This is a genomic window from Methylocystis sp. (assembly GCF_051061285.1).
GTDB lineage: Bacteria > Pseudomonadota > Alphaproteobacteria > Rhizobiales > Beijerinckiaceae > Methylocystis.
On the sequence record NZ_JBPFEA010000031.1, the window covers coordinates 169842 to 279192 of the forward strand.

Sequence of the window (109351 nt, forward strand, 5' to 3'; positions counted from 1 at the left end):
CTTCGCCGGAAAATGCACCAAGAGCGTCGAATCCTTCGGCGTTGAATTGGCGGCGTCGCATGGGCCGTTCGGCATCCAGGCGGAATATTTCGGCGCCTTTTACAACCGCGATCAAAATGCGATCAACCGTGCGACCTATCTAACGGCGGCTTCGGCGGCGACCGGCGCCATTCCCGTTAACGGCTCTCTGGTTCCGTTCAATCCGGGGGGACGGTCGGCCTATTTCGACGGCTATTACATCCAGGGCACGTATTGGATCACCGGCGAGGAACGCGCGCAGTCCTATGATATCCGCGACAAGAACGGCGCAACCTTTAATCAGCTCAAGATCAAAAATCCCTTGAGCGCAGGCGGTTATGGCGCCTGGGGCTTGGCTGCGCGCTTCAGCTCCGTTGACCTCAACAATGGGCCCTACAACGGGAATACCCTCTATAACCTGCTGGCGCTCACGACTTTCGTCACGCCAAATCCATTCGCCCGGACCTACATCGCCAACGCCGGGATAAACGGCGGCCGTCAGCAGAATCTTACGATCGGCGTGAACTGGTACCCGGACGCGGGCGTCGCATTCCAGGCGAACTGGACGCGCGTGATGAACATCGTTTCGCCATTGAACCTATACAACGGTGGTCCGCTGCCCATGCTTCTCGGCGCCAATTATACCGGCGCGCATCCCAATTTGTTTGAGGTTCGCGCCAAGGTTTATTGGTAAGCCGCGCCACTTTCAGGCAAAACGACCGCCGGCGGGCGTTTCCTTGTACGCCCCGCGATGCTATATCTCGTGGAATCTAATCCGCCGAAAGGGAGCGTTCGGCTTCGCCGATGAGGTCGCTTGTGACGACGCTCAGGCGCCTCGTGGGGCGTCCATTTCCCCGGCGCTACGGGTCGAGAACGCGCATGAACCGCTATAACCGCCAGCCTCAGCCCGCTGAAGAGGCTGTCGTCGAATATCTCGACGGCGAATATCGCGTGCGCAAGCCCGGCGCCTATGTGCGCTGCGCCGTGACCGGCGAGCCAATTCCGCTCGAGGATCTGCGCTATTGGAACGTCGATCTGCAGGAGCCTTACAGCGGGCCGCACGCCAAGCTGATGCGTCTTGGCGTCAAGAAGCCCGATTAAGGATCGGAAAGGCGCGCGCTTCATCCGCCTTGCGCAGCCCGCGAAGCGCCTCGTCGAGAACGACGGCGTCATCGAAAACGAGAGTGACGGGCAGCTTATCGACGCCGAGCGTCGCAAGGTGACCGCCCATTCGCGCCGCATCCTTTTCCGTCGTGACGAGCCGCGCGCCCTGTTCCTGCCGCAACTTCGATAGCATCGCGTAATCTCTTTGCGTGAATCGGCGGTGATCGGCGAATGAGACCCGCGCCGCGACTTCGGCGCCGGATGCCTCCAACAAGCTGAAGAATTTCTCTGGCCGCGCGATTCCCGCGAAGGCGACGACGCGCGTGCCTTGCATCGCTTCGGCGGCATTCGCGTCGGGCGCCAAACGCGCGGCGAAGACAGGCTTGTTGGCCCGCATAGCGATGTCGCGCGCGCGCGCGCCATCGCCGATGACGACCAGAATATCCGCCGCCGCAAGCTGCGCATCGAGCGGCGCGCGCAACGGACCGGCCGGGATGCAGCGGCCATTGCCCGCGCCATAGTCCGAGTCGATCACAATGAGCGTCAGGTCGGCCGCGATGCGACGGCTGTGGAAGCCATCGTCGAGAATGACGACGGTGGCGCCGAGGCGCCGCGCCAGGTCTGCGCTCGCAAGTCGGTCTGCGCCGACGATCGTCGGCGCGACGCGCGCAAGCAGCAGCGCTTCGTCGCCGACGTCGTCCGCGCCGTGATGCGTCAAGTCCACGACGAAGGAGGACGTTCCGCCGCGCCTTCGGCGATAACCCCGGGTGAGAAGGGCGGGGCGCTCTCCCGCCGCCTTGAGACGGCGCGCGAGGGCGATGGCGAGAGGCGTCTTGCCGTCGCCGCCTGCGGTCAGTCCCCCAATGACAATCGTCGGTAAATTGGCGCGCGGCGCCTCGCGCGCGAGCCGCTTGCGTGCGATGCCGCCATAGAGCGCGCCGAGCGGAGACAGCAGCCGCGCCGCCGCGCCGTCTTCACGCCAGAAGGCGGGCGCGCGCATCTCAAACAGCGGCGCCGCGCGCGACGCTCATTGCTGGGCCACCGCCATTTGCGCGAGATAGGGTTCGACGGCGGTCATGATGCCGCGCGAGGCGCCGCCCAGTCTCTCGACAGTTTCGCCGGCGGCGCGCCCCATTTTACGCATGCGCGATGGTTCGGAGAGGAGATAGTGCGCGGCCCGCGCCAGCGATGCGGCGTCTGTAACGCGCGCAGCGGCTTTTGCGGCTGCGAGCTCGCCGTAGGCTTCGGTGAAGTTTTCGACATATGGGCCATGCAGGATGGCGCAGCCGAGCTTCGCCGGCTCGATTGGATTTTGTCCGCCGCCGCCGGGCAACAGCGACTTGCCCATCAGGACGACCCCGACGCTTCGGAAAATGAGGCCAAGCTCACCGACGCTGTCGACGATATAGACGTCGACGTCGCGTCGCGGTTCGCTTTCCTGCGAACGCAAGGCCGCAGTCAATCCTCTGGCGCGCGCGGCTTCGACGATCTCGACGCCGCGCTCCCAGCGCCGTGGCGCGATGATCGTCAGCAGCGACGGGGTTTGCGCGGCCATGTCGACATGCGCGTCGAGCACGAGATCTTCTTCGCCGGGATGGGTGGAGACCGCCGCCCATGCTGGCCGCGCGCCGATTGCGCCATTGAACTGGGCAAGTTTTGCAGAGTCGGCCGGCGGCGGCGGCACGTCGAATTTGAGATTGCCGGCGATGCGCACGCAACGCGCGCCGAGCGCCAGAAAGCGGGCCGCATTATCCGAATCCTGCGCGAGGCAAAGATCGACGGCGCCGAAGACGGATTTCGCCGCGCCGGGGACGGCGCGCCAGCGCTCGGCGGATTTGCGGGAGATGCGGGCGTTGGCGAGAACTAGCGGCGCGCCGCGCGCGCGCACGGCCGCGACGATATTGGGCCAAAGCTCCGACTCGGCGAAGACCGCGATGTCGGGACGCCAATGATCAAGGAAGCGTTCGACGAATTTCGGGGCGTCGATCGGCGCATATTGATGAAAGGCGCCCGCCGGCAAGCGCGCGCTGAGAACGCGCGCTGACGCGACGGTGCCGCTTGTCACGAGCACTTCGAGTCCGCGCTGAATGAAGCGGTCGATGAGCGGCAGCAGCGACAGGCTTTCACCCACGCTCGCGCCGTGCAGCCAGACGAGTCGTCCGCGCGGTCGGGGGCGATTCGACTCGCCCATGCGTTCAGCCAATCGCGCGGGATCTTCCTTGCCAAGGTTGGCCCGCCAATTGAGCACGGCGCTGGCGAAGGGCGTCGCCGCGATCGTCGCCAGCCGGTACACTGTCAGAAGCGACATGTTTCCAATCTATTAAGAATCCGGTCCACACATCTGACGGCGTCTTGTCCGCGCGCGTCGGGCCAACCCGGAATGACAACTCTATGCTTGGCAAAACCGGCGAATTTTGGAAGGCCGCCTATAGCTTCTCCACATCCGGATCGAGCAGCCGATAAAGGTGAACCACGAAATAACGCATATGCGCATTGTCCACCGTGGATTGCGCTTTCGCCTTCCATGCGGCGAGCGCGCTATCGTTGTCCGGATAGATGCCGACGATGTCGAGCTTGCTCGGATCGCGGAACGCGACGCCGTCGAGCGTTTCCAGCTCGCCGCCAAATACAAGATGCAACAGCTGTTTCTCTTTCTTCGCCGAGGTTGCTTGCGTCGTCTTGTTCATAATTTTCCTTCCAAGACCTCCCGCGCCAGCGCGAGGCTATCGTCGAACAGCGATTTCGGAGCCGCGATGAGCATGTCGCGGGCGAGTGACGCGCGATTATAGGTGAGCGCGACGCCCTCCGGCTCGCTCAACATGGCGCCCGCTTCCGCAAGGAGAATATCCGCGGCGGCGATGTCCCAGTCGCGCGCATTGGGCGCGGCGACCACGATATCATGCCGGCCGGAGGCGATATCGGCAAGCCGCAGCGCGAGCGAGGGAGTTCGCGGCGCCATCACGAATCCCCGTGGCGACGCCGCCAACCGGTCCTGCATCGCACGAGGCGCGACGAGCGCCGCGCCGGCGATTTCGGCGCGCTGCGGCGCGATGAGGGGGGAGCCGTTGAGGAAGGCGCCGAGCCCAAGCGCGCCGACATAAGTCTCGCCCAGCGCCGGCGCGTGGATGATCCCGGCGACCGGCCGGCCGCCAACCACCAGAGCGATGGAAACCGACCAGCGCGCGTCGCCGCGCGAGAACGCCAGCGTTCCATCGATCGGATCGACCACCATCAAGGCGTCGCGCGTCAGGCGCTCGGCCGTGTCGGCGCTCTCTTCAGAAAGCCACGCCGCCTCTGGCGCGATCCGCGCCATCTCATGGAACAGGAACCGATCGACCGCGAAATCGGCCTCGGTGACCGGCGAGCCGCCGTATTTGTAGGAAACCGCCGCGGTCGTCCGCTCGCCCGCGCGGAAATACGCCATGGCGATGTCGCCGGCCCTGCGCGTGACGCTCTCGAGTTGTGGAAGAAAAGCGGCGAGTTCCGCCTGGCTGGAGCCCATCATGAAGAGGAGTAGGCGAGGCGCCGGCGGGCCGCAAGCGGGCGCGTTGCGCGGAATAGGAGCAATTTGAACGAATTCGTTTTCATGGACTTCACCCTCATCGCCTAAATCATGCGTAGAAGCAATGATTTACGTGCTGTTCACCAGGCTTTTTAGCGCCTTCGCGGGCAGGCTGCGGCAATATGGAGCCGAGACGGAATTCAAGCCGCAAGGAGCGATCGATGGTTGAGGCCAATACTGCGCGCAGGATCGAGGAAACGGTCTTTGTTCAGCGTGATCGCCGCGCCGACGGCGGGGCGCGGCGCATCCGCGTCACTCGCGACGATGTTTTGATCTCCCGCCGCTTCAGCGGCATCTCCATGGTCATCTCGGTGCCTGTCATCGCCTATTGCGGCGTCGCGCTCGAGGTGCAGCCCGCGGACGACGGATCGGCGCGCTACGTTCTTTCGCTGGCGCACAGCGACCCGGACCTCGACATTCTTCTCGGCGAGACTCAAGACTGCGGCGCCGCCGCCTCCGACTGGCGTCACTGGGCGGCCTGGCTTGGACTGCCGCGGGTCACCGAGGAAGATGGCGCGCTGCGTTCGCGCGAGAGCGTTGGCGAAGAGATCGCCGCCGCCTTCCTGCGCCGGCGCTGCGAGACCAGTTTGGGCAAGCGTCGTCCGCGATTTCTCATGCGCCGCAAGGCTGGCGACTCCCGCCGCACGAAGGTCGTGTATGGCGCAGAGCGCGAGATCATTTCTTATGAGTGAGGCGACTCCTGCGCGGCCGACGCGCCAAGGACGATCTTCTCGAAGCCTTCGCGGATGTCCTGCTCCTTGAGCTTCCTGCCAATGAAGACGAGGCGCGATTCGCGCTTCTCTCCTTCTTTCCATTCTCGCTGCAAATCGCCATCGAGGATCTGATGGACGCCTTGGAACACGAACCGCCGCGGTTCGTCCTTGAAGGCGATGATTCCCTTGCTGCGCAGAATGTCCGGTCCGTCGCGCTGAATCAGATCGTTCAGCCAGGGGACGAACCGTTCAGGATCGACCGGGCCGTCGTGGCGGATCGAGACGGAATGCATCTCGTCGTCATGGAAATGCTTCATCCCGGCGTGAGGCGCGTGATGATTTTCATGTGCGTGGCCATGGTCGTGCTGATGATCATGGTCGTGATGATCATGGCCGCAATCTGGACTGCACTCATGATCGTGGCCATCGTCATGATCGTGACTCGACTCCTCGGCTTCGAGGAACGCCGGCTCGATCTCCAGAATCCGGTCGAGGTCGAAGGCGTTGCGCTCCAAAACCGCCTGCAGGGGAACGTCCGACCTCACCGCCCGATGCAAAGCGGCGTAGGGATTGATCGCGCGGATGCGGCCTTCGACTTCCGCGAGTTCATCGGCTGAAACAAGATCGGTTTTGTTCAGGACGATCACGTCGGCGAAGGCGATCTGACTCTTCGCTTCCGGCGCGTCCTTCAGCCGTTCGCTGAGCCATTTGGCGTCCGCGACCGTCACCACCGCGTCGAGCCGCGCCGCCTCCTTGACGTCAGCGTCCATGAAGAAGGTCTGCGCGACGGGCGCCGGATTGGCGAGCCCCGTCGTCTCGACGACGATCGCGTCGAACTTGCCGCGTCGGCGCATCAGGCCCTCGATGATGCGAATGAGATCGCCGCGCACGGTGCAGCAGATGCAGCCGTTGTTCATCTCGAAGACTTCTTCGTCGGCGCCGACGACAAGGTCATTGTCGATGCCGATCTCGCCGAACTCATTGACGATGACGGCGTAGCGCCGGCCATGCTGCTCGGTGAGAATGCGATTGAGAAGCGTCGTCTTGCCGGCGCCGAGATAGCCGGTGATGACGGTAACGGGGATCTTGTCGGTCATTTTTTCTCCTGCGGAGAAGGCAGCCGGGCAGTCGGTAGTCGGCATTGGGCCGTCGGAACTCCGATTGACTGCTGCCCACTGCCGACTGCCGCCTAGGGCGCCAGGGCTTTCGTCAATTGTCTTACATTGTGGCGCATCATGTCGATATAGGTAGCGCCATCGCCCTTGGCGTCGGACAGCGCATCGGAATAGAGCACGCCGCCCATCCGGGCGCCGGTCTCGCTGGCGATGCGCTTGGCGAGGCGCGGATCAGCGATATTCTCGATGAAGACCGCCGCAACCTTATGCGCCCTGACCGCGTCGATGATCTTCGCGACGTCGCGAGCGCTGACGTCTGCCTCCGTCGACACGCCCTGCGGCGCGATGAACTCGACGCCGTAACGCGCGGCGAAATAGCCGAAGGCGTCATGGGTCGAAACGACGCGGCGACGCTCCTGGGGAATGGCGGCGATCGCCTGCTGGATTTCCGCGTCGAGCGCGTCGAGCTTGGCGAGATAGGCGTCGGCGTTGGCCTTATAGGTCTGGGCGCCCTCAGGATTGACGGCCGTCAGCGCTTCCCTGATCGCCTCGACATAAACTTTGGCGTTGGCGACGTCCTGCCAGGCGTGCGGATCTTGTCCCTCTTCGTCCTTTCGCGCAGTGACGCCTTTGCCTAAGGTGAACACTTCGCCCTTGCTTTTGGCGGCGGTGACGAGGCGGTCGAGCCAGCCTTCAAATCCGAGCCCGTTGACGAAAATCAGCCGCGCCTGCGCGATGCTGCGGCCGTCGGCCGGACTGGGCTGGTAGACATGGGCGTCGCCGTCGGGCCCGACGATGGTGGTGACGGAAACCCGGTCGCCGCCGACCTGCCGCACAAGATCGCCGATAATCGAAAAGCTGGCGACGACGGGAATTTTCTGACCTTGCGCCATCGCGGGCGCGACGAGCGCGGCGAGTGAAAACGCGAGCGCGCTGCGGCGTGTATGCATCGCTTTCATCCTTCGAGATGCCGGCGCGGCCGTTTCAACCGCAGCACGCCGCCGGCGCGGCCAAAAATCATCGAGAAAAAATAGACGACGCCCGCGGCGAGAATGATGGCGGGTCCGGTCGGCGCGCTGGTCTCGTTGGAGAAGACGAGACCGCCGTAACAGCAGAGGGCGCCGATCGCCGCGGCGAGGGGCAGGGCGATGGCGAGATCGCGCGTCCACAACCGCGCCGCAGCGGCGGGAAGCATCATCACGCCGACGGCCATCAGCGTGCCGAGCGCATGAAAGCCCGCGACGAGATTGAGCACCACCAGCGCGAGGAAGAGGAACGGCGTGAATTCGCCAAATGCGCTCGTCTGCCGCAAGAACAGAGGATCGAGCGTATCCAACACCAGCGCTCGGTAGAAAACCGCCAGCAGAATGAGCGTGACGGTCGAGACGCCGACGAGCAGCAAAAGCGCCGCGTCGTCCAGTCCGACGACCGAGCCGAAGAGCACGTGCAGCAGATCGACGTTTGAGCCGCGCAGCGATACGAGCGTCACGCCCAGCGCCAGCGAGACGAGATAGAAGGCCGCCAGCGACGCGTCCTCGCGCAGCGTCGTAAATCGGGAGGCCGCGCCGGCGGCGAGCGCGACGACGAGTCCGGCGAAGAGGCCGCCGAAGGTCATCGCCGGCAAAGACAGGCCGGCGACGAGATAGCCGACGGCGGCCCCGGGCAGGATCGCGTGGGACAGCGCGTCGCCGGCAAGCGACATGCGCCGAAGGATCAAGAAGACGCCGAGCGGCGCGCCTGAAAGCGCGAGCGCCAAGGAGCCGACAAGCGCCCGTCGCATGAATTCATAATCGGTGAATGGCGTGACGAAGACGTCAGTGAACATGCAGCTTATCTTCGGCGTCAAACTCATCGCGAAGACATTCGCGCGCGCGCTCGTCGAAGGCTTCCGACATCGCGCGCGCGCGGACGAGATTCTTTTCGCAAAGGGCGTCGCGCGTGTCGCCCCAGAATATGCACTCGCGGGCAAGTAGCAGCGTGCGCGGGAAGGCGCGGCGGACGATGTCCAATTCGTGGAGAACGGCGACGACGGTGCGCCCTTCGGCGCGCCACCGCGCGATCAAGACCAAAAGATCGTCGATCGTCGCTGCGTCGATCGCGCCGAAAGGCTCGTCGAGGAGAATCACTGGCTGATCCTGGACGATCAGCCGTGCGAACAGCGCCCGCTGCATTTGTCCGCCGGACAAGGTTTCGAGCGTCCGCGATTCGAAGCCGACAAGTCCGACCGTTTCGATCGCAGCGCCCACCCGAACCTGCTCGGCCGCGTTCAGCGCCCCGAAAAGACCGACGCGCGCCAGAGCGCCCATGGCCACGAAATCGCGCACATTGATCGGGAAAGCGCGGTCAATGTCGACGATCTGCGGCAGATAGGCGACGGCGCGCGGCGACAGGGCGCCGAAATGGATGTTGCCGCCAAGCGGCGTCAGCAGCCCGGCGAGCGCTTTGAGCAGCGTCGACTTGCCGGCGCCGTTCGGGCCGCAGACGGCGAGTCCTTCTCCAGGGGCGATTTCGCCCTCAAGGTGATGAACCGCGGGGCGACGATCATAGCCGAGGGTGAGATTGACGAGCCGGATCGCCGGCGCATTGGCGGCCGCGCTCAATGCAGCGCCCAGTAGGCGCCTGCCCACAAGGCCGCAAGAAGCAGCGCGGCGACGATAACCCGGGCGCCGGCGGAAGCTCCGAGAGCTGTGAGCCGCGCCTCTCGAGCGCCGGCGGCTGCGCCGGCGCGCACATGCTGGGGCAGGGCGCGTTCTTGCGTCGTCATGTCGAACATAACCAATGTTATATTATAACGCCGGGATTGAACAAGGAGTCATGCGCCTCGCCAGCGCGGCTAGGCGCCGGGGAGCGCCGCGTTAAGTATAGGTAGAGGCGCGTTCGCGCCAATCGGCCGTGGACAGGGGAAGGCGATTCTGTTATCCCGTGCCGCACGGGTCAGGCGCTCCGTCAGCGCCCGGAGACCTATTCCCTATCAAGGCCGCTCAACGACGGAGCCGTCGCGGCGGGTCCCAAACACAGGATGGATACGTGCAAGTTCTCGTTCGCGACAACAATGTCGATCAGGCGCTCAAGGCTCTGAAAAAGAAGATGCAACGCGAGGGCATCTTCCGCGAAATGAAACTGCGCGGTCATTATGAAAAGCCGTCCGAGAAGCGCGCGCGCGAGAAGGCCGAGGCGGTCCGTCGCGCCCGCAAGCTGGCCCGCAAGAAGCTCCAGCGCGAAGGCCTGCTGCCGGTGAAGGCGAAGCCGGTCGGCGCACGCTGATCCGGCTAGAGCCGTCGAATTCTCGCCGGATTGCAAGCGCCTTTTAAATTTGCGCATAGAAGAGACACGGGGAAGACGTATTGCGGCTGGGAGGATCTGAAGGCGTGGGCTTTTGCCGTGCGGCGACGTTGCGTCGCCCAGCTTCGCTCCTATCTGGTCAGGCCCTAACGCGCGGCGCGGCGGCGCTCGCCATCGTCGCTCTGGCGGGCTGCGAAACCGCGAGCGGCATCCGGCCGCCGGGACGCGGCATCGCCGAGATCGCCGACACCGACCCGAACTCCGCCTCCGTCAACATTAATTCGCTCAGCGAAGTGATTCGGCGCAATCCGTCGAGCGCTGAGGCCTACAACACCCGTGGCGTCGCTTACGCTCGGGTCGGCCGGTTCCAAGAGGCGGTCGCCGACTTCACGCAGGCCATCAAGCTCGAGCCAAGTAATTCGGCGGCCTACACCAATCGTGCGCTCGCGCTCCGCCAAATGGGCCAGAGCGACGCCGCCCGCGCCGACTTCGACCGAGCGATCGAAGTCAATCCCAAACATGCGCCGGCTTACGTCGGTCGCGCCAACCTGCTGCGCGCCCAGGGCAACCTTGATCAGGCGCTTGCCGATCTCGACCAGGCCATTCGCCTCAATCCCGAAAGCGCGCAGGCGTTTCATGCACGCGGGCTGATCCATCAGAAACACGGCGATGATGCGCGCGCCGTGACCGATTTCGACAACGCCATCGACCGCGATCCCTTTGCGGCGGCGCCCTACCTGGCGCGCGGCGAAAGCCTGGTCACACTCGGCAAATACGACAAGGCGGTCGAGGATTTCAACGCCGCGCTCAACGTCGACAGCAAGAGCGCGCTCGCGTGGGCTTGGCTCGGCGTCGCTTACGACAAGAGCGGCAACCGCTCCAAGGCGCGGGAATCCTTTCAGCGCGCGCTCACGCTCGATCCGCAGCAGCCCCTCGCCAAACAGGGCATGGGACGCGGCTAGCGGGTTCCGAGAACGTTGACAGACTTTTTCGCTGAGAACCTGCTCCAACATTCTGATTTTGAGCGATTCCTAATCGGTCACATGATTCCATGTGATCGGGACGCGCTCTAGTCTCGCGAAACGCGCTGGTCCTCGCGCCATTGCCGGTAAATCGCAATCGCCAAGGCGACGGCCAGCACCAGGACGCAGCCGGCGATCGAAAGCCCAATTTCGAGCGCGCCGTGGTTCGTGACATGCACGAATGTGGGCAGGGCTGGGTCGGCGCCCGCCATATCGCCCGCGACCCAGCCGAGAAGGCCTGCGCCGGCCCAGACCAGCGCCGGAAATCTCTCCAGCACCTTCAGCAGCGCGCCCGCGCCGAACATCACGATCGGCATCGAAACGAGAAGCCCGAAGACGATGAGATTGGTCGAGCCATGCGCCGCCGCCGCGATGGCGATCACATTGTCGAGCGACATCACGGCGTCCGCCATAATGATTGCGCCGACCGCGCTCCAGAGGTTGGGTTTGGCCTTGACGTCGGAATGCTCGGCTTCGTCGATCAGCAGTTTCACGGCGACGATGAGCAGCAGAATGGCGCCGACAATTTTCAGATAGGGAATCGCCATAAGCTCGACGACGACGAGCGTGAAAGCGATGCGCAGAATGACGCCGCCAAGCGCGCCCAGAAATACGCCCCAGCGTCGCTGACGCACCGGCAGTTGCCGGCACGCAAGCGCAATCAAAATTGCATTGTCGCCCGAGAGCAGCAGGTTGATCCAGATGATCTCGAAGACTTCCCAGCCGAGGTTCAATTCCGGAGACATGCGCGCTTCTTACCTGCTGGGCGAAGCCCATTGCTGCGATTGCCGACGATCGGAGTCGCTAAGACGATTCCGTCTCGCCGCAATCCGCCTGATGCATTGGCGATGGGCGACTGGGGCCACCTGATGACTGAAGCTTTTCATCTGGAGGCGCCGCGCATCTCACACTTGCATTAGCGGCATTTTACCGAAGAAGGAAGACGTCGCTAAGCTTGTGTAGCCGCCGATTTTTGGGTTTTCGCGAGGAACAAGGGGCTTCACCCTGTGTTCTTTTGGGAAAGGCGCGGCAAGTTCGACAATGGCGTCGGCTAAGTGCGCGCTGCAGGAGGTTACTATGGGCATGGCACAGCCAAACGCCAACCTTATCTCCAGCGATAAGGTCGAAGGCACGGATGTGTATGACGCGGCCGGCAACAAGATTGGCGAAATCGATCACCTGATGATTGATCGCGTCTCTGGTTCGGTTCGATACGCGATTATGACCTTCGGCGGCTTTCTTGGCATCGGCGAAGGCGAGCATCCCTTGCCCTGGAAGGCGTTCCGTTACGACACCAATCTCGGCGGATACATCGCGGATGTGACGGAAGAGCAACTGCGGAACGCTCCTGAATTCGCAGGCGAAGAAAGCTGGAGCGATCGCGATTGGGAAAGCCGGCTGCACAGGAACTACGGGTCCTCCCCCTATTGGGAAGACACCACGACGTCGACGATGTCGAGAGACCGGTGACGTCTGAGTGACTTTGACCAAAGCGGGAACCCGCGGTAGGGCGGAGCCATAGCTGGCTCCGCCCTTTTGCCGCCTATATGGCGTCGAAAGAGTCCGAAAGGCATCGACATGCGTATTGGAGCCGCCGCACTTTTGCTTTTCTGCGTTTTGGGCTGTGGCGTCGCCGTCGCGAGGGCGGAAGACCGTCGTAGCGCAGAGCAAGACCGTCGAAGCGCGGAGATAGAATCAACTCTCCAGCGCATCAAACTTCCTCCAGGCTTCTCGATTTCGCTCTATGCTCTAGCGCCGCGGGCGCGCACGCTCGCCATTGGGCGAGAAGGAAAGACGATTTTTGTCGGCGCCGAGGAGAAGGACGTCTATGCGATCACGCCCGGCGAGAAGATGGCCGTTGCGGTCGAACGCTTCGCGCCGTCCATGCCATTCACGATGCCGCATGGCGTTTGCTTCTCAAACGGGGGCGCGCTTTTTCTCGTTGAGCGTAACCGCGTCACACGGTTCGACGATGCGGAAAACACGTGGCGCGACGCGGCGGCGAACGCCAAGATCGTCGTAAAATCAGGCGATCTCATTCCAAGGAACGAAGAGAGCCGCGGCCATTCCTCCCGCGTGTGCCGCGTCGGACCTGACGACAAGCTCTACATTTCGCTTGGCCAGCCGCACAATGTCACGCCGCGAGACAAGCTCGCGCTTTACGAGAAGACGGGAATCGGCGGCGTCATTCGGATGAATCTCGACGGATCGCAGCGCGAAGTCTTCGCAACCGGCATTCGCAATTCCGTCGGCATGGCGTTCGACACGGATGGGTCGCTCTGGTTCACCGACAATCAGGTCGACTCGATGGGCGACGATCGCCCGCCTGGCGAAATTAATCGCGCCGACAGGGCAGGATTGAACTTCGGCTTCCCCTGGTATGGCGGCGGACATGTGCGCACCAACGAATATGCGCGCGCCGAGCCGCCGAAGGACGTCGTCTTCCCTGTCGTGGAGACCGCGCCGCATGCGGCTGATCTTGGCATCATGTTTTACCGCGGCGACATGTTTCCGAAGCAATATCGAGGCGCGATGTTTTACGCGCAGCACGGATCGTGGGACCGGAGCATCCCGATCGGCGCGCGCGTGATGGTCACGCGCGCCGGGACGACCGCGAGCACGCCCTTCGCCGAAGGCTGGAACGACGGTTCCGGTTCTTATTTGGGCCGGCCCGTCGACGTTGCAGAACTTGCGGACGGCTCGCTTCTCGTCACCGACGACCAGAACGGCGCGATTTATCGGATCACCTACCAGGCTCCGTAGGGCGCGTCGTGAGCGCGCGCCCGTCGTGACCCGTGCAGAGCGCCTCGATCATTCGACTCGCGTCGACGCCAGGCGTGTGGGCGAGAGTGAAATCGGCGGCTCGGCCCATTCCGCCGCGCTCGCTCAACAGCTGCAAGGTCCGGCCGATCTGCGCATCGAGATGACGGCGTAGCGCTACCTCGCCTTTTTCACGCAAGCGCGCCGCGCGCTCTTTGACGATCTGCGGCGCGACGTGCGGCATGCGCGCCGCCGGCGTTCCCGGACGTGGCGAGAAGGGAAAGACATGAAGATGCGTGAGACTGCAGGCGTCGACGATGTCGAGCGTGGCGTCGAACATCGCTTCCGTCTCGGTCGGAAAGCCGACGATGAAGTCGGCGCCAAAGATGATATCGGGCCGCCGCTTGCGCAGCGCGCGGCAGACCTCAATGGCGTGCTGTCGCGAATGGCGGCGCTTCATGCGCTTCAAGATCAGATCGTCGCCGGACTGCAGCGAAAGATGCAGATGCGGGCAAAGCCGCGAATCTTCCGCAAAAGCCTCGACGAGATCTGCGTCGACTTCAATGCAATCGACAGACGAGAGACGCAGCCGTTCAAGCTCTGGAAGGCGGCGCAGCAGCAGACGCACGAGGCGCCCGAGCGTCCAGCCTTCGCCAAGGTCGACGCCGTAGCTCGTGAGATCGACGCCGGTTAGCACGATCTCCTTCTTGCCGCTCGCGACAAGCGCGCGGGCTTGCGCCACGACCTCACTCGGTGGCGCCGAGCGCGCCGCGCCGCGTCCGAAAGGAATGATGCAGAAGGTGCAGCGATGATCGCAGCCGTTCTGCACGGCAAGCAGTCCGCGCGTGCCCTCAATGCTCGCAAGCGCGCGATTTGGCCCATGTTCGGCGAGAACCCGCGTCACCCCCTCGATCTCGGCGAAACCCGGCGGGTCGAGCCGCGCCGCGCAGCCAGCGACGACGATCTCGGCCTCGGGCCGATCCCGATGCAGGCGGCGGATCGCCTGACGGGCTTGCCGCGTGGCCTCGCCGGTGACGGCGCAGGTGTTGACGATCACCGTCTCGCGTGCGCTGGCGTGGGCTTTGGCGAGCTCCTGCGACTCGACGGCGTTAAGCCGGCACCCGAAGGTTACGACCTTGGCGTTGCGTAGCGGCGCGTTCACGCCACCACGCCCTGAAAAATGCGCGGATCAAGCGTCGTTTCGAATTCGAATTCGACCGGCCCCGTCATCAGCACATGATCGTCGGCCCGCCAATCGATCGTGAGATCGCCGCCCGGCAGGCGCAGACGCGCCGCGCGTTCGCTGCGCCCCGCGCGCGCGGCGGCGACGAGCGTCGCGCAGGCGGCCGAGCCGCAGGCCTTGGTCGCGCCGGTTCCGCGTTCCCAGACGCGCAGCAATATATCATCGCGCGCAAGCATCTGCGCGAAGGAGACATTGGCGCGTTCGGGAAAGAGCGGATGGCGCTCGATGCACGGGCCAAGCGACTCGAGATCGACCAGCATCGCGTTATCGACAAAGAATACGGCATGGGGATTGCCCATGCTCACCGCGCAGAAACGCGCCGGCGCGCCGGCGACCGGCGGGTCGAGCGTGATCTCGCGCGTATCCTCCACGGCGCGGGCGAGCGGAATCTCGCGCCAGCCCAGCCGCGGACAGCCCATGTCGACAGTGAAAACCGTATCGGCTTGCCGGCGTGTTTCGACGAGGCCGGCGTCCGTCTCCAGACGCAGCGTGTTCTTGCCTTCGCGCGCCAGCGCATAGGCCACGCAGCGCGTGCCATTGCCGCAGGCGGCGGAGAGAGAGCCGTCGACATTGTAGATGCGCATAAAGGCGTCGTCGCCCGGCCTGCGCGGGCTGTGGAGCGCCATCAGCTGATCGAAGCGCAGGCCCGGCGCGCTGGCGATGGCGCGCGCTTCCTGCGGCGCGAGCTCGTGCTCGCTCCCGCGCAAATCGAGAACGAGAATCTCGTTTCCCGCGCCATTCATGCGCAGAATCGGAAGATGGTCGAGCGGATGCGCCATGGGGCAGCTTTTCGCCTATTCTCCGGGAGACGCGCTCGTATATAGAGAAGGCTGCGCCGAAGCGCCACTGCGGCTCCCGCCGAACGCGCGTCGCATATGCGCGAAAAGGCCATGATGGCCGCTTAGGGACGCTCGACGATGGAAGAAGAACCGGGCTTACTGGACAGCCTGCGACGCCATTGGCGTGCGCTGGCGATCGTCACAGTTCTTATCGCGGGCGCCGCGATCTACTCCGAACGCGCGCTGGTTCAGGTCGCCGGCGTTGAGGAGGCGGACAAATCCGCCACGCCGCAAAAGCCTGCGCCGCCAAATGCGGCGCCAGACGCGAAATCCAGCGAGACGAGCGACGCCAAGCCTGGCGATGTGAAACCGGGAGAGGCAAAGCCAGGCGACGCGGCGCCGCCCACTGCCCACGACGAAGCGACGCAGGCCATGATGAGCCAGACCGTTGCCGTCGAGGCCCGACCCGCCGCCGTCTTCAAAGGACAGGGCAAGTGGGAGGACGCGGCGAAGACGATCAGCGAGGCGCTCGCCAAGCTCAACGACGCCGTCGGGACGGCGGGCCTTGCCGTCAACGGCCGGCCCATCGCCGTTTTCACCAAGACCGACGACACCGGCTTCGCCTTCGAGGCGATGGTTCCGCTTGCGGCGGCGCCGGAAGGCAAGCCCAAGCTGCCCGAGGGCGTCAGCATCGGCGCGTCGCCCGCCGGAAAGGCGCTTAAATTCCAGCATCGCGACTCCTATGACGAGATCGAGGCCACCTATGAGGCGATCGCCGCCTATCTCGACGAGAAGGGGCTCGATACGAAGGATCTCATCCTTGAGGAATATCTGACCGACTTTAAGGGCGACGACGCGACCATCGACGTCGATATTTATGTGTTTTTGAAGTGATGCATTATTTTGGAGCGTCGCCGCGCGAACGTTCCGAGAGTTCGGAAATGAAACAACGCCAGAGCTGTTGCGCGTCGTCGCCGAAGGCGATCTCGAATGACGGTTCGAACGCTTCGCCCGCTTCGAGTGCGCGAAGAAGCTGCAAAAACGCCTTCTCGTCGCGCATGCGCAGCCAGCCGACGAACATGCCCGCCTGCCGATAGGCGAGCCGCTGGCGCTGGGTGAGCGCATCGAGCTTCGGATCGCGCGGCGGTTCGCGTTCGAAGGCCAGCCCCGCGAAATCAATCCAGCGTCGACCGTCGAGCACGACGCGATAGCCGTCGCGGATCGCCTGCGCGGCTTCGGTTTCGCTCACGCCTTCAGCGCCGCCGCCGTTCGACGCCATTACCGCGAGACCTTCGGTGAACCATTGCGGCGGGCGCGGCGCGCCGAGCGGCCGCCAGCCCGAAAGATGCACATGCGACAGCTCATGCGTGAGAACGCCTTCAAGGCGATCGCGCTCCTTGCCGCACAGCGTCGGCGACAGAAGCGCCACGCCGGCCCGCGTCACGGCGGCGATGCCGGGATCGCCCATGCCGTTGGCGCTTCCGTAATTCTCATAGGACGTGTAGACGCCCACCACCGGCGGCTGTGCAAAGGTGCGCCCGTGTGCGGCCTCGATCTGCGCAATGGCGCGCGGCGCGATTTCCGCGACGGCTTCGGCGCAGCCCCGCGCCTCAGGCTCATAGTGAACGCGCGGATCGTCCGCGAAAGCGGGCAGTAGGCGAGGATCGTTCCAGGCGACGCGCGCGGCGAGGCGAAGGTCCGGACGCAAGGCCAGCGCCAACGCAGCCGCGGCGATGAACGCAAGCCCTAAACCCCACGCCTTCGTCATGATACGCGGCATGCCTGTCTCGCGACTGTTAGCCGGATTTCTCGTCCGGCCGATATTCGAGAATGTCGCCCGGCTGACATTGCAGAATTTCGCAGATTTTTTCGAGCGTGTCGAAGCGCACGCCCTTCACCTTGCCCGACTTCAGCAGGCTCACATTCTGCTCGGCGATGCCGATCTGTTGCGCGAGATCGCGCGAGCGCATCTTGCGCTTCGCCAGCATCACGTCGAGATTGACGATGATCGGCATCAGACGATCTGCGCGTTTTCATCGGCGATGTCGGCCGCCGTCTTCTGGATATGGGCGAGCGCGAGGAGCGTCGCGAGCAGCATGAGCGTCGAAAGATCTTCCGGTCGCAGATAGATCGACGCCATATGCGCGCCCGCCGGCTTGTGCGCCGTGAGGATCAGCGATGTTAGCGGTCGGGCGGCGATATCGACGAGCGCCGCGATGAGGCCCGCTAACGCAAGACAGCGTAGCCATCCTGCCGCATCGGGCGTGAAGATGCGCCCCTCAAGATAGGCCGAGAACAGTCTCCAGCCGGCGTAGCAGGCGACGACGAGAAGCGCCCAGATCACGAAGCTGACGCCGAAGGCCGCAAGTCGCTGATCGGCGGACAGGCCTTCGACATCGACCTTCAGTGACGCAAATCGCGAAACGACCGCCGACTCGTCGCTCCAGAACATCACGATCGTGACGAGAATCCAGAGGCCATAGGCGACAAGCGCGAAGCGCAGCGTTTGGCAGAGCCAGCCGATGCGGCGGCGCAGCGAGTCGAGGCGAAGGTCATCAAAGGAAAGGGCAGGGAAGTCGGTCATGGCGGTCTCCTTATGTCGCTTACATTGACACAAGAAAAATTTAATGTCAAACATTAAAAACATACCGCAAAACATGAGGCGTTCTATGTCGCGCATTATTCGTCGCCTGTCTGGCCTGGCGCTCGCCGCCGCCATGCTTGCCGCCTGCAGCCATATGCCGGTCTCAACCATGTGGGCGCTGCGTAATTTCGACGCCGCTTCCGTCGATCCGGCCGTGCTGCGCGCGGCGGTGCGCCTGCCCGAAACTTTCGAGCCGCAGAAGGGCGGCGTGACCCTGAAGATCGGCTGGTGGCGCGACGGCGAAGCGAAGTCGAAGCATGAAATGATCTTTGCGCTTAAGGAAACGACCGCGCCGGAAGACGTCGCGCCGCTTGCCGGCGAGACGAAGGCCGGAACGCGCATTTATGCCTATCGCGTCGACCCGGCCGATTATGCGGCGATCCGCGCCCGGCAGAAGGAATTTCTGGAAGAGAAGGCGCGCGATCCCGGCAAGACGCACGGCTCCTTCGGCGTCGGCGCCGACGCCTGCCGGCGCGGCGACTTCCCGCAAGGTCCGCTGCTAACGACGACTTATTTGCGCACGCAGCCTTCTGGCCCCTATCTCACGGTGCTCAAGAATCTCGACATGCGCGAAGCGGCGACGAAGGAAAAGCCGCTCGATCAGCTGGTGCCGGCTTGCGAGAAATTCGCAAACCGCGCCGAGACGCCGATGGTCGTAAACCGTTAGGCCGCCTTTGCCTTCTCCATCATCTCGACGAAGCGGCGGAAGAGGTAATGGCTGTCCTGCGGGCCAGGCGAGGCCTCGGGATGATGCTGCACCGAGAAAGCCGGCCGGTCGGTGAGCGCGATGCCGCAGTTGGAGCCGTCAAAGAGCGAACGATGGGTCTCGACGGCGTTCGCCGGCAGGCTGTCGCGGTCGACCGCGAAGCCGTGATTCATCGAGACGATCTCGACCTTGCCGGTGGTGAAATCCTTCACCGGATGATTGGCGCCGTGATGCCCTTGCGGCATTTTCTTCGTCTTGGCGCCGACAGCGAGCGCCATCATCTGATGGCCGAGGCAAATGCCGAAGGTCGGCACCTTCGCCGCGAGCAGCTCACGGATCACTGGCGCGGCGTATTTGCCGGTTTCGGCGGGATCGCCGGGGCCGTTCGAGAGGAAGACGCCATCGGGGTTCAGCGCCAAAATCTCCGCGCTTGTCGCGGTCGCCGGCGCGACCACCACTTCGCAATCCTGCTCCGCTAAAAGCCGCAGGATGTTGCGCTTCACGCCATAGTCGATCGCGACCACGCGATACCTCGGCGCGCCGTTGCGCGCGCCATAGCCGCCGCCAAGCCGCCATGTTGTCTCGCGCCAGTCATAGCGCTCCTTCGAGCCGACGCTCGGCACCAGGTCCATGCCGTCGATCCCCGGCCATGCGGCGGCCCTGGCTTTCATCGCTGCAATGTCAAAGCAGCCGTCCGGCGCATAGGCGATGACGGCGTTCTGCATGCCGCGTTCGCGAATGAGCGTCGTCAGCGCGCGCGTGTCGATGCCGCACATGCCGACAACGCCGCGCGAGGCGAGCCAGTCGGCGAGCGGCTTCTGGGCGCGGAAATTCGAGGGGTCGGTGCATGGCGCGCCGAATATGGCGCCGACCGCGCCGGCGCTCTTGTCGAGATCGACGGTTTCGATGTCTTCATCGTTGGTCCCCACATTGCCGATGTGGGGGAAGGTGAAGGTGACGATCTGCGCGGCGTAGGACGGGTCCGTGAGGATTTCCTGATAGCCGGTCATGGCGGTGTTAAAGCAGACTTCGCCGACCGCTTCGCCGACGGCGCCGAGCCCGTATCCTTCGATCACTTCGCCACTGGCGAGAACCAGAACGCCGGTGTGGAGGGGTTTCTTCCAGCCGTTATCTTGATCGAGGGTCATACAGGTCTCAGCTCTCCGGCGCGTCGCTGGCTTGACAGCGCTCTCGCCGCGCGTCATGGCCGGACTTGATCCAGCCATCCACGGCTGCGGCGCCACGTGGATGCCCGCGACAAGCGCGGGCATGACGCGATTGGCTGTGGATGTAATGCATCCGCCCCGGAATTGGAAACCCCAAGGACACAACATGCGCGAGAAGATAGCGGCGGACCTCAAGACGGCGATGAAGGCGGGCGAGCGCGCCAAGGTCGATGCGCTGCGGCTCATCAACGCGGCGCTGAAGGATAAGGACATCGAAGCGCGCGGCGCCGGCAAGACGCTCAGCGGCGACGACGAGCTCGCGCTTTTGCAGAAAATGATCAAAAGCCGGCAGGAATCGCTGGAAATCTATGAAAAAGCCGGGCGCGAAGACCTCGCGGGCAAGGAGCGCGGCGAAATCGCGGTCATTTCCGCCTATTTGCCGCAGCAGCTCTCCGAGGCGGAAGTGGCCGAGGCCGTGCAGGCGGCGATCGCCGACACCGGCGCGGCCTCGATCAAGGACATGGGCAAGGTCGTGGCGTCGCTCAAGGCCAAATACACGGGACGCATGGACTTCGGCAAGGCCAGCGCGGCGGTGAAGGCGGCGCTGTCGGGCTAGGGGCCGCCGGCGGCCCTCTTCCGGCGCTTCGCGCCGCCTGCACCCGCTAAAGCGGGAGAAGGGAGAACGGCGCCGCTGGGCTTTCGCCAAATTCCTCGCGAATGGTCATCTGAAATGCGCAACCTGCCCCCTCTCCCGCGAAGCGGGGGAGGGCTGGGGAGGGGGCTACCGCCACAGCGCATGGAAATGATGCGGCGGACCGCGGCCCTTGCTCAATCGCAGCTGGTCCGCCGCCTCTAGCGCGCCCTCCAGCCACGCTTTCGCTGTTGCAATGGCGTCGATGAGCGGCGCGCCCTTGGCGAGTTCGCAAGCGATGGCCGAGGACAGCGCGCAGCCGGCGCCATGCGTGTTGCGCGTCGGGACGCGTCTTCCGCGGAAGATGCGCATCTCTCCCCTTTCGAAAAGAACGTCGACAGGTTCGCCCTCGAGATCGCCGCCCTTGACCAGCACCGCGTGGGCGCCGGCTGCGCAGAGGAGCCGCCCCTGCGCCGCCATCTCCTCGGCGCTGGTGGCGAGGGGCGTTTGCGTCAGCGCGCTCGCCTCGTGGAGGTTAGGCGTCACGAGCCGCGCCAAGGGCGGGAGGCTCGAGACCAGCGCAGCCTCCAGCCCGGCCGAGGCGAGGCTGACGCCCTGCGTCGGAACCAAGACTGGGTCGAGCACGACGTTGCGCGCGCCGTGGCGCGCCAGCGTCTTGGCGACTGCGTGCGCGATATCCGGCGTCGCCAGCATGCCGATCTTGATCGCGTCGGGAGAAATGTCGGACAGCACCGCCTCGATCTGCGCGGCGACGATCTCTGGCGCGACAGGATAGGAAGCGGTCACGCCCTGCGTGTTCTGCGCGGTGAGCGCCGTGATCGCCGCCATGCCGTAGCAGCCGAAGGCCGAGAAGGTTTTCAGGTCCGCCTGCACGCCCGCGCCGCCGGAGGGGTCGGAGCCGGCGATGGAAAGCAATTTGGGGATGTGCGCCATCCCCGAAGATTAGCGCGGCGCGACAGGCTCCGTCACGTTCGCTCGGAGCCGACCCACGCCAGAGCGCTGCGCACAAATTCACTTGCGTTGGCGCTCGGCCACTCGCCATGCGCGATGACGGCCTGTTTGATCGGCCAGCCGAGGATTTTGTCGCGGGCGGCGCGCGCCGGGCCGCGGCAGAGGAAAGAGAGACGCCATTCGAGCGGCGCATGCGGAGCGGCGAGGGTGATCCCGTCGAGACGCGCGAGCCATCGCCGCCACGCGCTCCAATGCGCGCAGAGGAATTCGTCGCTGAAGGCTTCGATCAAATCGGCGAAAATCGCGACACCTGACGGATGATGAAAAAAGACAATTTCATCCATAATGATAGAGCCGCGAAACCATGCCTGATCGATGGCGTCGCCCCATTCAGGCGGCGACGAATCTTGAAGCGGCGGCTCGAAGACCAGTTCGGGACGGCGCTTTATTGTCGAAAGCGGCCCCCAGAGCTTCGCGTTGGGATAAGCTTCCGTCCACTCGCCAAGATAGAGATGGTGGAGCTTGTTGGGACTGACGAGATGCGCCACTCGGCCGAGCGCATTGACCTCGGCGCGCAACTTTGCGGAAAGTCTCACTGGCGACCATACCCAAAGCGCGCTGTCGGCGAACCGCGCGATCAGCATGCGCGTGGGGTAGGGGAAACTAAGGAAGTCGACAAGGTCGCCGTCGGCGAGCCAGAGCGAGTCGCCGATTTGCTCAAGACCCATTGGCGTCTCCCGGTTCGCCCGAGACCACTTTTTTCAAACCCGATGTCTGATAGCGGCTCAACATGGCGCAAAGACGCCGCCTCAGCCGCTTGCACGGCCTGGACCGAAGGCCGATCAGTGCAATGTGAGGCTTTGATGCAAGAGGTGCTCGCTGCAGTTTTTCGGGCCACGCGATGACGCGATGATCCAGTGTATTAGGGCCGCATGTTCTGGCGTCGAGCCGGCGGCGGCAACAACCGAAACGCGGCCGCCCGGCCTGACTTGGAACGTCGCCTCTGCATATCCAGGACTAAGGCGCGTCGAACCGGGCGTGTGTCGTCTTATCGATTCCGCCAAAGCTGCAAAACAGGGCGATTGGCTGTGCGCAGCGCCGCGATTGTCCGATGCAGATGCATTAAAACCTGACAATGAAAGCATGAACACGCCGAGGACAATGAGAGAAGGCTTCATACAAATTGCTCCTCATGTGAACTTCTCGAAGCAAATATTTTTTTCATACGCCTCGGCCGGTCACGCCTTCGGCAGGCTCAGCACGCCGGCGTCGCCGTTCTCCGCGCCGAAGGCGAGACGCGCGCCCTTCTCGTCCCAGGCGAGCGCGCTGATCCGCGCGCGGTCATCATCCTGCGCCGGACGACGAACCAGAATCTCAGATCCGTCCGAAAGCCGCGCCAGCATGATCAGGCCGTCGTCGTAGCCGATCGCTATGACCAGAGCGGCGGGATGGAAGGCGACGCGCGTCACGATCGCCGAATGCACGCCGCATTCGCGCGGCGCCTGGCCCATCGGCCCATCCTTGCCCGAAAAGGGCCAGACGATGCAGGCGTCGGCGCCTGAGGTGGCCAGCCATTTCCCGTCATGCGACCAGGAAAAGCTGCGCGTTTTTCCCGGATATCCGGCCATGCGCATGTGCTTGCCATCGGCGAGACGCCAGCCGTGCAGCGTGTTCTCCTGCATCGAGGTGACGAGAAAGCGCCCGTCGGGAGAGATCGTGGCGTCAAGGTGCGAGCCCGCCCAGTCGAGCTCTTCCGGCTTGCCGGCGTTCGGGAACCAGAGAGTCGCGCCGCCGTAATGCGCGATCGCCAGCCGATAGCCCTTGGGAAAGAAGGCGAGGCCGCGCGAGGTCGACGGCAGATCCAGCGACTTCGCGTCGCCCTTGGCCGAGCGCGCTCGCGCCACCTTGCCTGCTGTCCACGCCACCGCGCCGCCACGTGCGGCGACGGCGTCGATCCATTTGCCCTTTTCGTCGCCGATGACTTCGACGCCGCCTTTCGCGTCGGTCGCCACGACGCGCCCGTCGTCTCCGCCGGTGACGAGCCGGTCGCCGTCATGCGCGGCGACGAGGATGGCCGCGTCTTGATGGGCCGGAATGCGGCGTCCCTCCGCGCCGTCGCCGAAATGCAGCGTCCCGTCGGCGAGCGCGAACACCGGCGCGCCGCCGAGGAACGCCGCGGCTGCGACAGGCTCACGAAGCCCGATCGTTTCGACTTTGTCGGTGAGCGTGGGAGACAGCGTCACGGCTATGCATGGTCCTCGACAGGCGCGCTCCAGCCGATCGGCAGGCGCGGGCGACGTTTCCGAAATTGGCCGCGCATCACGAGCGCAAAGGCGATGGCGTCGAGTCCCGCGAGGGTCAGCCACCACAGCTGCTCGGCCGCGGGACCGAACAGGCAAATGGCGAATCCCGCGCCGAGGCCGCCGAGAAGAAAGGGCGCGAGCGCCGGACGCGACTGGCCGACGAACAGGCTGGTGCGTGCGGCGACGAGCGCCGCCGCGGCCGCGCCGAGCACGCCGAGGTCGAACCAGATCTTGAAGATCAGGCTGCGCGGCGTCGCCGGCGTCAGATAGCCGCCGAGCACGCCCCAGGTGGCCGCGCCAAAGCCATGTCCGATCAATGTGCGCCAGCCGTCCGCGTCGATCATCTGACCCCAAAAGGCGAGATGTCTGAAGAAGCCGGGCGGACGCTCGGGCCAGATCAGATGCGCCGCATAGGCGGTCAGCGGCGCGAGCAGCACGATCGCCGTCATGAGCGCCGCAAAGACGATGGACATCAGCCGAGCGCGGCCGAAGGCGGCGGCGAAAACAGCCGCTCCAACGGCCAGCGCCGGGACGCCGTTCGGGGCGCCGGAAAGATAGCAGGCGATCGCCGTCGCCACCGCGAGGGCGGCCGCCGAATACCATCGGCCGCGGACGGCGAGCGCGCCCATGGCCGGCCAGACGAGCAGGGCCAGTCCGAGTCCGGCGCGGCCAAGCGGTCCGACATCGAGAATGTCGTCGAGCGTATATTGCGGCTTCAACAGCAAAGTGACGGCGGCAAGCGCAATCGTCGCCGCGGCGACGCCGATCGGCAACAGGTTGAGATTCGAGGTTTTGGTGCGCAGCGGCAGAAATCCGGTGGCGAGCGCAACCAGGGCGAGCGTCGCCGTGATTTTGGCGAAGCGTTCCGCCGGTCCCTCGAACGGCGTCCAGAGCAGCGAAAGCGCCGTCCAGGCGGCGAGCAACAGCGCGGCGAGAAACGGCGGCGAGCGCAGGATCGCGCGCAGGGAGCGCCCCGACCCTTCCGCCGGCGTCAGCGTCGCGGCGGCGAGCAGCAGCGCCGCCCCGATCGGCAGCAGCACATAAACCGTCTGCCGCGCCAGAATGGGCGCGATGAGCGAGATCACGAACAGCAAAAACACGCCAATCCGCAGCAGAAGGCGAGAAGCCTCCTCTGCGGGTTCGTCGGCATTGCGGCGCGAAAGGACAGACATGGCGAAGGTGCGCCTGAGTAGGGGATCTTTGATAGAGATTAGAACGAAATCGCCGGCGAGTAGCCTGCCGCAACGCAGTAAATCTGGGAAAGACCCCGATTTTTAGGCGACTGTGGCGCTTTTGCCTGTTTCAGGGCGTTTGGCCCCACTCATGGCGGACGCCCGCGTCGGGTTCGGCCGCCAGTCGATGGGGACGCAGCTCCGCCGCTCGCGTCGGCGCCAATCTGCCGAGCGCCCAGACGGCGGCGCCGCGAACAATGGCGGCGGCGTCTGCGATCAGCCGCTCGGCTTCGGCGGCAAGCTCGGGCCGGGCCGAATTGCCGATGGCGATCAGAACATTGCGCAAGAAGCGGTCCCGTCCGACGCGTTTGATTGGGGAACCCGAAAAAAGCGCGCGGAACGCCGCGTCGTCGAGGCGCGCCAATTCCGCCAGCGGCGGGGAGCCGAATTCGGGGCGCGCGGCGAGCTTCGCCTCGCGTCCGGCGCTCGCGTATTTGTTCCAGGGGCAGACCGCGAGACAGTCGTCACAGCCATAGATGCGATTGCCGATCTTGGCGCGAAATTCGAGGGGAATAGGGCCCTTGTGCTCGATCGTCAGATAGGAAATGCAGCGCCGCGCATCGAGGCGGTAAGGCGCTGGGAAGGCCGCCGTGGGACAGACGTCGAGACATTTGCGGCACAAGCCGCAATGATCGCGCTCGGGCGCGTCGGGATGGAGGCGAAGTGTCGTAAAGATTGCGCCCAGAAAGAGCCACGATCCGAAGTCTCGCGAAACGAGGTTTGTGTGTTTGCCCTGCCAGCCGACGCCGGCCGTCTGCGCGAGCGGCTTTTCCATGACGGGCGCGGTGTCGACGAAGACCTTGGCGTCGCCGGCGCCGGCGCGGCCGAGGATGAATCCGGCGAGCTGTTTCAGCCGGCCCTTGAAGAGGTCGTGATAATCGCGGTTGCGCGCATAGACGGAGATCGTTGCGCAGTCCGGCTTGGTCAGCGAAGCGAGCGGATCTCCGTCCTGCCCGTAGTTCAGGCCGAGCATGACGAGACTTGCCGCCTCGGGCCAGAGCGCGCGCGGCGCGGCCCGCCGCTCCGCGGTCTCGCGCATCCAGGCCATGTCGCCGTGCGCGCCGTCCCGCAACCATTCGCGCAGCCGATCGCCCTGCTCAGGCGCAACATCCGCCCGCGCGAAGCGGCAGACGTCAAAGCCAAGCTCGAATGCACGGGCGCGAATGTCCTCCTCGAGCGTCGAAGCGGCAGGCCGTCGAGCATCATGACTTGCCGGCGAAGCCATCGATGCATTCGGGACAAACGCCTGCATGTCAGCAGGGCGGTCGTAGAGGGATCGAGACGAGGAACTCGGCGCCAGGATCATGCTTTTTCATTTCGAGCGTCGCACTAAGTTGACGCGTAAATGACGAAATGATGCGCATGCCGAGCCCCTTGCGATCGAGCGGCGCGACGTCCTCGGGCATTCCAGCGCCTTCGTCGCGCACGGAAACGATGAAATTCTCGCTGCCCTGGCGCGCGACCGTCACCGAAATGATTCCCGATTGGCTTTCATAGGCGTATTTCGCCGCATTGGCGATGAACTCGTTGACGATCAGCGCGGTCGAAACCGCCCGGTCGGTTGCGATGACGATCCCTTCTTCAACCTCGGTGCGCACGTCGCATTGCGCGACGCTTTCATCCAAATCATGACACAGCGCCTCGATATATTTGCCAACGTCCATGCAATCGACGTCCGAGCCGCGAGACAGCTGATCATGCGCCTTTGCGATCGCTTCGACGCGGTGAGAGGCTTCGTTGAGAAGTTCGGATACCTGTTCGTCGCCTGCGTCGTTGGCTTGCAGGCGGAGCATGCTGCCGACGATGGAAAGGCTGTTCTTCACGCGATGATTCATTTCTTTGAGCAGCGCTTCGTTGCGCGCGAGCGCCGCTCTTAGCTTGCGCTCTTCCCGCTCGCGTTCGATGGCCATGCCAAGAAGATTCGCGGCGCCCTGTAGAAAGGCAATGTCCTGGTCAATGAACTCGGCCGGCGAGCGGCTGTCGACTTCGAGGATGCCATAGGGTTTTCCGTCACCCTGCAGGATCACGTTCATTGCCCGGCGAACGCCGTGCTGACGTAGCAATTCGGGAGTCCTGAACCGCGTCTCCTTTTCGAGGTGATTGGAGATGACCGGTTGGCCGCTGCGCAATGCATATCCCGCAGGCGAGTCGAGATCCGCGCCGACTTTCGCGACGCCCACGACGCCGCGACTCCAGCCGACGCCGGCGCGCACCAGAAACTGGTTCTCGGACGGAAGCAGCTCCAGCACCTTGCAGAATTCCGCATCCAGTCCTTGCGCCGTGAGTCGTACTGTGTCCGTCAGCAGCTGATCGAGCGAAGCGCCTTGCAGGGCGGAAACGCCGAGCTCCGCCAATATCTGCTGCTGCCGAATGCGCTGCTGCAGTCCGCGCGATGCATCGCCGGCGTTGACGGCCTTCGACTCAAATTTTTCACTCTCGCGCTCGTTGGGTGCGCTCATACGATGGTCCCGTATTGCGGCTACTTGCCTCACTCCACCCAATAGTTGTCAAGCGCGGCCGCAGTGCGGCCTTGCGACAGCGGCGCCTGAGCCTTCAGATCTGGCGCCGCCGACCGCTCAGCGACGTTAGAAATCCAGTTCCGCATAGTATCGGCCCGGCGTAAGTCCTGGAGCCCGATACGACAGCAGCGGACGAAACGCGGGGCGTGACTTGATGCGTTGATACCAGTGCTTCGCCGCCTCATCCTCGTCCCACGGCGCATCGCCAAGATAATCGGCGCAGGAGATATGCGCGGCCGCGGCGAAGTCGGCATAGGTCAAACGGTCGCCCGCGAGCCAGTTGCGCGCATTGGTGAGATAGCCAATGTAGCGCATATGGTGCCGGATGTTGGCGCGCGCCACACGCACCACGTCCATATCGGGCGCGCCGCCCGGGGGCGCAAAGCGCTTGTAGACCTTCTCCGTGATCAGCCAGTTGGTGACCTCGTCGAAAAACTTGACGTTGAACCAGTCGACAAGTCGACGCGTTTCGATGCGTTCCGCCATTTCCTGCGGCAGGAGCCGTTGCGCTCCGCGTTCGGCGCCATAGGTCTCGTCTATATATTCGGCGATGAGATTGGCGCCGGGCGCGACAAGGCCGTTATCGTCGACGAAGACCGGCGTGCGGCCGGCAGGATCAAGCGCGAGAAATTCTGGGCGGCGGTCGCTCACGCGCTCCTCGATGAGCGTTGCGTCTATTCCATATTCGGAGAGGACGAGCCGGACAAATCGCGAATGGGGGCAGAGGGGGTGATGATAAAGCGTGGGCATGAGGCCTTTTCGAGCGAACGCGAAGCGACGATCGGGGCGCCGCCTTCTGTATGCTGGTTTGGGTTAGCGCCGCTAGCCGGCGGTTTTACGGCTTTGATGAGCTTTTTAGCGCGCAGCTTTTGCTAGGATATGCCATGATTCGTTTGCTCTTCGCACTTTCGCTCGGCCTGATGCTGTTCGCGGCCGCGGGGAACGCTGATACGCTGAAGGACGGCGTTCCAAATCTCTCAGTCATTGGCGAGGCTTATGAGGACGTCGCGCCCGACTTGGCGATCTTGCGGTTCGGCGTCGTCACCGAACGGCCGCTGGCCGCCGACGCCGCGGCGGAAAATGCGCGCGCGGTCGAAGCTGTTCTCGCCGAGCTCAAAAAATTAGGCGTTCCCGACGCTGAAGTGCAGACGCAAGGCGTAACGCTCGCGCCCGTCACCGTTGAAGAGCGAGACCCCAAGACGGGCAAACCCAAGACATCGCAAAAGTTTTTTCGCGCGCGAAACGATCTGAGCGTGCGCGTGACGCGGATCGAAAAGGCCGGCGAAATCGCCGGCGGTCTGATCGACAAGGGCGTTAACAGCTTCGAAGGCATTGATTTCGAAATCGCGCATCCCAAGCAACGGCTCGACGCATTGCGGCGCGAAGCAGTCAAGGATGCGGAGCGGCAGGCGAAGATCTATGCGGAGGCGGCCGGACTGCGGCTGTCCCGCGTGATCGAAATTCGTCCGCTCGAGGAGATCGATGCGCGTCCGCGCGCCTATGCGGCGAAGGCCGCCGGGGCTCCCGGAGCCGCCGAGATCCCTTTGCGTCCCGGGCTGCAGCGTCTCTCGGCGCGCGTGAACATGGTCTGGGGACTCTCGCGTTAGTTTGCGTCTGCCCGTCGAAGCGGCGAAAGCCCGCGCCGCTGCTCGCAATTTGTTCGCTTGAAGCCGTATCGCGCTGCACAATTTCACGCTAAGCTCTGGTCAGCGACTGGTGGGCCGCAATGTGAGGGGTCGCGGATGGCGCATGTCATCTTTTACGAAAAGCCGGGCTGCGCCGGCAATGCGCGGCAGAAGGCGCTGCTCGTCGCCTCTGGACATGAGGTCGAAGTTCGGGACCTTCTGACCGAATCCTGGAGCCCGTCGAGCCTGCGTCCCTATTTCGGCTCCAAGCCGTTGCCGGAATGGTTTAACGCCGCCTCGCCGCGCATCAAATCCGGCGAGATCGACCTGGAGAAAGTCACGCCGCAGGAAGCATTGGTGATGATGATGCTCGATCCGGTGCTCATCCGTCGCCCTCTGATGCGAATCGGCGATCATTGCGAGGCCGGTTTCGACTCGGCTGCGGTCGACGCGTGGATCGGACTGAAGCGGACCGATGAAACTGTCAGCGACGTGTGCGTGCGCTCCGTCGCCAACGACACTTTTTAGCCTCCTCGGCAGCGCTTCTCCGCCATAAATGGGGCGCTGCGAAACCCTTCCCGACGAACCATAATATGTAAATGGCGCCGGTTCGGCCGTCCGGCAGCCATCTGAACGGGCGCGGCCGGCGGTGACCGTGGGCGAAGCTGCGGAGGAGGAGCCCTAAGCGTGCAGCCTTCGGCGGAAGGAAAGAAATATTGGGCGATCGGAGCCGATGCGGCGCTTGAGCGCCTGGGCGTGACGCGTTTGGGCTTGAGCGAGGCTGAAGCCGAACGGCGACTCGCCGTTCATGGCCCCAATCGCCTTCCGGCCGGTAGGCGGCGCAGCCCGCTCATGCGCTTCGCGCTGCAGTTCCACAATGTATTGATTTATGTGCTGCTCGCCGCCGCCTTCGTCACGGCGCTCATGCAACACTGGATCGATACCGCAGTCATCGTCGCGGTCGTCGTCATCAACGCGATCATTGGGTTCATTCAGGAGGGCAAGGCCGAGGAGGCCATGGAGGCCGTCCGCAACATGCTGTCGCTGCATGCGACGGTCATTCGCGACGGGCGGCGCGTCGTCATCGACGCGAGCGCCGTCGCGCCTGGCGACATCGTCTATGTCCAGTCGGGCGACAGGATTCCGGCGGACATCCGTCTCATCCGGGTCAAATCTCTGAAAGTGCAGGAGTCGGCGCTCACCGGCGAGTCGCTGCCGGTCGACAAGGACCTGGAGCCGGTCATGGCGGATGTGCCGCTCGGAGATCGGGCCCCGATGGCCTATTCGGGGACCGTCGTGACCTACGGTCAGGCGACGGGCGTCGTTGTCGCCACGGGGGCCGCGACCGAGATCGGACGCATCAACGCCATGCTGTCGGAGGTGGAGACGCTCTCCACGCCCTTGTTGCAGCGTATGGACGAATTCGCGCGCTGGCTCACGGTCGTCATTCTGGTCGTGTGCGCCGCCGTCTTCGCTTTTGGCGCGCTGGTCTGGGGATTCGACGCCGGCGAGATGTTCATGGCGGCGGTCGGGCTCGCGGTTTCGGCGATCCCCGAAGGATTGCCGGCGATTATCACCATTACGCTGGCGATCGGCGTGGAGCGCATGGCCCGGCGCAAGGCGATCATCCGCCAACTGCCGGCGGTCGAGACGCTCGGCGCGGTGAGCACGATCTGCTCGGACAAGACCGGCACGCTGACGCTCAATGAATTGATCGTGCGCTCGATCGTCGTCTCCGGCGGGATCTATGACACGACCGGGTCGGGATACGACCCGCACGGCGGCTTCCTGCGCAATGGCAAGGACGTCGTGGTGCGCGACGACATTCACCTGACCGCGGCTTTGCGCCCTCTTGCGCTCTGCAACGACGCCGTGCTGCGCGAAACTGGCGGCGTCTGGAGCGTCGAGGGCGATCCGACCGAAGGCGCCTTGCTCGCCGCCGCCGTCAAAGGCGGCGTCAATCTGGAAAAGCTGGCGCTGGAGCTGCCGCGCACGGATGAGATTCCTTTTGAGTCGCAGCATCGCTTCATGGCGACGCTGCATCACGACCATAACGGCGCTGGCTACATTTTCGTCAAGGGCGCGCCTGAGCGGCTGCTCGAAATGTGCTTCTGGGAGCAGGGCGTGCGAGGAGAGCAGCGTCCGCTCGACTGCGCCTGCTGGCTCGAACGCATTATTGAGATGGCCACGCGCGGGCAGCGGGTTTTGGCGGTCGCCTCCAAGAAAGCCGAAGAGGGTCAGCAGCAACTCTCTTTCGGCGACGTTGAAAGCGGGCTCGTCTTTGTCGGTCTCATCGGCCTGATTGATCCGCCGCGCCCCGAGGCCGTCGAGGCGATCCGCGCATGCGCGAATGCCGGCATGTCCGTCAAAATGATCACGGGCGACCACGCCGCGACGGCGATCGCCATCGCCCGCGAACTCGGACTCAACCGTCCGGATTCCGTGCTCACCGGACGCGACCTCGACGCGATCGGCGACGAGGCGCTCGGCGAGGCGGCAAGCGCCACGACGGTGTTCGCGCGCACCAGTCCCGAACATAAGCTGCGACTCGTTCAGGCGTTGCAGAAGCGTGGCGAAGTCGTCGCGATGACCGGCGACGGCGTCAACGACGCGCCTGCCTTAAAGCGCGCCGACATCGGCATCGCGATGGGCGTCAAAGGCACCGAGGCGGCAAAAGAGGCCGCGGCGATGGTGCTTGCCGACGATAATTTCGCATCGATCGTGCATGCGGTGCATGAAGGCCGCGTCGTCTACGAAAATCTGAAGAAGACCATCCTCTACATCTTGCCGACCAATGGCGGCGAGGGCCTCACGGTGATCGCGGCGATCGCCATGGGCGAGACCCTGCCGGTGACGCCGGTGCAGATCCTGTGGATCAATCTGATCACCGCCGTCACGCTCGGCCTCGCGCTCGCGTTTGAGCCGCCGACCAAGGGCGTCATGCTGCGTCCGCCGCGCCCGTCGGGCGAACCGATCCTGTCCCGCTATTTCGTCTGGCGTATCGTTTTCGTGTCTTTCATGATGCTGATCGCGACCTTCGGTCTCTATGAATTAGAGAAGGCGCGGGGCATGGGGCTCGACAGCGCGCGAACGGTCGCGGTCAACACGCTCGTCGCCTGCGAAGTCGCTTATCTCTTCAACGCGCGTTTCCTTTCCGAGTCGTCACTCTCGTTGAAGGGTCTGTTCGGTAGCCGCGCGGTGTTGATTTCCGTCGCCATCGTCGTCGTGCTGCAGGCCATGTTCACTTACGCGCCTTTTATGCAGGCGCTGTTCAACACCACGCCGCTCGACCCGGAGATATGGTGGCATATCGCGGGCGCGAGCGTCGTGCTGTTTCTGCTCGTCGAGGTCGAGAAGGCCATTTTCCGTTCGCCAGCAGCGGCTCCTGCGCTTCGTGGGGTTCCGGCTGCGCCGGCGACCGGCGCAGCCGCCGTCGTCGCGCCTGGCGATTGGGTCCGACCTGTCGTCGCCGGCTTATTGGGGCTGCTCATCATTGTCGTGAGCGGCGCGTTCTATCTTCACACCCGGGTCAGTCTGACGCGCGAAGAAGCGTCAGCTGGTCGAACCGTCGTCGTCAGCGGCGTGATCGCCCCAGCGTCACAGACGCCGATCAATGCGCCTGCGGCCGGCGTCGTCGCGACGCTGACGTGCGACCTCGGCGCGCAAGTGGAGAAGGGCGAAACCTGCGCGACGCTCGCGCCGCCTTCCTCCGACGAGGCTCTGGCGCGCGAGAAAAGCGCTCTGGCGGCGGCGCAGTCACAATTGGCGCAGCGCGAGCGCGCGCAGGCGAGGGCGCAGGCGAATCTCGACAGACGGGAGGCGCGTTCAGGGCGTCGCGCCGCCAACAGGAAGGCGCTGAGCGCGGCGCGCCGCGCTCTGGCGCGGGCGCAGGCGCGAGTCGAGCGCGCCGAAGCGGAAGTCGCGCTGCGCCGCGAGGCGGTGACGAAGGCGGAGGCGGCGGCCGCCGGCGCCGCAATTGTCGCGCCGGTCGCAGGTCTCGTCTTAGAGCGAAGGGCAGCTGTCGGCGCGCACGTTGAAATGGGCGCGCCGCTGTTCATAATCGGCGACGCCAAGACCGTTCGCCTTCATGGGAGGGTGGAGGGGGAGGACGCCCTCGCGATCGCGCCGGGCGCCAAAGCGCTGCTGACGAGCGAGTCCGTCCCTGGCCGGACATTTTCAGGAAAGGTGACCGAGGTGCGCCGGCCCGCGGCGCCGCGAGCGGGCGCGAGGGTCGACGTGGTGGTTGAGTTCGAGAATTCCGACCTCGCACTTCGACCGGGAATGGCGGCTTCGGCGCGAATTGACCTCGAGGAGAGCGCCGCGACGTTAGGCGAAGAAGAAATTTGAGTCGCGGCGCCGGGCAGGTTGACGCTGCGAGCGTCGCCGCCGGTGCGGGGCCAGCCGCCGCCATGGCGCAAGCCGCCGCCGCGGCGGTCCCATCCCCCCGTTCGATGGAAATCCGTGGTGCCCCTGGCCGGAGTCGAACCAGCACTCCTTGCGGAACTCGATTTTGAGTCGAGCGCGTCTACCAATTCCGCCACAGGGGCCCGGCCGGCGAGAAGCCGGCGAAGCGGCGCGGATATTAGCCGCGCCGCTTCGCCCGTCAACCCACGAAACTTCTATCTTCAACGCTTACGTGCTATGCGCGGGAGGCGCGTCGCGCCAACCCCGGGAACAGATGAAAAAGCTCTACGACTGGACCATGTCGCTCGCCGCGAGCCGACATGCGCCCTTGGCGCTCGGCGCGATCGCTTTTGCCGAGAGCTCCTTCTTCCCGGTGCCGCCCGACGTGATTCTCGTGCCGATGACGCTCGCCGAGCCGAAGAAGGCCTGGTATTTCGCTGGCATCTGCACGATCGCCTCGGTCGCGGGCGGGGCGCTCGGCTATGCCTTCGGCGCGCTCTTCTATGACACGATCGGTCAGTGGCTGATTAATCTCTACGGCTACGGCGAGAAGATGGAGGCGCTGCGCGCCTTCTACGCGCAGTGGGGCGCGATCTTCATTCTGGTCAAGGGCTTCACGCCCATTCCCTTTAAGCTCGTGACCATCGTCTCGGGGCTTCTCGCCTATAATTTCCCGCTGTTCATCGTATTGTCGATGGTGACGCGGGGGGCGCGGTTCTTCGTGCTGGCGGCGGCGATCAATCGCTTTGGCGATCCGATCCGCTCGAAGCTCGAGAGCCACTTCGGACTTTTCATCGCGTCGCTGGCGGTGATCGTCGTCGCCGGCTTCGCGCTTGCGGCGAAGATGTTTTAAGCGTGCGAGTCTGTCGAATGGAGTGGCGCAGCGTCGTTCATTGCGTCTTCGAGCCGCGCAACGCATCGCTTCTCATCCTCGCCGCCGCCGTTGCGGCGATCGGCGGCGCCTGGGCCTATGAGTCGCTCGGCTATCTGCCGTGCGAACTCTGCTACAAGGAGCGCGTTCCCTATTACGCGGCTTTGGCGCTCGCGCCGCTCGCCGCCTTCGCCGCGCAGACAGGGCGGAGCGGAATGGCCCGCGCGGCCTTCCTGCTGATGGCGCTGCTCTTCGCCGGCAACGCCATGCTTTCGATCTATCATTCGGGCGTCGAGTGGAAGATTTTCGCGGGGCCCAGCGACTGTTCCGGGCCGCTGTCGACCGCGCCATCGGTCGCCGATTTCATGAAGCAACTTCAGTCGGTGAAGGTCGTGCGTTGTGACGAGCCGAATCTATGGATATTCGGCCTGACGCTGGCGAATTGGAATGTCGCGATTTCCGCGGCGCTGGCGGCGCTGGCCCTTCTTGTTGTGAGACGCAGCAGCACGCACGGAGGCGCGCAGTGAACATCACCCCGCCGCCACTCTGGCGCTGGCCCTGAGCTTTTCCGTCTCGCTCTTGAGCTGTCCGCAAGCGGCGAGAATGTCGCGCCCGCGCGGCGTGCGCACCGGGCTCGCATAGCCGGCGTTGAAGACGATGTCCGAGAAGCGCTCGATCGTCTCCCAATCCGAACATTCGTAGGGCGCGCCCGGCCAGGGATTGAAGGGGATCAGATTGATCTTCGCCGGCAGCCCTTTCAGCAGCCGAACCAGTTCCTTGGCTTCGGCGGGCGAGTCGTTCACGCCCTTCAGCATCACATATTCGAAGGTGATCCGCCTCGCGTTCGAGGCGCCGGGATAATCGCGGCAGGCCTGCAGCAGCTCTTTGATCGGATATTTCCTGTTGAGCGGCACGAGTTCGTTGCGCAGCTCGTCGCGCACCGCGTGCAGCGAAATCGCCAGCGCGGGCCCGCATTCTGATCCCAGGCGTTCGATCTGCGGCACGACGCCGGAAGTCGAGACGGTGATGCGGCGCTTTGACAGCGCCAGCCCGTCGCCGTCGGCCATGACTTCGACCGCCGCCATGACATTGTCGAGATTATAGAGCGGCTCGCCCATGCCCATGAAGACGATGTTGGAGATGGCGCGCACGCCTTCGCCCGACGGCACGAGACCGTCCGTCGGCCGTTCACGATCAGGAAAATCGCCGAGCCGCTGCCGGGCGACGAGCAATTGCCCGACAATTTCGGCGGTCGTCAGATTGCGCACGAGCCGCTGCGTGCCCGTGTGGCAGAAGCTGCAATTCAAAGTGCAGCCCACCTGTGAAGAGACGCAAAGCGTCCCGCGGTCGCTTTCGGGAATATAAACGCATTCGACCTCGGCGCCCTTGTCGAAGGCGTCGACCGGCTGCAGCCTCAGCAGCCATTTGCGCGTGCCGTCGACCGAAATCTGCTCCTCGACGATCTCCGGCAGGCGCAGCGCAAAGGCGCCCGTGAGCTGCGCCCGCATCGCCTTCGAGACATTCTGCATTTCGCTAAAGTCGCGCGCGCCGCGGAAATAGACCCAATGCCAGATCTGCGACGCGCGCATGCGGATTTCGCGCTCGGGAAGCCCGAAGGCGCGCAAGGCGTCGCCGATCTCGGCGCGGGTCATCCCGGCGAGCGAAGGCTTAAGCGTCATCGTGGGCGCAGCGGAAAGATCGGATAGGCTCATGAAATCCTCGGAACAGCGTTCCTTATATCATGTCTGCGTGCGATTTTTTGAGAGCGCCGCGGCGACGTCAGCGCGGATCAGCCTGCGGTGGCTTCCGCGTTCTGCATCGACTGCAGGAAGCGCTTCCAGTTCTCCGGCGTCACAACCTCGCGATAGCGCGCGGTCTGCGCCGGGTCCAGGAATTCCAGCATGAAAGCGCCTTCGACCCACACTTCCGAGAGCTGGAACAATCCGCCGCCGCGATCGCAAGCCCGCGCCGGCCAGCCGGCCCGTGTCGCGATGGCGATGATCTCCTCCGCCGGCCGCGCCACGCAAATGGCGAGATGCGCTTCGGAAAGACGCGTTCCTTGATGTTGCGGGGTCCAGTAGCCCTCGTCAGGGCCGCAGGCCAGCACATGGCCGCGCGGCGCGATCTCAAGCTCGACGTCTCCGTCGCCCGACCATGCCATCCAGGAACTCGGCCCTGCAGGAGGGAAGCGCGTCGCTTCGCCCTGCATGATTTCGGCAAGCACTTTGGCGACGACCTCCGGATTGTCCGCTGGGATGGAAGCGTGGGCGATGCAGGTCATTTCTCTTCTCCATGTGAAAAATCGCATTCAGGCGACAAATCGCATTCATCGGCGGCCGAGCGGCGACCGAGCAGGATGGCGATCGCCTCGGACGCCGCACGGCCGGCCTCGGCGCCGTTCAATCCCCAGAAATCCCTGAGGACCGACCAGGCGTAGGCGCTGTCGATCAGCTGGGCGACCGCAGCGCGGCGGCGTTTGGCGGCGCCATCCAGCTCCGGCAGCGCGTCGGCGACGCAGGCGAGCATCGCCGCCTGACGCTGCGGGTTCGAGCTTAAGCGCACTTCGCGTCCGGTTTCGGAAGAGATCGACGCTCTGATCAGTCCCTCTTCTTCATCGAATCGAGGGAACAGCCGCAATGGCGTGGCGATCAAATCGTCAGCGGTCTGCGGAAAGCCCGAACTGCCGACGCGCGCCTGCATGCGCGGCCAGACCGCCTTCAAGAGATCCTCGCGCGTCAGGAAGTGACGGTAGACGGTTCGTTCGGTCACCTTCGCCCGCTCAGCCACTTTGGCGATGGTGAGCGCATCCAGCTTTCCCTCGCGCATCTCGTCGATCGCGGCGTCGAGAATGCGCGTTCGCGTATGATCCTTGTGAGTCTCGCGAAGTGATGTCAGTTCATGTGACGTCATGTCATATTGACTGACATTGCTTCACGCCCGTGTCAATAGCGGGCGATCCACAGACTCAATCTTGGCATCAAGGCTCGCTGCCACGCAGGGGGCCTTTATTGATGTCGTTCTGCAAAACCGATAAACGCTGCGCGCTCACGCCCGCGATGGCTGATGGAGCGACCTCCTTGCACAGCGCCACACCCAACGGATCGGATCCTGCGCTCAAAGCGACCCGCCGGGAGTGGATCGGGCTCGCCGTCCTCGCTCTGCCCTGCCTGGTCTATGCGATGGACTTCACAGTGCTCAATCTCGCCATTCCGGCGCTGACGGCGGAGCTGCGGCCGAGCGCGTCGCAACTGCTGTGGATCATCGACATCTACGGCTTCATGGTCTCCGGTTTCCTGATGATCATGGGCGGGCTCGGCGATCGCATCGGCCGGCGCAAGGTGCTGCTGCTGGGCGCCGCGGCGTTCGGCGCCGTATCGATCATGGCGGCTTTCTCGAAATCGGCGCAGATGCTGATTTTTGCGCGCGCCGCGCTCGGCGTCGCGGGAGCGACCCTTGCGCCATCGACGCTGTCGCTGCTCGCCAACATGTTCCGCGATCCGTCGGAACGCACCTTTGCGGTCAGCATGTGGATTTCGAGCTTCTCCGCCGGCGCCATCATCGGGCCGCTCGTCGGCGGCGCGCTCATTCAGTCTTTCGGCTGGGGCTCGGTTTTTCTCGCGGGCGTCCCGGTGATGGTGCTTCTGCTTGTTCTCGGGCCGATGCTTCTGCCGGAATATCGCGATCCCGACGCGGGCCGACTGGATCTCGCCAGCGCGCTTCTGTCGCTCGCGGCGGTGTTGTCCTTCATTTACGGATTGAAACGCGCCGCCGAGGCGGGCTTCGGCGTCGACTCAATCGGATCGATGGCGGCCGGCGTCGCGCTCGCGCTCCTGTTCCTGCGCCGACAGGCGCGGCTCGAAGATCCTTTGATCGATCTCGCGCTGTTTCGCTCGCGGTCGCTGAACACGGCGCTTTGCATCAACATGCTCGGCGTCTTCTTCATGTTCGGGTCGTTCATTCTGCTCGCACAGTATTTTCAGCTCGTTGCTGGTTTGGCGCCGCTCGATGCGGGTCTGTGGTCGACGCCGTCGGCGATCGTCTTCATGATCGGCTCCTTCGCCACGCCCGCGCTGGCGCGCCGCATCACGCCCGTCAATCTTCTCGCCGGCGGCCTGATCGTCGCTGCGGCTGGATTCGTCGGCCTCGCGCTGGCCGGCGGATTCTACGGGGTGCTTCTTTCGTCTCTGCTTCTCGCCGGCTTCACGCCGGTGATCGCGCTGACGACGGAAATCATCGTCACATCGGCGCCGCCCGAGCGCGCGGGCGCGGCGTCAGCCTTGTCGGAAACGGCGATCGAACTTGGCGGCGCGCTCGGCATCGCCGCGCTCGGCAGTCTCGGCACGCTGATCTACCGAGCGAAAATGGCCCACGTCGTCGCGGGGCTTCCGGCGGACGTCGCGCGGGCGGCCGGCGCGACGCTCGGCGGCGCGGCGGATGCGGTCAAATTCTTGCCCCCGGAGCAGGCCGAGCGGACGCTCTCCGCCGCGCGCGACGCCTTCTGCGCCGGTTTTCAGGCGACCGCTCTGTTGGGCGCCTTGGGGCTTGTCGGCGCCGCGTTCGCGACGAAGATTGCGCTCAAACAGGCGCGTCCTCCGGAAGGCGCAGGTGAAAAGCCGAGTTCGGCCCCGGCGTAGCACGTCATCAGGTCGCCGAGTCTAGGCTAACGAGGCGTCATCTCACCGAGTCTTGGCCGCGCTTGTCGCGGCCATCGCCCGTCATGCGCTTGTCACGGCGCGCGTCGAGCTTTAGCCTCCAGCGCATTCTGTTGTTTTTTGCGCTTGGGGGATTTCATGAGACTCGCCTCATACAACGTTGAGAATCTTTTCGACCGCGCACGCGCAATGAATCTCAAGAGTCTTTCGCAAGGCAAACCCATTCTCGAACGTTTCGCGGAACTGAATGCGCTGTTGGCGCAGCCTTCCTACAGCGCCGCCGACAAGACGCGCATGGCGAAACTTGTCATTGAACTTGATTTGGAAAAATCCGACGTCGGCGATTTTGTCATTCTGCGGCGTAATAGGGGCGGACTGATCAAGCGCCCCAAGTCGGGCGGCGTTCAAATTGTCGCGAGCGGGCGCGCCGATTGGGTCGGCTCGCTGGAGTTGCGCGACGAGCCCGTCGATGAACAGGCGATGAGGAATACGGCGCGGGTGATGCGAGATGTCGAGGCGGACGTTCTTGGCGTCGTCGAAGTCGAGAGCCGGCCGGTGCTGCGGGATTTTAACGCGGACGTCGTCGCTTCGTTCGGCGGCGAGACATTCCGCCATGCGATGGTGATCGACGGCAACGATACGCGCGGCATCGACGTCGGCCTCTTGACCCGACAGAGGTTTCCGATCGGCGCGCTGCGTAGCCATGTCGACGAGATGTTGTCCGAGCGGAATCCGATCTTTTCCCGCGACTGCGCCGAGTTCGAGGTGACGGCGCCATCCGGCGCGCGCCTCCTGGTGATGCTCAATCACTTCAAGAGCAAGGGTTTCGGCTCGCAGCAATCATCCAACGCCAAACGTCGCGCGCAGGCGAAACGCGTCGCTGAAATCTACGACGAACGCGTTGCCATGGGGATCAAGAACATCGTCGTGATGGGCGACTTCAACGACACGCCGGACAGCGAACCTTTGAGTCCTCTCATCGAAGGGACGGATCTGAAAGACATCTTTTTGCATCCGAAATTTGACGACGGCGGTTTCCCAGGCACCTACGGCAGTTGCGCCGCGGACAACAAGATCGACTTCATTCTGCTGTCGCCGGCGCTGTTCGACAGAGTCAGGGGCGGCGGCGTGTTTCGCAAAGGCATGTGGCCCGGCGCGCGGGCCAAACGCTGGGAGGCCTATCCGGAAGTCGCCCGCAAGGAGGACGCAGCGTCGGATCATGCCGCGATTTGGGTGGACATCGACCTTTAGAGCGCTTCCCGATCACATGGAAACATGTGATCGATAAGGAATCGCTCAAAATCAAAATGTTGGAGCAGGTTCTCCTCGAAAAAGTCAGTCAACTTTTTCGGAACCTGCTTTAGCTGGAGAGTCGCTTGATCAGCGCCATGGCGGCGGCCGGATTGCGTTCCTTAGCGCCGCTGATGACATAGAGAAACACGTCGCGGGGCGTCGCCGCCTTCTGTTGTGTTTCCGCAAAATAGTCGAGCCCGCTCGGAGTTGCGCCACTCGCCCATTGTCGTGCGCGCTGCGCCCATTCGTCGAGAGCGGCGGCGTCATAACCCTTCGGCTCAGCCTCCAGCGTTCCCATGATGCGCGCATAGACGAAGGGCGCCGTCAGATCGGCGATAAGCGGATATTTTGCATCGCCGGCGACGACGATGGCGACGCCATGTCGGCGCGCCAGCGCGACGAACTCGGCCGTCTTGAAGCTCTCATGGCGCGGCTCAATGGCGTGCATCAGCGACCGTCCGCCGATGTTCCTCGGCAGCAGCGAAAGAAAGGCGTCGAAGAACGCCGCGTCGAATTTCTTCGTCGGGAGAAACTGCCATAAGATGGGTCCGAGCTTGTCTCCAAGCTCCATAACCCCGCTCTTAAAGAAGCGCTCGATTGATTCGCTCGCCTCCTTTGGCGCCTTGCGCATCACCGCGAAGCGCGGCGCCTTGACGCTGAAGATGAAACCCTCGGGCGTTTCGTCGCGCCATTTGGCGAAGCTCGCGGCGCTCTGCGTGCGATAATAGGTGGCGTTAATTTCGATCGAGGTGAGGTTATGGCTCGCATATTCGAGGTCCCGCTTATGCGGCAGGCCGGCGGGATAAAAGGATTCGCGCCAGGGCGCGTAACTCCAGCCCCCGACGCCGACATAGATGCGTCCCGTCTTTTGACTCATTTGCGCTCCAGCCTCGCGTGTCGACTGGCGAGGGCTTGAGACTTGTCCCCGCCGCGCCATCTTAGCGGCGTCATCGACAACATATTTGTCGTCTTCGCCGGCTGTCGATCGTGAGAAGCTGCGTCTTATCGCATCTGCCGGAGTCGTTTGGGGAGGGGGGGCGCCATGGCGGCGAATTTTTTCGGGAGATTTCTATTCGCGCTGACCGCGATCGCGCTTGCCGCCTGCGATCGCGGCCCGGAACTGCCAGAGAGCGCCGGCTACGGACCCAATCCGACGCTGCCGGCGCCGCATCCGACCGGCGCCTTTCCATACGTGAATATCGCGCGCGCCGTGGGCTGGCCAAGCGCTGAAAAACCCACGCCCGCCGAGGGGCTGGGCGTTGAAGCTTTTGCGACGGGGCTCGATCATCCGCGCTGGCTGTACGAATTGCCAAACGGCGACATTCTTGTCGCGGAAACCGATGCGCCGGCGAAATCCGAAAATGAAGGCGGCGGCGTTCGCGGCTTCTTCATGGGCCTCTATATGCGCCAGGCCGGGTCCGATAAGCCGAGCGCCAACCGCATCACGCTGCTACGCGACGCAGACGGCGATGGCGTGGCCGAGACGAAGGAAGTCTTTTTGGAAAACTTGAATTCGCCCTTCGGCATGGCGCTGGTGGGCGATCAGCTTTATGTCGCCAACGCCGATTCGCTTGTGCGCTTTCCTTATAAGGAAGGCGATACGCGCATCGAAGCGGCGCCCGAAAAGGTCGCGGATCTGCCCTCGGGACGCAATCATCACTGGACGAAGAGCCTTGTCGCGGATCCTGTGGGTTCACGTCTCTACGTCGGCGTCGGGTCCAACTCCAATGCCGCCGAGAATGGCATGGAGGAAGAGCATAACCGCGCTGACATTCTGGAGATCGATCCGGCGACCGGCGACACGCGGGTTTTCGCTTCGGGACTGCGCAATCCCGTCGGGATGGATTGGAATCCAGCGACAGGCGACCTCTGGGTCGCGGTGAACGAACGCGACGAGATTGGCGACAATCTCGTGCCCGACTACATGACGAAGATCCAAGAGGGAGCCTTTTACGGCTGGCCATACAGCTACTACGGACAGCATGTCGACGAGCGCGTGCAGCCGCAAGATCCGGAACTCGTCAAACAGGCGATCCGGCCGGATTACGCGCTCGGCTCGCATACCGCTTCGCTCGGATTCACCTTCGTCGGCGACGCGGACCTCGGGCCGTTCCAGAACGGCGCCATTATCGGCCAGCACGGATCGTGGAATCGCAGTCCCCGCGCGGGCTACCGCGTCATTTTTGTAAAGTTCGAGAATGGCGAGCCGGTCGGCGCTCCGAAAGAGGTGCTGACCGGCTTTCTGAACGAGCGCGGCGAAGCGCAGGGCAGGCCGGTCGGCGTCATCGTCGACAAGCGCGGCGGACTGCTGGTGGCCGACGACGTCGGCGGCGTCGTGTGGCGGGCGAGCGCCGCCAAGAAGCAAGCGGAATAGCCGGCTTCGCTCGCATTTGGCCGCCGCCTGTGCTAACGGCTGCGGTCAGCCCGGTTTTTCGGGCGGAGTCAAGGGTCTGGAGCACATGTCCGATATTTTCCATGAGGTCGATGAAGACGTCCGGCGCGACAAGGCGGCGGAGCTTTGGCGGCGCTATCACACGCCGATCCTGATCTTCGCCGTGCTGATCGTCGCTGCGACCGGCGCGTGGAGCTATTACCAGACCAACCGTCAGAAAATGGCGGAAGCCGCGAACGCCCGCTTTGAAGCCGCGGTCGCGCTCGCCAGCGATGGCAAGACCAAAGAGGCGGCGGCCGCTTTCGACGCGCTCGCCAAGGACGGCCCCAAAGGCTATGCGACGCTCGCGCGCATCCGGGCTGCGGAACTGCGCGAGGACAGGGCGCGCGCGCTCCAAGAATTGGAGGCGATCGCCGACGACAAGAATGTCGACAAACTGAATCAGGAAGTCGCTCTGCTGCGCGCCGCGCTGATCATCCTCCAGAGCGGAGACCGCCAGAAAATGGAACGCGCGCTTGGACCCATGATGACGTCGAACGGCGCATTCCGCTTTTCGGCGCAAGAATTGAATGGCCTCGACGCGCTGGCCAATGACGATTTCGAAGAGGCCGAAAGGGACTTCAACATTCTGCTCAGCGATCGCGACGCTCCGCAATCCATGCGCCAGCGGGCCGCGGCCTATCAGGGATTGCTGCACGCGAAGCGCGGACCCAAGCCGGCGGCGGCGCCGGCGGCCGGGGCCGGGGCAGCCGCGAGCGGCGGCAATGTCACCGTGACGCCGGTGATCGAGCCGGAACAGGAAGGCGCCACATCGTCCGGCGAGGCGCCGTTCGAGGTGAAGCCCTCGAAATAGTTGGCGTAGGGGCGCGGCAGCGCAGCGAGAAACGAGTCATGTCCTTTTCGCTCGCGATCATCGGCCGGCCGAACGTCGGCAAATCGACGCTGTTCAACCGCCTGACCGGCAAGAAGCTGGCGCTTGTCGACGATCGTCCCGGCGTCACCCGCGATCGCCGGGAGGGCGAAGCCAAGCTCGCCGATCTGCGCTTCACCATCGTCGATACGGCCGGGTTGGAGGAAGGCCCAGGCCCGACGTTGGAAGGGCGGATGCGCGCCCAGACCGAGAGCGCGATCCTCGCCGCCGACGCAATTCTCTTTCTCATCGACGCGCGCGCCGGCGTCACGCCCGACGACAAATATTTCGCCGATCTCGTCCGTCGCGCCGGCAAGCCGGTTATCCTGATCGCCAATAAAGCGGAAGGGAAGGCTGGCGAGCCAGGCGTTTACGACGCCTTTTCGCTGGGCCTTGGCGATCCGGTGCCGTTTTCCGCCGAGCATGGCGAAGGCATGGGCGCGCTCTATGACGCGCTGCGCGAGGCTCTGCCCGAGGAGACCGCCGAGCCTTTCGAAGACGACGTCGCCATTGAAGAACATCTGCGCAACGACGAGGAGGACGGCAGCGACCTCGACATAACGAAGCCGCTGCGCATCGCGGTCGTTGGACGGCCCAACGCCGGAAAATCGACGCTCATCAACCGCATTCTCGGCGAGGATCGCCTGCTGACGGGACCCGAAGCCGGAATCACGCGCGATTCGATCTCTGTCGATTTCGTCTGGCGTGACCGGAAGATGAAGCTCTTCGACACGGCCGGTCTGCGCAAGCGCGCCCGCGTCGTCGACAAGCTGGAAAAGCTGTCGGCCGCCGACGCGCTGCGCGCCGTGCGGTTCTCGGAAGTCGTCGTGCTGCTCGTCGATTCGACGATTCCCTTCGAGAAGCAGGATCTCTCCATCGCCGACCTCGCGGCCCGCGAAGGGCGCGCCGTCGTCATCGCGCTCGGCAAATGGGACCTCGTCGAGGACCGCGGCGCTACGCTCATCAAGCTGCGCGAAGACGCCGAACGCCTGCTGGCGCAGCTGCGCGGCTGTCCGGTGGTTCCGGTGTCGGGCGCGACGGGGCAGGGGCTGGACAAGCTCATGCAAGCGATCCTCGCGGTTCATGAAATTTGGAACAAGCGCATCGGCACGGGGCGACTCAATCGATGGCTGCTGACGCAAATCGAGGAGACGCCGCCGCCGGCGGTTTCCGGGCGGCGCATCAAGATACGTTACATGACGCAAGCCAAGTCGCGGCCGCCGCATTTCGTGCTCTTCGGCAATCAGCTCGACGAGCTGCCGACGAGTTATGAGCGCTTCCTGATCAACGGTCTGCGCAAGACCTTCGACCTTCCCGGCGTGCCAATCAGGATTTCGAAAAAGGCGGGGGAGAACCCGTTCGAAGGCCGTCACAAGGGCTGAGCGACTCTTGTGTCATGACGCCGCTCGCGAGATTGTGGCGCCATGCTCAAGCCTTCCCCTGAAAAACTTCTCGCTCTCGGCATGTCGTTCTGGAACGCCAAGGCGCTGCTTTCGGCAGTGGATCTCGGCGTCTTCGACGCTCTCGCCGGCGGCCCCGCCGACCTTGCGACGCTGACGGCGAAACTCGGCCTGCATGAACGATCGTCGCGCGACTTTTTCGACGCGCTTGTGGCGATGAAAGTTTTGGAGCGCGACGCCAGCGGACGCTACGCCAATACGCCCGAGACGGAATTTTTTCTTGTGCGCGGTCGGCCGAGCTATGTCGGCGGCCTGCTGGAGATGGCCAATGCGCGTCTTTATGAGAGCTGGGGGCGCCTGTCGGAGGCGCTAAAAACCGGTCGCCGACAGAGCGAAGATCAGGACGCCAGCGATCTTTTCGCGGCGCTTTACGCTGATCCGAAACGGTTGCGCGGCTTCCTCTCGGCGATGAGCGGCGTGAGCGCCGGCGCCGCCCAGGCGATCGCCGACAAATTCTCCTGGCGGAACTATCGGACCTTCGTCGACGTCGGCGCCGCGCAGGGCATGGTCCCCGTCACAATCGCGCGGGCGCATCCGCATCTTTCGGGCGGCGGCTTCGACCTTCCCCAAGTCGGACCGATATTCGAGGAATTTGTCGTCGCCAATGGGCTCGCGGACCGACTGCGGTTCTACCCCGGCGACTTTTTCAAGGACGATCTGCCCCAGGCCGACGTCATCATTATGGGGCACATACTTCATGACTGGGATCTTGAGCAAAAGCGGCTGTTGTTGAAGAAGGCCTATGACGCCCTCCCAGAAGGCGGCGCGCTCATCATCTATGAAGCCATGATCGATAATGATCGTCGCGAGAACGCTTTCGGCCTGCTGATGAGCCTCAACATGCTGATCGAGACCGACGGCGGCTTCGACTTTACCGGGGCCGATTGCGAGGGCTGGATGAAGGAAGCCGGGTTCTCCAGCTCCCGGGTCGAGCATCTGACGGGGCCGGATTCCATGGTGGTCGGCGTCAAATAGAGCCGCCGCGCGCGCGAACGCTTCCACGGCGCCTGCGACGAATCCCCGCGTCGCCGCGCTGGATTTTGGTTGGACAGAAGCTAGTTTTGAATTATTCTAATTCCTGTGTCGCGGCCTGACGGCCGCGCCGACTCGAATACTCGGAGGCAAGAAAATGGCTATGCTCAAGGGCAGCAAGACCGAAGAAAATTTGAAGGCCGCCTTCGCCGGCGAATCGCAGGCGAATCGCCGTTATCTCTATTTCGCTCAAAAGGCCGACGTCGAGGGCTACAATGACGTGGCCACCGTGTTCCGCTCCACCGCCGAAGGCGAGACCGGCCACGCCCATGGCCATCTGGAGTTCCTGGAGACCGTCGGCGATCCTGCGACCGGCCTGCCCATCGGCAAGACCGCCGATAACCTCAAGGCCGCGGTCGCCGGGGAGACGCACGAATATACCGACATGTATCCCGGTATGGCGCGCTCGGCCCGCGACGAGGGCTTCGAGGAGATCGCCGACTGGTTCGAGACGCTCGCCAAGGCCGAGCGTTCGCATGCTGGCCGCTTCCAGCGCGCCCTGGACGAGCTGAAGTAAGGGCGTATTGAGTCCTTCTCCCGCGGAGCGGGAGAAGGTGGCCCTTGCGTAGCAAGGGTCGGATGAGGGCCGCCCTCACCCGGCTTGCTTCGCAAGCCACCCTCTCCCGCAAGCGGGAGAAGGGCGTCCGGCGTTCCCACCACAGGACCATCATGAGAGAAGGCAGTCTCGAGGCTCCGATCCGGCATCCGCTGGATTGGCGCAGCGCCGATTTCTATGACGATGCGAAGCTCGACGCGGAAATGCGCCGGGTTTTCGATATTTGTCACACGTGCCGGCGCTGTTTCAATCTGTGCGACTCCTTCCCGCGGCTATTCGATCTCATCGACGAGTCGAAAAGCGGCGAGCTCGACACGGTCGCGAGCGCGGATTTCAAGAAGGTCGTGGACGCCTGCACCCTCTGCGACATGTGCTTCATGTCGAAGTGCCCCTATGTGCCGCCACATGAGTTCAACATCGACTTTCCTCATCTGATCCTGCGCTACCGCGCGGTTGAAGCGAAGAAGAACGGCGTGCCCGCCGTCGATCGCGCGCTTGCCGACACTGACCGCTACGGCAAATGGGCGACGCTGATCTCAGGCGCGGCCAATTGGGCGACGCGCCGCGATAACACAATGATGCGCGGCCTCGAGGAGAAAGTCGCGGGCGTCGATCGCAACGCCGAGCTGCCAAAATACGCCAGCAAGACGCTTGAGGCGCAGGCCGCGGCGCATCCGCCGATGCGCGACGACTCGGCGCCGGCAAAGGCGCGCAAAGCGGTCCTCTACGCCACCTGCTATGGCGATTATAACGATACGTCGATCGGTATGTCGGCGCTGGCCGTGCTCGCGAGAAACGGCGTCGAGACCAAAGTCGTGCACCCGGCCTGCTGTGGCATGCCGAAGCTTGAACAGGGGATGCTCGACGACGTGGCGGAGGCGGCGCGCAAGGTCGCCGCGGCCTTTGCGCCTTATATCGACGAGGGCTACGACATTGTCGCGCCGGTGCCGTCCTGCGCGCTGATGCTGAAATTCGAGTGGCCGCTGATTTTGCCGGAGGACGAGAGCGTCAAGCGTTTGGCTGAGGCGACCTTCGACCTCTCCGAATATGTCGTCGACATCGCGCGCAAAGAGGGGCTGGCCGAAGGCATGGCGCCGCTCAATGGCGGCGTCGCCTTCCATGTCTCCTGTCATTCGCGCGCCCAGAATATCGGCCAGAAAGGCGCGGAGCTGCTAGCGCTGATCCCGCAAGCCGATGTCGCCGTGGTCGAGCGCTGCTCGGGCCATGGCGGCGCCTGGGGCTACAAGAAGGGCAATTTCGAAACGGCGATGAAGGTGGGCAAGCCCGCCGCGCGGCAGTTGCAGAACACCGACAAGAGGCACGTCGTTTCCGAGTGCCCGCTTGCCGGACTGCACATCGAACAGGAGATCGAGACGCTCGGCGGCGAGACGCCGAAGCCGGAACGCGTCGGCCATCCGATCGTGCTGATGGCGAGAGCTTATGGGGCGACGAACCCGTAGCGACTCGTTAGGCGCAATCCCCACCTCCCCCTTGAGGGGGGAGGTCGCGCTGCGCAGCAGCGCGGGAGGGGGTGACAATGAGACTAAGGTTTCACCCCACCCCGGCGCTTCGCGCCGACCCTCCCCCTCGAGGGGAGGGTGGAACACCTAGAGGCGAGAATGACAGATCGTCACGAACTGACCCCCGCCGATATTCTCCCTTGGGCGGAATACGCCAAGGGCCGCGCTGAACATCGCAAGCGCCTCACCGCGATCAAGCGCAACCGCCGGGTCGAGGTCGGACCTTACGTCACCTTCTACTTCGAGAATTTCGACACGATGTGGATACAGGTGCAGGAGATGCTGCACATCGAAAAAGGCGGCGCGGCGCAGCTCGCCGATGAGCTTGCGGCCTATAATCCGCTGGTGCCGAAAGGCAAGGAACTCGTCGCGACGTTCATGATCGAGATCGACGACGCGCTGCGGCGGGCGCGCGTCTTGTCGCAACTCGGCGGCGTCGAGGAGACGGCCTCCATCGAAGTCGGCGGCGAGCGCGTCGTCGGCAAGGCTGAACAGGACCAGGATCGCACCACGGCTGAAGGCAAGGCCAGTAGCGTGCAATTCGTCCACTTTCCCTTCACGGAGGCGCAGATTGCGGCGTTCAGGGAGCCGAACACGCGCGTGATTTTGGGCCTGTCGCATCCCAACTACAGCCATATGGCCGTGTTGTCGGAAGCGACGCGCGCGGCGCTGGCGGGGGATTTCGCCTGAGGCGCTAAAGCCGGTCAATGCGCGTTTGCGCCGAAGCCAGCGTCGGACGAAATGCGCGCAGCACGACTTTCAAAAAGCCGGGGGACAATCTTCGTTTGTCCCTGCGAGATGGATCGAGCGAAAAGGATCGTTCGAGAATGTCGTAATTATATTCTGAAACGACGATCCATGCCTGTTTGTGCTCTTTCAATCCGAGTCGGCGAATTTCGAGCGGCGGTATTTCAACGACCTCCTGGTCGTCGCGCGGCGGCGTTCCGGTGATCGCGAGCAACGCAAGATGGGTGAGCGAATCCGGGCCTTTCGCTGCAACGGCGACGCAGACGGGGCGCTCCTTGCGGCCGTCCGTTTCTCCGCGATCACGTTGCCAGAGCCAAAGATAGGGATAAGCCGAGACAATATCGCCGGTCGAAAGTTTCGGCGCGTCAGTCAATCTACTGATCCAAAACGCGGTCGATTTCCTTGGTCAGCAGATCGGCGAGCGCGGGCGGCGTTTCTCCGGCGCCAAAAACATGTTGCACGTCGGCGCCCGCGCGCAGGCGGTTGAAGTCCTCGATCGACATCATGACGAAACGATCCTTGCGATGCTCGGTGATGACAACGGGCTCGCGCGCTGCGACGGCTTTGACGTCGCCGAGATTTTTATCGAGGTCTACGGTGGTGAAGCGGCGCATGGCTGATTTTCCGATTAATCCATTATATATAGATATATTGGTTATTCAAGAAGCGGCGCTGCTCGGCGTTTCCGTGCGCGCTTGTCGGGGGCATCCACGCGACGAGGCCGAGGATGTTTTTATGGATGGCCGGGACAAGCCGGGGCTTGACTGCGGTCGAAAGAGCAACGGGATTGCAGGCGGCGGCGCTTGTCGGTAAGTCGAATGCCTGACTTTTCTTCCTGACCCGAGCTAGCCTTGACCATTCCCACCACTCGCGACCCAGTCTCGCGGCGGCGGACGTTTGCGATCATCTCGCATCCTGACGCCGGCAAGACGACGCTCACCGAAAAGCTGCTGCTGTTCGGCGGCGCGATCCAGCTCGCCGGCGCCGTGAAGGCCAAGCGCAATGCTCAGCAGACGCGCTCGGATTGGATGAGCATCGAGCGCGAGCGCGGCATATCGGTCGTCACCTCGGTGATGACCTTCGAATACGGCGGTTGCGTCTTCAATCTGCTCGATACGCCAGGCCACGAGGACTTTTCGGAAGACACCTATCGCACGCTGTCCGCCGTCGACGCCGCGGTGATGGTGATCGACGCCGCCAAGGGCATCGAGGCGCGCACGCGCAAGCTCTTTGAAGTCTGCCGCCTGCGCGACATTCCGATCGTCACCTTCATCAACAAGCTCGACCGCGAGGCGCGCGACCCGTTCGATCTGCTCGACGAAATCGAGAAGACTCTCGCGCTTGACGCGACGCCGATCACCTGGCCGATCGGTTCGGGCAGAAGCTTCGCCGGCACCTACCGATTCGCGACGAAAACCGTTCGGCGGATCGACGAGGACGCCGAGCTGCTGCAAACGCGCGGCCTCGATGATCCGCTGTTCGACACGCTCCTGCCAAACGGCGCGGATGCATGGCGCGAGGAGGCGATGCTCGCAGAGGAAGGCAACAAGCCTTTCGATCTTTCGGCCTTCCGCGAGGGCCATCTGACGCCTGTCTTCTTCGGCAGCGCGCTGCGCAACTTTGGCGTCCGCGATCTGATCGACGCCATGGCGGAATATGCGCCAAGCCCGCGCGCGCAGGAGGCCGACAAGCGTCTGGTGGAGGCGAAGGAGCCGAAGATGACCGGCTTCGTCTTCAAGATCCAGGCGAATATGGACCCCAATCATCGCGACCGCATCGCCTTTATGCGCGTCTGCTCGGGCCGGCTCACGCGCGGCATGAAGGCGAAACTCATTCGCACGGGCAAGAACATTCCGATCAACGCCCCGCAGTTCTTCTTTGCGCGCGACCGCTCGATCGCTGACGAAGCATATGCCGGCGACGTCGTGGGCCTGCCCAATCATGGGCAACTGCGCATCGGCGACACGCTGACCGAGGGCGAGGAGATCGTCTTTCGCGGCGTGCCGAGCTTCGCGCCGGAAATCCTGCGCCGCATTCTCATCGGCGATGCGATGAAGGCGAAAAAGCTGCGTGAAGCCTTACAGCAGCTCGCGGAAGAGGGCGTCGTGCAGGTCTTCACGCCGCATGACGGCTCAGGCGCGATCGTCGGCGTCGTCGGCGCGCTGCAGCTCGACGTGCTGGCGACGCGGCTCGAGGGGGAATATGGATTGCAGACACGCTATGAGCAGCCGCGCTTCGCCATTTGCCGCTGGATCGCATCTGACGACCCAGCGAAGCTGAAAGGCTTCATCGATTCGAACGGCTCCAGCATCGCCGAAGATCTCGACGGGTCGCCGGTGTTCATGAGCTCGTCGGCGTTCCAGCTCAACTATGACGCCGAGCGCAATCCGGCGATTACATTTTCGGATGTGAAGGACTATCAGAAAGGCGCCTGACAGGGCGCTTGAAATCCACAAAAGGCGAAAAGCCTATGCGCCTTTGACGAGCGCCCAGAGAACAATGACGAGCGCGATCGTCGTCGCAATGATGAAGAGATTCTGGGTCAGCTCCACATATCGTTGAGCCTCGACCAGAACAGCCTCATAATATCTACTATACCATAGCGTCTGCATTTCAGTCCTCGATTGCTCAACGGCGGCGAACTTCGACAGGGCGCGTCAGTCGATTCCCGGAACGAGCGGCGAAACGCGCTTTGCGTCGCGGAGAGGCGGCGCGCCGGACGGCGGCGGCCCAAGCCCTTCCGGGGGTCTTCTCGCCGACGCCTTCGATCGGGCGGCAGGGTCGACGCCAATGACCAGCGTGACGAGGTAGCGCTGGTCTTCCTCGGTGACGCTCGCAAAGGAGCCAAGGCCGGCGCCAATCGCGATGAAATCATCCTTATTCATTGTGTCGCGCTTGGCCGTCCGCTCCGAATAGGGACGAATGTCGCGATAGATGAATTCGCTCAGCGCGTCCGGGAAGAAGAGTTGTCCAGTCAATACGTTGGCGTCGTTAATAAACGCCTTGAAGTGGATATGCGGCGTGCGTCCTGGATACCAGCCCGGATAGATGGACTTAAAGCTCGCGACGCCGGCGTTGTCCGCGAGCTGAGAGCCGCGCAGGAAGGTTTCGCCTTTCGTGCTGATGGGTTGCGCGCGGTCGTCGCCCTGTTCCGGATAGTTCGAATAGAGGCCCGCCGCATCGCAATGCCAGACGTCGACTCGCGCGCCGGCGATCGGCCGGCACGCCTGATCGACGATCTGAAGGCGCAACATGATCGGAACGCCCGTCTTGTTCTCGCGAATGTCAAAGCGAACCAGTTTGGGATCGTAGTAATAGGGGCCCTGCACCGCTTCCGGCGTCAAAAGGCACGCCCGCGCCCCAAGCAAGGGAGGCCCCGAGTCCTCGGTCGGCGTCTGCGCGAAGCTCTCGCGCGTCGTTCCTCCGGCGGTCAAAGCGACAACCATTGCCAGAACGTCGCGCCGATCCGGCCATCCTCTTTCGTCATTCATGCCTGAGCCTGTCGTTTGGACATTTTCCATCGAAGCGCACGCCGCCTCGCGTCAGAAGATGCGTCGGTTCAAGAATTTGAGCGGCTTCATCATTAAAAGACGCGCGTAAACGAGCTACAGGCTTCCCAGTCCGCGAAGACTGAAGCTCGCCAGTGTGTCGACCAGTCGTTCGAGCGACGATTCGTCGAATTTCAGCGCGAATGGGGCGCGCGCCAGCCGCTCCGCGTCGCGCACGAAGAACATCGGTTGATGCGCGAGCCACAGCGTTGCGAAAGTGACGGTTTCCGCGGGCGCCTCTTCGGGCAGGAAGCGTTTCACGACGCGCTCCGCCAGGTGAAAGATGCGCGGCGGCGACGCCACGATGAAGGCGTTGAATACTTCGCTCGGCCGCACGCTTTCCCAAGCGAAAATGCGCAAATACCGGCTGACACGATCGCGCTTGACGAGCGGCAGCAGAAATTGACGCAGATAGAGCCGCAGCGCTTCTTCGGGAGAACGCGCGTCCAGTTCTTCCGGGCACAGAAAACTGTCCTGCTCGAAGGTCTTGGTCGCAGCAATCAGCACTTCGCGATAAAGTCCGTCCTTGCCGCCGAAGTGGTAATTGACGGCCGCCTGGTTGGCCATCGCCCTTTGGGTGATGAGCCGCACCGAGCCGCCGTCATACCCATATTCCGCGAAGACCGACGTGGCCGCTTTGATGAGCGCGGCGCGCGTCGTCTCTGCCGAGCGAGAGGCGACGCGCGCCTGATCCAGATTACTCAAGGCGTCATCCTCAGAAAGGATATATGTTGACGAGGCTCGACACTGCGCCGCCGAGCGACGTCGCGCTATTCCAGGCCTTGCGGCCGAGCGGAGCCAATTTGGATGAGAGCCCTGTCGGGTCGAGCTTGGCCAACAAACTCCGTTCCTGGTGTTCCGCATTCTCGCCCATTGTCTGGGGAGAGGCGGGCGGCTCGGCGCTGGCGGTCGGGGGCGCCGGCGGCGTCGACTCGACAGGGGTTCTCTTTTCCGGAGACGACTTGCGCAGTGCGGCGACTTTCGTCGACCTGACAGGGATCGTCTCCGTCTTTTCAGCGACGGCTTCGTTCGACCAATCCGAGATGCGCACCTGCGGATAGACCGCGAACAGCGCCGGCGCCGGCGAAGGGTTTTTCAACTTCAAGGATGGGCGCTCCGACTCCGCGGACTCGATCCGGTCGATGATTTTGCCGCTCACCGGGTCGGTCGTGAAAGCGATTTCCTTCAGCGCTTCGCCGTTCTTCCATTGTGGAGGCAGGAAAGCGATGAGCCAGGTCGCGACGAAACAGACCGCGGCATCGATGAGCAGCCTGCGCGACTTGGCGCTAAGCGCGGCAAATTTTGTTTCCAGATGGTCGCTCATGACGAACCTCCGTTTTAAACGACTGATTGAAATTCAAACGCTCGTTTGAAGCGAAATTATGGCGCGTTGGTGACGCGGTTTTTCGCCCATCGGTCGAGGGCGACATGCGTCATTTTGGCGCTTGAGGAAACGAAGACGCTGGCGAGCGAAGCGTAGCCCCGCCGCAAAAGCGGATTTCGCTGGCGCTGGCGCGAAAGATCGCCTTTACAAAGGAAAGGCGACTGGCGAAAGCGGGCGCGAGACTTGATATGGGCTCAGTCCGCGACCGCGGCCGCTCTTCCCGTCGCGGCTTCGCCGTGATAAGCGACCCCTCTCACGATGCGCGTCCTAGGGACCGGCTTCGCCGATTAAGACCGGGAGCCGGTTTTTGTTTTCGTTCAGCGCCGTTAGGCATAGAGGTCCATTCCAATGAGCCAATCCGGTTTCTTCACCGCCTCCCTCAGCGCTTCCGATCCGGAAATCGCGAAGGCGATCGAACTCGAACTCGGCCGCCAGAGGCACGAGATCGAGCTGATCGCCTCGGAGAACATTGTCTCCAAGGCGGTGCTGGAGGCCCAGGGCTCGGTTCTCACCAACAAATACGCCGAGGGCTATCCGGGGAAGCGCTATTACGGCGGCTGCCAATTCGTCGACATCGCGGAAAATCTCGCGATCGACCGCGCCAAGAAGCTGTTCGACTGCGGTTTCGCCAATGTGCAGCCTAACTCCGGCTCACAGGCCAATCAGGCGGTGTTCCTCGCGCTTCTTCAGCCGGGCGACGTTTTCATGGGCCTGGATCTTGCCGCCGGCGGTCACCTGACGCATGGCTCGCCGGTCAATGTCTCCGGCCGCTGGTTCAAGCCGGTTCCCTATACGGTGCGCAAGGACGATCAGCGCATCGACATGGAGCAGCTCGCCGCGCTCGCCAAGGAGCATAAGCCGAAGCTCATCATCGCCGGCGGCTCGGGCTATTCCCGCATCTGGGACTTCGAAGGCTTCCGCAAAATCGCCGACAGCGTCGGCGCCTATTTCATGGTGGATATGGCGCATTTCGCCGGTCTGGTCGCTGCGGGACTTCATCCGTCGCCGCTGCCGCATGCGCATGTCGTCACCACCACCACGCATAAGACGCTGCGCGGTCCGCGCGGCGGCATGGTGCTGACGAACGACGAGGCCATCGCCAAGAAGATCAACTCTGCGGTCTTCCCCGGCTTGCAGGGCGGTCCGTTGATGCATGTCATCGCCGGAAAGGCTGTGGCGTTCGGCGAGGCGCTGACCCCGCAGTTCAAGACCTATCAGCAGCAGGTCAAGGACAATGCGCAAACGCTGGCGCAGACGCTCGTCGACGCCGGCCTCGCGATCGTCTCGGGCGGCACCGACAACCATCTGATGCTCGTCGATCTACGTCCCAAGAAGATCACCGGCAAGGCGGCGGAAGCCGCGCTCGGCCGCGCGCATATCACCTGCAACAAGAACGGGATTCCCTTCGATCCGGAAAAGCCCTTCGTCACCTCCGGCATTCGTCTCGGCTCGCCGGCGGCGACCTCGCGCGGCTTTGGCCAGAACGAGTTCAAAGCGGTCGGGCAGATGATCGTCGAGGTGCTCGACGGGCTCTCCTCGAAGGGCGAGGAAGGCAACGCCGCGACGGAAGCGGCGGTGAAGGAAAAGGTTCACGCGCTGACCGCGAAGTTCCCGATTTATTAAGAAGGTGGGACGTTCCCTTCTCCCGCCTGCTGGAGAAGGCGCCACGCCGAAGGCGCGACGGATGAGGGTTCTCTCCGTCGCATCATTTGTGATAGCCCTCACCCGACCCCGCTTCGCGGGGCCTCCCTCTCCCGCATGCGGGAGAGGGGAAAGGCGCCCAACATGCGCTGTCCCTATTGCGGCTCCATCGACACGCAGGTGAAGGACTCCCGTCCTGCCGAGGACTCGTCCTGCATTCGGCGTCGCCGCGTCTGTCCGACCTGCGGCGGCCGCTTCACCACCTTTGAGCGCGTGCAGTTGCGCGAAATTATCGTCGTGAAGAAATCGGGTCGCCGCGCCCCGTTCGATCGCGACAAGCTGACCCGCTCGGTCGAGATCGCCTTGCGCAAGCGACCGGTCGAAGCGGACCGCGTCGAGCAGATGATTTCCGGCATCGTGCGCCAGCTTGAGAGTCTCGGCGAAGTCGAGGTGGAAAGTCAGCGCATCGGCGAATTGGTGATCGAAGGTCTGCGCTCGCTCGACGCCGTCGCCTTTGTGCGCTTCGCTTCAGTCTATCGCGATTTTCGCGAGGTCAGCGATTTTTCCGCGGTGATCGATGAATTGGAGAGCGGCGGCGACGGCGCGGCTTTTGCCCCGGACGTCGACGACCCAGAGAAGGCATGACGATCCACGAGTCCTTTCCGGGAGCGGCGACGGACGACGCCTATATGGCGGCGGCCCTTTCGCTCGGCCGGCGCAATCTGGGCCGCACGGCGCCCAATCCGGCGGTCGGCGCGCTGCTTGTGCGCGATGGGGTCGTCATCGCCCGCGGCTGGACCGCGCCGGGTGGGCGCCCGCATGCGGAGTCGATCGCCATGGCCGCGGCGGGCGAGGCCGCGCGCGGCGCGACGCTTTACGTCACTTTGGAGCCCTGCGCGCATCATGGGGCGACGCCGCCTTGCGTCGATTCGATCATCGCCGGCGGCGTCGTGCGCGTCGTCACGGCGCTGGAGGACCCAGATCCCCGTGTATCCGGCGATGGCTTCGCCCGACTGCGCCAGGCGGGAATTGAGGTCGTCATTGGTCCGGGCGCGGCGGCGGCGCGCGCCGATCATCTTGGGCACATTCTGCGCGTCACCCGTCGCCGCCCGATGATTACGCTCAAGCTCGCGCGGACGGCGGACGGCTACGCCGCCGGCGCCGCGCATGATCCGCGCCTGCATATCACCGGACCCGTCACTGACGCCTTCACGCATGTGCAGAGATCGCTGCATGACGCGATCATGATCGGCGGCGGCACGGCGCGCGACGACGATCCGCTGATGACCGTGCGCCTGCCGGGGATGCAAAAATATAAGCCGCTCCGCGTCGTGCTCGACGAGAAACTGTCGCTGTCGCCGCGTTCGCGCCTGGCGTCCACCGCGCGCGAAACGCCGCTGCTCGTGATCGCCGGAGCAGCGGTCGCCGATGAAGCGGCCAAAGCGTTTGAAGACGCGACTGGCGCAGAGGTTGTCCGCATCGCGACGCGGGATGGCGTTATCGATCTTATGAGCGCGCTCAGACTTCTCGCCGATCGCGGCGTCACCCGCGTCTTCAGCGAAGGCGGACCGCGCGTCGCCGAAAGTCTGCTCGCCGCCGATCTTGCCGATGAGGTCATCCTGCACACCGCCGTCAAGCCGCTCGGGAGGGCCGGGCGCCCCGCGCTGACCCCGGCGGCGCGCGCCGCGCTCGATGACGATTCGCGTTACCGTCTGATCGAAACGCGCGCGCTCGGCGCCGATACGATGACCCGATACGCGCGGGTCGACTGATGTTCACCGGCATCGTCACCGATGTGGGCGAAGTCGTTGCGATGAGGCCGCGCGAGGAACTGCGCCGCCTGCGCATCGCATGTTCCTACGATGCCGACGGCATCGCTCTGGGCGCCTCCATCGCCTGCTCGGGCGTGTGCCTGACAGTCGTCGCCGTCGCGCGCGAGGGCGCGCGAACGATCTTCGAGATCGACGCCGCCGCCGAGACGCTCGCCGTCACGACGGTCGGAACATGGGCGTGCGGAACGCGCGTCAATCTCGAACGCGCGTTGAAGATCGGCGACGAACTCGGCGGCCATATCGTCACCGGCCATGTCGACGGCGTCGCGCGCATCCTCTCGCGCGACGATTTCGATGACATGTCCAGATTCTGGGTCGAGGCGCCGCGTGCGCTGTCGCGCTTTATCGCCAAGAAAGGCTCCGTGGCGCTCGACGGCGTTTCGCTCACGGTGAATGAGGTCGAAGGCGATCGCTTTTCCGTGTTGCTTATTCCGCATACGCTTAGCGTTACGACGCTCGGCGCGCGCAGGGCAGGGGATGCGCTCAATATCGAAGTCGATCTGATGGCGCGCTATGCGGCAAGGTTGAGCGAGACGCGATAGCGCGCGTCGAGCGTGACAAGACATGAGAAGCGCTAGACCGGCTGACAGGGCGCCGCTCATGTGACATAACCCGCTCATAAAATTGGTTCGCGGATTCCCTCTCCCATAGAGAGGGTGGTCCGGCCAAAGGGCGTCTGTAAGGGCGCCTGTTGTAAACGGCGGGCTTTTGGCCGGTCGGTGTGGGGTTTGCGCCTCAGCCGCCTGCGTTGACTACGGCGGCGCGTCCCGCGCCCTTTGCAACTGAGAATGTAACCCCTCACCCGGCTGCTTCGCAGCCACCCTCTCCCCAAGGGAGAGGGTTGCGCGCATTCCTGGAGTCCCCATGGCAGGTTTTGCACCCGACGACGCTGACTCTGCGCCCGTTCCCGGCGCGCGCATTCTCGTCGTCACCACCAAGTTCAACGCTTCTATCGTCGCGATGCTGCGCGACGGCGCGCTTGACGCGTTGCGCGCGCTGCAGGCGCAGGCGACGGTGATCGAAGTCCCCGGCGCGCTGGAGATCGCCACCGCGGCGGCGATCGCGCTCGACGACGCGGAGCTTGCCGGCGCGCCCTATGACGGCGTGGTTGCGCTCGGCTGCGTCATCCGCGGCGAGACCTATCACTTCGAACTCGTCGCCAATGAAAGCACGCGCGCGCTGATGAATCTTTCCGTCTCGCGCCGCCTGCCGCTCGGCAACGGCGTGCTCACCGTGGAGAATGAGGCGCAGGCGATCGTGCGCGCCGATCCCAAGCAGGGCGACAAGGGCGCTGACGCGGCGCGCGCGGCGCTCGCGCTCGTGCGCCTCAAACGGGGCGTCGTATGAGCGTCGATCAACGCTCGGCGTCGCGTCTGGCGATCGTGCAGGCGCTTTACCAAATGGAAGTCGCCGGCAAAGGGCTCAACGAAATTTTCGCCGAGTTCGAGTCTCACTGGATCGGGCGCGAGATCGAAGGCGCGCAATATAAGCCGGCGGACGCCGCCTTTTTTCGCGACGTGCTGCAAGGAGTCCTGACCGACCAGGTCGCGATCGACCGGCAGATCGATCGCGCGCTGTCCGGCGGCTGGCCGCTGTCACGATTGGAGTCCGTCATGCGCGCCGCCTTGCGCGCCGGCGTCTATGAACTGCGTTCGCGCAAGGACGTCCCGGCGCGCGTCGTCATCAAGGAATATGTCGACGTCGCCGGCGCCTTTTTCGGGCCGACCGAGTCGGGGATGGTGAACGCCGTGCTCGACAGAATCGCGCATGAGGAACGCGCCGAGGAGCTGAGTTGACAGGAACAGAGCCGCTGGCTTCCTGGTCCTTCGAGACGCGTGCTGCGCACGCTTCTCAGGATGAGGAGGCCGGCGGCGCGCATCCCTCGCCCTCATGCTGAGGAGCGAGCGAAACTCGCGTCTCGAAGCACGAGGGCGAAGCCATGCCGCGCTACAGCGAAGATGACATCATCGCCTGCGTCTTCGCGCCGATCGCGGGCGCTGCGGCGCTTGGCCTCAAGGACGACGCGGCGCTTCTCGCGCCCGAAAGCGCGCCTCTCGTTGTCACGACCGACATGGTCGTAGCCGGCGTGCATTTTTTCGCGGACGACGACCCGTCGCTCGTCGCCAAGAAAGCTCTGCGCGTCAATCTCTCCGACCTTGCGGCTAAGGGCGCCGAGCCGATCGGCTTTCTGTTGGCCTTGGCGCTCCCCGATGACTGGACCAACGCTTGGCTGGACGCTTTCGCCGCCGGGCTCGCCGAGGATGCGCGCGCCTATGGCGCGCCGCTCATCGGCGGCGATACAGGGGCGACTCCCGGCCCGCTGACCATTTCGATCACGGCGCTCGGCCGCGCCCGGCGCTTCGTGCCCCGCACCGGCGCAAAGTCTGGAGACGCCATCTTCGTCTCGGGCCCGATCGGCGACGCCGCGTTGGGTCTCGCGCTGCGCCGTGACCCGGCGCTCGCGCGAGGACTGTCAGATGAGGCGCGCGATTATCTGATCGGCCGCTATCTGCTGCCACAGCCGCGCCTCGATCTCTCGGCGTGGCTTTGCGCCAACGCCAGCGCCGCGATGGACATTTCCGACGGACTTGCAGGCGATCTCGCCAAGCTCTGCCGCGCTTCCGGCGTGAGCGCCGCCGTCGATCTCGCCTCGGTGCCGCTATCCACGGCGGCGCGAGAGGCGATCGCCATCAATCCAGGTCTCTTCGAAACGGCGATAACCGGCGGAGACGACTACGAAATCCTCATCGCTGCGGGAAGCGAGGCGCCGCCTGCCGCGCCCGCCTGTCGGATCGGCGAGATTGTGGCGGGAAGCGCGCCGCCGATCTTTCTCGACGGACACAAAAAGCCCGTCTTTTTCAAAAAATTGTCCTTCCAACACTTCTGAAAAATACGGGATCGCGCAGCATTGCCGTGCGGCCACGTTTCTGGCAGAAAGCCCGCTGGAAAGCTGCTGTCCCCGCCCGATTCGCTCGGCGGGGCCGCTGCTCCTTTTTTTGTTGCGCGACTCCGTTCGCGGCGACGCGACCAATTCGGCCAATTCGGGGTCGAAGAACGAAAAGGCGAAGCCAAAATGGTTCTGTTTCTAACCATCGTCTTCGGATTGATGTCTATCGTCTATGGCGTGAAGACCTCGCAGGAATTGCTCGCGGCCGATCCGGGGTCGGCGCGGATGCAGGAAATTTCGGGCGCCGTCGCCGAGGGCGCGCAGGCCTATCTCAATCGCCAGTATAAGACCATCGCCATGGTTGGCGGCGTGATCTTCGTCATTCTCGTCATCCTGCTCGGCTGGGCGGTCGCCTTCGGATTCATGCTTGGCGCAGTGCTCTCCGGCGCGGCCGGCTATATCGGCATGAACGTCTCGGTGCGCGCCAATGTCCGCACCGCGCAGGCGGCGACCAAATCGCTCGCCGGCGGCCTCGACATCGCCTTCAAGGCGGGCGCGGTCACCGGACTTCTGGTCGCCGGCCTCGCGCTGCTTGGAGTCGCGGTTTATTACGCGATCCTGACCTGGTTCGTTGGCTATGCGCCTTCGGATCGCACGGTCGTCGACGCGCTCGTGGCGCTCGGCTTTGGCGGATCGCTGATCTCGATTTTCGCCCGTCTCGGCGGCGGCATCTTCACCAAGGGCGCCGACGTCGGCGCCGACCTCGTCGGCAAGGTCGAGGCCGGCATTCCCGAGGACGACCCACGCAATCCCGCCACGATCGCCGACAATGTCGGCGACAATGTCGGCGACTGCGCCGGCATGGCGGCCGACCTCTTCGAAACCTATGCGGTGACGGTCGTCGCCACCATGGTGCTCGCCTCGATCTTCTTCGCCGGTCAGGAAGGCCTGTCGTCGGCGATGATCTATCCGCTCGCGATCGGCGGCCTTTCGATCCTCACTTCGATCGCCGGCACTTATTTCGTGAAAATGGGCGACGACGACACGGAATGGGGCAAATTCGCCGCGCCCTATTTCAAAAAGCTCGGCATCGACGATTCCATCATGGGCGCGCTTTACAAGGGCCTTATCGCCGCGGGCGTGCTGTCGGTCGGAGGGCTCTTCCTGGCGACGACGTTCACCGTCGGCTGGGGCGAGATCGGCAAGGCGAATGGCGAAGCCATCCACGGCTACGGCCTATTCCTCTCCGGGGTGCTGGGCCTGATCGTCACGGGCGCCATCGTCTACATCACCGAATATTACACCGCCACCGGCAAGCGTCCGGTGGTGTCCATCGCGCAGGCGTCGGTGACGGGCCACGGCACCAATGTCATCCAGGGCCTCGCCGTGTCGCTTGAATCGACCGCGGCGCCGGCGCTCGTCATCGTGCTTGGCATTATCCTCACCTATGAGCTCGGCGGGCTCTATGGCACGGCGATCGCGGTGACGACGATGCTGGGCCTCGCCGGCATGGTCGTGGCGCTAGACGCCTTCGGCCCGGTCACCGACAACGCCGGCGGCATCGCCGAAATGGCGGGACTGCCGAAGGAAGTGCGTCGCAACACCGACGCGCTCGACGCCGTGGGCAACACCACGAAGGCCGTCACCAAGGGCTACGCCATCGGCTCGGCGGGCCTCGGCGCGCTGGTGCTTTTCGCCGCCTACACGAACGATCTGAAGCATTTCATCGATACCGACGTGCCGTTTTTCAAAGGGCTGGGGAAGATCGACTTCGAGCTCTCCAATCCCTATGTCGTCGCGGGTCTCATCTTTGGCGGCCTCATTCCCTATCTCTTCGGCGGCATCGCCATGACGGCGGTGGGCCGCGCGGCGGGCTCGGTGGTCGTCGAGGTGCGCCGTCAGTTCAAGGAAAAGCCTGGCATCATGGCGGGCACGGACCGGCCGGATTACGGCCGCGCCGTCGATATGCTGACGCAGGCGGCGATCAAGGAAATGATCGTGCCGTCGCTGCTGCCGGTGCTGGCGCCGATCGTCGCCTTCGTCATCGCCTGGATCCTTGGCGGCAAGGCCAACGCCTTCGCGGCGCTGGGCGCGTTGCTGCTGGGCGTCATCGTCAACGGGCTCTTCGTCGCCATTTCGATGACCTCGGGCGGCGGCGCCTGGGACAACGCCAAGAAGTCCTTCGAAGACGGCTTCATCGACAAGGACGGCGTCAAGCATGAGAAGGGTTCGGAGGCCCACAAGGCGGCGGTGACCGGCGACACCGTCGGCGACCCCTACAAGGACACCGCCGGCCCCGCCGTGAATCCGGCGATCAAGATCACCAATATCGTGGCGCTGCTGATGCTGGCGATCCTGGCGCACTGAGGCGTCGCGCAAAGCAATTTTGAGAGGGCGGGGGAGACCCCGCCCTTTTGCTTTGGGAAAGGTCCGCTCTCCCCTTCATTCACCTCCGGGATGTCTCAAAATCCGCCCGAAGATGCGCCGTGTCGTAAATGATCACGATTTTCGTGAACTGATTTCTGTCCTCCGAAAGCTCGAAAACATCTACGCATTCGAAGGTGGCCGCCCTGCCGCTCTTCAATGTCCAGACATAGCGAAAATGAAGCGCCACCGCAGACCCGCTGGCGGAGCTGTCGAAGATGTTCAGGAGCGTGGTTTCGGAACGGCTCGTGACTGCAAACAGCTCGGCATAGAACTCCCTGGCGGGTCGGACGCCATAAAGCGGAGAGTGAGCAACAGCGTCGGCGGTGAAAAGGCTGCACAGGGCGGATAGATCGCTCCTGTCCAGCGCGTTCAAGTAGCTCTTGCAGAGGACTTCCGCTTCCATTCCGCCGGTCTCCATCGCCAGGCGCCATCATAGCAGGCGCCATCATAGATTGACTGCTCTACAAAACGGACGGGTCGTTAACCCTCCGTCTCGCGTTCTGAATGGAAATGTTCGGCCGATTGCAGAGCGGAGCTTTCGCTTTCCGTCCTTGCTGGAATTCCAACCGATCCACTGGCGCATCTTGACGTTTCTTGATGAAACAAGATAGATATTTCACTCTGCAGGAAGACGATGGCCGCCATGCGCGAGAAGTTCGCCACTCAGGTCGATAAGGATCTGCTCGCCGAGATCCGCAAGATCGCAAAGGATGAGGGGCGGCAGCTTCAGTCCATCATCGAGGACGCGCTGCGCGCGCATGTCGAGGAACGCAGCAAGGCGAAACCGCGGCGTCACGTCATGGACGCCTATCGTTCGAGCGTGTCGCGCTACGGCGGGCTTTACGAAAAACTCGCCAAGTGAGCGGCAGGCGAACCGACTATCTGACAGTCGCCGAGATACTCGCCATTCACAGTGATCTGATCGAACGTTACGGCGGCGCGGCGGGCGTGCGCGATCCTGGTCAGCTCGAAGCGGCGTTGTTTCGCCCGCAAACCGGCTATTACGCCGACGAGATCGCGCAAGCGGCTGCGCTGTGGGAAAGTCTTTCACAGAACCACGCCTTCGTCGACGGCAACAAGCGTGTCGCCTTCGCGGCGATGTTCGCCTTTCTCACCGTCAATGGAATTTCACTTACGGCGAATGCGGACGAAGCGTGGAGCTTCGCTTCGACGCTCTACGAAAAAAGCGCATTTCGCTTCGAGACGCTGGAGGCGTGGTTGCGCCAGAACTGCCGATGAAATCATTCAGCTTACGTCTGAACCACCTGCGCCTCTCGACGACTGGCGCGGGCCAGTCCGCGCCATGTGACTTTCCCGCGGGCGTCTTGCATTATCACGATGGACAAGCGCTCCAGTCGAACCCTCGGCCGCCCGGGCGGACTTCATGACCCATCCCTTCTACTGCCTTCACACGCATGGCTTCGTTCGTGTCGCCGTCGCGACGCCGAACGTGCGAGTCGCCGATCCGGCGTTTAACGTCGCGCGGACGATCGAACTGGCGCGCCAGGCGGATCAGCACGGCGCTTCGCTGGCGCTGTTTCCCGAGCTGGGCATGTCCTCTTACGCGATCGACGATCTCTTGCAGCAGGAAGCGTTGCTCGGCGCCGTCGACGCGGCGCTCGTCGAACTCGTTGAGGCTTCCTGCGGCATTCATCCGCTGATTGTCGTCGGCGCGCCGCTGCGCCACCGCGGCCGTCTCTATAATTGCGCCGTGGCGATCCTGCGCGGCCGCGTGCTCGCGGTGACGCCCAAGGTCTATCTGCCGAACTATCGCGAGTTTTACGAACAGCGCCATTTCGCCTCGGGCGCTTTCATCTCTGGCGAGGACATCGCGGTCGCCGGACAAACCGCGCCGTTCGGCTCCGATACGCTGCTCGAAGCGACGGATTTTCCCGGACTCGTGATCCACACCGAGATTTGCGAGGACGTATGGGTTCCCATTCCCCCTTCGGCGCGCGCCGCGCTGGCGGGCGCCACCGTGCTGCTCAATCTCTCCGCGTCCAATGCGATCGTCGGCAAGTCGGATTATCGCGAGACGCTATGCAGCGCGCATTCGGCGCGCTGCCTTGCCGCCTATCTCTATTCGGCGGCGGGGCAGGGCGAGTCGACGACCGACCTCGCCTGGGACGGCGAAGCGCTGATCTGCGAGAGGGGCGAGGTTCTCGCCAAGGCGCCGCGCTTTTCCGATGAACCGCAGCTGGCGCTCGCCGATGTCGATATCGGCCGTCTTCTTGCCGAGCGCATGCGGCAGGGGACATTCGGCGCCTGCGCCGACGTGGAGCAGGGAGCGACGCATTATCGCCGCATCGCGTTCGAACTTGCCCCGACCTGCGATCGCGATCTTGGGTTTCTGCGCGAGGTCGGGCGCTTCCCGTTCGTTCCGGCGGATGAAACGCGGCTCGCCGAGCTTTGCTTCGAGGCGTTCAACATACAATCGCACGGCCTTGAACAACGGCTGCGCGCCACGAAAATCAAAAAGGCGGTGATCGGCGTCTCTGGCGGACTCGACTCTACTCAGGCGCTGCTCGTCGCGGTGACGGCGATGGATGCGCTCGGTCTGCCGCGCGAAAATGTGCTCGGCTTCACTCTGCCGGCCTTCGCCACGAGCGAAAGCACCAAGGTTAACGCCTGGCGGCTGATGCGCGCGCTCGGCGTCACCGCGCAAGAAATCGATGTCGCCGCGGCTTGCAAGCAAATGCTCGCCGACATCGATCACCCGGCTGCGCGCGGAGAGGCGGTTTACGACACGACTTACGAGAATGTGCAGGCGGGCGCGCGCACGTCGCTGCTGTTTCGTCTTGCCAATCGCCATGGCGCGCTCGTCATTGGCACTGGCGACCTGTCCGAGCTCGCCCTCGGTTGGTCCACCTATGGCGTTGGCGATCAGATGTCGCATTACAACGTCAACGCCTCTGTCCCCAAGACGCTGATTCAGCACCTCATCCGCTGGTGCGCTCGAGACGCGCGATTTGGCGCGGAAACGGCGGCGGTGCTTGAGGACGTTCTCGCGACGGAAATCTCCCCCGAGCTTGTGCCCGGCGAAGCGAGACAGCGGACCGAGGAAACGGTCGGGCCATATGCGCTGCAGGATTTCAATCTTTACTATGCGACGCGCTATGGATTTACGCCGGCGAAGATCGCTTTTCTCGCTTGGCGCGCCTGGCGGCATGCAGCTGCGGGCTCATGGCCTGTAGGCGTCGGCGAAGAGGACAAGGTCGCTTATGACCTCTCGACGATCAAACATTGGCTCGGCGTTTTCGTGAAGCGATTCTTTGAGGGAAGCCAGTTCAAGCGATCGGCGCTGCCCAATGGCCCCAAAGTCAGTTCGGGAGGGTCGCTGTCGCCGCGCGGCGATTGGCGCGCGCCATCGGATTCGGTCGCGAACGCGTGGCTGAGTTCGCTCGACGACATTCCCTGACGCCGACAAGCCGGCCGCTCACGAAAAGCGGCCGGCTCATAACCTACGGACGAGCGATGACCGCTCAGGCGCGCCGGATCAGGCCGAGAACGACCGACACGACCAGCAGAATCAGCGCCAGCCAGAACAATATCCGCGCGCCATCCACCGCGACGCCGGCGACGCCACCAAAGCCCAGAAAGCCGGCGATGAGAGCGACGACCAGAAACACGACGGCCCAATACAGAAGGTTGCCCATTTTTGACCTCCGCGTGTGAACTCACGTCCTAGAACGCGTCTGCTCCACACATGTTCCGGCGCGAACTCATCCCAGCTATTGCTCAGGTCTCGACGCAGGCGAAATCCGCAATTAAAGTCGTTCGAAGCGTTAACGTCCATTTGGGCTGAAATGCTATGTGCTATTCGCTTGAGGCAAGCATTACGGCCGGGCTCGGCCTGGGGTTGGCGGGCTACGGTATGGTTGCAAAAGCGCTGCGCCACGACCGGCGCATGTTGCTGTTCGCCGCATTCCCGCTGGTGTTTTCTGCGCATCAGTTCGTCGAGGCTGCGGTATGGCTCACGCGGAACGATCCCGTCGCCGGGCAGCCCTTCCGCTATCTCTACACCTTAATCGCCTTTGCGATGTGGCCCGTGCTGACGCCAGCGGCCGCCGCTTATGCGGAATCGGATCCGGAGCGAAATCGTCTTTGGTGGACCATGGGCGGCGTAGGCTTTGTCCTGGCCGCCTATCTTATCGCCAAACTCGCCGGCGCCGACGGCATCGACCTGTCGGTCTATCGGCACTCGCTCGCTTATGATCCATTGTTCGAGCGCCCGCCGCTGGCGACGGACTTTCTCTATCTCTTGTTGACGGTCGCGCCGCTCATCTTGAGCGAGCGCAGGGCGATCAAAATTTTCGGCGTCGCGGTGTTCTTGACGTTTGTCATGGCGCTCGCAGCAAATCGTCCGGCTTGGTATTCCGTGTGGTGTCTCGCTGCGGCGGTGTTCAGTTTTGTCATTGCCTTCGCGATCGAAGAAGAGCGCAGCTCTGACTACGATGAGCTGGAAATGCAGCGCTAGTCGGTCCGGGACGTCGTCGTCGCCCATTCGATGTAGCGCTGGCGCAGCAGGCGACTCGTGTCGCCCGGCGCGCCAGATCCGATGGGGCGGCCATCTAGCGAGACGACCGGCAGCACAAGATTGGAGGCGCTCGTGAGGAAGGCTTCCTTCGCCTCATAGGCCTCGGCGACCGAGAAACTGCGCTCCTCGACGGTCAATCCTTCCCGCTCCGCGATCACCTGCACGGCTCTGCGTGTGCAGCCGGGAAGAACTGCACAGGAGTTTAGACGTGTCACGAGCACGTTCGCGCCGGTGAGGATGAAGGCGGTCGAGGAGGAGCCTTCGGTCACGAAACCGTCCTGATCAACCATCCAAGCCTCCTGGCAGCCGCCCTCGAGCGCCGCTTGCTTCGCCAGCACTTGCGCGAGCAGCGCCGTGCTCTTGATGTCGCGTCGCGCCCACCGCAGATCCGGAACAGTAAGCGCTTTCACGCCGGTTTCGGCGGCGGGCGAGGCGATGATGTTTTTCTTCTGAGCGAAGGCGACGAACGTCGGCGCCGCTTCCGCGGGAAACCCGAACTCGCGTTCGGCCGCGGCGCCTCTGGTGATCTGCAAATAGACGAGGCCTTCGCTCAAACCGTTTCTTGCGACGAGTTCGGCTTCAACTTCCGCGATGCGCGATACTGGAATGGGACTTCCGATACGCAGTTCGCCTAGGGAGCGCTCGAGGCGCGAAAGATGCGATTCATTATCGATCAGCCTTCCGCCGAAGACGGCCGCAACCTCATAGACGCCGTCGGCGAACAGGAAGCCGCGGTCGAGAATCGACACGCGCGCCTCGTCGATGGGGATGTAAGCGCCGTTCACGTAAGCGATATCAGACACGGTTGGCTCCCTGGAGAAGGGAGCGCAATCTACAGCAGCGCGGCTTGTCCTGTCGCCGCTTCGGGCTCTATCGATAGGGCGGGGGATGCCTAAATAGAATCATCTGCGGCGGATCGCCCCTGAGGGCCCCTCGCGACCTCGGTCGCGGACGCCGTTGCGCTGGCGCGCGTGAGAAGCGCAAAAACTGCGCTTACACTCGGGAAGGGGGATCCTTTGGGCGAGGAAATCAAGACCACGGGCTTCACGCCCGCCGACAAGGCGCGCTTTGCCGGCCGGCTCGCGCAGGAAACGCATCTCGCCCGCGCCCTGTTTGAACAGGACAAATTTTCGCGTGACGGCCACATGGTCGGCTTCGAAATCGAAACCTGGATCGTCGACCACAATTATGCGCCGTCCTCGATCAACCAAAATCTCCTGGAAACCCTCAATCATCCGCTCGTCGTGCCGGAGCTGTCGCGCTTTAACGTCGAGTTGAATTGCGCGCCCTTCCGCCTCAAGGGCGACGCGCTGACGCAGGCGCACAATTCGCTGACGGATCTATGGGCAAAATGCAACGACGTGGCCCATCAGCTCGACGCCAATCTGGTGATGATCGGCACGCTGCCCACGATCCGCGACAGCGATCTGACGATTGCCAATATGTCGCCGCTCAACCGCTACTATGCGCTCAACCAGGAAGTGCTTCGTCTGCGCGGGGGGCAGCCCTTGCACGTCAACATCGCCGGCCGCGACCGCCTTGCGTCCCAGCACAAAGATGTGATGCTCGAGGCTGCGACCACCTCGTTTCAAATCCATCTCAAGGCCCCGGCCGATCTGGCGCATCTCTATTACAACGCCTCAGTGGCGGCGTCGGGACCGATCCTGGCGGCCTGCGGCAACGCGCCTTTCCTGTTCGGCAAGGCGTTGTGGGAGGAAACGCGCATTCCGCTGTTCGAACAGGCGGTGAAGGTGCCAGGCCCGGCCAGGGTCAGCATGGGTTCAGGCTATGCGACTCATTCTTTGATCGAAGTGTTCGAAGAAAATTTGCGCGACTATGACTCGCTGCTTCCGATGGCCTATGACGATCCGCCGGAGGCGATGCGCCACCTGCGGCTGCATAATGGCGTCATCTGGCGCTGGAATCGTCCGCTGATCGGCTTCGACGAAAGCGGCGCGCCGCATCTGCGCGTCGAACACCGCATTCTGCCCTCGGGACCAACCTTCATCGACATGATGGCGAACGCCGCGCTTTATTTGGGTCTCGCGCGCGCCATCGCCATGAGCGGGAACTACGGCGCCGGCGGCGTCGGCTTCGCTGACGCCAAACGAAATTTTTACGCCGCGGCGCGTTTTGGCCTCGACGCCAAGCTCGAATGGCCGGGCGAAGGCGAGATCGCCGCCGATCGTCTGCTGCTCGATCGGCTCATTCCCGACGCCCGGGCGGGGCTTCGCGACCTGGGCGTCGCCGAAGCCGATTTCCTCGATATCATCGAAGCTCGGGTGCAGACGCGGCAGACCGGGGCGGCTTGGCAGCGAAAAGCCCTTGAGGCGCGCGGCGGGGACCTTTATGGCCTGATGGCGGCCTATTGCGAGCGCCAGCGGAGCGGCGCGCCCGTCCATCAGTGGGAAATATGAGGAGAACAGTGACCGACGCGCCCTGCGCCCTGCTCGACCGGCTGCCCGACGGATTTCTCGATTGTCCCGCCAATCGCCTGAAGGACATCCTTCCCCGACCGACCCTGTTCGACCTTCCGGGCCGCGACCCGCAACCGTTGTTCGTGTCGACGCTGCTGCACGGAAATGAGACGAGCGGGCTCGCCGCCGTGCAGGAGATTCTGCGCCGTCACGCCGCGAGCGGTCTCAATCGGTCGCTCATTCTGTTCATCGGCAATGTCGAAGCGGCGGCGGCGAATGTGCGCACGCTCCCAAGTCAGCGCGACTTCAACCGGGTGTGGCGCGGCACGGCCTTTCCCGACGATCCGCTCGCGCATATGGCGCGCTGGATTTACGAATACGTCGAGAAGCGCCGAGCTTTCGCCGCCGTCGACATCCACAACAACACCGGTTTCAATCCTCACTACAGCTGCATCACCAAGCTTGAGCCGAAATATGTCGCGCTTGCGCAGCTTTTCTCCCGCATTGTCGTGCATTTTCAGCGCCCGCGCGGCACTAGCGCAGCGGCCTTCGCCGAACTTTGTCCGGCGATCACAGTCGAATGCGGCAAGTCGGGCGCCGATGCCGGCGTGGCGCATGCCGTCGAATTGCTCGAGGCCTGCCTCTCGATCGCAGAGCTTCCCGACCATGCGCCGGCTCCGCAGGACGTCGAATTGCTGCGCACATTCGCCATCGTGAAGCCGCCTGCCGGCGCAAGCTTCTCCTTTGACGGAACGCCGGCGGATTTTGTCTTCCGCCCCGATATCGACCATTTGAATTTTAGCGAATTGGGCGCCGGCGCCTCTTTCGGCGCGTTGGGCCACGAGGACGCGCGCCTCGAAGTCCTCTCCGGCGACGGATTCGACACGCCGCCGATCAACTATTTCGATTACGCGGGAGGCGAAATCAGGCTCGCGCGTCCCGCCATCCCGGCCATGCTGACAGTTGATCGCCGCGCGGTGCAGCAGGATTGTCTATGCTATCTGATGCACCGCATCGGCATGGACGGTCTGGGATATAGCCGCACTGACGCGAACGCGCATTAGGGTTTCTCCGGCCGCACGTCCTCGATGACATAGAGTCCTTTCGCGTCGCGACTGATCGTGAATTTGATCTTCATGCCTTTCGACAGGCTGGAGAGGTCGACGTTCGGCGCGACGCGAAACGCCATTGTCATGGGTGACATTTCCAAGGGACCCGAGACCGGACCATGCGTGATCATGATCCGTCGCTCGTCCGCGTCGACCGCCCGGACGACGCCCTCGCCTTGCCCCGTCGTCTTCTCCGGCTTTTCCGTCGCCTGGGCGACAGTGTAGCGCGGCGCGCCTTGAAGCACCGCGCTGGCCGCGGCGCCGCCAATCCCGACAGAGATGGCGGCGCATGCCGCGACGCGCGCAAATCGCGTCTTCATCGAAGCTCCCGATCTTGCTGCTGAGGTCGGCTAGACTTTACGGCACTCGTCGGCGCATTTCTGGCACGCTTTGCCGCAGGCCACGCATTCGGCGATCTTCGGAAACTTGTCGCATTGCTTCTTGCAGTCCTCGCAAATCAAAGCGACCGTTTTCGCCAGCGCGACGGTATGCGACGAGTTGAGCGCCGCCAGCGATGCGAGCGCATTGCATGCAGCGACAAGCTGCAGCGAGGCGTCCGCACATTCGGCCATGCTCGTGTCTTTCATCGCAAACATGCCAAGACAGTGCCGAAGACAGTCATTGCCTGTGGAGACGCATTCGATGCTCGCATTTTCCAGGTTTTTGTAGAGCGGCGGATGCATATCCTCCATTTTGGCCGCGCTGTCCTGTTGGCCGGTAGCCTGAGCAAACGCTTGTGTGGCGGAGACGACGGCGGCGGCGGTTCCGACTGCAATGAATTCGCGACGTTCCATGGTCTTTCTCCAGGTGGGCTTCACTATACTTACCGAGGGGACCCGCTCGCGGGTTCCATCGGGATGGCTGCGCTCATGTCATCTTTGAGGGATTCATTTGTGACCGTGACGCTCGAGTCGAAGGCGATTGTGTATCGACGTCTCGTCATGTGCGATGAAAGATGACGCTGAGATTACTGGCGGGCATGTCCACGACGGGCATGTCCACGATTTGAGGCTCTCCAAACCTTTCTCCCGCGCGCGGGCCGCGACATCTTCCAGATCGCGGACGCCCCATGCGGCGTTGCGAGCGGGAAGGCTCGCATCAAATTCGGCGCGGCTCGACGCTATGCGCGCCGCCGCGCCTGTATAGACCGTATAAATAGAGCGGCGCTCCCGCGGACAAGGTCCTGACTCCGCTCTCGAACAAAGCCTCTGTCGCGCTCCTGGGGGAAATGTGCGTCATGTTTATGCAGACGATGGCTTTATGCAGACGATGGCGTCCGCCGCACGGATCGGCCAGGGAATTTGCTCTGCCTTCAGCGCAAGCGGCGCACCCACATTGGCAAGTTCCATGGAGCTAGTCCAGCCGGAAATGCTCGCGCGCGCTTCACCGCTCGGTTCCGACGGACGGAATGTCAGCCCGGGCGGATGCTGCGCGAAGAGCCGATCGTCATTCATATTTTTCTCTCAGTTGCAGGAGCAACGCTAAAGAAGCTCTACGGTGTTCAAATTGCACACTCATGACGTGGGCTTAAGCTACGTCGAAACGTAGCGATTTACATACGGTCATCCACTCGAAGCGAAGCCCTTGGCTGTTCGTAGGCATGAAATTTGATACGCCTCATGGCGCAGGCGCGCGTCAGACGGTCGTTGTCGTCCAAGGGCGTCTGCGCGACGGCGTGCAAAAGCTCGTCGCTTGCTGTGTTGAACTGCCGTGGGTCTTGCAAAATGTCTCAGCGCTTCGAGCTCGTCGCCTCAACGCATCGATCGTTTGTCGCATTGGCGACGCTCCGCCTGCTCGGTCACCCCTTGCGGCGCTTTACCAAAGAAGAGGCGGCGATCCTTTCGCGGGCCCTCGACTCCGTCGCGACGGGCGACCGCGGCGAACAGCAGATCTATATGAGCCCCATCGCCAGCGATCATGACTTCGACGCGAGAGTCGAACAGAGCGGCGTTGTCCTCTCCTCGGAAGGTCACGGAGACGTCAAACTGGACTGGAGCGAAGCGCGCGCCCTGGCCGAAGAGTTGAGATCGTTTGCGTTCGGCTAGCGGGGACGTTTTACGCTTGAGCGGCGCGTTGGGGCTCCCAAGCGGCGCCGCGGTCTATTTTGCGACGAGCTCGAACCGCGCGACCACGGGCGCGTGAAGCGATCCCTCGACAGGTCCTTCTGCGTAGACTTCGTCCTGCAGCCCTTCGTTCAAGATCGTGGTCTCGCGCCAATTGGCGGCCAATGCGCGTGAGGCAAGGAGGTGGTCGATCAGCGTTGGACGTCCCGCATGCACCACGGTGAAGCGCCGCGACGGCTCGACCCGCTCTTCCAAGGCGACGAGGGCCCGGTCCCCTTCCGCCGCTTCGTCTCCGCCGCCGCGCAAGAGTCTCGTCGGCGCGTCATGCTCGTCGGCGTTGAAGTCGCCGGCAATCGCGATCTGCGCCTCCGGCTCGGCGTCAAAGAGAGTCTCGGCGAACAGCCGGGCCTCCAGGGCTTGGCCTTCGCGCTTGAGCGCGGCCACGAACTGGCCCTCGATTTGCGCGCGGCTCGATCCGAAGCCGCGCGCCGTCGCGATAGGAATGGCGCGCGGCGCGCGTAGATGCAGATTGACGACGTGGAGCGCGCCGCCGTTGGGAAGCGCGACAGCAGCGTAGAGCAGGGGCCTGTCCCAAGCGATCTCGACCGGCTCCGGCTGGGAGCCGTCGGCGTCGCGCGGCGGCGGCCAGACCCATCGCGCCACAATATCGTGGTGGATTTGCCGTTGCGCGCGCATCGGCCATCGTGAAAGGATTGCGAGATTATGCACGTCGGCGGGGGCGTCGCCGCCCGGCCTGACGGTCGTCGCCCGATGAAAGTTCGCGTATCTGGTCGTCGCCAGCAACTCATCGAGCGCGATATATCGCCGCGCGCCGTGCTTATGAAGTCTCTGCGCATGGATTTCCTGCAGGCACAATATATCGGCGTCGAGCGCCTCCAGCAGTGGGCGTAGCGCGTCGCTTCGGCGCGCAAACGCCTCCGGTTTGGTCCCCGACCAATCGAGATTTTCTAGATTGAAGGTCGCGAGTCGGAACGCTTGCATCGTCAATCCTCGCCCGAAGAGTCTGCATCCGCCAGCAGATTGCGCCTCGACGAGGTCGACATTTAGCGGCAATATCGGCGCTATTTCCAATCCAGGAGCGCGATGTGTCCCTATTTGACGGGATTCCTTTCTTTGTTGGCCTAGACCCCACGCGCGGCGAACAGCTGGCGCGGCAATGCGTGCGCAGGCGCTACGCCGAGCATGAGCTGGTCCTCGATTTCGACGATCCTTCGACCGATGTGTATTTCATTGTCAGCGGCGACGTTCGAGTGCTGATACGAACCGCCGCCGGCAAGGAGATGATCTTCGGGGACTTCGGACCGGGCAAATTCTTCGGCGAGATGGCGGCGGTCGACGGGGCGAAGCGCTCCGCCAATGTGACGGCGCTCACCAACGCGGAACTTTTGCTGGCGCCGCCAGCGGTCTTCAAGGAGATCCTGTTCAGCGAGCCGGAGATTTGCGAGCGGCTGTTGCGTCTGCTGACGGCGCGGGTGCGGGAACTGAATACGCGCCTGTTCGAGCGCTCGGTGCTCGACCTTAAGCATCGGCTCTATTCCGAATTGTTGCGCATGTCGGCGCCGCGCAAAGGATCGATGGGGCAGGCGATCGTGTCGCCGCCGCCGTTTCAGCATGATCTCGCCGCCCGAATCGGTTGTCGGCGCGAACAGGTCAGCCGCGAACTCTCGGCCATGATCGACGAAGGCCTCGCCGAAAAAATTCGCGGCGGTCTCGTGTTGTTGCGCCCGTCGGTCCTGGAGAAGCGGGTTCAAGAGGCGCTCAACGAAGCCGAATGACCCTTGTGCGTTCTCGCACAAACAGATGAGAGACGAGGCGCTACCGTCGCTATGCTGCCGACAAGAGGCAAAGGACCGGCAGAGCAAGCGACTGGGAGAACCCAAATGATTCCCGAATTGACGCCGATCGAGCGTTGCGCCGAAGTGGCGGGTCTGCGCGGTCATGAACTCATCCTGGGCGTGAGCCCCAGCGACAAGCACCATCGCATGCTGGCGCGATACCGCCGGGCCGTGTCGCTCGACGCCGCGCGCGGACGAGTCGTCGCCGACATCCGCAACGCGGTGGAGATCGGCGCGTCGCGCCGCGCCGCCGACTTGCTGATCGTGCTGCGCTGGCTCCTCGCGCCGGGCGCGTCTTGCGACGATTCACGCGCCATCGCGCGTTCGCGCCGCCGCGCGTTCTCGGCGCGCTGGCGTAGGGGCGTCATTCCGTCGCCGGTCGCCGGGCAGTCGTCGACTGAACGCGGTGAAATCAGCTCTCTCTTCGATGGCGAGCGGCGGCGCTAGCCGCGCGTCGCGCCTGTGGTTTCAAGGCAACACCCGAGAATTTGTTGTGTCCGCCGTTTGCGCGCGAAGAACGCGCGGAAAGGCCCATAAGCCGTTGCTGCAAAGCGTTAATTCGTAGCAGACGCAGTGCGCCGTCGCGTCGTTCTCTTTGGCGCGTCGTCCGGCGCTAGCTTGCTACTCCAGGCGACATGAGTCAGCTTCCGGTTCAGCTGACGGACACGGCTTCGATCGCCGTTTTCCGATTTTTTACGGGGGCTTGCCATTTATGTTCGCATATAGAGCGGCGCCGAGGCTTTTGGGCGCATTGTTTGCCGCATTCGCACTTTTCAGTCCGGCTCTGGCGCAGGAGGATCCGCGCGCCGAACAGGAGCGCCTCGCATCCTATATTCAGCATAATCCAACCGACTATGACGCGACCTATCGCTACGTCCTGCTGTCGACGGAGCTACGCGACTATGAAGCGGGAATCGGCGCGCTTGAACGCATGCTGATGTTCAACCCGAACTTGTCCCGCGCCCGAAAGGAGCTTGGTTTCCTTTATGCGCGGCTCGGCGCCTATGAACTCTCGGCGCAGCATTTGCGCAACGCGCTCGCCGAAGGCGGCCTCGATGCGGTTCAGGTGGCTCAGGTCGAAGCGCAGTTGCCCGATATCGAGAAGCGCACGCAAGCCAATCGGCTTTATCTGCGGATGCACGTCGGCCTGCGGGCGCAATCGAACGCCAATTTCTTCCCGACCAATAATCTCTTCCAGGTCGGCGGCGTCGGCGTCGCGTCGGCCGCCTCGCGCAAGGGCGACATCAACAGCTTCCAATTGGTGCAGGCCGCGCATGACCTGGATTTTCAGAATGGGCGCGGCGACCAGCTCGAGACGCGCGTGACGGGCTACGCCACCGAGCAGTTTCGCCTGCCGCAGTACAGCGTCGCGCTGTTCGCCGGCTCCATCGGGCCGCGCATTCATATCGCGCCCGATCTTTATCCGGGCCTCTCGATCAAGCCATACCTGACCGGCGCGGTGGCGCTGCTCGGCGGCAGCAATTATCTGAACGCCGGCGGCGCCGGCATGAGTTTCGGCGCGGAACTCAGTCCCAACCTGTGGTTCGAGCCGGGCGCCGAATGGCGGGCGATCTGGGTTAATCCCGCGCCGGGCTACCTCGGTTCTCTCGGTTTTTCGCCTTATTCGACAGTATCGACGTTGGCGACTGGCGACGTCGTCACCGGCTATTTGAGCAGCTCATACAGACTGACCAACGACCTGAGGCTTGAAGGTCGCGTCGCCTATACGCGCGCATGGGCAGGCAATCCGCAGCAATCTTCCGATCAGGTTGACGTCCAGGCGATGCTGCGGCTCGAGGTCGACCCGCCATTTCCAATCATTCCGCGCCGATGGACCTTCGCGCCTTATGGCCGCTTTACGCATCTTGCCTTCGACGCCGCCAATCCGGTGATCAATCCCTTCGTCGCGCGTCGAGACACCGTCTGGATCGGCGGCGTGATGGTGGACTTGCCGATCACCCCCTATCTCGGTTTCGCCGGCAACGTCGAATATGCGCGCAACGATTCAAATCTGCCGAATTTCAAGACTGACAACGTATCCGTCAGTTTCGGGCCAACGGCAAAGTTCTGACGGAGACGATAAATGAAAAAGTTCTCCGCGGCCGCCACAACCGCTCTCGCGCTCGTCGCCGGCCCCGCGCTCGCAGATAACGTCGGGAATGTCGGCGCGGTCAATCAGAGTGCGCACGGCACGCCGCCGGGCGCCGCGAAGCGCTCGCTATCGGTCGGTCTTGGCGTGCAGCGGCGCGAACGCATCGAGACGAGTCCGTACGGCAGCGCCCAGATCGTCTTTAACGACACATCGACGATGACCGTCGGACGCAACAGCGCCGTCACCGTTGACGACTTCGTCTATTCACGAGGCGGAGGCGGTCAGCAGGGCGTATCGATGGCGAAGGGCGTCATGCGCTTCGTCGGCGGCGGCGTCAGCCACGAAGGCGGCACAAGGCTGCGAACCCCGACGGCGTCGATTGGCGTGCGCGGCGGGACGGCGCTGGTTCGTATCGGCGGCTCCTGCGGCACGCTCGTCGTGCACCAATATGGCTTCATCGACGTTGGCGGCCAGGCGCTCACGCGCCCGGGCTATGGCGTTTGCGCGCCGAGCGGCGGGCCAGTGTCGGCGCCTTTCCTCGTGCCGCCCGAGACGATCGCGGAAATCGTCGCCGCGTTGGAGAGCGGCAAAAGGCAGCGTGGCGGCGCCAAGCGCACGCCGACAAACGAAGAGGCGAATCTTGCGCTCGGCAATGATCGTCCGCCGGACGTCGTCAGTCCGCCGGGACTCGACGCGCTGGGTCCGGTTTGGTTCGGCAATGCGCTCGTGCAGAGCCGCGCCAATGTCGACAATCAGCCTGCTCCGCTGCCGACGCCAGCGCGCCAAGGCGGAAACGACGGCCACCACGACGATCCTGATCACGGCGGCCACGGCGGACATGATCACGGTGGTCACGAGGGCGGTCATGGCGGTCATGGCGAGGGCGGTCATGGCGGCCACGGCGAGGGCGGTCACGGCGGTCACGGCGAGGGCGGTCATGGCGGCCATGGCGAGGGCGGTCATGGCGGTCACGGCGAAGGCGGCCATGGTGGTGGCGGCGAAGGCGGCCACGGCGGTGGCTATGAAGGCGGTGAGGGCGGCCAGTACGGCGGCGGTGAGGGTGGCGACGGCGGCGCAGGCGGCAATGGAGGTCTCTTCGGGAGCGGCGGTCCAGTTGCGATTGATGGGCCGGGCAACTAGTTCTACGACGTCGCCAGCCTCTCCGATCGCCACGGCGGCGGCGTGACCGTCCTGCGAGGTGGAGATGTTGAAGCGGCGTCGCGCCTACCTACTCGCGCTTGTCGCCGCTGCGGTTCTCATTTTTCCCTGGGGAGTCATTCAGCCCCGGGCGCTTGACGACCTCCGCAACTTCGTCTTCGACAGCTTTCAACGTCTGGCTCCTCGCGCCTATGATCCCGAGGCGCCGACGCGAGTCGTGGGCATCGACGAGAAGAGTCTCAGCGCCTATGGGCAGTGGCCTTGGCCGCGCGCCCGGCTCGCCGAACTTCTTGATCGCCTGCGCGAACTCGGCGCGGCGTCCATTGCATTCGACTTTATTTTCGCGGAGGCGGATCGCGGCGGAGCGTCCCAGCTCATCGAGGCGATCCCTGACCCGCGCGCCCGCGCCGAGGTGGCGAAGCTCGTCGCAAAGGCGCCGAGCGGCGATCAACTCTTGGCGCAGGCGCTCGCGAAGGCGCCCGCCACGCTTGGAGTCACGCTGACCGACGCCGTTTCCGCGCCGCTGGCGGCGAAGTCGGGACTGGTCACCGCCGGCGACGATCCCGCACCCTTCCTCGCCGCATTCGCCGGCGCGGTCGGCCCGGAACGAAAGCTTGCGGATGCGGCGCGTGGACTCGGCGCGACAAACTGGCTGCCCGATCACGACCAGATCGTTCGTCGGGTGCCGCTGGTGACGCGGGCCGGCGACGTTCTCATGCCCTCCCTGGCGCTCGAAGCCCTGCGCATCGCCCAGGGCGAGCCGGCCATCATCATTCGGTCTTCAAACGCCAGCGGACAAACGGCTTTCGGCAAGCAGACGGGCGTCAATGCGATCAAGGTCGGCGCCTTCGAAATCGCGACCGGTCCCAACGCAGAAGTCCGGCCACGCTATTCGCATAGCGACGCAGTGCGAGACATTTCAGCCAAGGACGTGCTCGAGGGCCGTGTTGCGCGCGATGAAATCGAGGGGCGCATCATCTTCGTGGGCGCATTGGCGACGGGTCTCGGCGACGTCCGCGCGACGCCCCTGGAGCCGGTCGTTCCCGGCGTCGACGTGCATGCGCAGATCGTCGAATCGATCGCCTCGGGCTCGCTGCTCGCACGCCCGGACTGGGCGCCCGGACTGGAGTTCGTCGTCGCCGCGTTCTCGTTTCTGCTGATCATGGGCCTGCTCTTCGTCGCGCCGCCGCTCGTCTCGGCGGCGGCCGCGCCGCTCGCCGTCGCAGGGTTGTTCGCCGGCGCCTTTTATCTGTTCGATCGCCGCGGCGTGCTGCTCGATCCGTCTTATCCGAGTCTCGCGATCATTGGCGGCTATCTCTTCGGCGCGGTGACGCTCTGGCGGGCCGAAACTTCCGCGCGCCGCCACGTGCGTCAGGCCTTCGGCAAATTCGTCGCGCCTGCCGTCGTCGATCGCCTCGCCGAACATCCGGAGCGGCTGGTGCTCGGCGGCGAGACACGCGAATTGACCGTGCTGTTTTCCGATCTGCGCAATTTCTCGGGGATTTCGGAAGGTTTGAGCGCGCGCGAACTCACGCAGTTCATGAACGAATACTTGACCCCGATGACCGACGCCATCCTCGAAGAAGAGGGCACGATCGACAAATATATGGGCGATGCGGTGCTCGCCTTCTGGAACGCGCCGCTCGACATCGACGACCATCCGCGCAAGGCCGTTCGGGCCGCCCTGACGATGCGCGAGGCTCTCGTCAGCCTCAACAAAAGGCGCGCCGCGGCCGCTGCGTCGTCAGGCAATGATGCGCAGCCGGCGGCGATGGGGCTTGGCCTCCATCTCGGGCCTTGCAGCGTCGGTAACATGGGATCCATCCGCCGCTTCGACTATTCGATTCTTGGCGACACGGTGAATCTCGCGTCGCGGCTCGAAGGGGCGAGCAAGGCGTTTCAGACGGACATTGTGGCCTCTGGCGCGGTGCGCGATGCGGCGCCCGACTTCGCCTGGATCGATCTTGGACGTGTCCGCGTCGTCGGAAAGAGCGAACCGACAAGGGTTTTCGCGCTCGCCGGCGACAGCGGGATGGCGGTCTCGGACTCGTATGTGCGCTGGCGCAAGTCGCACGACCTCATGCGCCAGGAATATGAGTCCGGCCGATTAGAAGCCGCCGCCGAGGGAGCCTCGGCGTTGGCGCGATCGGTTCCCGAGCCCTGGCCCGCGCTCTATGTCGTCTTGGAGCAGCGGTATCGCGGTCTCGCCAGGGAAGGGTCGCAGGATAACTGGTCTTCGGTATGGAATCTTTCGAGCAAGTGACGTCTTCGTCCGAGCGCGACTGCTGTCCTGCCGTGTAGTCGCACGCCTTATGGGTTTCTCTTATGATCGCTACTCGCGCATGATCTCAAATCCGGTGCAGAATTATTGGGCCCTGATCGCAGGGCGTCACGACGCGGATGCTTTTTCGGTCATCGACGCCGCCTATCGCGAACCGCAACGCGGGTATCACGATTGGGATCATATCGTCGATTTGCTGACGAAGCTCGACTCCTTGAAGGCGCTCGCCGTCCGGCCCGATCTGATCGCCGCCGCGATCTTCTGGCATGACGCTGTCTATGTGACACGCGAGCTCGACGGTCTGCTTCGTCCCGACGCCGAAAATGTTCGCGCCAGCGCGGCGCTCTTCGAACGTCACTCGAAATTCGATGAAACAGATGCGCAGGCCATCCATGATCTGATCATGGCGACAGCGAATCACCTCAACGCGCGCGCTCCGACTGAGCATTATCCCGGCTTTTCGCGCGATCTGGACCTCTTCCTCGACCTCGATCTTTCCTCGCTCGGCGCGTCCTGGTCCGAGTTCGAGCAAAATCTGGCGCGGCTTCGTTTCGAATACGCCTGGGTGCCCGAGCCGCTCTTTTGCCTTGGGCGGCTCCAGATGATCGACACATTCGCCGCACATGGAGACGCGCTTTACCGCCTCGACGAGACGCGCAAGCTCTGGTCCGCACGGGCGCATCAAAATCTCGCGCGCGCGCAGGAGCAATTGCGCCGGCAGGTGGCGCGGCTCGCCTCATCGGCCTAGAGCGCTTCCCGATCACATGGAATCATGTGATCGATAAGGAATCGCTCAAAATCAAAATGTTGGAGCAGGTTCTCATCGAAAAAGTCTGTCAACTTTTTCGGAACCTGCCCCGCTTACAAAGCGAGCGCCGAGCGCACCTTCGCTGAATAGCCGTAGATGTCGTCGTAAAGCTTCAGCGCGCCGTCGTCGTTGACCACAGCCGTGAAATATTCGACATGCACCGGAACGGGCTTCGCGAGATTGATGCGGTGCTCCTTCTTGCCGATCAGGGCCTTCAGACGCTTTTCGTCGTAGCCAGGACGCGCGACGACCTCTTCCGCGAGCTTGAACGGATCTTGGACACGTACGCATCCGTGACTGTATGCGCGCTTGGCGCGGGCGAAGAGTTTCTTCTGCGGCGTGTCGTGCATGTAGATCAAGAGATCATTCGGAAATACGAATTTGAGCCGGCCGAGCGCATTCTTCGCGCCGGGCTCCTGCTGAACGATCGCACGGCCATTACGAAAGGTTACCTTATATCCGCGCTTGCGGAGCTTGGAGAGCTTGCCGCCGGTTTTGGGCTCCAGCTCCTTCTCGATGATCGACTCCGGAACGGTCCAGGTCGGATTGATGATGATATATGGCATCACGTCGGAAAACACCGGCGTTGGCGACGTCTTCTTCCCGACGACGACGCGCGCGCGCAACACAATGTGATTGTCGCGCGTGAATGTCGTCTCGAACTGCGGAATATTGACTTCGAGGCGCGTCGCGCCCATTTCGCGCGGCTCCCAGCGCCACCGCTCCATATTGGCGATGATCTCCGCCTCGACGCGCTTTGCCTTGGCTTCGGATAGCGACGCAAAATTGGTGATGGGCTGGGCGTCCGACTCGTGAGCCGCAGCCGCCTCGCGGCGCGGATAGCCGCGCGCGGCGCGCAGTTCGGCGAGTTTCTCGCGCAAGGCGGCATAGGCCGCGTGCGGCGGATTGAAGGCGGCAAGCCGCGCGCCGGCATCGTCTCCAGCCTCGGCGATCGCTTCAAGCGCCTGCGCCGGCTTCACCACCGATGGCCGCTCCTCGATGTCAGGTGAAATCGTTGCGGGATTGACCCGGGCGCCGCTCGCTTGCGCCGCATAATCGGCGACGGCCTCCGATAACGCCAGTTCGCCCGCGGCGCTCCAGGACGACTCTTGCGCAGGCGCCTTCACGCGCAGGCCGTCGCGGCCGGCGTCGCGCAGAGTGTCCAGCGCGCTTTTCGCCGACTTGGTGAAGCCGTCGGCGTCGCGCCAGATCGGCGCATAATCGCGCTTCTTGTAATAAGCGGCGATTTCCGAACGCTGGACGCTTCGGCCGACGTCGGGCTCCTCATTCGACCAGTCGCGCAGCGCGCGCGCAAGGCTTTCGCGCGCATCGGTCGCTTGCCGCTCATCGATCCTCCGCTGCTCGTCGACGCCTTGCGGCGCGTCGGCTCCCTGCTGCTTTTCGAGCGCTTGGTCGAGCTCTTGGCGCTCATCGGCCTGCTGCCGTTCATCGGCTTCCCGCGGCGCGTCGACCGGCGGCCGGTCGGAGGTCTCGCGCTCTAGCGCCGGCCTCGCCCCGCGCTGGGCGGCGGCTGACGTGTCGGGCGCGTCGTTTGGCGGGCTCGACATTTGAGCCATGGCCGGGGCGGCGAGCAGGGCGCCTGCGATGACGAAAGGAGCAGCTTGCGGGAGGAGCGAAACGCGAAACATGCTCGAACTCCTGTGCGCCTCTTACAAGGCCTTGCGGCAAACGAAACGGATCGTTTGTCCGCGCACGCCATAGCCCTCGTCGGTCTCGACGGTGACGCCATGGCAATTCTGCGTCGGATCTGACTGCGCGACGGCGGTCGACTCCTGCCAGTCGATGGGAAGGATGAAAGGCTTCACCGACGAGGCGTCGGCGGCGACGCGCGCAGGCTGCGCGTCCGGCGCCTTGACGAGGAGCGCCTTGGCGGCGGCGAAGCTGACATTGGCGGCGAGGATCGCGAAGGCGATCTTCATGGCCAGCGCGATGCGAATCGGTCGCGAAGCGAAGCTGGTCTTGGTCGTGCGGTTCGTCGTGTTGTTCATCGAACGGTTCATGGCGAGTTCCCCGTGGTCCGTCCGCTCGATCAGCGGATGATCGGACCCTAGAACGCCGCTCGGGGAGTCGCGGTGCGCTGGCGCACAGGGCGCCAGATGCGAGAACTCCCGGCCCTTGCGGGGCCGGGAGCCAAATTTCATCAGACGTCGAAGCCGCCGTCGCCGCCGCTGTCGAAGCCGCCGCCGTCATCGAAGCCGGGGTCGGCGCCATAGTCGGCGTCCTCCACCCCGCCTGCGCTGTCGTAGCCGTAACCGGCGTCGGTGGCGCCCGAGCCCGACTCATCGCCGTAATAGTTGTTGATCACCGTATCGCCGCCGGCCGGCGTAAAGCCGGAGCCGATGCCGAGATTCCCCATCCCGCCATAGCCGGCGCCATGCGAGAACAGGTTGCGGATGCCGTCGGCGAGCAGCACGCCGCCCGCGACGCCCGCGGCGGTGCCGAGCGCGCCCTTCAGAAATCCGCCGCTTTCAGGCGCAGGCGGCTGCTGCTGGCCCCAGCCCTGCGGCGCGTAGCCGCCGGCCACGGGATTCATGCCGCCCTGCTGGGCGCCGCCCCAAGGTCCGCTCGGACGAGCCTGCTGGGGAGGACGCGGCGGCGCCGGACGGGGACCACCGCCGAACAGGCCGCCAAGGAAACCGCCGGCGGGCTTCGATTCAAGCTCCTGCACACGCGCCTCGAGTTCCTCGATGCGCGCATTGGCGCCTTGCAGCGCCTGATCCTGCACGATCACGGTCTGCGCCAGGAGATAGGGCGCCGCAGGCTGAGCCTTGATCTGTTCGCTGATGAAAGCCTCCGCCTCCTGGTCGCGCGGCGTCGAGGCGGCGCTCTTGGTGCGCTCGAACAGACCAGCGATGAGTTGGCGTTCTTCCGGTGACATAGGGTTTCTCCATAGTCGCCGCCCTCGAAGGCGCGGCGCAGCAAGATATGGCCCCGCTGCAAAACGCCGCCAAGCCCCAAGCGCAAACGCGGCCGATTAAACTTTCGAAATCTAGCGTAAGGCCGGGTCGCGCTAGATCTCCGCGCTAGGCGTGCGGCCAGTGCCGTTCGCGGAACCAGCTGCGATAGTCCGTCATCTTCGCGCGCTGGGCGGCCGGCGCGCGCCGCGAGCACGTCGCCGCCTCGGCGCTCCCGTCCGAAGCGCCCCAGCGCAGTTCGACGCAGTCATTGGGATTGTAGCCCATCTCAAGGTCCGCCGCGCGGTCCATGACGTCTTTGAGCGAGAGCGTCCAGGCGGAGCCATCGCTGCGGGTGTAGGAGAATGTGCGGGCCGCGAGTTCGCTCGCCAGCGCGCTTTGCAGTTGCGCCTGAACGCCCGCCGGACCTCTGCCAAACGGCATGGCGTAGCGATCGCTGCGCCGAGCGACACGATCTGGAAATCCGCGCACTACGTCGATCGCGATCAGCAGGCGGAGATCGCGCGCCGGCGTCGAGAAATCCTCCCATGCGCCGCTCGTCGCGAAGATCGCCGCACCGTCCGGCATGGACGCCTCGCCGCGCCCGCCGTTCTGGAACTTTCGACCGTTTTCGACCGCAACCGCGCGCGTCTTCACCTGCTCATCAAGCGCCGTGATGGCCGCCATCATCGCGCGGGTCGGATCGAGCGGCTCGGGCGACATCACCTCATCCATGCGATCGTAGAAATCCTCGGCGCCGAACTGCGACTGCTCCAGGGAGAAATCGCCGTAATCCGGGTTCTTGGCGATCTCGGCATTGGTGAGCGCCCGCAACCCGCCGTTCTCCCGCACGATCGGCCGGAAGCGCTTGAAGCCCGGGCTGCCGAGGGAAGCTCCGTTCGCGAACAGGAAATTGCCGCGCCAGAACCGCTTGCGCGTGACAGTGCCATCCGGCTCGGCGTCGACAGCAAGAAAGACGCCGGCGGCGTCCGCCGTCTGCGGAATGCGTTGCACCAGCATCATGACGTGCCCGTAAGGATCAGCGTAGGCGGTTCCGGGACGCAGCGTCTCCTGCGTCAGTGGAATCGTGTAAAAATCGGATTTGTCGCTGTTTGCCGGCGCGCGCACCGAACCGGAATGAACGACGTCGCCCACTGCCCGTAAATATCCGGCGACGCCCGCCGGTCGCTTCGGGGCAGGCGGTTTCGCAGGGGCGACCGGCGCAGTCGTCGGCGCCGCCGGCTGGACCTGCTGAGGCTGTGCAAACAGCTGCTGTAAAAAGTTCGTGGGAGGAGCCGCTATGCGGGTAGGGGCCGGCGGAGCGGCGGCCGACGCCACGGCTTGCTCCGGCGGCGGCGCGGGTCGGGTCAGTTGGGGATGCAGAATATCGAAGCGCTCATTGCATCGCGGCGGCGCGCCGGCGGCGCCGCGCGAGCAATTCGAATAGGCGAAAGGCAGCCCCATCTTGTAGGCGAAATAGGCGCGCAAGAAGTAGACGAAATCGGCGCAGTCGGGTTTCAGCGATTGGGTGAAGCTGTCTTCGCCCTTGCCGAGATGATTGAACAGGACATTGCGCGACGGATTGCGCAGCACCTCGTGCCATGTCTTCCATGATTGCTCCGCTTCGAGCGGCGCGTCAAAAAGCTTGGCGACCCACGCCGAATATAAATTCTCCGTCGCGCGGTTCCATGAATTGTGCACCCGCCAGACGCTGCCTTCCGCCGCATGCGAGGCGGACGATTTGCGCGCGCTCACGGCGATGTCCTTCGTAATCGTGCCGCAAGTGAACGAAGACGTGTCGAGCGTCGCACGCCACGCGCCGGCGGCCGGCGACGCAACCTCGGCGAACCAGACATACGGCGGTCCGCCTCGCTGTCCGTGCGATCTGGCCGCGACCCTTCCATCAGGCGCAATCAGCGAAAGCTCGCCGTCGAGCGGCTTTTCGGCGGCGACGAGGATACGCAAGGGCGCGCCTGCCCAAGGCGACGCCGGCGACGTTACAACCGCGACCTCAGCCGATTCCTCGCAGGGCGAATCTTGAGCCTGGGCGTTTGAGAAGGGAAAAAGGAAGGCAAAAAAGGCGCTTGCGACAGTCAAGGATGCAGCGAAACGGCGCGCTGGAAACATTTGTGACCCTCTCTTGGACCGCCTTCTTGGACCGCCTCGATGGTTTTCTTCGTCAGCGGCCGGTTCGCAGGACGCGGCGTTGGCGGCAATCCGGCTGGGGACTTGCGACGCGACTTTCGCACGGCGGCCCATTGCGCACGGCCCATTGTTTGAAAGAAATAGGTCAAAATGGCGACGTCCGCCCGCCACGCTCACGACGTCGCGCCATGTCGAGACCGGTCCAATCAGGCGCTTCCGACATCCACGCTGCTGCCGGCGGGCTTCCTCGCGCTCCTGCAGCCCCTCTGGCGGCCGCTCGCCGACTATCACACGACGTCGGATTCGAACTTGACCGGAGGCGAAGATGCGCCTTTGAGGCAGGGCGAAACGAAAAGGTAGCCGCGCCAGGCGCCATGTGCGGTGCGGCTTGCCACGATACTCCAGAACACCGCCAGGCAGATGACCAGAACACTGCCGGCCACGTCGAAAAGGGCGAGGTGGGTCGTGCGCCCGAGCGCGAGCGTGCCCATCGCATAGACCGCAAGCGGGAAGGTGAAGCCCCACCATCCAAGATTAAAGGGCAGGCCCTGGCGGATGTAGCGGATGGTCTTCAGCACGGCGAGCCCAAGCCACCAGGCGCCGTAGCCCCAGAAGATCACGCCGCCGACGATGCCGACGCCCTGCGCTGTTCTGCCAACGTCCGCAAGGTCGTTGGCGGCGAAAATTGCAGGCGCGTCGTCGCCAAGCAGAATAAGGCCAAGCGCGCCAGTTCCGATGGGGCCGAGCGCCAGCCAGGCGGACGCGCCCATGTCGCTTTCCGGCAGCTTGTGAAGCGCAAGCCGTAGGAACAGGAGCACGAGCACGCTCATTGCCAGTGGCGTCGAATAGGCCCAGAGCGCGTAGCCGAGCATCAGCACGCTGAACGCTTCAGATGTCGCCAGATGCGGCGCCAGCGATCCGGCGCTAGCTGCGGCGACCTCGGCAGCGACAATCGGCAGCAGCCAGACGGCGGTCATCCGTTCGATGCGGTGATCCTGGCGCGTGAACATGAAGTAGGGAATCACGAGACCGCTAGCCAACGACATCGCCGCGTCGATCCACCAGAGCGTGTGGGCAGTCGCGACCGCCGCCGCGTCGCCGATCAGAGAAGGGCCGAACGCCAGGAACCCGTTAATGATCTAGCTAGTCCCATCGGCACCGCGCCGAAGAACATCGACATCACAGGGTGGTCGAAGATGCGCCGCGCTTCGTGGGGGAATATCGCCCATCGGGCCGCATAAACGAGCGTGAAGGCGGCGAACAAGATGATGTCGGCGAGCCAAAGCATCACAGCGGCGCCGCCCGCGCCCGGAATATGGCTCGGGAATTGGTTTAAACACAACGCGAGACCGCCGGTGCCCATGGTTACTGTGAACCAGTTCGGGGTGAAATTGCGGACGATGTCGAGGAACTGCTTGGGCGAAGCGGGGGCCTTTGAATCAGCGTTGCGGGGCAAAATGGTCATTGTCGAGCCTCTGATTGTGCTGCAATGGACATAGTGCCGGGTTGATCGATTAGTCCAATTGATACAAGCTATGAAAGTAATCTAATCTACAGATCGTATGACGCTGGACCAGCTTCGAATTTTCATTGCGGTCGCCGAGCACGAGCACATGACGCGGGCTGCGTCCGCGCTCAATCTCGCGCAATCGGCGGCGAGTCACGCCATCGCGGCGCTGGAGGCGCGCCACGACGTTCGGCTATTCGACCGGGTCGGTCGCCGTATCGAGTTAACCGAGACCGGAGGGGCCTTCCTGGCCGAAGCACGCGCCATCCTCGCCCAGGTCGAGCACGCAGAACGGATGCTGAGCGAGTTTGGGAAGCTCGAGCGGGGAACCCTGACCATCCACGCGAGCCAGACGATAGCGGGCTATTGGCTGCCGCGCCATCTCGTGGCGTTTCGCAATGCGTTTCCGCGAGTCGATATTCATCTCGCCATCAACAACTCCGCCCACGTCGCAAAAGCCGTGGAGAGCGGCGTGGCCGAGGTCGGTTTCGTCGAAGACGAAATTGACGACGATTGCTTAGTCAGCGCGACTGTGGCGCGCGACCAGTTGCTGCTCGTCGTCAGTCCGCAGCATCGCTGGGCGGACCGCCGCGATCTGGAGTCGAGCGATCTGGTCGACGGCGACTGGGTCTTTCGCGAGCTTGGCTCTGGCACCAGGTCGGCCTTCGAACGCGCGGTCGCGAGCCTAGGGATTTCGCCGGAGCGTCTGCGTATAGCGATGGAGCTACCGTCGAACGAGGCGGTGCGCGCTGCGGTCGAGGCCGGCTTGGGGGCAGCCGCAATTTCTGCGACGGTCGCGGCGCCCAGCATCGAAGCCGGATTGCTGCGCAGCGTTGGATTTGCGCTGCCCGAACGCGAATTCTATGCGCTCAGGCACAAGCAGCGCTTTCGTAGTCGCGCCGCGAACGCGTTGCTCGCGATCATCGAGCGCGCGGCGCCCGAACGCCTAGCTCGCAGAAGTTCTTAGGCTCTCAACGAAGACATCATTCTTCGATAAGTCAGAGCAAATTGATCGCGCCGGCCGTTCGGGCGCGATCAGGGTGCGCAGACGCACTGTTCCGGGGGCGGCTCCGAGGATCACGCGTCCGCCGCGACGGTTTGCATTCCGATCTCGGCGCGAAGGCCGCGGTGATCCAACCTGTTGCGCAACTTCAGAGTTGCGCCGCTGCGCCTGACCGCGAGATCGACGATCGCAAGACCAAGGCCGCTGCCTGGCGCATTCGCGTTTCGATGCCGCCCACGGAAAAAGCGCTGCGCCACGTGCGGCAATTCCTCCTCGGGGATTCCCGGACCCTCGTCCTCGACGAAAAGCGTCATGCCGCCGGCGAGACCCCAACGAATGACGCCCGCGTTCGAGGCATGCAGGAGGGCATTTTCGTGCAGATTTCTTAGCGCCAGCAGGAAAAGCTCGCGATTGGCTCGGACAATGATCGGCGCGAGAGCCGGATCGATTTCGACTCGGCGCTCCCCGCCTGATAGCTTCAACGCATCGATTGTTTCCCTGAGAGCGTCCGACACGCGAATTTCTTCTTTGTCGTCAAGGTCGAGGTCGGCGTCGAGCTTAGCGAGAGTCAGAAGCTGGCTCACCAATCTAGATGTGCGGTCCACGGCGAAGAGAATCTGCCGTAGCGCGCCCTCCCTAACTCCCGGCTCGGTCGCGGCGATCGCGACTTGAGCCTGAGTTTTCAGTCCTGCAAGCGGGGTTCGCAGTTCATGCGCCGCGAAGGCCGTGACATCGCGCTCGCGCCGTCGGGCGGTTTCGACCTTGGCGAAAAGGCTGTTGAGGGCGTCCGCGACCGGCCTAACCTCGAACGGCGCGTCGCCCAGCTTGATCGGGCTCATGTCGTCGACCCGGCGGCTCTGCAGTTCCTCAGCCATGTTCGACAACGGCCGCAGTCCGCGTCCGATGCAGATCCAGATGAGGGCGCCCAATAGGGGGACGATGAAGGCGGCGGGAGCCATCAATCCTTTGATGACGCCGCCGACAAGCCTGTCTCGCATTCCGATCCGGTCGCCGACCAGAACGCGGAAGCCTTTGTCCGCGTCTTCCAATGCGTAGACCCGCCAAGGCTCTCCCTCGACTATTCGTTCGGAGAACCCGGAAGCCGCGTCCGACAAATGAGCGTCGGGAGCGCCGCTTGAGCGCGCGACCAGACGCCCGTCCAGCGACCAGATCTGACAGGCGAGCTGTCGCTGATACTTCATGGTTTCGGGATGACTGACTGGAACAGGAATTGCGCCCGCCAATTGTGCGGCGTCGCCTCTCGCGACGAGTGAATTGACCATGCGCGCGGCCTCCTGGAGGCGGGCGTCAAGCACATGCTCGATTTCGGCTTCGGTTCGGAAATAGATCCACCCTGCCGCCCCCAACCAGATCGCCCCTGTTGCGGATAGGAGGATGAGGAACAGGCGCGCACGGAGCGAGGTCATGAGCCGATCCTCATTCTGTATCCGAGCCCTCGCACCGTTTCGATTGTGTCCCGTCCGATCTTCGACCGGAGATTATGGACATGAACTTCGATCGCATTGCTCTCGACCTCTTCCTGCCATCCATACAGGCGGTCCTCGATTTCGAATTTCGATCTGACCGCGCCCGGTCGCTCCATCAAGGTCGAAAGCACAGCGAACTCCCGCCGCGAAAGGCTGACGGGCTTGCCGTTCACCGCAACGCTCAATTGCGCCGGATCGAGCACAACGCCGCGCACGTTCAGGCAAGGTGCAGCGCGGCCCTCTCCCCGCCTCGCCACAGCGCGAAGGCGGGCGGCCAATTCGTCCAGGTCGAACGGTTTGCCGAGATAATCGTCAGCGCCTCTATCAAGACCCTCGATCCGGTTTCTCACCTCGTCGAGGGCAGTCAGGAGAAGCACCGGCGTGCGATTGCCGGCCGCTCGCAGTTCCTTCAGGAGATCGAGCCCCGATCCGTCTGGAAGCATCACATCGAGGACCAAGGCGTCGAACGAAGTCGTCTTGAGCGCCGCGCGCGCGTCGGCGCAGCAGGCGACCGTATCGACGGCGACGCCCGCTAATCTCAGCCCCGCGGCAAGACCGTCCGCGAGGATCGGATCGTCTTCCACCGTAAGAACGCGCATCGACCTTTCCCTTTCTATCGCTCACTCCGCCATGGCGCTTAAGGCTGCCTTAAGGTGGATTTTTCATCCGGAGGACGTTCGTAGCCAATCAGGCGTTCGCGCAAGCTAAAAGGAAGAACAGATGATTAAGCCGCTGAGTCGACGGCGTTTCATGTCGTCCGTCGCCATGTCGGCGATCGGCGCAGGCGCTTCCGGGGCTTGCGTCGCCCTCGCGAATGTTCCGCAACGCGATCCGCCGACGGGCAAGCGCGTGACCCTGCTGCATTTCACCGATACGCACGCCCAACTCGAAACGCATCCCGAATATCTGCCCGGCGCCAGCCCCGAAGTCCAAATGATGGGAGGCTACGCTCGCCTCAAGACCGCGATCGACCGCGAGCGAGCGCTTCACGATCACCCCTGCTTCTTGCTCGACGGGGGTGATGAATTCCAGGGCTCCGGCCCCGCGACCTGGTCAAAAGGCGAAGTTGTTCTCCACCCGCTCAATGCGCTGGGGCTCGACGCCTTCGTTCCAGGCAATTGGGAGGCGGCCTATGGTCCCGAACGCTTCAAAGAGACCATGACGGGGCTCAAGTGCCCGGTGATCTGCTACAATTTCCATGACATAGCTAGCGGCCAACCCCTCTTCGCGCCTTCGGCGATAATTGAGAGAGAAGGCGTGAAAGTGGCTTTCGTCGGCATCACCGACATCAGCGCCAGCAAGCGTCATCCGCCCGCTGAGTTCCGCGGCATGGACACGACCCGGATCGACGGCTTGCACGATTTCGTCAAGGATTTGCGCGCTCGGCAGCGGCCGGACCTGCTTGTCGCCGTGACGCATACCGGCCTATCGATCGCCCGCCAGATCGCGCGGGACATCCCCGAATTTGACGTCATCTTGTCCGGCCATTCCCACGAGCGGACCTCCAGGCCGATCCTGGAAGGCAAGGTCATCATTGTGGAACCCGGTTCATTTGGCTCCTTTCTGGCGCGGCTGGACCTTCACCTTGCTGCGGACGGCGGCGTCGCGGGGCATGCGTTCCGCCTCATTCCGATCCTCGAAAGTCGCTACGCCGAGGATCCGAAGGTCAAAGCCCTGGTCGACACGTCTCTCGCGCCATATCGGGAACGAATGACCAAACCGGTGGGTGAGACGGAGACGCTCATCATGCGTTATGACGTATTGGAGAGCACGGCTGACGATTTTATTACCGACGCCGTTCGGGAGGCGTCAAAAGCTGACATCGCTTTCTCGAATGGCTTCCGCTTTGGCGTTCCCATTCCGCCGACGACAGTAACGGAAGGCGATCTGTGGAATTTATTGCCCATGGATGCGCGGCTAAAGACAGGCTGGGTCACCGGCAAAGAACTGCGCGCTTATCTCGAAGATGAGCTGGAACTGGTCTTCGCCAGCAATCCGTGGAGGCTCAATGGCGGCTGGGGCCCGCGCGCCGCGGGCTTGGCCATCCTCTTCAACGCGCTTGCGGAGAAAGGCCGGCGCCTCGTCTCCCTGAAGGTCAATGGCGTCGAAATCGATGATCACAAACGTTACGTAATCGCCGGCTGCGAACGCGATGGCGAACCGATGGACGTCATTTGTCGGCACGCGGGCAGCCATGATGCGCAGGTTCTCCCTCTCACTGTCCATCAGGCCCTCCACCAATATTTCAAGACGCATCCGATCATCGCGCCACGCCGCGAGGGGAGGGAGAAAGCGTTGGACTTGGCGCCTCTCGTCTTCAGCCAGGATGCCGTGCTGACGGGCGACGCTGACACCGCCGCGACCATCCCCTCCGGCCTGCCGCCAGGCTAAAGGATCGGCGCACTTGCGCTGATCCTTAAATCCGCCTCAGCGAAGACTAGGCGTTTCCCATTCAAGCCGACGTGGCGTCGCTGGGTCCTTCGGCCCGGCGGCTGAGGCATGGTTCCGCGCGCTATATATCCCGGCGGTCGGGGGAGGTCGCTTGCGCTAGCGCTTCAGTTAGATCGAGGACCAGATGGCGCGCAAAGGAAAATCGGGTCGCCTCTCCAACGCGATGAGCTGGTTCAAATCCCGGCTATGGCTGATTCCGTGCGGCATGAGCGTGCTTGCGCTCGGCGCCGGCTATGCGCTCGTGCGTTACAGCTTCAAGGTCCCGATCGACGCCAGCGGTTCGCTGTGGCTGTTCAGCGGCGACCCCGCCACCGCGCGCGGCCTTCTCTCTACGATCGTTTCCGGCATGATTACGATGACGTCTCTCGTCGTGTCCTTAACGATCCTTGTGCTGGCGCAGGCGGCGCGCCAGCTTGGCCCTCGGCTTATCTATAATTTCATTGGCGACCGCTCCATCCAGGCCGCTCTCGGTCTTTTCGTGGCGACGATTCTCTATTGCCTCTTCATCTTGCGGAGCATCAATGAGCAGCTCGGGCCGCAAGGCGTGCCGCGCTACGCGGTGACTCTCGCGAGCCTTCTCACCATCGCCTGTTTGTTTGCGCTGCTTGCATATATCAGCAAGCTCGCACATTCGATCGTTTCCGACACCGTCGTCCGCGAAGTTGGCGACAATCTCGACGCCGCCATCGACGAATGTCCCCGCCGCTCCGATCACGCCGACGAAAAGATCGACGTCGACGAGGAAAGCCGAGAGCACGCGACGCGGCGCTGCATCGGACTCGAACAGAGCGGCTATGTGCAGTTCATCGATTATGACGCGCTGGTCAAAACCGCCGGGCGTCACGACACCGTGTTGATCGTGCACATCGAACCGGGCGCGTTCCTTTTGCAGAAGGGAGACACGGTCGAGGTTCGTTCGAAAGCGCTTGTCGGGAAGCGCGTGGAGCGCGCAATTCGAGATTGCTTTGTGATCGGCGCCGTGCGCACGCCCACGCAGGATCTGCAATATTCCGTGCGCCAATTGGTTGAAATCGCATTGCGCGCCCTGTCGCCGAGCATCAACGATCCTTACACCGCAACGGCCGTCATTAACCGACTCTCCGCCTCGCTCGAAAAAGCCGGCGCACGCGAGCTAACAACAAAATACTACCGCGACAGAGCCGGTCGTTTGCGGGTCGTCGCGGCGAACGGCGGCTATGGACCTGTCGTCGAGACCGCCTTCACGCAGATTCGCGCCGCGGCCGAGGGAATGCCGGCAGTTCTCATGGTGCTCACAGAACGTATCCAGGACCTGCTGCACAGCGCGGAACTGCGAGAGCAACGCGAGGCTCTGCTTGCTCAGCTTCAGGCGATCCGCTGGACGATTGCGCAGATCAACGAGCCGGAAGATCGCAGGAAGCTCGAAGCGATCGTCGCCGGCCCAATGGAGACGGGCTGAACTCGCATTTTGCCTTTCCCCCAAGGGGAAGGCTCCAGTGGAGTTGCCCCTCATCCTTCGAGACGCGCGCTGCTCCGCGATGAGGGGCCTTTTGATTGCGGAGCTGCGTATGTTCGCGCTTGTCGCGGGCGTCCACGCGGCGCCGCTACATGCGCCTTGCGGCATTTGCGAAACGTCGCGGCGTGATGGCCGAGTCACGCCCGGCCATCACCGTTGTGAGTCGCTCCGCTAAAGAAGACGACACTTGCCAACTACTCAAGCTGCGGAGGGGCAGGGAAGCGTGACAGATAAGCGTGAGCACGCGGCAGCGTATTGTGCAGGAATTGGGTAGGCTCACGAAGCCAGAGGCCGTCATACGAACGCGATTTCGCTTCCGAGATCAGCACATCGCGCGGCAGCGGAACTAAAGTCGCGCGCCATCCCGGCCACCAGCGATTGGCCTTCTGTTCGATATGGGCCAGAAGACGGTCGGCGCTTGAGTAGCCATGGTAATCGAACGCCCATGAACCACCAGAGACAATAATGTGATTGCCCGTAATACCAGTCGCGGGCTTGATCCAAAGCGCCTCGGCGTCGGCATCGCCATATTTTTCGAAAAATGCGTAAGCCAAGATGTGACAACCCCCGCATGCGAAAAACACTCGGTCGGGTAAATTCCATCGCAGCCCGGGATCTTGTTTTTTGCGCTCGGCGATTCTGTACATGGTCAGCAACCTACCGCTGCCGGATGATCGTCCACCATGTGCGAAAACCAGAAATCGGCACAAAATCACAGCTTTGATTTTGCGGGAATTCTGCCAGCGCCGTCCCCTCATCCTTCGAGACGCGCGCTGCGCGCGCTCCTCAGGATGAGGGGCCTTGGATCGCGCACACTTCATGGAGTGCGACGAGTTGCCGCGCGGTGCGATTAGCTGCGCTGCTCCAAGTGTCCTCATCTTGTGGAGCGCCTTTAAGACGCGTCTCGAAGGACGAGGACTGCGATGCGAACGCCTCTACATCTTCACTCCCCACCCAGCGCCATGTCGTCGCGGTGGATGATTTCGTCGGGGCCTTTGAAGCCTAAAAGCGCCTCGATGTCTTTCGTCGAACGCCCAACGATTTTCGCCGCGTCGGACGCGTCATAGGTCACGAGGCCGCGGCCGATCTCGCCGCCCTTGGCGTTGCGGATGACGATGCAGTCGCCGCGCGCGAAGCCGCCCTCGATCCGCGTCACGCCCGCCGGCAGCAGGCTCCGGCCCGAGCGCAGCGCTTTCGCCGCGCCGTCGTCGATATGCACGGCGCCCTTCGGCTCCAAAGAGCCGGCGATCCATTTCTTGCGCGCCGTCACCGGATTGGACGGCGTCAGAAACCAGGAGCAGCGCCCGCCCGCGGCGATGCGCGCGATCGGCGCCTCTTCGCGGCCGTCGGCGATCACCATATGCGCGCCGCCGGTGGTGGCGATCTTCGCCGCCTCGATCTTGGTGCGCATGCCGCCGCGCGAATATTGCGAGGCGGCGCCCCCGGCCATGGCTTCGATCTCCGCGGTGACGCGCGGCACGATCGCGATGTGTTTGGCGTCCGGATTGGAATCGGGCGGGGCGCTGTAGAGCCCATCGACGTCGGACAGCAGGATCAACAGATCGGCGCTCGCCATGGTGGCGACGCGCGCGGCGAGGCGGTCATTGTCGCCATAGCGGATTTCGGCCGTCGCCACCGTGTCGTTCTCGTTGATGACCGGCACGGCGCGCAGCGACAAGAGCCGCGTCAGGCATTCGCGCGCATAGAGATAGCGGCGGCGCTCCTCCGTGTCGCCGAGCGTCACCAGCACCTGTCCGGCGACGAGGCCGCGGTCGTGCAGGGTCTCGGCCCAGAGACGCGCCAGGGCGATCTGGCCGACGGCGGCGGCCGCCTGGCTGTCTTCGAGTTTCAGCGCGCCGCGCGGAAAGCCCAGCACGCTCCGTCCCAGCGCCACGGCGCCTGACGACACGACCAGCACGTCGGCGCCGGCGCGATGCAGATCGGCGAGGTCGTCGGCGAGGCGCTTCAGCCAGGCGCGTTTCGCCGACGCCTTGTTGGGGTCGACGATGAGCGATGAACCGACCTTCACGACGATGCGTTTGAAGTCGGCGAGGACGGGAGCGCGCTTGGTCATGCGAGCGGGGCGAAATATCCGAGGATAGAGGTTTGCGAGCGCGGCTTAGGGAGCGCTTGAGTTAACCCAGCCCGCGCACGACCGCAAATTGGCGCCTATGGCGCGCCGTTTTGCCAGCGGCGGATGAAATCGAACGGATGGATGAAACTGAGCACATTGAGAGTGAAATTGTCTCTGATGTTCAGCGCGACCCCGACTTCAAGAAGCACGGATATTGCGATGACGGCCAAAGCCGGAAGCCGCCATGCGAGAACGAAGCCCAGCGCCATCGCCAGCGTATCGGCAAGCGAATTGACGATGCTGTCTCCTGCGTAGTCCTGCGCCGGCGGCTGCTTGCGATAGTGGCGGATGGCGAAGGGCGTGTTTTCGAGGATCTCCCATCCCACTTCAACCGCCAGCACGATCAGGAAGCGCTGCCCGACCGACAGTCCCTGCGCAGCAAGCCAAACCAGGAAATAGAACAGCACGCCGTGAATGACATGCGTGAAGCTGTACCAATCGGTGAGTTGCTGAGAGAGGCCGGAAGAGGTGGCGTCGCCCTCCCACAGCTTGAATTTGCCGCACGTGCAAAGAAACGGCCGACCGAGCGCCCAAAGCGCGCCGGCCTGAACGACGAGCGCGGCGATCGCCGCCGCCGTGACGTTACACGCCGTCGTTGCGCTCATCATCATATCTTCTCAACTGGAAGATCGGACGATGGAAAACTAGTCTCCGAGTCCGACGACCTCGGCGTCTGGGGTCGTCTTGCCGCCGGCCGCAATCGAGAACTCCTCCAGTTCCTCGGTCCAGTATTCGAATTGCCGGCGGCCGTAGTCGACCATGGCTTCGGCGACGTCGTGCGGCGATCTCGCCGTCCATATATCTTGCCCGAATTGCAGCGCCGACCGCGTGTTGATCAGGCCGAAGTCCATGACTCTCGATGCGCAGTCCTGACAGGTCTTGAGCGAAGTGAGGAGCGGGGAAGGGTCTGGCGACATCATCTTATTCCTCTGAAGTTGCCGGCCTGTGAGCGCCCATCGCCAAAATATGGAGGGAGACGCGGCCGCGCCGGCGCCTCCCTCGCCACTGAAAAGGGATCCAATATGCCCTTTAAATAGCGTCCGCTTGATACGAACCTATGACTGGAGCGACGGATTTTGGCGCGGGGTCTTGAGATAGGTCAAGCATATGAAACTATTGCATAATTTTTGGTTTAGCGCTATCCCTGTTTCAGCTTGTGGCGATTGACGGGCGACGCGCGAGGCGGAATTCTCGGGATGGATGGCAGCTGCGTTCGGAGGCCATTGATGCATCGACTTGTCTATTTCAGTAACGCAAATCTTGATCTGAGCCTCTCGGCGATCGAGGGAATGGTCGAGATGTCCGCAGAGCGGAATCGACCGCGGCGCATTAGCGGGGCGCTCCTCTACAACGGGCTGAATTTTTTGCAGATTCTGGAGGGTCCGCGGCAAGCGCTGACGCCGCTCTATCTGCAGATCCGGACGGACTCCCGGCACTCGGGCGTCGTCAAGCTCGTTCACGAACGCATTTCGATGCGCAGTTATCCCGATTGGGGCATGAAGCTCGTGTGCGACGCGCCGGAATACACGGCCGCCACGCGGGAAACGGCGCCGCGTGAAGGCGGTCTTTTTGCGATGGTTGACGGTTTTTTCAGATTTGGCCAGGCGGCGGCGTTCGCCGAGCTTAGGTGAGCGCAATTCTTGCTTAGGTAGATCGCGGACATCTGGCGCGGCGTCCGCCCTTCGGAGCAACTAATGATAGGAATTGCGAAGAAAATCGGCCCGTCCGAGAGCGAGAACAAGGCGGCCGCGGGGGGCCGCGACGGCCGGCTTTTATCCGGCTATTTGGTCAATCTGCATCGTGGCGCGGCGCCGGTGAGAGAACTGATGCTCGCCGACATCGAAAGGTTCCAGTCGCTCGGCGCGACAGGATACGCCGACGATTTGCGTGTCGCGCTGAAGCGGTTCACGTCGGAATTCATAGACCGGAAGGATCGGCGCTAGGCTCCGCTTGCGCCGAAGTTCCGTCGGCGGAGAAGTTCCGTCGGCGGGAGAGGGAACTCGTCCCGTCTCGCAGCCTCGCGCTCGGCCGCGCCAATTTGCCAAACCGTCAGTCGATCAACTGCGCGCGAGTCTCGCGCTCATAGCTCGCGAGCTCGTCGCTGATCACCACGTCATAGCGCGCATGCGATCCGAGAGCTTTCAGATGCGACGGCAGCGCGGCGAGCTGCTCTTTCGCATAATCGCGAATTTGCGGAAGGTCGCATGTTTGCTCCGCGACCCGGCGACCTGACAGCATGAACGGCTGCAGCAATGGGACGCCCGGCAGAGTTTCGCCCTCTCGGCCGATGACGTCCCTGACCGCGACGCCGTCTCTTAACTCTCGAAAAACCTGTTTGCGGCCCGGCAATGATCGCTTGCCCGCCGACAATTTCATCCGTCCCTTGCCGGCGTATTCGGTCAACTTATAGGCGATGTCCACGGCTGGCGCGTCGCTCGACACCGCCATATCCGTCCCGACGCCAAAGACATCGATGGGCGCGCCGCGCGACGTCAGAGCGTCGATCTTGGTTTCCTCAAGGCCGCCACTGGCGACGATCTGCACGTCGGTCAAGCCAGCCTCATTGAGGATGCGGCGCGTCTGGCGCGACAGCATGTCGAGATCGCCGGAGTCGAGACGCACCGCGCGGACTTTGAAGTTCGTCCCGAGCGCCCTCGCGAGCGCGACGACTTTCTTGACGCCTTCGATCGCGTCATAGGTGTCGACGAGCAATGTCGTTTCGGGAAAGACGTCACTGAAGGACTGAAAGGCGTCCATCTCGGAGGCGCAGGCTTCGACAAAGCTGTGCGCCATCGTTCCGGCGACGGGCAATCCATAGGCTTGCCCGGCCGCGACGTTGGAGGTCGACTCGACTCCGCCGATGTAGAATGCGCGCGCGCCCTTTGTCGCCGCATCCACGCCTTGCGCGCGTCTTGCGCCGAAATCGACGACGCTGGCGCCGCGCGCCGCGGCGACGACGCGCGCCGCTTTCGACGCCAGTATCGTTTGCAGTCCGATCTGATTGAGAACGAGCGTTTCGATGAGCTGCGCTTCGGCGATGGGCGCAACCACTTCCAGGATCGGTTCGTTCTGAAAGAACGGCGTGCCTTCGCGCATCGCATGGATGTCGCCGGAAAAGCGGAAATCCGCGAGCCAGTCGAGGAACGGCTGCGAAGAGATTTTGAGCGAGCCCAGATAGTCAATGTGCCGCGGCTCAAAACGCAAATGCTCGATCTCATGGAGAAGATCGTTCAAGCCGGCGGCGATCAAAAAATTGCGTTGGGGCGGCAAATTGCGCACGAAAAGGCTGAACGTCGCTTTCGCGTTCATGCCCAATTCGAAATAGGCGCGCAGCATCGTGAACTCATAGAGATCCGCGAAGAGCGCGCTGCTGGACACGACCGCTGCTTCCTTTGCCGCAATGGGTCAAGGCTGAAAGCGCTCGCGCCCGCCGGGACCATAGCCATGGCTTCCGGGCCGGGCAATGTTAGGGCTCACGCTGCGTCACGCGACTTGTGAGAGCGCCGTTCAGCTGTCTTCGACGAAGACGCCCGCCTTCAACATCGTTTCGACAGCGTCTCTTCCGCCTTCCGGCGTAATGGCGCGCGCGCCGGAAAGCCGCACATGCGTTTCAAATCCTTCCGAGACGGCGTCCAGCGCCGTTTCGAGCACGCAGACGTCCAGCGCCAGTCCGACGATCAAGAGGCGACGCACGCCACGACGCCGCAGCCGCTCGGCGAGCCCCGTTCCGTTGAGCGCTGAAAGCTGGTCGCGCTCGAGCGATTCTCCCTTGCTGACGATGATCGCGCGCTCGGGCAGGCGCAGATCGGGATGGAACTGCGCGCCGGCGCTGTCCTGAATGCAATGCGCCGGCCATGGTCCGCCGGAGTTGCAGAAGCTCGCATGGCCGGTTGGATGCCAGTCCCGCGACGCGACGATGGGAACGCCGGCGGCGACGGCTTCCTCGACCAGTTCATTGACCACGGAGACGATCTTGTCGGCCCCGCAAACCTCTAAGGCGCCGCCGGCGCAGAAATCGCGCTGCACGTCCAGGACGATGAGCGCGTCGCCAGACGTCAGCCGCATCGCTTCGCTCGCCATGATGTTGCTCCGCGAGAGACGGCGCGCTCGCGCTGTCCTGATCGCATGCGTGAGCAGGGCGCGTTCCGTGGGGATGATCCTAGCTGCGGGCGCGGCCCAGCGCGAGCGGCAGGGGCGGGCTCAGCGGTTTCCGTTGCTGCGCGTCGGGCTCCCACCGGCGCGCCCCCAGTCCAACTCGGCCATCAAATCCATGATCCTCTTGGGCAGCGGCTCTGTGAGGACTTTGTCGAACTTGGATCTCAGATGCTGGCTAATCGATTCCATTGCGGCGTCTGGCCGCGCTCCCATTTTGCCGGCGGCCGCGTTCCGCCAATCGCCCGGCGCTCTGTCCGGCATGACGCATCCTCCTTAAGGAAGAGAAACTGCGTCACATTTGCATTGTTCCCCCGCAAAGTGATTTAAAATTAAAGCCTTAGCCCGGCCAGAGCGTTGGATCCGATGCGGCGGCGCAGCTTGTTAAGCGGCGCAGCCCGCCGCGCGAGCGCCTCAGCTCGATATCAAGAGGCTCGGCGCTAACTGAACCGCGCGGCGGGGATCGATCCTACCGCGAGGGAGGGGGCGGGCCGCGTCGAAAAGGCGCGGGCCGTTCCGTCTTTAAGGCGGAACCGTGAGCGCGCTTCAGGAATTATAGCTCCTGAAAGGGAGGACCCGAATCGTGTCGCCGACCAACAAGAACCACAAACAATCTATGCTCGATAATGCGATGGTCACGACGATCGCCGACTATTTGCGCGCCACGTTATCAGGCGTAGCCGCTGAACCTCTGCCTGCTGCAATGGACAGGCTTTTGCAACGAATTGAGCAGCGTGTTCGATCGCAGGAAATCGGGGCTTGATGAAGGGCGAAGCCGCGCAAATTTATTGGTTAGACGCCTTCCTACGTCACTCTTCTTCCGGCCTCGCTGGCGGCCTTGCTTTTGACCGAGAGCGGGGCCGCCTTTCGTTTGGAGGTTTCTTTCAGCGTCTTCTTTGAACCGTCAAGGGAGCAAAGAGCGAGGGGGCCCTCACCTCAACGCTTACCTTTGATTCCAAAAAGCGCCCGAACGTCTTTCGCTATCACTATTTGATTTCAATGGCAGGAGTGGCCGGGATCGAACCGACAACCCCCGGTTTTGGAGACCGGTGCTCTACCAGTTGAGCTACACTCCTGCGGGCGTCCAAAAAGGCGCGCGTCTTCATTGCCGCAACGACGCCCCGGACGCAAGGGGCGCGGCTGGCTTCCCTATCAGGAATTGCCGCCGGAAAGCACCGTGACGGCGCGACGGTTCTGCGACCAGCAAGAGATGTCGTCGCAGACGGCGACAGGACGCTCCTTGCCGTAGCTCACCGTGCGGATGCGCGACCCCGGGACCCCGCGCGCGATGAGATAATTCTTCGCCGCTTCGGCGCGTCGCGCGCCGAGCGCGAAATTATATTCGCGGGTGCCGCGTTCGTCGGCGTGGCCTTCCATCGTGAAGCTGTAGCGTGAGTAGCGGTTGAGCCATTCGGCCTGCTTATCGAGCGTGGCCTGCGCGGTGGACGTCAGATCGGTGGAGTCGGACTCGAAGAAGATGCGATCTCCGACATTGACCACGAAATCCTGATGGCTGCCGGGACTGGCGACGCCGCCGCGTCCATAGCGTCCGCCCGCCAGATCATTCGCGGCTTCATCCGCGGTGTTCTTGGCGCAGGCCGAGAGCGCCAGGACCGCCATGACCGCCGTCAGCGCGACGACGAATTTGGCGCCGCAGGCGCGTTGCGAAAGCAGCATGAAGAACTCCTGTTACGACGACCGTCCGGGCGATAGTCCTAGGCTTCCAGGGTTAAGCGAAGGTTCCGTCAACCTTGATCGCAGGTATCTTGGGCCTGTTGCATTTGAGCAAATTCGTCCCTTCGTTAATAACAGGTTAACTGGTTAACAGAAGCTTAACGCGCTGTTTCGGCGCGAATTTGGCGCTATTCGCGGCGCGCGTCCCCGCCCACCCTGCGTATAGCACGTGTGCATTGCGTAGATTGACGCGCCGCGCCGCGCGGGCTCCGGCAATTTCGCGTTCAAGAAAAGAACATGCGCCCGCTGTGAAGCGATGTGCGCGCGGTTGCTTTGCAGAGAGTCTCGCTCTTAATATTGATCAATGACGCGCGGAGCGGCGGCGCGCGCGGTCAGGAGCGTGACATGAACGAAGGCATCGCGCCTTTTTTATCGCCGTTGACGCTGCTTCTCGGCGGCGGACTCTTGGCGGTCGGACTGCTGTCGCTACTCGATCTGCACTTCTTCAAGACCAAGTGGCAGGGCAAGCTGGCGCTGGCGGTCGGCTTGGTCTTCATTTTCGCCACCGAGGCGATGTTCGTCACGAGCGGCGCCAGCGGCCGCTATTTCGAAGGCCAGAAGATGGACGTCACCGACTGCGAATACCAGGCGGAGCGGGATTTTCCGGCCGAGCGGCGCTCCAACCCGAAGCTCATTCACGACAAGATCGTCGCTTGTATGGACACGCTCGGCTACGACTGGAGCAAAGAGCACTATCATTGCGTCGAGGCGCCGATCTCCACCAATGTCTTCTGCTATCTCCCGCGGGCGGCCATGCAGCGCAGCATCGTCGCGTGGCAGATGCGATTCGAATAGGTCAGAACAGCGATCCCTGATCGTCGCTGTCGGCCCTTTTCAGGCGGCGCCGCGGGCGCGGGCGCGCCGGCGGATCTGGAATCACAATGCCTGCGCGCGCTTGGATTCTGCCGTCGGCGATCTCGATATCGAGACCCGTTCCAGGAGGGGCCTGCGCGACGCTGCGCACCAGGGCGCCGCTGTCATCACGCACCAGCGCAAAGCCCCGCGCCAACGCCGAGCGATGGCTGAGCGATTCCTGCAGCCGGGCCAGTCTGTCGATCCTATCCTGATGGCCGCCGATCAAGCCGGCGACGGCGCGGTCGAGACGCTGCGCCGCGCCGGCGAGGCGCTGTCTGGCGGCGGCGTTCTCCTGACGTGCGAGAACGCGCCGGGCGCGATAACCCTGCTGCAGCCGCGCGCCAAGACCGCGCAGCTGCTCACGCACGCGCGCCAGCTCCGCCTGCGGCGAGTGGCGGGCGAGCAGCGTTGCGGCGCGCGACAGCCGTAGGCGCCGTCCGTCTCGCGCGGCGCGGGCGCCGGCGCGCAGCCGCTCCGCCGCCCGGTCAAGACGCTGGCGCGGATTGGCGAGCAGGGCGTCGCCAGCGGGCAACAGGCGCGCGAAGGTTGAAAGCTGGACGCGCCGCTGTTCCATGGCGCGGCGGCGCGCGCCCTCCAGCCGGCTTGTGCGTATGGCGAGATGTTCGAAAAGCTCGACGCGCACCGGAACGGCTTTCTCGGCCGCGCCAGTGGGCGTCGGCGCCCGAAGGTCGGCGACGAAATCGAGGAGCGTCGTATCGGTTTCATGACCGATCGCCGAAATCAGCGGAATGGCGCTCTCCGCCGCCGCGCGAACGACGAGTTCCTCATTGAAGCCCCACAGATCCTCGAGCGAGCCGCCGCCGCGCGCGACGATCAGCACGTCGGGGCGGGGAATGGCGCCCCCGACAGGCAGCGCGTTGAAACCGCGAATGCCCGCGGCGACCTCCTCGGCGCAACTCTCGCCCTGCACCCGCACGGGCCAGACCAGCACGCGGCGCGGGAAGCGGTCGCTGAGACGGTGCAGGATGTCACGGATGACGGCGCCGGTCGGCGAGGTCACCACGCCGACGACGCGCGGCAGGAAGGGCAGGGGGCGCTTGCGCGCTTCGTCGAAGAGACCCTCGGCCGCGAGCGCCTTGCGGCGCGCGTCGAGCAGCGCCATCAGCGCGCCGACGCCGGCCGGCTCCAGCGACTCGATGATGATCTGATAGGAGGACTTGCCCGGGAAGGTTGTGACGCGGCCGGTCGCGACGACTTCCAGCCCCTCCTGCGGCCGCGTGCGCAGGCGCAGAAACGTCGATCGCCAGATCACCGCGTCGAGACGCGCATTCTGATCCTTGAGACAGAAATAAGCGTGGCCGGAGGCGTGCGGGCCGCGATAGTTGGAGATCTCGCCGCGCACGCGCACGCGCCCGAAGCGATCCTCGATCGTCTGCTTCAGCGCGTTCGCGAGTTCGGAGACGCTGATCTCAGGCGTATTGGTCTGAGGAGCCTCTCCTCCGGTTTCGGTCAGCTCGGACATGGATGAGAGATATGGCCCGATTCAAGTCCGCGCGCGAGGACCAAAAAGGGCGCGTGAGCGTCGCCATGCGCTCCGGTTCGGGACGAAAGCAAATTTGCTCCCGCCGCTCACGGCGCGTCGATCTCGCAAACGCGATCGGTCGTCGAGCGGCCGCGGAACATGATTGCTTTGCCACCGACGTCGACCATGTGGAACAGGCCCCGATCGGTGAGGAAATACCAGGCCGTCGTCGGCGCGCCGGCGAATTCGCGGGTCGGATCGCCGACGGTCACGCGGTCGAGCCGTTGTCCCGCCTTGGCGACGAGGGCGCGAATGAGCTTCATGTAGCGGGGCGCGGCGGCCTCGGCGGCGGCGATGCGCGTCGCGCGGTCGGGAAGTTGCTCGCCGCGCCGCCGGACTTCCGCCGCTATACGCTCCGCGCTCGCCGGCGCGAGCAGGGGGTGTGCGCGGAGCCAGACGCGATTGAAGTCGCGGAGGTTTTCCATCTTGTCCAAAGCGAAAAATCGGTCGTCGATTCCTTCCAGCGCAGCGCGTTCCGTGCTCTCGCCGTAATCATGGATGGTAGTCGCGAGGAATTTCTTCAACCGCGCCTCTCCCAGCGAGTCGACGAGGCGGCTCCCCTCCTCGAACAGCGCGAGATGCTTCTTCGCTCCGATCGCCGCGAGACCTTCGCGGATCAGCCGCACCGAATCGACATGCCAGCGCGAATTGAAGACGAGTTGCGGGAAGCCGCCATTCTCCATCTGCGCCAGATAATAATCGACCTCATAGCTGCGCAGCGCCTCCGGCGACATTTCGTCGAAGCGAATATATTGCGCCAGCAGATTGTTGAGGAAATCGATATTGGCCTGGACGATGTCATAGTCGGGATCGGTGGAGTCGACCGCGCTCTCATCAACGACGATCGCGTTCTTATCGGTGATCGAGATCATTTTGCGCCCCGCCGTGGCAGTCCGCCGCGTCAAATCGGCGGCGCCTTCCCCGATGCGCGGATGCGCCTCGGCGCCGACCGCGCTCATCGATACGAGGATGAAGAAATAAATTGTGAGATCACGAAGCCGTCGCCGCATAAATGCGCCTCCCGCGGGCAGTTCTAGCTCATTTTCGGGATCGTCGCCCGCCTCTACCCCGCCTCATATTCTTTATCCGCCTCCATGCCGAGCGCGGTGACGAGGTGGCTTCTGAGGCCATGCCGACGCCGAGCGGATTCCATGAATCAAAGGCATGCGCGACCCCCAGCCGCCCCAGCTGGGACGCCACCATTCTTAGCCCCAATGGCCCTATCCGCGGCGTCCCCAACCGCGCCATGCGGCTGGGTCGAAACCAAACGCGCTAGCGTGCATCGTTGCGGCGAGCGCCGTCGCAAGCGCTTGCGGGAGTTTTTTTGCGGAATTCTCCAGGCCCCTTGTCTGAATAAAGCCCTCAGCTTGGCCTCATGGCGAGCAGCGGCCGCCGGACGCTGAAACCGAATCCAAACAGAAATGGAAGAGGCGCGCATCGAGCAACGCCATCAGCGCGCCGACGCCGGCCGGCTCCAGCGACTCGATGATGATCTGATAGGAGGACTTGCCGGGGAAGGTTGTGACGCGGCCGGTCGCGACGACTTCCAGTCCCTCCTGCGGCCGCGTGCGCAGGCGCAAAAAAGTCGATCGCCAGATCACCGCGTCGAGACGCGCATTCTGATCTTTGAGACAGAAATAGGCGTGGCCGGAGGCGTGCGGGCCGCGATAGTTGGAGATCTCGCCGCGCACGCGCACGAAGCGATCCTCGATCGTCTGCTTCAGCGCGTTCGCGAGTTCGGAGACGCTGATCTCAGGCGTATTGGTCTGAGGCGTGTCGCCGCCGATTTCGGCGAGCTCGGACATGGATGAGATATGGCTCAATCAGTGTCGAGGCGCGAGAGCAAAGAAACCCATGCTGCTCCGAAGCTACAAAGCCCGCAGCTGGACACTAGATGCAGCAGCGTTGGTGAAAGGGAGGAACCGCCATCCCCGGCACTTTCTCTTTTCGTAAGCGTATATGACCGAAGGAGCTTGAGCATGCCAACCAGTTTACGCAATCACGTCAAGGGCAGGGTGAAGGAGATCGTGTCAGGGTCAGCGGTGTGCGAAGTGGAAATCGAGACTTCCGCAGGCACGCTCAGCTCCGGGATCACCACCCGCAGCGCTCAAGAGCTGGGCCTTAAGGGCGGCGATGAAGTCAAAGTTGTCATCAAATCCACTGAGGTTGGAATCGAAAAGCCCTGGCGGTTTCACTCGCGTGCCTTGCTTGTCGAGTTCTAAATAGAATTTTTCGGGAATTTGACGGAAGTTTCCGCCTCTCCCACGTCGTCTTCGCTTGAAGATGGAGATTGAGTTCGACGCGTGAGATTTTGAACGCTAGCGCAATTCGCTCATCGAATAATGCGTTGGTCGGGCGGGCCCATTCGCCAGGTCGGCGAGAAGGTTGGGCTGGAGCCGCGACTGCCCTTCCGTCAATTGGGCGGGCGCGTCGACATTGCCGCGAAGATACCAGCCGCTGACATCAAGAGGCGGCGGCGGTAGATTTTCGGCGCGCGCGTTCACAGCGCCAGCAATCAGAACGAACGACAGGAGGGTGATGGAGCGGCGCATAATGTGCTCCCATTTTCGCGCACGCCATTGCGTTCGAATGGCGCAGCGCCGAAAAGCAAGCATGTGCGATAATTGTTAAGAGCAGGTTAACCCTATTGCTTAACCAAATTCCTTAACCGAGCGCGTGCGTGCAAGGCGGACAGGCGTCGTAAGCTGCGACCATCCCGTGGCGTCGCCAATCGCGCAAAGCGCCGGCTCAGGCCGCCTCGGCGGATTCCTTCAAAACGCTGCAGATCCCGGCGACGAGAGATTCGACCAGTTCGCGGTCGTCGCCTTCGCCCATGACGCGGATCACGGGTTCAGTGCCGGAGGGGCGAACAATGAGTCTGCCGGAGCTGCCGAGTCGCGCCCGCGCATCGTCGATCGCAGACGCGACCGCCGTGCGCTCCAATTCTCGACGATGGGCGCGCACATTCTCCAACACCTGCGGCAGCGGTTCGAACCGATGGCAAACTTCGCTTACCGGACGATCCTGACGCTTCACCTCTGCGAGCGCCTGCATCGCCGTCACGAGCCCGTCGCCTGTCGTGCAATAGTCAGAGAGAATGACATGGCCCGACTGTTCGCCGCCGATGTTGTAGCCGGCTTCGCGCATGCGCTCGATCACATAACGGTCGCCGACGGGCGTTCGCTCGAGCATGAGCCCGATCGAATTCAGATGGCGCTCCAATCCAAGGTTGGACATGATTGTCGCGACCAGACCGGGCTTGGACAGCAGCCCTTGATCGCGCCAGCTTTCGGCGATGACCGCCATCAGCTGATCGCCGTCAATCAGGCGCGCATTTTCGTCGACCATGATGACACGGTCGGCGTCGCCGTCGAGCGCGATGCCCACGTCGGCGCGCAGCTCGCGCACCTTGTCACGCAGCGCCTGCGGCGCTGTGGAGCCCACGCGATGATTGATGTTGAATCCGTCGGGGTCGACGCCGATGGCGATGACTTCGGCGCCAAGCTCCCACAGCGCCTCGGGCGCCACCTTATAGGCCGCGCCATTCGCGCAATCGACGACGAGGCGCAAGCCTTCCAAACTCATATTGCGCGGCAGCGTGCGCTTGGCGAACTCGATATAGCGCGCGCGCACGTCGTCGATGCGGCGGGCGCGTCCGAGATCTCTCGGTCCTGCGCGCTTGCGCAACATATCGCCGTCGATGAGGCGCTCGATCTCGTGTTCGATCTCGTCCGAAAGCTTGTGGCCGTCCGGTCCAAACAGCTTGATGCCGTTGTCCTCGAAGGAATTATGAGAGGCGGAAATCATCACGCCAACGTCGGCGCGCATCGACCTTGTGAGCATGGCGACCGCGGGCGTCGGCATTGGCCCCAGCAGCAGCGGATCCATGCCGACGGACGTGAAGCCGGCGACGAGCGCATATTCGATCATATAGCCTGAGAGCCGCGTGTCCTTGCCGATGACGACGCGGCGCCGACCTTCGCCGCGATGAAAGATCAGCCCCGCCGCCTGCCCAACCTTGAGCGCGAGCTCCGGCGTGATCTTCTCGTTGGCGAGGCCACGAATGCCATCTGTGCCGAAATAGGTGCGGGTCATTGAAGATCCTCAGCGAGCGGCGCCCGAGCGCCTCGGCGGCAAATCGGCGCATCCTTCACGCCATCTGTCACGCCATCCGTCGCGCCAAGTTGGCGCATCTATGGGCATAATGCCACAACGTTAAATGCGTGTTTTCGCCGGCCTAATGAACGGTTAATGAACACTCGCACATCGTCTGAACGGATGTCCACATGGAAGTCAAAATCTACCACAACCCCGCCTGCGGGACCTCGCGCAACGTGTTGGCCGCCCTGCGCGAGGCCGGCTATGAGCCGCAGGTGATCGAATATCTCAAAAATCCGCCCGACCGGGCGACCTTGAAGGAGCTTCTGCGTCGCATGGGCAAGAACGTGCGCGACGTGCTGCGCAAGCGCGGGACGCCCTATGCAGAGCTGGGACTCGAGAATCCCGCCCTGAAAGACGAGGAGATTTTCGCCGCCATCGAAAAGCATCCGATTCTGATCGAGCGGCCGATCGTTTCGATGGGCGACAAGGCGGCGCTCTGTCGACCTGCCGAGACGGTCAATGATCTGATCGCGCGGTCCAAGACATAGATCGCCGG

116 protein-coding genes, 2 tRNA genes and 3 pseudogenes (1 of these 121 running past the window's edge) are annotated in these 109351 nt (G+C 63.6%); 56 read left to right on the forward strand and 65 right to left on the reverse strand.

Annotated elements, in window-relative coordinates; translation table 11 throughout:
* Together ACR65T_RS11425 and ACR65T_RS11430 are read left to right on the forward strand one after the other, a co-directional pair.
* Window positions 1–712, forward strand: the final stretch of a protein-coding gene (locus tag ACR65T_RS11425) for an OprO/OprP family phosphate-selective porin (protein WP_434496588.1). 1085 nt of this gene lie to the left of the window's left edge; 712 of the gene's 1797 nt are visible here — the last part of the coding sequence; the start codon falls outside the window, past its left edge; it ends in the stop codon at window positions 710–712.
* Between the two features lie 185 nt (window positions 713–897).
* Window positions 898–1119, forward strand: a complete 222-nt coding sequence (locus ACR65T_RS11430; protein WP_434496589.1) for a DUF2093 domain-containing protein — start codon at window positions 898–900, stop codon at window positions 1117–1119.
* Here the strand turns inward: ACR65T_RS11430 and lpxK are convergent.
* The 4 genes from lpxK to ACR65T_RS11450 form a co-directional block, all read right to left on the reverse strand.
* Window positions 1103–2122: a tetraacyldisaccharide 4'-kinase gene (gene lpxK / locus ACR65T_RS11435; protein ID WP_434496590.1), complete on the reverse strand. Its 1020-nt coding sequence runs from the start codon at window positions 2120–2122 to the stop codon at window positions 1103–1105. The genes ACR65T_RS11430 and lpxK overlap by 17 nt on opposite strands.
* Before the next feature lie 27 nt (window positions 2123–2149).
* A complete protein-coding gene (locus ACR65T_RS11440; RefSeq protein ID WP_434496591.1) occupies window positions 2150–3430 on the reverse strand; it encodes a 3-deoxy-D-manno-octulosonic acid transferase in 1281 nt (426 codons plus the stop codon).
* A gap of 118 nt (window positions 3431–3548) precedes the next feature.
* Window positions 3549–3809, reverse strand: a complete 261-nt coding sequence (locus ACR65T_RS11445; protein ID WP_256033069.1) for a DUF4170 domain-containing protein — start codon at window positions 3807–3809, stop codon at window positions 3549–3551.
* Window positions 3806–4627, reverse strand: a complete 822-nt coding sequence (locus tag ACR65T_RS11450) for a 3'(2'),5'-bisphosphate nucleotidase CysQ (protein WP_434496592.1) — start codon at window positions 4625–4627, stop codon at window positions 3806–3808. The genes ACR65T_RS11445 and ACR65T_RS11450 overlap by 4 nt, the downstream gene beginning before the upstream one ends.
* Before the next feature lie 218 nt (window positions 4628–4845).
* Between ACR65T_RS11450 and ACR65T_RS11455 the strand changes: the two genes are divergently transcribed.
* On the forward strand, window positions 4846–5376 hold the full coding sequence (locus tag ACR65T_RS11455; RefSeq protein WP_434496593.1) for a DUF6101 family protein: 531 nt from the start codon (window positions 4846–4848) through the stop codon (window positions 5374–5376).
* Here ACR65T_RS11455 and ACR65T_RS11460 read toward each other — a convergent pair.
* From ACR65T_RS11460 to ACR65T_RS11480, 5 genes are all read right to left on the reverse strand, one after another.
* A complete protein-coding gene (locus ACR65T_RS11460; protein ID WP_434496594.1) occupies window positions 5367–6494 on the reverse strand; it encodes a CobW family GTP-binding protein in 1128 nt (375 codons plus the stop codon). The two genes, ACR65T_RS11455 and ACR65T_RS11460, sit on opposite strands and share 10 nt — an antisense overlap.
* Before the next feature lie 92 nt (window positions 6495–6586).
* Window positions 6587–7462, reverse strand: a complete 876-nt coding sequence (locus ACR65T_RS11465; protein ID WP_434496595.1) for a metal ABC transporter substrate-binding protein — start codon at window positions 7460–7462, stop codon at window positions 6587–6589.
* 5 nt (window positions 7463–7467) lie between these two features.
* Window positions 7468–8337: a metal ABC transporter permease gene (locus tag ACR65T_RS11470; protein ID WP_434496596.1), complete on the reverse strand. Its 870-nt coding sequence runs from the start codon at window positions 8335–8337 to the stop codon at window positions 7468–7470.
* Window positions 8327–9139, reverse strand: a complete 813-nt coding sequence (locus ACR65T_RS11475; RefSeq protein WP_434496597.1) for a metal ABC transporter ATP-binding protein — start codon at window positions 9137–9139, stop codon at window positions 8327–8329. The genes ACR65T_RS11470 and ACR65T_RS11475 overlap by 11 nt, the downstream gene beginning before the upstream one ends.
* Window positions 9109–9276 carry a hypothetical protein gene (locus ACR65T_RS11480; RefSeq protein ID WP_175094858.1) on the reverse strand — a complete coding sequence of 56 codons (168 nt, stop codon included), beginning with the start codon at window positions 9274–9276 and terminating at the stop codon, window positions 9109–9111. The genes ACR65T_RS11475 and ACR65T_RS11480 overlap by 31 nt, the downstream gene beginning before the upstream one ends.
* Before the next feature lie 263 nt (window positions 9277–9539).
* On the opposite strand from ACR65T_RS11480, the pseudogene rpsU reads away from it, so the two are divergent.
* Window positions 9540–9764: pseudogene (rpsU, locus tag ACR65T_RS11485) on the forward strand (30S ribosomal protein S21); the annotation flags it as partial.
* A gap of 116 nt (window positions 9765–9880) precedes the next feature.
* Window positions 9881–10756, forward strand: coding sequence for a tetratricopeptide repeat protein (locus tag ACR65T_RS11490; RefSeq protein WP_434496598.1), 876 nt, complete (start codon window positions 9881–9883; stop codon window positions 10754–10756).
* 107 nt (window positions 10757–10863) lie between these two features.
* On the opposite strand, the gene ACR65T_RS11495 is transcribed toward ACR65T_RS11490, so the two are convergent.
* Window positions 10864–11562 carry a TerC family protein gene (locus ACR65T_RS11495; protein ID WP_434496599.1) on the reverse strand — a complete coding sequence of 233 codons (699 nt, stop codon included), beginning with the start codon at window positions 11560–11562 and terminating at the stop codon, window positions 10864–10866.
* A 331-nt stretch (window positions 11563–11893) separates the two neighbouring features.
* Between ACR65T_RS11495 and ACR65T_RS11500 the strand changes: the two genes are divergently transcribed.
* Window positions 11894–12286, forward strand: coding sequence for a PRC-barrel domain-containing protein (locus ACR65T_RS11500; RefSeq protein WP_175094861.1), 393 nt, complete (start codon window positions 11894–11896; stop codon window positions 12284–12286).
* A 108-nt stretch (window positions 12287–12394) separates the two neighbouring features.
* Window positions 12395–13579, forward strand: coding sequence for a PQQ-dependent sugar dehydrogenase (locus ACR65T_RS11505; RefSeq protein ID WP_434496600.1), 1185 nt, complete (start codon window positions 12395–12397; stop codon window positions 13577–13579).
* Here ACR65T_RS11505 and ACR65T_RS11510 read toward each other — a convergent pair.
* A complete protein-coding gene (locus ACR65T_RS11510; RefSeq protein WP_434496601.1) occupies window positions 13560–14738 on the reverse strand; it encodes a MiaB/RimO family radical SAM methylthiotransferase in 1179 nt (392 codons plus the stop codon). The two genes, ACR65T_RS11505 and ACR65T_RS11510, sit on opposite strands and share 20 nt — an antisense overlap.
* Window positions 14735–15598, reverse strand: a complete 864-nt coding sequence (dapF, locus tag ACR65T_RS11515) for a diaminopimelate epimerase (RefSeq protein ID WP_434496602.1) — start codon at window positions 15596–15598, stop codon at window positions 14735–14737. The genes ACR65T_RS11510 and dapF overlap by 4 nt, the downstream gene beginning before the upstream one ends.
* A gap of 138 nt (window positions 15599–15736) precedes the next feature.
* Between dapF and ACR65T_RS11520 the strand changes: the two genes are divergently transcribed.
* Window positions 15737–16492, forward strand: coding sequence for a GyrI-like domain-containing protein (locus ACR65T_RS11520; protein ID WP_434496603.1), 756 nt, complete (start codon window positions 15737–15739; stop codon window positions 16490–16492).
* Between the two features lie 4 nt (window positions 16493–16496).
* On the opposite strand, the gene ACR65T_RS11525 is transcribed toward ACR65T_RS11520, so the two are convergent.
* From ACR65T_RS11525 to ACR65T_RS11535, 3 genes are read right to left on the reverse strand one after another with little or no spacing between them, the layout of a single operon-like run.
* Window positions 16497–17378 carry a hypothetical protein gene (locus tag ACR65T_RS11525; RefSeq protein ID WP_434496604.1) on the reverse strand — a complete coding sequence of 294 codons (882 nt, stop codon included), beginning with the start codon at window positions 17376–17378 and terminating at the stop codon, window positions 16497–16499.
* A gap of 16 nt (window positions 17379–17394) precedes the next feature.
* Entirely contained in the window at window positions 17395–17613 is a 219-nt protein-coding gene (locus ACR65T_RS11530) for a helix-turn-helix domain-containing protein (protein WP_434496605.1), read from the reverse strand.
* On the reverse strand, window positions 17613–18182 hold the full coding sequence (locus ACR65T_RS11535) for a DUF2975 domain-containing protein (protein WP_434496606.1): 570 nt from the start codon (window positions 18180–18182) through the stop codon (window positions 17613–17615). The genes ACR65T_RS11530 and ACR65T_RS11535 overlap by 1 nt, the downstream gene beginning before the upstream one ends.
* Window positions 18183–18267: 85 nt before the next feature.
* Between ACR65T_RS11535 and ACR65T_RS11540 the strand changes: the two genes are divergently transcribed.
* Window positions 18268–18909, forward strand: coding sequence for a hypothetical protein (locus ACR65T_RS11540; RefSeq protein WP_434496607.1), 642 nt, complete (start codon window positions 18268–18270; stop codon window positions 18907–18909).
* Here the strand turns inward: ACR65T_RS11540 and carA are convergent.
* Window positions 18906–20096 (reverse strand): glutamine-hydrolyzing carbamoyl-phosphate synthase small subunit, encoded by a 1191-nt coding sequence (gene carA, locus ACR65T_RS11545; RefSeq protein ID WP_434496608.1) that lies wholly within the window; start codon window positions 20094–20096, stop codon window positions 18906–18908. The two genes, ACR65T_RS11540 and carA, sit on opposite strands and share 4 nt — an antisense overlap.
* A gap of 184 nt (window positions 20097–20280) precedes the next feature.
* Between carA and ACR65T_RS11550 the strand changes: the two genes are divergently transcribed.
* The gene (locus ACR65T_RS11550; RefSeq protein ID WP_434496609.1) at window positions 20281–20730 is read left to right on the forward strand and encodes a GatB/YqeY domain-containing protein; all 450 of its coding nucleotides are present in this window, start codon (window positions 20281–20283) and stop codon (window positions 20728–20730) included.
* A gap of 165 nt (window positions 20731–20895) precedes the next feature.
* Here the strand turns inward: ACR65T_RS11550 and thiD are convergent, their stop codons facing one another.
* From thiD to ACR65T_RS11590, 8 genes are all read right to left on the reverse strand, one after another.
* Window positions 20896–21699 (reverse strand): bifunctional hydroxymethylpyrimidine kinase/phosphomethylpyrimidine kinase, encoded by an 804-nt coding sequence (thiD, locus tag ACR65T_RS11555; RefSeq protein ID WP_434496610.1) that lies wholly within the window; start codon window positions 21697–21699, stop codon window positions 20896–20898.
* 32 nt (window positions 21700–21731) lie between these two features.
* Window positions 21732–22445: a DUF4336 domain-containing protein gene (locus ACR65T_RS11560; RefSeq protein WP_434496611.1), complete on the reverse strand. Its 714-nt coding sequence runs from the start codon at window positions 22443–22445 to the stop codon at window positions 21732–21734.
* Window positions 22446–22559: 114 nt separating this feature from the next.
* On the reverse strand, window positions 22560–22895 hold the full coding sequence (locus ACR65T_RS11565) for a hypothetical protein (protein WP_434496612.1): 336 nt from the start codon (window positions 22893–22895) through the stop codon (window positions 22560–22562).
* A gap of 60 nt (window positions 22896–22955) precedes the next feature.
* Entirely contained in the window at window positions 22956–23960 is a 1005-nt protein-coding gene (locus tag ACR65T_RS11570; RefSeq protein ID WP_434496613.1) for a WD40 repeat domain-containing protein, read from the reverse strand.
* A gap of 2 nt (window positions 23961–23962) precedes the next feature.
* On the reverse strand, window positions 23963–25192 hold the full coding sequence (locus ACR65T_RS11575; protein ID WP_434496614.1) for a hypothetical protein: 1230 nt from the start codon (window positions 25190–25192) through the stop codon (window positions 23963–23965).
* Window positions 25193–25322: 130 nt separating this feature from the next.
* A complete protein-coding gene (gene queG, locus ACR65T_RS11580) occupies window positions 25323–26477 on the reverse strand; it encodes a tRNA epoxyqueuosine(34) reductase QueG (protein ID WP_434496615.1) in 1155 nt (384 codons plus the stop codon).
* Window positions 26478–26505: 28 nt separating this feature from the next.
* Entirely contained in the window at window positions 26506–27711 is a 1206-nt protein-coding gene (locus ACR65T_RS11585; protein ID WP_434496616.1) for a sensor histidine kinase, read from the reverse strand.
* A gap of 126 nt (window positions 27712–27837) precedes the next feature.
* Complete coding sequence (locus ACR65T_RS11590) at window positions 27838–28521, reverse strand: glutathione S-transferase family protein (protein WP_434496617.1); 684 nt, start codon at window positions 28519–28521, stop codon at window positions 27838–27840.
* Window positions 28522–28655: 134 nt separating this feature from the next.
* Between ACR65T_RS11590 and ACR65T_RS11595 the strand changes: the two genes are divergently transcribed.
* The 3 genes from ACR65T_RS11595 to ACR65T_RS11605 all read left to right on the forward strand — a co-directional run bounded on the left by ACR65T_RS11595 (window position 28656) and on the right by ACR65T_RS11605 (window position 33743).
* Window positions 28656–29378 carry an SIMPL domain-containing protein gene (locus ACR65T_RS11595; protein WP_434496618.1) on the forward strand — a complete coding sequence of 241 codons (723 nt, stop codon included), beginning with the start codon at window positions 28656–28658 and terminating at the stop codon, window positions 29376–29378.
* A gap of 135 nt (window positions 29379–29513) precedes the next feature.
* On the forward strand, window positions 29514–29924 hold the full coding sequence (locus ACR65T_RS11600) for an ArsC/Spx/MgsR family protein (RefSeq protein ID WP_434496619.1): 411 nt from the start codon (window positions 29514–29516) through the stop codon (window positions 29922–29924).
* Window positions 29925–30083: 159 nt separating this feature from the next.
* A complete protein-coding gene (locus ACR65T_RS11605) occupies window positions 30084–33743 on the forward strand; it encodes an HAD-IC family P-type ATPase (RefSeq protein ID WP_434496620.1) in 3660 nt (1219 codons plus the stop codon).
* Between the two features lie 115 nt (window positions 33744–33858).
* Here ACR65T_RS11605 and ACR65T_RS11610 read toward each other — a convergent pair.
* Window positions 33859–33943: transfer RNA gene (locus tag ACR65T_RS11610), tRNA-Leu, on the reverse strand.
* A 131-nt stretch (window positions 33944–34074) separates the two neighbouring features.
* On the opposite strand from ACR65T_RS11610, the gene ACR65T_RS11615 reads away from it, so the two are divergent.
* Entirely contained in the window at window positions 34075–34653 is a 579-nt protein-coding gene (locus ACR65T_RS11615) for a YqaA family protein (protein WP_175095167.1), read from the forward strand.
* A gap of 17 nt (window positions 34654–34670) precedes the next feature.
* Window positions 34671–35198, forward strand: coding sequence for a disulfide bond formation protein B (locus ACR65T_RS11620; protein ID WP_434496621.1), 528 nt, complete (start codon window positions 34671–34673; stop codon window positions 35196–35198).
* A gap of 3 nt (window positions 35199–35201) precedes the next feature.
* Here the strand turns inward: ACR65T_RS11620 and rlmN are convergent, their stop codons facing one another.
* From rlmN to ACR65T_RS11635, 3 genes are all read right to left on the reverse strand, one after another.
* Complete coding sequence (gene rlmN, locus ACR65T_RS11625; RefSeq protein ID WP_434496622.1) at window positions 35202–36383, reverse strand: 23S rRNA (adenine(2503)-C(2))-methyltransferase RlmN; 1182 nt, start codon at window positions 36381–36383, stop codon at window positions 35202–35204.
* Between the two features lie 77 nt (window positions 36384–36460).
* Window positions 36461–36952: a hypothetical protein gene (locus ACR65T_RS11630; RefSeq protein ID WP_434496623.1), complete on the reverse strand. Its 492-nt coding sequence runs from the start codon at window positions 36950–36952 to the stop codon at window positions 36461–36463.
* Window positions 36949–37581 (reverse strand): TetR/AcrR family transcriptional regulator, encoded by a 633-nt coding sequence (locus tag ACR65T_RS11635; protein WP_434496624.1) that lies wholly within the window; start codon window positions 37579–37581, stop codon window positions 36949–36951. Before ACR65T_RS11635 ends, ACR65T_RS11630 begins: the two co-directional genes overlap by 4 nt.
* A 146-nt stretch (window positions 37582–37727) precedes the next feature.
* Between ACR65T_RS11635 and ACR65T_RS11640 the strand changes: the two genes are divergently transcribed.
* Window positions 37728–39305, forward strand: coding sequence for an MFS transporter (locus ACR65T_RS11640; RefSeq protein ID WP_434496625.1), 1578 nt, complete (start codon window positions 37728–37730; stop codon window positions 39303–39305).
* Window positions 39306–39461: 156 nt separating this feature from the next.
* Complete coding sequence (locus tag ACR65T_RS11645) at window positions 39462–40574, forward strand: endonuclease/exonuclease/phosphatase family protein (protein WP_434496626.1); 1113 nt, start codon at window positions 39462–39464, stop codon at window positions 40572–40574.
* Between the two features lie 109 nt (window positions 40575–40683).
* Here the strand turns inward: ACR65T_RS11645 and ACR65T_RS11650 are convergent, their stop codons facing one another.
* On the reverse strand, window positions 40684–41493 hold the full coding sequence (locus ACR65T_RS11650) for a DUF72 domain-containing protein (protein ID WP_434496627.1): 810 nt from the start codon (window positions 41491–41493) through the stop codon (window positions 40684–40686).
* 165 nt (window positions 41494–41658) lie between these two features.
* On the opposite strand from ACR65T_RS11650, the gene ACR65T_RS11655 reads away from it, so the two are divergent.
* The 7 genes from ACR65T_RS11655 to ACR65T_RS11685 all read left to right on the forward strand — a co-directional run bounded on the left by ACR65T_RS11655 (window position 41659) and on the right by ACR65T_RS11685 (window position 49176).
* On the forward strand, window positions 41659–42990 hold the full coding sequence (locus ACR65T_RS11655; protein ID WP_434496628.1) for a PQQ-dependent sugar dehydrogenase: 1332 nt from the start codon (window positions 41659–41661) through the stop codon (window positions 42988–42990).
* Between the two features lie 85 nt (window positions 42991–43075).
* Window positions 43076–43861: a tetratricopeptide repeat protein gene (locus ACR65T_RS11660; protein WP_434496629.1), complete on the forward strand. Its 786-nt coding sequence runs from the start codon at window positions 43076–43078 to the stop codon at window positions 43859–43861.
* Window positions 43862–43899: 38 nt separating this feature from the next.
* Window positions 43900–45300 carry a ribosome biogenesis GTPase Der gene (der, locus tag ACR65T_RS11665; protein WP_434496630.1) on the forward strand — a complete coding sequence of 467 codons (1401 nt, stop codon included), beginning with the start codon at window positions 43900–43902 and terminating at the stop codon, window positions 45298–45300.
* 42 nt (window positions 45301–45342) lie between these two features.
* Complete coding sequence (locus ACR65T_RS11670) at window positions 45343–46353, forward strand: methyltransferase (protein WP_434496631.1); 1011 nt, start codon at window positions 45343–45345, stop codon at window positions 46351–46353.
* Window positions 46354–46507: 154 nt separating this feature from the next.
* The gene (locus tag ACR65T_RS11675) at window positions 46508–46927 is read left to right on the forward strand and encodes a rubrerythrin family protein (RefSeq protein WP_026223003.1); all 420 of its coding nucleotides are present in this window, start codon (window positions 46508–46510) and stop codon (window positions 46925–46927) included.
* A 152-nt stretch (window positions 46928–47079) separates the two neighbouring features.
* The gene (locus tag ACR65T_RS11680) at window positions 47080–48426 is read left to right on the forward strand and encodes a heterodisulfide reductase-related iron-sulfur binding cluster (protein WP_434496632.1); all 1347 of its coding nucleotides are present in this window, start codon (window positions 47080–47082) and stop codon (window positions 48424–48426) included.
* A 159-nt stretch (window positions 48427–48585) separates the two neighbouring features.
* The gene (locus ACR65T_RS11685; RefSeq protein ID WP_434496633.1) at window positions 48586–49176 is read left to right on the forward strand and encodes a DUF3501 family protein; all 591 of its coding nucleotides are present in this window, start codon (window positions 48586–48588) and stop codon (window positions 49174–49176) included.
* A 4-nt stretch (window positions 49177–49180) separates the two neighbouring features.
* Here ACR65T_RS11685 and ACR65T_RS11690 read toward each other — a convergent pair whose 3' ends face one another.
* Both ACR65T_RS11690 and ACR65T_RS11695 read right to left on the reverse strand, forming a co-directional pair.
* On the reverse strand, window positions 49181–49606 hold the full coding sequence (locus tag ACR65T_RS11690) for a hypothetical protein (protein ID WP_434496634.1): 426 nt from the start codon (window positions 49604–49606) through the stop codon (window positions 49181–49183).
* Window position 49607: 1 nt separating this feature from the next.
* Window positions 49608–49847 carry a type II toxin-antitoxin system prevent-host-death family antitoxin gene (locus ACR65T_RS11695; RefSeq protein ID WP_196403316.1) on the reverse strand — a complete coding sequence of 80 codons (240 nt, stop codon included), beginning with the start codon at window positions 49845–49847 and terminating at the stop codon, window positions 49608–49610.
* Here ACR65T_RS11695 and ACR65T_RS11700 point away from each other — a divergent pair.
* Both ACR65T_RS11700 and ACR65T_RS11705 read left to right on the forward strand, forming a co-directional pair.
* Entirely contained in the window at window positions 49846–50046 is a 201-nt protein-coding gene (locus ACR65T_RS11700; RefSeq protein WP_434496635.1) for a hypothetical protein, read from the forward strand. The genes ACR65T_RS11695 and ACR65T_RS11700 overlap by 2 nt on opposite strands.
* 38 nt (window positions 50047–50084) lie before the next feature.
* A complete protein-coding gene (locus ACR65T_RS11705; protein WP_434496636.1) occupies window positions 50085–51668 on the forward strand; it encodes a peptide chain release factor 3 in 1584 nt (527 codons plus the stop codon).
* Window positions 51669–51701: 33 nt separating this feature from the next.
* Here ACR65T_RS11705 and ACR65T_RS11710 read toward each other — a convergent pair whose 3' ends face one another.
* The 4 genes from ACR65T_RS11710 to ACR65T_RS11725 all read right to left on the reverse strand — a co-directional run bounded on the left by ACR65T_RS11710 (window position 51702) and on the right by ACR65T_RS11725 (window position 54105).
* Window positions 51702–51845, reverse strand: coding sequence for a hypothetical protein (locus tag ACR65T_RS11710; protein ID WP_434496637.1), 144 nt, complete (start codon window positions 51843–51845; stop codon window positions 51702–51704).
* Between the two features lie 45 nt (window positions 51846–51890).
* On the reverse strand, window positions 51891–52724 hold the full coding sequence (locus ACR65T_RS11715) for an intradiol ring-cleavage dioxygenase (RefSeq protein ID WP_434496638.1): 834 nt from the start codon (window positions 52722–52724) through the stop codon (window positions 51891–51893).
* 114 nt (window positions 52725–52838) lie between these two features.
* Window positions 52839–53486: a TetR/AcrR family transcriptional regulator gene (locus tag ACR65T_RS11720; protein WP_434496639.1), complete on the reverse strand. Its 648-nt coding sequence runs from the start codon at window positions 53484–53486 to the stop codon at window positions 52839–52841.
* Window positions 53487–53496: 10 nt separating this feature from the next.
* Window positions 53497–54105: a hypothetical protein gene (locus ACR65T_RS11725; RefSeq protein WP_434496640.1), complete on the reverse strand. Its 609-nt coding sequence runs from the start codon at window positions 54103–54105 to the stop codon at window positions 53497–53499.
* A 408-nt stretch (window positions 54106–54513) separates the two neighbouring features.
* Between ACR65T_RS11725 and glyA the strand changes: the two genes are divergently transcribed.
* The 8 genes from glyA (at window position 54514) to ACR65T_RS11765 (ending at window position 62892) form a co-directional block, all read left to right on the forward strand.
* Window positions 54514–55788, forward strand: coding sequence for a serine hydroxymethyltransferase (gene glyA / locus ACR65T_RS11730; protein WP_434496641.1), 1275 nt, complete (start codon window positions 54514–54516; stop codon window positions 55786–55788).
* Between the two features lie 162 nt (window positions 55789–55950).
* Window positions 55951–56451 (forward strand): transcriptional regulator NrdR, encoded by a 501-nt coding sequence (gene nrdR / locus ACR65T_RS11735; protein ID WP_434496642.1) that lies wholly within the window; start codon window positions 55951–55953, stop codon window positions 56449–56451.
* Window positions 56448–57578 (forward strand): bifunctional diaminohydroxyphosphoribosylaminopyrimidine deaminase/5-amino-6-(5-phosphoribosylamino)uracil reductase RibD, encoded by a 1131-nt coding sequence (ribD, locus tag ACR65T_RS11740; protein WP_434496643.1) that lies wholly within the window; start codon window positions 56448–56450, stop codon window positions 57576–57578. The genes nrdR and ribD overlap by 4 nt, the downstream gene beginning before the upstream one ends.
* On the forward strand, window positions 57578–58180 hold the full coding sequence (locus ACR65T_RS11745; RefSeq protein ID WP_434496644.1) for a riboflavin synthase: 603 nt from the start codon (window positions 57578–57580) through the stop codon (window positions 58178–58180). The genes ribD and ACR65T_RS11745 overlap by 1 nt, the downstream gene beginning before the upstream one ends.
* A 322-nt stretch (window positions 58181–58502) precedes the next feature.
* Window positions 58503–58985 carry a 6,7-dimethyl-8-ribityllumazine synthase gene (gene ribH / locus ACR65T_RS11750; RefSeq protein WP_434496645.1) on the forward strand — a complete coding sequence of 161 codons (483 nt, stop codon included), beginning with the start codon at window positions 58503–58505 and terminating at the stop codon, window positions 58983–58985.
* Window positions 58982–59434, forward strand: a complete 453-nt coding sequence (gene nusB, locus ACR65T_RS11755) for a transcription antitermination factor NusB (RefSeq protein ID WP_018408555.1) — start codon at window positions 58982–58984, stop codon at window positions 59432–59434. Before ribH ends, nusB begins: the two co-directional genes overlap by 4 nt.
* A 143-nt stretch (window positions 59435–59577) precedes the next feature.
* Window positions 59578–60525, forward strand: a complete 948-nt coding sequence (gene thiL / locus ACR65T_RS11760; protein WP_434496646.1) for a thiamine-phosphate kinase — start codon at window positions 59578–59580, stop codon at window positions 60523–60525.
* A gap of 186 nt (window positions 60526–60711) precedes the next feature.
* A complete protein-coding gene (locus tag ACR65T_RS11765; protein WP_434496647.1) occupies window positions 60712–62892 on the forward strand; it encodes a sodium-translocating pyrophosphatase in 2181 nt (726 codons plus the stop codon).
* Between the two features lie 79 nt (window positions 62893–62971).
* Here ACR65T_RS11765 and ACR65T_RS11770 read toward each other — a convergent pair whose 3' ends face one another.
* Window positions 62972–63355, reverse strand: a complete 384-nt coding sequence (locus tag ACR65T_RS11770) for a nuclear transport factor 2 family protein (protein ID WP_434496648.1) — start codon at window positions 63353–63355, stop codon at window positions 62972–62974.
* 240 nt (window positions 63356–63595) lie between these two features.
* Here ACR65T_RS11770 and ACR65T_RS11775 point away from each other — a divergent pair, with 240 nt between their 5' ends.
* The 3 genes from ACR65T_RS11775 to ACR65T_RS11785 all read left to right on the forward strand — a co-directional run bounded on the left by ACR65T_RS11775 (window position 63596) and on the right by ACR65T_RS11785 (window position 66370).
* Window positions 63596–63814, forward strand: coding sequence for a hypothetical protein (locus tag ACR65T_RS11775; protein WP_434496649.1), 219 nt, complete (start codon window positions 63596–63598; stop codon window positions 63812–63814).
* Window positions 63811–64191 (forward strand): type II toxin-antitoxin system death-on-curing family toxin, encoded by a 381-nt coding sequence (locus ACR65T_RS11780; protein WP_434496650.1) that lies wholly within the window; start codon window positions 63811–63813, stop codon window positions 64189–64191. Before ACR65T_RS11775 ends, ACR65T_RS11780 begins: the two co-directional genes overlap by 4 nt.
* Window positions 64192–64336: 145 nt before the next feature.
* On the forward strand, window positions 64337–66370 hold the full coding sequence (locus ACR65T_RS11785; RefSeq protein ID WP_434496651.1) for an NAD(+) synthase: 2034 nt from the start codon (window positions 64337–64339) through the stop codon (window positions 66368–66370).
* A gap of 64 nt (window positions 66371–66434) precedes the next feature.
* Here ACR65T_RS11785 and ACR65T_RS11790 read toward each other — a convergent pair whose 3' ends face one another.
* Window positions 66435–66608 (reverse strand): DUF1328 domain-containing protein, encoded by a 174-nt coding sequence (locus ACR65T_RS11790; protein ID WP_123175971.1) that lies wholly within the window; start codon window positions 66606–66608, stop codon window positions 66435–66437.
* Window positions 66609–66763: 155 nt separating this feature from the next.
* On the opposite strand from ACR65T_RS11790, the gene ACR65T_RS11795 reads away from it, so the two are divergent.
* Window positions 66764–67429, forward strand: a complete 666-nt coding sequence (locus ACR65T_RS11795) for a DUF6629 family protein (protein ID WP_434496652.1) — start codon at window positions 66764–66766, stop codon at window positions 67427–67429.
* Here ACR65T_RS11795 and ACR65T_RS11800 read toward each other — a convergent pair.
* Window positions 67426–68292 carry a D-amino-acid transaminase gene (locus ACR65T_RS11800; RefSeq protein WP_434496653.1) on the reverse strand — a complete coding sequence of 289 codons (867 nt, stop codon included), beginning with the start codon at window positions 68290–68292 and terminating at the stop codon, window positions 67426–67428. The genes ACR65T_RS11795 and ACR65T_RS11800 overlap by 4 nt on opposite strands.
* Window positions 68293–68505: 213 nt before the next feature.
* Between ACR65T_RS11800 and ACR65T_RS11805 the strand changes: the two genes are divergently transcribed.
* The gene (locus ACR65T_RS11805) at window positions 68506–69906 is read left to right on the forward strand and encodes a hypothetical protein (RefSeq protein ID WP_434496654.1); all 1401 of its coding nucleotides are present in this window, start codon (window positions 68506–68508) and stop codon (window positions 69904–69906) included.
* On the forward strand, window positions 69903–70970 hold the full coding sequence (locus ACR65T_RS11810) for a M14 family metallopeptidase (protein WP_434496655.1): 1068 nt from the start codon (window positions 69903–69905) through the stop codon (window positions 70968–70970). Before ACR65T_RS11805 ends, ACR65T_RS11810 begins: the two co-directional genes overlap by 4 nt.
* Here ACR65T_RS11810 and ACR65T_RS11815 read toward each other — a convergent pair.
* The 4 genes and pseudogenes from ACR65T_RS11815 to ACR65T_RS11830 all read right to left on the reverse strand — a co-directional run bounded on the left by ACR65T_RS11815 (window position 70967) and on the right by ACR65T_RS11830 (window position 72469).
* Window positions 70967–71335 (reverse strand): copper-binding protein, encoded by a 369-nt coding sequence (locus tag ACR65T_RS11815; RefSeq protein ID WP_434496656.1) that lies wholly within the window; start codon window positions 71333–71335, stop codon window positions 70967–70969. The two genes, ACR65T_RS11810 and ACR65T_RS11815, sit on opposite strands and share 4 nt — an antisense overlap.
* A gap of 30 nt (window positions 71336–71365) precedes the next feature.
* Window positions 71366–71809: a four-helix bundle copper-binding protein gene (locus ACR65T_RS11820; RefSeq protein ID WP_434496657.1), complete on the reverse strand. Its 444-nt coding sequence runs from the start codon at window positions 71807–71809 to the stop codon at window positions 71366–71368.
* 93 nt (window positions 71810–71902) lie between these two features.
* Window positions 71903–72254, reverse strand: a pseudogene (locus ACR65T_RS11825) (DUF938 domain-containing protein).
* Window positions 72255–72256: 2 nt separating this feature from the next.
* Window positions 72257–72469, reverse strand: a complete 213-nt coding sequence (locus ACR65T_RS11830; RefSeq protein ID WP_434496658.1) for a DUF938 domain-containing protein — start codon at window positions 72467–72469, stop codon at window positions 72257–72259.
* Between the two features lie 270 nt (window positions 72470–72739).
* Between ACR65T_RS11830 and ACR65T_RS11835 the strand changes: the two genes are divergently transcribed.
* Window positions 72740–73060, forward strand: coding sequence for a hypothetical protein (locus ACR65T_RS11835; protein WP_434496659.1), 321 nt, complete (start codon window positions 72740–72742; stop codon window positions 73058–73060).
* Between the two features lie 54 nt (window positions 73061–73114).
* Here ACR65T_RS11835 and ACR65T_RS11840 read toward each other — a convergent pair whose 3' ends face one another.
* Window positions 73115–74080: an endonuclease/exonuclease/phosphatase family protein gene (locus ACR65T_RS11840; protein WP_434496660.1), complete on the reverse strand. Its 966-nt coding sequence runs from the start codon at window positions 74078–74080 to the stop codon at window positions 73115–73117.
* A 104-nt stretch (window positions 74081–74184) separates the two neighbouring features.
* On the opposite strand from ACR65T_RS11840, the gene ACR65T_RS11845 reads away from it, so the two are divergent.
* The 6 genes from ACR65T_RS11845 (at window position 74185) to ACR65T_RS11870 (ending at window position 81213) form a co-directional block, all read left to right on the forward strand.
* The gene (locus tag ACR65T_RS11845) at window positions 74185–74874 is read left to right on the forward strand and encodes a Crp/Fnr family transcriptional regulator (protein ID WP_434496661.1); all 690 of its coding nucleotides are present in this window, start codon (window positions 74185–74187) and stop codon (window positions 74872–74874) included.
* A gap of 105 nt (window positions 74875–74979) precedes the next feature.
* Complete coding sequence (locus ACR65T_RS11850; RefSeq protein WP_434496662.1) at window positions 74980–75381, forward strand: polysaccharide deacetylase; 402 nt, start codon at window positions 74980–74982, stop codon at window positions 75379–75381.
* A gap of 265 nt (window positions 75382–75646) precedes the next feature.
* Window positions 75647–77005 (forward strand): tetratricopeptide repeat protein, encoded by a 1359-nt coding sequence (locus tag ACR65T_RS11855; RefSeq protein ID WP_434496663.1) that lies wholly within the window; start codon window positions 75647–75649, stop codon window positions 77003–77005.
* Window positions 77006–77017: 12 nt separating this feature from the next.
* On the forward strand, window positions 77018–78166 hold the full coding sequence (locus ACR65T_RS11860; protein ID WP_434496664.1) for a FecR family protein: 1149 nt from the start codon (window positions 77018–77020) through the stop codon (window positions 78164–78166).
* Window positions 78167–78230: 64 nt separating this feature from the next.
* Complete coding sequence (locus tag ACR65T_RS11865) at window positions 78231–80447, forward strand: CHASE2 domain-containing protein (RefSeq protein WP_434496665.1); 2217 nt, start codon at window positions 78231–78233, stop codon at window positions 80445–80447.
* A gap of 49 nt (window positions 80448–80496) precedes the next feature.
* The gene (locus ACR65T_RS11870; protein WP_434496666.1) at window positions 80497–81213 is read left to right on the forward strand and encodes an HD domain-containing protein; all 717 of its coding nucleotides are present in this window, start codon (window positions 80497–80499) and stop codon (window positions 81211–81213) included.
* A 113-nt stretch (window positions 81214–81326) separates the two neighbouring features.
* Here ACR65T_RS11870 and ACR65T_RS11875 read toward each other — a convergent pair whose 3' ends face one another.
* The 6 genes from ACR65T_RS11875 to ACR65T_RS11900 form a co-directional block, all read right to left on the reverse strand.
* The gene (locus ACR65T_RS11875; RefSeq protein ID WP_434496667.1) at window positions 81327–82922 is read right to left on the reverse strand and encodes a L,D-transpeptidase family protein; all 1596 of its coding nucleotides are present in this window, start codon (window positions 82920–82922) and stop codon (window positions 81327–81329) included.
* A gap of 21 nt (window positions 82923–82943) precedes the next feature.
* Entirely contained in the window at window positions 82944–83435 is a 492-nt protein-coding gene (locus ACR65T_RS11880; RefSeq protein ID WP_434496668.1) for a hypothetical protein, read from the reverse strand.
* Window positions 83435–84172 (reverse strand): DUF2076 domain-containing protein, encoded by a 738-nt coding sequence (locus ACR65T_RS11885; RefSeq protein ID WP_434496669.1) that lies wholly within the window; start codon window positions 84170–84172, stop codon window positions 83435–83437. Before ACR65T_RS11885 ends, ACR65T_RS11880 begins: the two co-directional genes overlap by 1 nt.
* Before the next feature lie 145 nt (window positions 84173–84317).
* Window positions 84318–86315 carry a hypothetical protein gene (locus ACR65T_RS11890; protein ID WP_434496670.1) on the reverse strand — a complete coding sequence of 666 codons (1998 nt, stop codon included), beginning with the start codon at window positions 86313–86315 and terminating at the stop codon, window positions 84318–84320.
* 305 nt (window positions 86316–86620) lie between these two features.
* Complete coding sequence (locus ACR65T_RS11895; RefSeq protein ID WP_434496671.1) at window positions 86621–87379, reverse strand: hypothetical protein; 759 nt, start codon at window positions 87377–87379, stop codon at window positions 86621–86623.
* A gap of 56 nt (window positions 87380–87435) precedes the next feature.
* Entirely contained in the window at window positions 87436–87798 is a 363-nt protein-coding gene (locus ACR65T_RS11900) for a hypothetical protein (RefSeq protein WP_434496672.1), read from the reverse strand.
* 97 nt (window positions 87799–87895) lie between these two features.
* On the opposite strand from ACR65T_RS11900, the gene ACR65T_RS11905 reads away from it, so the two are divergent.
* On the forward strand, window positions 87896–88807 hold the full coding sequence (locus ACR65T_RS11905) for a LysR substrate-binding domain-containing protein (protein WP_434496673.1): 912 nt from the start codon (window positions 87896–87898) through the stop codon (window positions 88805–88807).
* Between the two features lie 110 nt (window positions 88808–88917).
* On the opposite strand, the gene ACR65T_RS11910 is transcribed toward ACR65T_RS11905, so the two are convergent.
* A complete protein-coding gene (locus ACR65T_RS11910; protein ID WP_434496674.1) occupies window positions 88918–90270 on the reverse strand; it encodes an ATP-binding protein in 1353 nt (450 codons plus the stop codon).
* Window positions 90267–90929, reverse strand: a complete 663-nt coding sequence (locus tag ACR65T_RS11915; RefSeq protein WP_434496675.1) for a response regulator — start codon at window positions 90927–90929, stop codon at window positions 90267–90269. Before ACR65T_RS11915 ends, ACR65T_RS11910 begins: the two co-directional genes overlap by 4 nt.
* Before the next feature lie 121 nt (window positions 90930–91050).
* On the opposite strand from ACR65T_RS11915, the gene ACR65T_RS11920 reads away from it, so the two are divergent.
* Both ACR65T_RS11920 and ACR65T_RS11925 read left to right on the forward strand, forming a co-directional pair.
* Window positions 91051–92721 (forward strand): bifunctional metallophosphatase/5'-nucleotidase, encoded by a 1671-nt coding sequence (locus ACR65T_RS11920; protein WP_434496676.1) that lies wholly within the window; start codon window positions 91051–91053, stop codon window positions 92719–92721.
* A gap of 184 nt (window positions 92722–92905) precedes the next feature.
* Window positions 92906–94219, forward strand: a complete 1314-nt coding sequence (locus ACR65T_RS11925; RefSeq protein WP_434496677.1) for a DUF2254 domain-containing protein — start codon at window positions 92906–92908, stop codon at window positions 94217–94219.
* A gap of 251 nt (window positions 94220–94470) precedes the next feature.
* Here the strand turns inward: ACR65T_RS11925 and ACR65T_RS11930 are convergent, their stop codons facing one another.
* From ACR65T_RS11930 to ACR65T_RS11945, 4 genes are all read right to left on the reverse strand, one after another.
* A complete protein-coding gene (locus tag ACR65T_RS11930; RefSeq protein WP_434496679.1) occupies window positions 94471–94923 on the reverse strand; it encodes a hypothetical protein in 453 nt (150 codons plus the stop codon).
* 296 nt (window positions 94924–95219) lie between these two features.
* Window positions 95220–96350: a glutamate 5-kinase gene (gene proB, locus ACR65T_RS11935; RefSeq protein ID WP_434496680.1), complete on the reverse strand. Its 1131-nt coding sequence runs from the start codon at window positions 96348–96350 to the stop codon at window positions 95220–95222.
* Window positions 96351–96445: 95 nt separating this feature from the next.
* Window positions 96446–97021, reverse strand: coding sequence for a DUF2585 domain-containing protein (locus ACR65T_RS11940; protein ID WP_434496681.1), 576 nt, complete (start codon window positions 97019–97021; stop codon window positions 96446–96448).
* Between the two features lie 33 nt (window positions 97022–97054).
* On the reverse strand, window positions 97055–97330 hold the full coding sequence (locus tag ACR65T_RS11945; protein WP_434496682.1) for a hypothetical protein: 276 nt from the start codon (window positions 97328–97330) through the stop codon (window positions 97055–97057).
* Window positions 97331–97636: 306 nt separating this feature from the next.
* Between ACR65T_RS11945 and ACR65T_RS11950 the strand changes: the two genes are divergently transcribed.
* Together ACR65T_RS11950 and ACR65T_RS11955 are read left to right on the forward strand one after the other, a co-directional pair.
* Entirely contained in the window at window positions 97637–98041 is a 405-nt protein-coding gene (locus tag ACR65T_RS11950) for a BLUF domain-containing protein (protein WP_434496683.1), read from the forward strand.
* Between the two features lie 63 nt (window positions 98042–98104).
* On the forward strand, window positions 98105–98353 hold the full coding sequence (locus tag ACR65T_RS11955; RefSeq protein WP_434496684.1) for a hypothetical protein: 249 nt from the start codon (window positions 98105–98107) through the stop codon (window positions 98351–98353).
* A gap of 106 nt (window positions 98354–98459) precedes the next feature.
* Here the strand turns inward: ACR65T_RS11955 and ACR65T_RS11960 are convergent, their stop codons facing one another.
* From ACR65T_RS11960 to ACR65T_RS11970, 3 genes are all read right to left on the reverse strand, one after another.
* Entirely contained in the window at window positions 98460–99788 is a 1329-nt protein-coding gene (locus ACR65T_RS11960; RefSeq protein ID WP_434496685.1) for a nicotinate phosphoribosyltransferase, read from the reverse strand.
* A gap of 129 nt (window positions 99789–99917) precedes the next feature.
* Window positions 99918–100490 (reverse strand): isochorismatase family protein, encoded by a 573-nt coding sequence (locus ACR65T_RS11965; protein ID WP_434496686.1) that lies wholly within the window; start codon window positions 100488–100490, stop codon window positions 99918–99920.
* Between the two features lie 120 nt (window positions 100491–100610).
* On the reverse strand, window positions 100611–100826 hold the full coding sequence (locus tag ACR65T_RS11970; protein ID WP_434496687.1) for a NepR family anti-sigma factor: 216 nt from the start codon (window positions 100824–100826) through the stop codon (window positions 100611–100613).
* Between the two features lie 319 nt (window positions 100827–101145).
* Between ACR65T_RS11970 and ACR65T_RS11975 the strand changes: the two genes are divergently transcribed.
* Window positions 101146–101325 (forward strand): hypothetical protein, encoded by a 180-nt coding sequence (locus ACR65T_RS11975; protein WP_434496688.1) that lies wholly within the window; start codon window positions 101146–101148, stop codon window positions 101323–101325.
* A gap of 237 nt (window positions 101326–101562) precedes the next feature.
* Here ACR65T_RS11975 and ACR65T_RS11980 read toward each other — a convergent pair.
* Window positions 101563–101638: transfer RNA gene (locus ACR65T_RS11980), tRNA-Trp, on the reverse strand.
* 76 nt (window positions 101639–101714) lie between these two features.
* Entirely contained in the window at window positions 101715–102239 is a 525-nt protein-coding gene (gene pal / locus ACR65T_RS11985) for a peptidoglycan-associated lipoprotein Pal (RefSeq protein WP_434496689.1), read from the reverse strand.
* A gap of 402 nt (window positions 102240–102641) precedes the next feature.
* Between pal and ACR65T_RS11990 the strand changes: the two genes are divergently transcribed.
* Window positions 102642–103091, forward strand: coding sequence for a hypothetical protein (locus tag ACR65T_RS11990; protein ID WP_434496690.1), 450 nt, complete (start codon window positions 102642–102644; stop codon window positions 103089–103091).
* 1 nt (window position 103092) lies between these two features.
* Here the strand turns inward: ACR65T_RS11990 and xseA are convergent, their stop codons facing one another.
* The 3 genes and pseudogenes from xseA to ACR65T_RS12005 all read right to left on the reverse strand — a co-directional run.
* Window positions 103093–104634 (reverse strand): exodeoxyribonuclease VII large subunit, encoded by a 1542-nt coding sequence (gene xseA / locus ACR65T_RS11995; RefSeq protein ID WP_434496691.1) that lies wholly within the window; start codon window positions 104632–104634, stop codon window positions 103093–103095.
* A 107-nt stretch (window positions 104635–104741) separates the two neighbouring features.
* Window positions 104742–105704 (reverse strand): DMP19 family protein, encoded by a 963-nt coding sequence (locus ACR65T_RS12000; RefSeq protein ID WP_434496692.1) that lies wholly within the window; start codon window positions 105702–105704, stop codon window positions 104742–104744.
* A 420-nt stretch (window positions 105705–106124) separates the two neighbouring features.
* Window positions 106125–106499 (reverse strand): annotated as a pseudogene (locus tag ACR65T_RS12005) (exodeoxyribonuclease VII large subunit); the annotation flags it as partial.
* Between the two features lie 174 nt (window positions 106500–106673).
* Here ACR65T_RS12005 and ACR65T_RS12010 point away from each other — a divergent pair.
* Window positions 106674–106916 (forward strand): TOBE domain-containing protein, encoded by a 243-nt coding sequence (locus tag ACR65T_RS12010; RefSeq protein ID WP_434496693.1) that lies wholly within the window; start codon window positions 106674–106676, stop codon window positions 106914–106916.
* A 96-nt stretch (window positions 106917–107012) separates the two neighbouring features.
* Here the strand turns inward: ACR65T_RS12010 and ACR65T_RS12015 are convergent, their stop codons facing one another.
* Together ACR65T_RS12015 and glmM are read right to left on the reverse strand one after the other, a co-directional pair.
* Entirely contained in the window at window positions 107013–107246 is a 234-nt protein-coding gene (locus tag ACR65T_RS12015) for a hypothetical protein (RefSeq protein WP_434496694.1), read from the reverse strand.
* Window positions 107247–107442: 196 nt separating this feature from the next.
* A complete protein-coding gene (gene glmM / locus ACR65T_RS12020) occupies window positions 107443–108789 on the reverse strand; it encodes a phosphoglucosamine mutase (RefSeq protein WP_434496695.1) in 1347 nt (448 codons plus the stop codon).
* A 191-nt stretch (window positions 108790–108980) separates the two neighbouring features.
* Here glmM and arsC point away from each other — a divergent pair, with 191 nt between their 5' ends.
* Window positions 108981–109343 carry an arsenate reductase (glutaredoxin) gene (gene arsC / locus ACR65T_RS12025; protein WP_434496696.1) on the forward strand — a complete coding sequence of 121 codons (363 nt, stop codon included), beginning with the start codon at window positions 108981–108983 and terminating at the stop codon, window positions 109341–109343.
* Window positions 109344–109351: the final 8 nt, after the last annotated feature.

Excerpts from the sequence above, each read along its gene's own strand:
- ACR65T_RS11535 (WP_434496606.1), bottom strand. The coding sequence starts at position 18,182 with ATGACCGACTTCCCTGCCCTTTCCTTTGATGACCTTCGCCTCGACTCG.
- ACR65T_RS11875 (WP_434496667.1), bottom strand. The coding sequence starts at position 82,922 with ATGTTTCGCGTTTCGCTCCTCCCGCAAGCTGCTCCTTTCGTCATCGCA.
- ACR65T_RS11560 (WP_434496611.1), bottom strand. The coding sequence starts at position 22,445 with ATGGGTCTTGAGCAAATCGGCGACTCGCTCTGGCTCGCCGACGGCGAC.
- rlmN (WP_434496622.1), bottom strand. The coding sequence starts at position 36,383 with ATGAGCCTATCCGATCTTTCCGCTGCGCCCACGATGACGCTTAAGCCT.
- ACR65T_RS11725 (WP_434496640.1), bottom strand. The coding sequence starts at position 54,105 with ATGAGCGACCATCTGGAAACAAAATTTGCCGCGCTTAGCGCCAAGTCG.
- ACR65T_RS11945 (WP_434496682.1), bottom strand. The coding sequence starts at position 97,330 with ATGATGTCGCCAGACCCTTCCCCGCTCCTCACTTCGCTCAAGACCTGT.
- thiD (WP_434496610.1), bottom strand. The coding sequence starts at position 21,699 with ATGGCGCACATCCCCAAATTGCTTTCCATCGCCGGCTCCGACCCCTCC.
- ACR65T_RS12010 (WP_434496693.1), top strand. The coding sequence starts at position 106,674 with ATGCCAACCAGTTTACGCAATCACGTCAAGGGCAGGGTGAAGGAGATC.
- ACR65T_RS11430 (WP_434496589.1), top strand. The coding sequence starts at position 898 with ATGAACCGCTATAACCGCCAGCCTCAGCCCGCTGAAGAGGCTGTCGTC.
- ACR65T_RS11470 (WP_434496596.1), bottom strand. The coding sequence starts at position 8,337 with ATGTTCACTGACGTCTTCGTCACGCCATTCACCGATTATGAATTCATG.
- ACR65T_RS11645 (WP_434496626.1), top strand. The coding sequence starts at position 39,462 with ATGAGACTCGCCTCATACAACGTTGAGAATCTTTTCGACCGCGCACGC.
- ACR65T_RS11855 (WP_434496663.1), top strand. The coding sequence starts at position 75,647 with ATGTTCGCATATAGAGCGGCGCCGAGGCTTTTGGGCGCATTGTTTGCC.
- xseA (WP_434496691.1), bottom strand. The coding sequence starts at position 104,634 with ATGTCCGAGCTGACCGAAACCGGAGGAGAGGCTCCTCAGACCAATACG.
- ACR65T_RS12015 (WP_434496694.1), bottom strand. The coding sequence starts at position 107,246 with ATGCGCCGCTCCATCACCCTCCTGTCGTTCGTTCTGATTGCTGGCGCT.
- ACR65T_RS11500 (WP_175094861.1), top strand. The coding sequence starts at position 11,894 with ATGGGCATGGCACAGCCAAACGCCAACCTTATCTCCAGCGATAAGGTC.
- ACR65T_RS11525 (WP_434496604.1), bottom strand. The coding sequence starts at position 17,378 with ATGCCGCGTATCATGACGAAGGCGTGGGGTTTAGGGCTTGCGTTCATC.
- ACR65T_RS11840 (WP_434496660.1), bottom strand. The coding sequence starts at position 74,080 with ATGCAAGCGTTCCGACTCGCGACCTTCAATCTAGAAAATCTCGATTGG.
- ACR65T_RS11530 (WP_434496605.1), bottom strand. The coding sequence starts at position 17,613 with ATGCCGATCATCGTCAATCTCGACGTGATGCTGGCGAAGCGCAAGATG.
- ACR65T_RS11615 (WP_175095167.1), top strand. The coding sequence starts at position 34,075 with ATGAAAAAGCTCTACGACTGGACCATGTCGCTCGCCGCGAGCCGACAT.
- ACR65T_RS11835 (WP_434496659.1), top strand. The coding sequence starts at position 72,740 with ATGTCTCAGCGCTTCGAGCTCGTCGCCTCAACGCATCGATCGTTTGTC.
- ACR65T_RS11785 (WP_434496651.1), top strand. The coding sequence starts at position 64,337 with ATGACCCATCCCTTCTACTGCCTTCACACGCATGGCTTCGTTCGTGTC.
- ACR65T_RS11700 (WP_434496635.1), top strand. The coding sequence starts at position 49,846 with ATGGCTGATTTTCCGATTAATCCATTATATATAGATATATTGGTTATT.
- ACR65T_RS11860 (WP_434496664.1), top strand. The coding sequence starts at position 77,018 with ATGAAAAAGTTCTCCGCGGCCGCCACAACCGCTCTCGCGCTCGTCGCC.
- pal (WP_434496689.1), bottom strand. The coding sequence starts at position 102,239 with ATGCTGCTTTCGCAACGCGCCTGCGGCGCCAAATTCGTCGTCGCGCTG.
- thiL (WP_434496646.1), top strand. The coding sequence starts at position 59,578 with ATGCCGCGCTACAGCGAAGATGACATCATCGCCTGCGTCTTCGCGCCG.
- ACR65T_RS11715 (WP_434496638.1), bottom strand. The coding sequence starts at position 52,724 with ATGAATGACGAAAGAGGATGGCCGGATCGGCGCGACGTTCTGGCAATG.
- der (WP_434496630.1), top strand. The coding sequence starts at position 43,900 with ATGTCCTTTTCGCTCGCGATCATCGGCCGGCCGAACGTCGGCAAATCG.
- ACR65T_RS11850 (WP_434496662.1), top strand. The coding sequence starts at position 74,980 with ATGATTCCCGAATTGACGCCGATCGAGCGTTGCGCCGAAGTGGCGGGT.
- ACR65T_RS11650 (WP_434496627.1), bottom strand. The coding sequence starts at position 41,493 with ATGAGTCAAAAGACGGGACGCATCTATGTCGGCGTCGGGGGCTGGAGT.
- ACR65T_RS11455 (WP_434496593.1), top strand. The coding sequence starts at position 4,846 with ATGGTTGAGGCCAATACTGCGCGCAGGATCGAGGAAACGGTCTTTGTT.
- ACR65T_RS11870 (WP_434496666.1), top strand. The coding sequence starts at position 80,497 with ATGGGTTTCTCTTATGATCGCTACTCGCGCATGATCTCAAATCCGGTG.
- ACR65T_RS11880 (WP_434496668.1), bottom strand. The coding sequence starts at position 83,435 with ATGAAATTTGGCTCCCGGCCCCGCAAGGGCCGGGAGTTCTCGCATCTG.
- ACR65T_RS11600 (WP_434496619.1), top strand. The coding sequence starts at position 29,514 with ATGGCGCATGTCATCTTTTACGAAAAGCCGGGCTGCGCCGGCAATGCG.
- ACR65T_RS11775 (WP_434496649.1), top strand. The coding sequence starts at position 63,596 with ATGCGCGAGAAGTTCGCCACTCAGGTCGATAAGGATCTGCTCGCCGAG.
- ACR65T_RS11955 (WP_434496684.1), top strand. The coding sequence starts at position 98,105 with ATGATAGGAATTGCGAAGAAAATCGGCCCGTCCGAGAGCGAGAACAAG.
- ACR65T_RS11915 (WP_434496675.1), bottom strand. The coding sequence starts at position 90,929 with ATGCGCGTTCTTACGGTGGAAGACGATCCGATCCTCGCGGACGGTCTT.
- ACR65T_RS11565 (WP_434496612.1), bottom strand. The coding sequence starts at position 22,895 with ATGAAGCCTTCTCTCATTGTCCTCGGCGTGTTCATGCTTTCATTGTCA.
- nusB (WP_018408555.1), top strand. The coding sequence starts at position 58,982 with ATGAGCGTCGATCAACGCTCGGCGTCGCGTCTGGCGATCGTGCAGGCG.
- ACR65T_RS11680 (WP_434496632.1), top strand. The coding sequence starts at position 47,080 with ATGAGAGAAGGCAGTCTCGAGGCTCCGATCCGGCATCCGCTGGATTGG.
- ACR65T_RS11540 (WP_434496607.1), top strand. The coding sequence starts at position 18,268 with ATGTCGCGCATTATTCGTCGCCTGTCTGGCCTGGCGCTCGCCGCCGCC.
- ACR65T_RS11630 (WP_434496623.1), bottom strand. The coding sequence starts at position 36,952 with ATGACCTGCATCGCCCACGCTTCCATCCCAGCGGACAATCCGGAGGTC.
- ACR65T_RS11695 (WP_196403316.1), bottom strand. The coding sequence starts at position 49,847 with ATGCGCCGCTTCACCACCGTAGACCTCGATAAAAATCTCGGCGACGTC.
- ACR65T_RS11820 (WP_434496657.1), bottom strand. The coding sequence starts at position 71,809 with ATGGAACGTCGCGAATTCATTGCAGTCGGAACCGCCGCCGCCGTCGTC.
- ACR65T_RS11465 (WP_434496595.1), bottom strand. The coding sequence starts at position 7,462 with ATGCATACACGCCGCAGCGCGCTCGCGTTTTCACTCGCCGCGCTCGTC.
- carA (WP_434496608.1), bottom strand. The coding sequence starts at position 20,096 with ATGACCCTCGATCAAGATAACGGCTGGAAGAAACCCCTCCACACCGGC.
- ACR65T_RS11495 (WP_434496599.1), bottom strand. The coding sequence starts at position 11,562 with ATGTCTCCGGAATTGAACCTCGGCTGGGAAGTCTTCGAGATCATCTGG.
- ACR65T_RS11670 (WP_434496631.1), top strand. The coding sequence starts at position 45,343 with ATGCTCAAGCCTTCCCCTGAAAAACTTCTCGCTCTCGGCATGTCGTTC.
- ACR65T_RS11550 (WP_434496609.1), top strand. The coding sequence starts at position 20,281 with ATGCGCGAGAAGATAGCGGCGGACCTCAAGACGGCGATGAAGGCGGGC.
- ACR65T_RS11480 (WP_175094858.1), bottom strand. The coding sequence starts at position 9,276 with ATGACGACGCAAGAACGCGCCCTGCCCCAGCATGTGCGCGCCGGCGCA.
- ACR65T_RS11810 (WP_434496655.1), top strand. The coding sequence starts at position 69,903 with ATGAGGAGAACAGTGACCGACGCGCCCTGCGCCCTGCTCGACCGGCTG.
- ACR65T_RS11885 (WP_434496669.1), bottom strand. The coding sequence starts at position 84,172 with ATGTCACCGGAAGAACGCCAACTCATCGCTGGTCTGTTCGAGCGCACC.
- ACR65T_RS11585 (WP_434496616.1), bottom strand. The coding sequence starts at position 27,711 with ATGAGCGCACCCAACGAGCGCGAGAGTGAAAAATTTGAGTCGAAGGCC.
- ACR65T_RS11910 (WP_434496674.1), bottom strand. The coding sequence starts at position 90,270 with ATGACCTCGCTCCGTGCGCGCCTGTTCCTCATCCTCCTATCCGCAACA.
- ACR65T_RS11965 (WP_434496686.1), bottom strand. The coding sequence starts at position 100,490 with ATGGCGAGCGAAGCGATGCGGCTGACGTCTGGCGACGCGCTCATCGTC.
- ACR65T_RS11940 (WP_434496681.1), bottom strand. The coding sequence starts at position 97,021 with ATGATGATGAGCGCAACGACGGCGTGTAACGTCACGGCGGCGGCGATC.
- ACR65T_RS11900 (WP_434496672.1), bottom strand. The coding sequence starts at position 87,798 with ATGACCATTTTGCCCCGCAACGCTGATTCAAAGGCCCCCGCTTCGCCC.
- lpxK (WP_434496590.1), bottom strand. The coding sequence starts at position 2,122 with ATGCGCGCGCCCGCCTTCTGGCGTGAAGACGGCGCGGCGGCGCGGCTG.
- ACR65T_RS12000 (WP_434496692.1), bottom strand. The coding sequence starts at position 105,704 with ATGCGGCGACGGCTTCGTGATCTCACAATTTATTTCTTCATCCTCGTA.
- proB (WP_434496680.1), bottom strand. The coding sequence starts at position 96,350 with ATGACCAAGCGCGCTCCCGTCCTCGCCGACTTCAAACGCATCGTCGTG.
- ACR65T_RS11450 (WP_434496592.1), bottom strand. The coding sequence starts at position 4,627 with ATGATGGGCTCCAGCCAGGCGGAACTCGCCGCTTTTCTTCCACAACTC.
- ACR65T_RS11710 (WP_434496637.1), bottom strand. The coding sequence starts at position 51,845 with ATGCAGACGCTATGGTATAGTAGATATTATGAGGCTGTTCTGGTCGAG.
- glyA (WP_434496641.1), top strand. The coding sequence starts at position 54,514 with ATGAGCCAATCCGGTTTCTTCACCGCCTCCCTCAGCGCTTCCGATCCG.
- ACR65T_RS11905 (WP_434496673.1), top strand. The coding sequence starts at position 87,896 with ATGACGCTGGACCAGCTTCGAATTTTCATTGCGGTCGCCGAGCACGAG.
- ACR65T_RS11830 (WP_434496658.1), bottom strand. The coding sequence starts at position 72,469 with ATGAATGACGATCGGCTCTTCGCGCAGCATCCGCCCGGGCTGACATTC.
- ACR65T_RS11745 (WP_434496644.1), top strand. The coding sequence starts at position 57,578 with ATGTTCACCGGCATCGTCACCGATGTGGGCGAAGTCGTTGCGATGAGG.
- ACR65T_RS11765 (WP_434496647.1), top strand. The coding sequence starts at position 60,712 with ATGGTTCTGTTTCTAACCATCGTCTTCGGATTGATGTCTATCGTCTAT.
- ACR65T_RS11520 (WP_434496603.1), top strand. The coding sequence starts at position 15,737 with ATGGAAGAAGAACCGGGCTTACTGGACAGCCTGCGACGCCATTGGCGT.
- ACR65T_RS11505 (WP_434496600.1), top strand. The coding sequence starts at position 12,395 with ATGCGTATTGGAGCCGCCGCACTTTTGCTTTTCTGCGTTTTGGGCTGT.
- ACR65T_RS11930 (WP_434496679.1), bottom strand. The coding sequence starts at position 94,923 with ATGTACAGAATCGCCGAGCGCAAAAAACAAGATCCCGGGCTGCGATGG.
- ACR65T_RS11575 (WP_434496614.1), bottom strand. The coding sequence starts at position 25,192 with ATGTCTGTCCTTTCGCGCCGCAATGCCGACGAACCCGCAGAGGAGGCT.
- ACR65T_RS11640 (WP_434496625.1), top strand. The coding sequence starts at position 37,728 with ATGGCTGATGGAGCGACCTCCTTGCACAGCGCCACACCCAACGGATCG.
- ACR65T_RS11990 (WP_434496690.1), top strand. The coding sequence starts at position 102,642 with ATGAACGAAGGCATCGCGCCTTTTTTATCGCCGTTGACGCTGCTTCTC.
- nrdR (WP_434496642.1), top strand. The coding sequence starts at position 55,951 with ATGCGCTGTCCCTATTGCGGCTCCATCGACACGCAGGTGAAGGACTCC.
- ribH (WP_434496645.1), top strand. The coding sequence starts at position 58,503 with ATGGCAGGTTTTGCACCCGACGACGCTGACTCTGCGCCCGTTCCCGGC.
- ACR65T_RS11790 (WP_123175971.1), bottom strand. The coding sequence starts at position 66,608 with ATGGGCAACCTTCTGTATTGGGCCGTCGTGTTTCTGGTCGTCGCTCTC.
- ACR65T_RS11925 (WP_434496677.1), top strand. The coding sequence starts at position 92,906 with ATGGCGCGCAAAGGAAAATCGGGTCGCCTCTCCAACGCGATGAGCTGG.
- ACR65T_RS11440 (WP_434496591.1), bottom strand. The coding sequence starts at position 3,430 with ATGTCGCTTCTGACAGTGTACCGGCTGGCGACGATCGCGGCGACGCCC.
- ACR65T_RS11685 (WP_434496633.1), top strand. The coding sequence starts at position 48,586 with ATGACAGATCGTCACGAACTGACCCCCGCCGATATTCTCCCTTGGGCG.
- ACR65T_RS11770 (WP_434496648.1), bottom strand. The coding sequence starts at position 63,355 with ATGGAAGCGGAAGTCCTCTGCAAGAGCTACTTGAACGCGCTGGACAGG.
- ACR65T_RS11795 (WP_434496652.1), top strand. The coding sequence starts at position 66,764 with ATGTGCTATTCGCTTGAGGCAAGCATTACGGCCGGGCTCGGCCTGGGG.
- ACR65T_RS11815 (WP_434496656.1), bottom strand. The coding sequence starts at position 71,335 with ATGAAGACGCGATTTGCGCGCGTCGCGGCATGCGCCGCCATCTCTGTC.
- ACR65T_RS11675 (WP_026223003.1), top strand. The coding sequence starts at position 46,508 with ATGGCTATGCTCAAGGGCAGCAAGACCGAAGAAAATTTGAAGGCCGCC.
- ACR65T_RS11950 (WP_434496683.1), top strand. The coding sequence starts at position 97,637 with ATGCATCGACTTGTCTATTTCAGTAACGCAAATCTTGATCTGAGCCTC.
- ACR65T_RS11895 (WP_434496671.1), bottom strand. The coding sequence starts at position 87,379 with ATGTCGTTGGCTAGCGGTCTCGTGATTCCCTACTTCATGTTCACGCGC.
- ACR65T_RS11460 (WP_434496594.1), bottom strand. The coding sequence starts at position 6,494 with ATGACCGACAAGATCCCCGTTACCGTCATCACCGGCTATCTCGGCGCC.
- queG (WP_434496615.1), bottom strand. The coding sequence starts at position 26,477 with ATGGCTTCGCCGGCAAGTCATGATGCTCGACGGCCTGCCGCTTCGACG.
- ACR65T_RS11660 (WP_434496629.1), top strand. The coding sequence starts at position 43,076 with ATGTCCGATATTTTCCATGAGGTCGATGAAGACGTCCGGCGCGACAAG.
- ACR65T_RS11590 (WP_434496617.1), bottom strand. The coding sequence starts at position 28,521 with ATGCCCACGCTTTATCATCACCCCCTCTGCCCCCATTCGCGATTTGTC.
- ACR65T_RS11970 (WP_434496687.1), bottom strand. The coding sequence starts at position 100,826 with ATGCCGGACAGAGCGCCGGGCGATTGGCGGAACGCGGCCGCCGGCAAA.
- glmM (WP_434496695.1), bottom strand. The coding sequence starts at position 108,789 with ATGACCCGCACCTATTTCGGCACAGATGGCATTCGTGGCCTCGCCAAC.
- ACR65T_RS11445 (WP_256033069.1), bottom strand. The coding sequence starts at position 3,809 with ATGAACAAGACGACGCAAGCAACCTCGGCGAAGAAAGAGAAACAGCTG.
- ACR65T_RS11655 (WP_434496628.1), top strand. The coding sequence starts at position 41,659 with ATGGCGGCGAATTTTTTCGGGAGATTTCTATTCGCGCTGACCGCGATC.
- ACR65T_RS11920 (WP_434496676.1), top strand. The coding sequence starts at position 91,051 with ATGATTAAGCCGCTGAGTCGACGGCGTTTCATGTCGTCCGTCGCCATG.
- ACR65T_RS11595 (WP_434496618.1), top strand. The coding sequence starts at position 28,656 with ATGATTCGTTTGCTCTTCGCACTTTCGCTCGGCCTGATGCTGTTCGCG.
- dapF (WP_434496602.1), bottom strand. The coding sequence starts at position 15,598 with ATGGCGCATCCGCTCGACCATCTTCCGATTCTGCGCATGAATGGCGCG.
- ACR65T_RS11635 (WP_434496624.1), bottom strand. The coding sequence starts at position 37,581 with ATGACGTCACATGAACTGACATCACTTCGCGAGACTCACAAGGATCAT.
- ACR65T_RS11865 (WP_434496665.1), top strand. The coding sequence starts at position 78,231 with ATGTTGAAGCGGCGTCGCGCCTACCTACTCGCGCTTGTCGCCGCTGCG.
- ACR65T_RS11620 (WP_434496621.1), top strand. The coding sequence starts at position 34,671 with ATGGAGTGGCGCAGCGTCGTTCATTGCGTCTTCGAGCCGCGCAACGCA.
- arsC (WP_434496696.1), top strand. The coding sequence starts at position 108,981 with ATGGAAGTCAAAATCTACCACAACCCCGCCTGCGGGACCTCGCGCAAC.
- ACR65T_RS11890 (WP_434496670.1), bottom strand. The coding sequence starts at position 86,315 with ATGTTTCCAGCGCGCCGTTTCGCTGCATCCTTGACTGTCGCAAGCGCC.
- ribD (WP_434496643.1), top strand. The coding sequence starts at position 56,448 with ATGACGATCCACGAGTCCTTTCCGGGAGCGGCGACGGACGACGCCTAT.